This is a genomic window from Rhizobium beringeri, assembly GCF_004306515.1.
Taxonomy (GTDB): Bacteria; Pseudomonadota; Alphaproteobacteria; order Rhizobiales; family Rhizobiaceae; genus Rhizobium; species Rhizobium beringeri.
Genome location: NZ_SILG01000007.1, coordinates 56,943 through 160,563, shown reverse-complemented (window position 1 = coordinate 160,563; position 103,621 = coordinate 56,943). Strand labels below are relative to the sequence as shown.

Here is a 103,621-nt window from a genome sequence, read left to right as displayed (position 1 = left end):
AGAACCTTCAGCCAGCCATCGAGATAGCTTGCGTGGTCGGGGCGTGGTTCGAGCTCAGGCACGATGCCAAGATCGGCGCAGAGAAAGCAGCTGCCGAGTTCGGCAATCAGCTCTTCACGGGCGCGTTCGCTCCGGTCTTTCGCGTAGCGGCTGAGATCACGATCAAGCCGTCGCGGTGCTCCGGTCCAGTGCGTCATCTCGTGACTGAGGACCGCGACATAGGAGGCATCGTCCCGGAAGGCGTTCAAGCATGGCATCTGGATGTAATCACGGTGAGCGGCATAATAGGCCGCCGATCCTCCATGCCGGATCAGTGCCCCGGTATTGGCAAAGAAGCGGCCGGCATCGCCGATCCGGCTGATCGGATCCTCGGCAGGTGCGATCTCATGAAAACGCCCAGGAAGACCGGCGATCTGGTCGGTGTTGAACACCGTGTAGCTCTTGAGGAATGGAATGTCCTGTTCGATCTCAGTGCCTGTCTCGGTCGTCTCGGTGCGGATAAACGAACTGGCAAAGACGACGGTTGTGCCGGTTTCGCCCTTGCGAACGGCGCCGCCGAGTTCGATTGCCTGGCGAAACGTCATCCAGCTGGATGAGGCAAAGCCGCGGGCGATGGCTTCGGACCACAGCAGCAGGACGTTGATCCCGGTGTAGGCTTGGCCATTGTGGCGCAGTGGCCGGCCGACCTCGCCCGTCGCATGTTCCGTTGTCCAGGGTTTGGTCCATGGCCGCACACCCCGTTCGAGGTCGGCGATGATCTTGGTGGTGATGCGGCTATAGATATCGGATCGTTGATTGGATTGCTGCCTGCTCATGTTGGAACCTCCGTTTCGAGGTCGCGGCCATCGCGACCTGCTACGGCGGTCCGAAAGCCAGGCGGCAAGCGCTGCCTGCACCCGCAGGGCCGCAACGCAGTGGAGGACGGCAAAGCCGTTGCCGGCGGCGCGAGCCTGGCACGACCAAAAGCCGGGGCAGGACGCGATGGCCGAAATGTTAGTGGGAGGTTTGACGGAGGCAGAAGGCAGATCCGCGAGGCGGCAATCACGTCGCTCACATCGCAGATGAACCGCAGCGAAGATGGCTGACCTGCCCAGTCGTACCAGTGACCGGGCGATATCGACGATGTCGCCGCGCCAGGCGGCTGGGTCTTTCGCTTCCCGCTTTCAACCGCATGCTGCCGTCATCCGGGAAGAGTTGCGATGAGCGGAAATTAGGCATGCCGCGATCGTCGCCAACGTCCAGAGCCTGATCCGCACCCTGCAAACGCTTTCGAGAAACAGGGGCATGTCAGACAACAATCACGAGCGTGATTATGAATCTGATCGCAGCCACGTTCTGATATCATTCAGTGACCGGACCAGGATGGAGGGATTATCGCGGGACGGGATAAAACCCCAGTTCTGCCAGTAGAGTTCGGCCTCTTCGTCTATCGCGCGCACAACGATCGCCCGCCCGCCAACAAGGTCCGCGCCTGCACTGCACCGCTGAAACGCGTCCCTGACTAAGGCTGTACCAATGCCTCGACCTCCATAGCGTTGATCGACGGCCAGTTGTCCGATAAGGAGGCACGGAATTGGGTCTGGAGGCTGCCCGGATCGAACCTTTCGCGTAACGACGTTCGGTGCAATGACGGTCGGTGCCAAGCCATAGTATCCAACGACCGCGTCGCCATCACAGATGACGAACACTCTTGTGAAGCCGTGTTGCTGGTTCGACTGAGCAAATCTGGCAAGCCAGGCGTCCAGTGAAGGTTTGCCACACGAGAAGCCATCCAGGCTATGCCGCTCGGTTAGAAGCTCGATTTTTGAAGGTATCAAGGATCAATGTTCCCAAGGCGCCTTGCGGGCTAAACGCTCGGCAACCTTGGGCGGCGGTGCGCTCGGATTTGCTTCGATGACGGCAACAAAGGCCTCAAATGCATCCGGCGAAAGGCGGATGACGCTCTCGTTCAATATTGCTGTCTGGGCTTCGTGCACGGCTGCGCGCCGCATAAACTCGGTTCGGGAAAGACCCGTTAACGCGGCGCCACGATCGATGATCGCTAGGTCGTCGTCCCGAAAACGCATCGAGACCGGGGTTTCCTTGCGCAAAGCCATGTTCGACATCTGACCGACCTTCCTCACTTCTGATAGCAGTAATCAAAATAATGTAATGCGGAGTGCAATACAAGCCGGTCATCACCTGTCAAGACGTTCACGCTGCTGCTCGGCTCTTCCCATGACGTGGTGCTCGTCTCAGGGATTGCCTAGGACCGTCTGATCGGACATCGACTCCACGCGCCTCGTCATGTCGTCGAACTAGCTCAGCCGATTGATCAGCGGGGTTTCATCCACAGCCCTGTCCATTAACGGGAAAAACCGTGCATTTAACCATGTTGCTTAGCCTTTGATTCATCCTCCCGGAGCAGTTTGCGACCGGGATGGCTGGGAACCAACCTCAAAGGATCGAAAGCTATGACCTATGCACTCGTGCTCTTCTCGGCCGTGACCGCGATCGTGGTGTCCATTTCGGCGATCGGCACTGCACCGGCACCGAACAGCAAGTGGCCGGAAATCCATTCGGAAAAGACCTCCAGACTGGGGCAGACGCACCTGCCCTGAACCGCTTTTGGAGGGAGGGGTCATCGCTCGAGCTAACCGATCGGTTATTGCCACCTTCACGGGGTGAATCGGATTGATTCAAGGTGCAACAACGGTAAGGAGCGGCGAACGGCAAACGGCCCCGCTCAGAAGCAACTCATGGTCTAGCGCCGGAAGCTTGGGGGATCCCCGTGAAAACCGCAGTCCCTGCTTAAGACGGACCATCGATCGATTTACGATTTGTTGTTTAAGGCAACCCGTGTAGAATCGGGCTAAGTGCCTGAATTTCTCAAAATCATTTTCAAGCCGCCCCGCGATCATTGATCGACTGAGGCCAGGCCCGTACCGTCTCGGACAACAGGCAGCATCTTTACCCACGTGCGCTCAAGGGCGCGGTCCTTGCCGCCGACTTCAGTCCGATTCGTTGAATAATTCGCAGCCTTTGGCGGACGCCTGCGAAATTATGGCGCCTAAAACAACACTTCTTTGACGCTGCTTTGACGATAGGACGCTACGACCGGTTTGCGAAGTTACGCAGAGGGATTTCAGCCGGTTATGCTTCAGTTCGATTATCGCAAAAGCGTCGATCTTCCTTTCGGAATCCCGATTTCCCTTCCCGGTTGCTTGCCAGGCGCCGCAGGTATGGCAGACTGGTCTCTGGATGCCAGGTCTTCGACCTGCCAAACGAGCGCATCGGAGGCAACGGGGGCGGGGCCGGTGGATCGCATGAACAAGGAGCACGATCCGTTACGGATGTTCCTGCTCGGGCCTTTTGCCCTTGTGGATGCCGAAGGGCGGTCGGTTACTCCGAAATCCAAAAAAGCCCAGGCTCTTCTGGCGATGCTTGCACTGTCCGCCCGGGGCTCGCGCTCGAGAATCTGGCTTCGGGACAAGTTGTGGAGTGATCGCTCCGACGACCAGGCGGCAGCCAGTCTGCGCCAGGCCCTTTTGGACATTCATAAGACTCTGGGGCCTGCACGTGATCTCTTGATTGCGGATAAGAATACCGTTTGGCTGGATATGGATCGACTCGTTCTTGATACCGAACTGGTGGTTCGGACAAAGCGGTCCGCGGATCAAATCACCGACGAGTTGCTCGAAGGTATAGATATCCGCGATCCAGAATTCGAGGACTGGTTAACGCTTGAACGGCAGAACTGGTATAGCCGGCTCAATGTAGGACAAGTCCACGACGTCTTCGAGCCGCGACAGCAGCCGAGTCGCGATATCGCCAAACATTCCGCCCTGCTACCTCTGACGGGTGCCCCGGATGTGCCAAGACAAGGCAAACCCGCGGAAAGCGCCGGCAGCAACCCATATCGGCGGCCGGCAGACGGTGACTGGCAATGGGTCGTGGTCCTTCAGTCCCCTATCGTGGTGGGTGTTGGAGAGGGCGGACAAATTGCTGCGACACGGTTCCAGAATCTCATTGCAAAAGCCATCACCGATGGGCTGGCCATTGGCGTCAGCGACCTCTCCTTCACCTTGCCGGATATTGACGAGAGCGAACAGCGGATCAGCCTTCCGATATGCCTACAGCTTCGCCTCACGTTTGACGGTGACACGGTGATGATCGAACTGGTGATGAAGCACCTGATCAACAACCGTATTCACTGGCTGAGCAGTCAGGCAGTCAACCGCACGCAGTTCGAGCGAGGCGAGTTCGGCACCGCCGCTGCGCTGATCAGCCAAGCGGTCGATCAGCTGGCCTATTTCCTGGAGACCCAGGCAAACGACAGTCGATTGTCGCAAGACGGCCTGCTGATCGACGCCGTCAATGCGATCTTTCGGCTGTCACGTAGCGATCTGGATAATGCGGAGCGGCGCCTGGAAGAACAGATCCAGTATCAGCCGCGGTCATCGACTTTTGCCTGGCTGTCGTTCATCCGGACTTTCCAGGTTGGCCAACGCTTCAACGCGTTTGACGCGCATCTGATCGAGGAAGCTCAGGCATATGCGCGCAAAGCGCTGGAACTCGATCCGCAGAATTCCGTATCGCTCGCGCTCGTCGGCCACGTCCATTCGTTCCTGTTCGGCGAATACGACTATGCGGCCAACCTGTTCGAAAAATCGATCCGCCTGAATCCGGCCCTGCCGCTCAGTTGGGACCTCTACGCGATGCTGCACTGCTATGCAGGCCAGCCCGACAAGGCGGTGGCCATGGCGCGTTGGGTACAAGAGCTCGGCGTCTACAGCCCGCATAAATATTACTTCGATACGACCAAATGCATTGCGGCAGCGCTTGCGGGCGATCATGCCGCAGCCATAGCTGCAGGCGAAGAAGCCCTGCGGGTACGGCCGAACTTCAACAGTCTGCTGCGCTATCTTACCTCCAGTCACGCACATTCCAACAATCTCGGCGGCGCGCGGCATTACCTGCAGCGTCTTGAGGCGGTCGAGGGCGGCTTCTCCATCAACGCCTTCCGCGGAAGCGGTTATCCGCTGCTCGACACAGGCGGCGGCCAGATCTTGATCGACGGCCTGCTCAAGGCCGGCGCCAAGCTGCGCTGAACTCCGGACAAATCTTCACATCATCGCGCAAGGAGGCTCCAATGGAAGCGGACACTACTGAGGAATCGCAATCGAAAATTGTTTTATTTCTAAACAGTTATAAATTCAGGATTGAGCCGGATACGGTCCTTCCATGCGAACCCAGGGACAATGCCGGTGCTGATCCTCTCGCCGGTGCATCACCGGCTGCACCTGATGCAGCCCCCGAAGCTGTGCTTTTCCTCGGCACGGATGACGATGGATCGCCCCTGCCCGGGCCCATGATGGCGACGATGGCCGTAGCCTCGGTCCTCAACAAGAGCGTCGCAAATAAGTCAGTGCTCAACAAGGCGTCACTGAACAAAAACAAGAACAAAAATAAGAATAAGAACAAGAACAAGTCGACGATGGACGGCGGCAGCCTCGGCGTGTCGCAGCTTATTCCCTCCTTCGAGCTGCGCAGGCTGCACCAGCAGCCGTCACGCAACGCCTATACCGCGGCGCGGCGCTTCACCTGGGAAATGCTGGATATACCGCCGCCGCCAGGCCCCGATTATACCCGCCTCGAAACGACGGTGCTGCTCTCTATGCAACGCCGCGACCGCGAGCGGGTGCGACGCCTGCCCGATATCCAAATCGAGTCGACGATCTCCGTGGGGGAATTCACCCGCGCATTGCATATCGAGGATCTTGGCGGTTTCGAGCAGACGGAAGGCCTTTTCCAGGCGATCCTGACGGCCTGCGAATATGTCGGCCTGATCTACAAGAGCCAGTTCAACCGGCTGCGGCCAAACCAGTTCGAGCCCATGCTCCGACCGTTGCTGGCCGTGCCGGTCCACGAGTCCTATCCCAGCAACCATTCGTTCCAGTGCTTTTCGATCGTCTTTGCGTTCTCGACGATCCTGCCGGAACATCCGGCCACCGACGAGCTTGCCCGCATCGCCCAGAACGTCGCCGAAAATCGCGAATGGGCCGGCCTGCACTATCCGAGCGATACGCAGGCGGGGCGAGATCTCGCCCGACGCTTCGCTCCCTACCTCCACGACGCGTTCGGTCCTCTGTTCCAGGCCGTACACGACGAATGGGTCTGAAATCGCCAGTTGCACAACAGGGATCATGAACATGACGGATCAAACACAAATGCCTGAGCCCGCACCGATCAACTACTATTATCTCTGGCACCTGACTGCCCTTGGTGTGGTCGACGCGGAATACGGATCGGCTCCGCCTGCTCCACCAGCGCTTGATGCGAGCGCCGCACGCGCGCTCCCCGATCCCCTCATCACCGGCACGGTCTGGGATGCTATCGCTTCCGCCGGCCCGTTGCGACCCGCGCGGGTCGCGCTGATCGATGTCGGCGTATCTCCGGATCATCCCAATCTGGCAACCCGGCTTGACCGGGAGGCGTCAATCGATTTGACGACCCATCGTTACGGCGCGCGCGTGCTCGAAATTCTTGATACGACGACGTCGTTTGACCGCGAGGAAAGGCATGCCTTCTTTGCCGGGCTCAACATCGCTCCGCTCGGCAATATCGGCCTTTCGAACGACGACCAGGACTATCTCAGTGATCTGGTTGCCGAATACGCCGCGTCAGAGGGCGTTCTCCGGCGGCTCTACAATCCGGAATCGCTGTTTGCGTCGCATGGTACCTGCTGCGCGGGGCTGATCGTCGGCGAACCCGCCGTTGTAGCGGAAGAAGGCACGCCAAGCCTTCCGCCGGAAGGAGCCTTCTACGGTGATAGTGACGAGCTGCGCACGAGCGGCAATCGCAATGTCATCCCCTATTTCGGCGTTGATCCTTTCTCAAGGCTCATCTCGATCAGAACGTCCTTCGAAGACGATGTCAGACAGTTCATTGCGGCCTTCCTTTATGCCTATCTTCAGAAAGCAGATGTGATCGTCTTGCCGCGCGGTCTGCCTGACCCGAAACGCAGCATCGTTGATCCGAAGAACGAGCTGAAGGCCGACCTGGAATTATGGAAAAACCAGGATGCCGCCAATCTGTTCACGCGCATTGCCCTTGCTGATCAAGGTGGACCTGAACTGGAGCCGAAGGCTGCGCAGAAAGGCTCCAATCCGGATCGTCCGTGGCATGTCCTCAAACAACTCATCCTCGCCATCAGCCGGCACATCCCGATCGTCTGCGCCGCAGGAAACAGTGGCGAGAGCCAGCTGATCTATCCGGCAAGTCTTGCCGCCGATAACAACGGCATCATTGCCGTTGGGGCCGTTACCGTCGAAGGTTTCCGTTCGGGCTATAGCAATTACGGCGAAGGATTGACGCTAGTCTCCCCCTCTGACGACGGGGAGGTCTTCAACAGGCATCAGTTGCGCCTCGACCGGCTTTCTCCATTTGCCGCGCAGCACGACTACAGCGCTTTTCGAACACGGGAATACTACTATTCGCACTTCTCGCTGCTGACGACGGACCTGTCGGGGATTTTCGGCTATAATTATGGCTCCGATCCGTGGTCGGCCATCGTGCCGTTCGGAACCAATCCGGGCATCGGGGGCGGATACTACACTCCCTTCGGGGGCACATCAGGCGCGTCGGCGCAGGTGGGCGGGTTATGCGCCCTGATACAGCGGGCTTACAAAAGCCGCCACAATCCCGGTGACCGCCTCTCGGGGCCTCAAGTGAAATCAATTCTGAAGACCGCATCCCGCCTGGACGCCATTGTCGCGCCCGGAACGAGGAAATTGACGGCGGATTGTATGAATGCAGAAAGCGAGGACGCCGTCGAGATGGCCTATTTCTTCGGGTCGGGCCTGCCGAATGCGCGGGCGGCGGTTGAGACGGCTCTGGCGATCTGACCCCTGCGGCTGCGTTTTCCAGAATTCTAAGCCTCCTCGATCGAGGAGGCTTTTTCTTTGTTTACGTCATTTTTACGGATTTTTAACGCCGAACTGGCGGGCGAATGACGCCCTTGGGGAATAGTGCCTCTCAACCGACGACGCGCAACGTTCCGACGCCGGACGAAGCCGTCCCGAACTCCGGCATTTTTGCCCGAGATGCAACCTTGATCCGCCCGAAGACAAACTCACGGAGGCTGCCGATGTCCGCGTCCCGCATACAACAATTGGCAGATGAGGCGCGCCTCCTGCTCAAGCGCAATCCCCTGATGGCAAGTACCGTCTCCCTGCAGCGCGTAGCAACACGCAACCTTTTGAAGCGACGCTTCCAATATGGCCGCACGCTTGCGGCGGCTTCGAAGCTCGCCGGTTGTTCGGCTGGGGTAGAGGCATTGTCAGGTTATTTCCCCGACCTTGCAGATGGCGGATACACTCGCCTGCCGGAGCTTCCGCCAGCGGTTGCCGGACCGGTCGGCGCCGACCCTTACCGTTCATCCGCACTTGCAGCCTGGATGGGTGCGCTCGCGCGTAGTCTGGAATGGCAGGCGGCCCGCCCCGATGTGCAGGTCGTCGGCCGCTATCTGCAGCCGGATCTGATCGCATCGGATCTTGAACTCGAACGTCAGCCAGCGTGCCGGCTCTCTTGCGGCATCGGCCTCGTGCGCATCGAAAGCCCGGCGCGAAGCCGTCTCATGCAAGCCCTCCTGCGCCAATGCATGCCGGATTATCCCCGGCCCGGCTACCCGATCCCGGACGATGCGGAATTGGATCGCATCGCCGACCATCTGGAGAAGGCCTTCGCATTAATCGCGGACTTGGACGAGTACGGCCATCAGCGTCTGATCGCCGGCCTGCATACGCTTTACGTTGGCGTGCGGCGCGAACCGCAGTGCTCCTTTTCGAGTTCGAACGAATTGCCGGGCAGCGCGCTCATCGTCCTTTCCAGAGAGAGATTGCGCGCCGGCGATCATGCTGCGACAGCGGCCCAACTGCTTCATGAGGCAGGGAATATCCTGCTCGGGTTTTATACGACCTCGACGGCAGCATCCCTGCCTGGCGAGTTCCAATATGTTTCCCCATACAAGAAGGACCTACAGACGCTCGAGAGCATCCTGCATACGGCCTACACCATTCCCTGGGAATGCGCCTTGCGCATGGCATGCCTATCCACCGAGACGGATCCTGAGCGCCGCGCCTGGAAGACGGCATTCATAATTGCCTATGCCGCGCGGCAAGTCCCGCTCATCGATATCGCTCGGAAAGGTATCGAACGTCTCGGCGGCGATGTCCTCCTCGACCTCCCAGACATCGCCGCCATTCCTTCCTGGAGCAGTCGGATCTTGTTCCTCGTGAGCCAGTTGCTTGCCGAAGAGCCCATTGCGCACCGGCAGGCGCATCTTGCCGAGCGCCAGCGCGTTCTCGATCGCCAAGCCTGGGATATTGGACAGATGCTGCTGCGCGGCAAGGAGCCGATCGATCCTCGGATGGGCCGGCGAGAGATCGATGGCAGCGGCGACAATGTCAGCCTCTGGTACGACGGCAAATTCCACTTGATTGCGAAGACCCCCGACCATGCGATGGGCGAGGATTACGGTCACTACGCCGCGACGATCCGCGGAGTTGCGCCCAGCGAGATGGAGGCGATCTGATGGTCAATTATCGGTCTAGACGATTGTCAGCGGCAATCCGTGCGCCCGTCGACTTCCCGAACTTCTTCGCCCACAGTCTGGGGTGGGGCGGCAGAGGGGCTCTGTTCACCGGCAGTAGTGTCGATCCTGCCGAGGAACGGAGCCCCAATGTTAGCAGGCCTGCGTTCGGCGTCTCGTTGGAGGGTTCCAATTTGCCGGATGAGGACGAATATGTCTCCGCCGCAATGGATCACGACGACGCCTTCCTGACGCCTCTTCGCCATCGTCAACGCGACTTCGCAGGTTTTGGCGAAATCGACTTCGTCATTATCGGATGCGGCGGCTTGGGTTCGCAGATTGCCATCCAGCTTGCGGCCCACGGCGCGCGCCGTTTCTTTCTCGTGGATGCGGATCGTATCGACGATAACAACTTGAACCATGTCCCATGGGCGAGCGAAGCTGATCTCGGCCGGCTGAAGACGGACAAGCTGGCGACCTGTCTGGCCGCGTGTTTCTCGGCCAATGTCTTCGCGCTGCCGGAATTTGCGAAAGGGGCCGCAGCGCTCCGATTGATCGCAGATTACGCCGACAATCCGTTCGTCGTTCTTGCCGGCGACGATTCTCATCCGGCCCAGGAGTTCCTGACGGCCTGCCACGCATCGAAAGCCGGCCTGCCGCCCCATCTGCATGTCGGCCGCTCCCAAGCACATGGCATGGCAGGTCCCTCGGTCGCAGTGCATAAGGACGCATGTCCCGCCTGCCATTGCGCCGAGGTCACAACCGACGATGGCTTTCTCGCTCCACCGGCCGCTGCCGAGAACGCATTTATAGCCGGCCTTGCCGTGTCTCGGATTGCCCAAAAATGCCTTTCGAGACACTCGGCCGCACGGGGACGCCGATGGATATCGGACCTCAAAAGCGATCAGGCCGAGCTGCGTTCTCTCTGCGAACACCCCGAATGCAAGGTATGTCCATGAACACGCTATCTTCGTCGGGATATTATTGCTCCGTTGGCACAACTGCCGGAAAGAACGATGAGCTGACGATATCCGAAGCTCTTTGCGATCCACTGATCGCCATGGTGATGCGCGCCGATGGCGTGACCTCCGAAGAATTCAAGCGACTCCTTGAGGCGGCAGCCCGTGAGCTAAAAGCCAATCTGGCTAACTGATGGTTGACGAGAATGTGTGGCCGATCTCGGTCCGAAACCATGGCCCGATATTGGTACTGGCCGCCCCGCGGAGTTCAGGCACAATGAGATTCGATATGTTGAGAAACTTCCCAACGATAATTCTTGTGTTTGACGAAGGGAAAGATCGCAGGGTGATCCGTACCGCTCGCGAGGCTGCGCAACTGTTGTTGAAGGAATGGCCCACCGACGATGGTGAAGAATTCTTGACGGCGGTGAGAACCTGTTTGGAGGTCCTTACCGGAGATACCGAACCCGAGAAATTGCATGAGGCGATCGTCCGCGCCGCATATGAAGCGGGTATTGCAGCGATCACGACTGATAACAGCCTTGGTGTTCTCAGGATCTATCCAGTCAGCCAGGTCAGATAGTTGACCGCCGTTCACGCGCTCAACGCAATCCCGCTCCCATCGAGCCCCTTCGGCTATCGCCGTGGGCTCTACGGAGCTCTTACTGCGGAGCGAGACGCAGAAGTTCTCTGGACCCGACAGACGATGGGTTCTGCAAAGTTTCAATTGACGGTTTCCGATGGCGAGGCGACACTCGCAACCTGCAGCGAGGCAGGAGGAAAGACGATGGACGACACAGACCGCTGGCGCGACATGGCAAGCGCACCGAGAGACGGTAGCCGGATCCTCGTCACGATTCGCCCGTCCGAACAGGGGCCGGCAGAAGTTGACCTCGCCTATTGGTCGCATGGCGATCAGTTCGGTGCAGAAGGCTGGCGCGCCTCTGATTCCTCGCCCGGGCACATCATCGAATATGCCGAGCCGGAATTGAAGTGTTGGATGCCGATGCCCTCGGCCAACCTCAATCGCACCTCGATGCCCTCCCCTTGGGAAGGCGACGATGACCAAGAGCTCTACGGGTCAGGGATTTAAGAAATCTGGCCGAATAAAAATGGTTCCTGCCTCCGCGAAAAGGTCTAGATTGCCGTCCGCCACGGCTGCGGCGCACCACGAAGTCCCCGCTCTGAGAACGGCACACCAAATTGAGGTTCAACCTTAGCCGAGGCGCCTACGCTGCGCGCACCCTGTCCCGGCCGCTTAACTTGGCAGCATAGAGTGCTTGATCGGCGCGTCGATAAAGGTCCGACGCGCTGTGTGACGGGGCACACGTGGCGATGCCGGCAGAACAGGTGTAACTGAAGTCGGGAGATTCAGGCAGAGGCCGGGAGAAGCGGATCACCGTCAGCATGCACTCGACCATGGCAATGGCATCTTCCGGCCCGGTTGCCGGCATCACGAGAAAGAACTCTTCTCCGCCGACCCGCCCAAAACAATCGTTGCGGCGAACATTCTGATGAATGCGATGAGCAAAATCGCGCAGGACGACATCCCCGGCCTGGTGACCGAGCCGATCGTTGATGTGTTTGAAATTGTCGATGTCGAATACAGCAAGGCATCCGTTGTTTCCGTGCTGGGCGGCTGCCAGCATGTCGTCGACGCGGGCCATCACAAAGCGGCGGTTGGCGACACCCGTGAGTTCGTCGGTGTAAGACGCCTTGATTGCCTGATCGCGATCTTGCCGAACAGTCCTGCCATGCGCTCGCAAACTGGTGATGTCGCTCGCAATGCACAACATCCAACCGTTCTTCTTGACCGCCTCGGTCATCCAAAACCATCGGCCATCGCACAGGTCCGTCTCGAAAGCGCGATAGCCGATCTTGCCACGGCGCGACTGTGTCGACCGCAGCCACTCGTCGAAATTGCTCGTCTGAATGACTGTGCCTTGCCGCAGCTCGAAATTGCGCCGCATGAGATCCGGCCAGAGGGGAGTCTCATCCGGCTCGATGAAATAGACCGAACGAAAGGCGCTGTTAGCGTATCGCAGCCGGTCATCACCATCGTAGACCGCAATCAGCGTTTCGGTGCGTGCGGAAAGGTGCAGAAGCTGTTCGAATATCTCGTCCATACCGAACCCTGTCTGGTTGCCTTGGTATGACATGGCGCAGAAACCCTATGAGAAAAGAGCCGGTCAGCAAGCAAAAGGCGCCTCCAGTGACTACGGAAACGTCAACGAGATGCCGTTTTCAATCGTGATTGGACATCGACTGCGACCTGAGCGACGCTGTTTTCGGGAGGCGGACCATCTATTTTTCCGGAGATAGGAGGCCGAGATGGAACAGTACGCACTAGACCAGTTGAAAACCATTGCGAAGGTCAGCACGACCTGCAAGCGCCTTGATATGACGCGGCGCGAACGGCTTGAACGGTGGGCCGAAAGTCTCGAACACAGCCCCAGACCGTATCTTAAGACGCTTCACGAAACCGAATATCAGCCGATGGCCGATCGGCTTGCTCTCAGGGATGACGGCACTCCGATCTCTGTTGCATTCGCTGATCCCATTCTGCGGGCAGCAGGAATGGAAAATGACAGCTACGGAGAAGCCAAACGGTTCTTTGAACTCAGCGACGAGCAATTGCATGATCTCGTCTGCTTCTGCCATTTTGGTGAACGCGTCAGCGCGGCAGTCGTTGCTCGCCGTTTGCGAAAGATGGCAGGTTACAAACCAAGCGGGTTTTTCGCTCAACTTCGTGCGTTCTTTGGCTGATTGAAGCGAAAGTCCACCATCTGACGTGCTGGTCGGGGATGCATCGATCCCCGTTGAGGGTGGTGCGCGCGACGACCGAGGCCAGACCAGTCGGGTGGTTGCTCCTGCGGTATCGACTATCGCAGACCTTTTGAGGGGGCAGATTACTGAAGCAGTTGGTTCCTGCTGGTCAACTGCCGGGTTCAGGTTTTCTGCGCTGGCCGCCCCTCCTAGGGACTTGGCGCGGTGGGCAACCAAACGGACGACCCGCGGATGCGCTAAAGGTCACGCGCCGGCAGGGCGACAACTGGTGGTTTACTTTGTCCGCGGGATCGACGTCCTCCCAGTTTCAGAATACTACCAGAACCGCCGGCAGATAGGCCAAGGACAATCATCATGCCACTGTACATGGTCGAAAGACACCTGCCCGGCGTAACCCCCGATCAGCTTGGCACAGCGGCCTCCCGCGCAAAGAACGATGACCAGCCAGGGCAAGCCCTATCTTCGGTCGACGTTCGTGCCGTCCGAGGAGCGGTCATTCTGCCTGTTTGACGCCTCGTCCGAGCAGGATGTGAAAGAGGCAAACGAACGCGCAGGGATACCCGGATCATCGAGGTGAAGCACATCTCTGCCGACCACGTTATTTAGCGCCGCCGAATCCCCTTCGCCTCCATGTGGGTGTCAACTTCACGGTGGTCCTGGTCAGCGCCACGATTGCTGCATGCCGGCAGAATCGTCCCGGCCGGCACGCTCTTGAAGAGACGGGGTCGATATTCCGGCGAAGCGCAATGGCGACACGCCGCCGCCGCGGCCCACGTAGCCTGCGCGATTGAAGGGTCCATTCACGTTCTCCCTCCTGGAGAGGTGCGGGGCAAGGGGCAGTGACCAACCACGACAATTCTGGCTTAGAGCCAGACGAATGATGGGAAGACGACACAATGAGACTGGTGCCGTTCCACTACGCGGGGAATAACGATCCGATCGTCCTCATCAATCCGGAGCATGTGGTCGCTGTCAGGGCGTTTACCAACAGCACCCACATCTATGTCAGCGTGCTGGGGAAAGATGCCTCGCCGAGCTACTACCCCGTCAGGGAGACGCTTGAAGAGGTTGTGTCACTGCTTACCGCCAGTTGATCAGGCGCTTGCCAAAGAAGGCGATTTGGCGGAAAGTCCTCGTCGTGGCCCTTGTGGTCTAAGCAGCCTGCCATGATCGGAGAACGCCGTGCCTCTGAGAAACATTTTGGCCGCAGCAGCAATCATGTTCCTGACACTATCAGGATGCGCAACCAGTGGATCGGACAACACAACCTACGCACAACCGCAGGGGATTGGCCCAGTTCGCGGCACTATGGGCGGTTACTAGCCCATCGAGGGCGTTTCGACCGCTTTAGAGCCACAACCAGCGTGGTTGTTTACTTTCGCCTCGTCCACCAGCGTCGTGCGCACCGTCGGGCGCCTTCGAAATTGTCGATGGGATTCCATTGGCTCGGCGCCCGCAGCAAGCCCGCCAGCATAGCCGACTCCGACAGGCTGAGGCCGCCGATATCCTTGTTGAAATAAATGCGCGCGGCGGCGCAGCGTGCTTTTGACGGCTTGTGACCGAAGCGGCGGAACGACTGGTTGAGCGTTCCATCTAACGATTGGTGCGGAGCCGTCACAGGAACCTTTCCGACCATCTATAGTTTGGCCACAAGGATCGCACAGGTACCCCTCTTGTGACGGGGCCGTACGCCAACCCTTCCTTCCTGTGCGATCAGTCCGTTCCCAATTTGCCCCGTTTCGGCGGGGGCTCCTTTTTTTGTCCACGGCGCGCAAAGCGCAGGCAATTCGTTGACCTTGAGCCAATGTCACGGGGCGGCTACAGGCCGCCGCCGGCATAGGCAATGCCGCCAATTGTTAGGCCGGCGAAGTCAATTAACCCTGATTAGCGGAGGGCCTGCATTTTTTCCACTCCTCGAGAGTGATGCGACCCACCGTGGATCTTCTCGAGGGTCTCCTTGAGGGTTTTGATTTCCTCGTCGATGTGACCATCGATATTGCTGCTGACTGTAACGTTGCGGACGTGAGTGCCGAGCGGCCCGCCGCTTATCGCCTCTTCAGGCTTCATGCGCATGCTGGCGGGCATCTATCCGGGATTTTTCTCCGCGGCGGCATCCAACGCGACGGCGGATCGCGCAAATCGTTTGCGATGCGGTCGAACCGGTCGCGCTCTTCGAGGATGTTCGGCCTGGCCTTCGACTGCGGACTGGCGGCCTCGGAGGCGAAATGTGCGGAGAGTGCGCTCCCGGATTTGTCGCGGATCGTGTCGGCCGCCCATTTGAACTCGCTGGCCTTATAAGTCGCCGGATCCTTGAACATGCCGGAGATCGTCTTCACGGCGGCGGCCATGCCCTTCATGTCCGCCTGTCGAAGGTGACCAGGTCCTCCGCGGCCGGCGACGGAAGGGACGCCATCAGGACGGCTCCCACGACGGAGAGCAGCCCGAGCTTCTTCATGTAAGTCGTCTGTTTCATAAGTGCTGCGTTCCGGCCCGTGCCACCTACTCCGGATATCCGTCGCTTATCGGGATATCCGTTCTCATCTGGGCAGCAGAGGGCGGACGTCGCCCTCCCCGATCACGCCGCCATCTTGCGGCAGCTATCGGCGCAGCAGCGGCAGGCGTCGCCAGATGCACGTTTCGCCTTGTCAGCTTGAAAAGCAACAGGTTTCAAGAGAAGCCATGGCCTCCCACGGTAATGTTCGCGACACAGCCGTGTAGGTCTTTTCACGTTCGTCTGGCGTTGCAAAGACGTTAAGCCGGTGGCAACTTCCAGCGTGCACCGCTTGCCAACAGGACATGCCATTTGACCGAGACCAAGCTGCGATCAGCAGATCCGGAACTGGAACACCAGACCCGGCAAGGATGGCCATCGCTCGTTCTCGCCGCTCTGGGCGTCGTCTATGGCGACATCGGGACAAGTCCTCTGTACGCGTTTAGGGAAGCCCTCTACGCAACCGGGGGATCGGGAGCGGATTACGGCAACGTGCTCGGCATCCTTTCGCTGATCGTCTGGACGCTGACGATCGTCGTCACGTTGAAGTATGTCACGTTCGTGCTGAAGGCGGACAACCGGGGCGAAGGCGGCACGCTATCTCTCATGACCCTCGCTCGCGAAGGTCTGACCGGGCGCCCGAGGTGGGTCCTTGTCCTGGGTGTAATCGGCGCCTCGCTGTTTCTCGGCGATGCAATCATCACGCCGGCAATCTCCGTCCTGTCTGCCGTCGAGGGTATCGAGGTTGTGGCGCCGGCCCTCTCCAACTGGGTCGTGCCCATCACTCTTACAATCATCGCCGTGCTGTTTTTCGTCCAGCGGTTCGGCACGAGTGGTGTCGCCTCGGTATTCGGTCCCGTAACGGCTCTATGGTTCGTTGTCCTGGGCGTCAGCGGAGCGATCCACATCTTTGACGACCCGTCGGTGCTAGGCGCAGTCAACCCGATCCACGCGCTCCGGTATATTGCAAGCAACATCGGCTCGGCGGTAGCGGTGCTTGGGGCGGTCTTCCTTGCTGTGACGGGAGCCGAGGCTCTCTATGTCGACCTTGGACACTTCGGCCGACGGCCGATTGTCGTCGCGTGGTTTTCGCTCGTCTTCCCCAGTCTGCTTCTGAATTACTTTGGACAGGGAGCGTTCGTGCTCGCAAACCCGCAGATGGCTGAGCATCCCTTTTTCAGCATGCATCCAGAATGGGCGAGAATCCCCATGGTTTGTCTGGCGACCGCGGCAACGGTTATCGCCAGCCAGGCCGTCATCTCCGGCGCCTACTCGCTTGTCCGCCAGGCGATGCACCTCAACCTGCTTCCGCGCCTACGCATCCTTCACACCTCCGAAACGCAATCCGGGCAGATCTTCATGCCGCAGGTGAACAACTTGCTGTTCATATTCGTGGCTGCTCTGGTGCTCTTCTTTCGAAGCTCAAGCGGCCTTTCCGCCGCCTATGGTATCGCAGTCACAGGCGAAATGTTCATCACTTCAATCCTCCTGTTCATTGTGATGCGGCGGATCTGGATGTGGAAGCTGGCGACAGCCCTTGCTGTTATTGTGCCGCCGGGTTCTTAGTTGCCAACATCGCGAAGTTCGCAGATGGCGGATGGGTTCCCGTTGCGGTGGCGTCGACGATGGCGCTCATGATGCAAACATGGACGGCCGGCCGCCGCCTGCTTGCCGCTCGCACCAAGGCAGACGAAATCCCACTCTCAGCGATCATCGACAACCTGGCCCGGAAGAAGCCGCTCACGGTGCCTGGGACGGCGATGTTCCTGACAAGCGACATCGAAGGCGCGCCAACCGCACTTCTCCATAGCCTGAAGCACTACAAGGTCCTCCATGAGCAGAACGTCATTCTCAGCGTCGTCACCTCGACCACGCCGTTCGTCCCCGACGATGAGAAAATCTTCCTTGAAAGCTTCAATCCCCAATTCAGCCGGCTGGTGATTACATTTGGCTACATGGAGACGCCCAACATCCCTCGTGCGCTGGTCCTCGCTCGCAAGCTCGGCCTGAAGTTTGACATCATGTCGACCTCATTCTTCCTGTCCCGCCGAACGATCCTGCCGTCGAAGAAAGGTGGCCTGCCGTTCTGGCAGGACCGGCTGTTCATCTCTCTTGCGCAGAATGCCAGCAATGCGACAGACTATTTCGGTCTGCCGTCAGGGCGAGTGGTCGAACTCGGGCTGCAGACATCCATTTAGCGGCGAGAGACCCCACCCAGCCGCTCGATCCCATTGGTGACCGGCGGAGAGCTAACATTTGCTGTATTGAAGTCTCGCCCTCGGGCCCGCAATCCGCTATGGCCCCGTGACCAATTGGCGGATGCGCGCCACTTCACCGTCATCGAGAGCGGCTCTCGCTACCCACAGTTGACAATTCGGGATGATAGGCATTTTCTAGCCCGCTATTATAGTGGGAAAAAACGGCGCGGCCCCGATTTTTTATCCGGGCGAGGGCGTAAGACAGAGTGGCCTGCGCCACAAATCGCATTCCTATAGAGCAGTTGTTGTGACCTCGCATCGGGTAGGCAGATGAGCAACGCTTCTAATTCCGAACACATTACGTCGACTGGTCATAAGCTCACCGCCAACCATCAGTGCGCTTCCGCACAGTTGCCGCGATCAGATCGGCACAGATGCCGATTAGTGCGGAAACGTACAGGAGCTTTGCCGCCTATCTATCGTCGGGCCACAAGGATCGCACATGTGCCACCCCTTGTGACGGCGCCGCACGCCAACTCTTCCTTCCTGTGCGATCAATCTTTTCGCCAAATTGCACCGTCTCGGCGGGGCTCCTTTTTGATCCGCGGCGAGCAATCAGTTGATCTTGAACCAATGCCTAATGTCGCCGCAGCACCATCGCTGGCATAGACGATCATCCCGCCGACAGCTAGACTGGCCAGCGCGATTAGCCCCGATATGTCCGGACCCCGAGAGTCCAGCCCGCGTGACGGCTGCAGCCTCTTGTCTACTGTCTCTTCAAGGCCTTGATCGCTTCGCGGATCTGCGCATCGCCGCCGGCAATTGCTGCCGTGGCATTGAATGCGACATGCCCTCGGACAGTCCGTACCATAGTTCATGAGACAACCCTCTTCCTCTCCGGCGCCACTTCGGTTATTACCATTCTTGTTGAAATGGTCATAATAAGCGAGAGCTGCCATGAAGACTGTCGATCTGATGTACCAGACCATGCTGGCCGAGCTGGCGCAGCGGACCATGGACGCTGCATGGACAGCAGACTTCCCCTCGGAAGGCCGCTTCATCACAATGGAGGTCAAGGGCAAACGGTATTGGTATTTCGACATGCCGGATGGATCAGGAGGCAAGAAGCGTCGCTACGTCGGGACTGCGGATGATCCGGAGATCGCGCAGCGCGTCGAGGACTTTAAGCGCGACAAGGACAGTCTGCGCGACCGGAGGCGCATGGTCGCGAGCCTGACGCGACAGGGAGGCATGATCGCGCCCGACCCAATGTCAGGCGACATCGTCGAGGCGCTTTCGGTCGCTGGCCTGTTCCGGCTCCGCGCCGTCCTAATCGGCACGGTCGCCTTCCAGACCTACTCCGGACTCCTCGGCGTCCGCCTGCCTATGGCTGCGATCCTCACGGGGGATGCGGACATCGCCCAGGACTATGCGATCTCCCGTGAAGTCGAAGACACCTTGCCCCCGATCCTCGATCTGCTGCAGACGGTCGATCCGACATTCCGTCCGGTTCCTCATCGATCGGGCGCCGCAGCTTCGACCGCTTTCCAAACGAAGGGCGGCTACCGGGTCGAGTTCCTAACATCAAACCGTGGCTCGGACGATTACATCGACCAGCCCGCCAAGATGCCTGCTCTCGGCGGCGCCAGCGCAGATCCGCTCCGGTTCTTGGATTTTCTTATTCGAGAGCCAATGAGGACCGTGCTGCTTCACAAGAGCGGTGTGCCGGTTAACGTCCCGGAGCCGTCCCGGTACGCTGTCCACAAGCTGATCATAGCTACCAAACGGCGCACAGACGGGCACTTCGTCCTGAAGCGCGACAAAGATCTCCGGCAAGCGGAACTCCTGTTCGAGGCGCTCTACGAGACACGGAGATCGTCTGACTTCGCCCTCGCCTATGACGAAGCCGAGGAGCGCGGCCCTGCATGGCGCGAGGCCCTGCAGGAGGGCAAGGACATGCTTTCGAAGGACGGCCAGCGGATGCTCTCGCAGATCCTGCGGCTGGGCAACCAGCAAATCGGCAACGAGAGGTCGGACGATCCACAGTAAGGAAAAAGAGCAAGGCGCAGGGCGCTGGAAACTTGTGATCCTGTTTCATCTCTTTGGTGGGCATGTTCTGCGCTTCTCCGATCTCGAACGGGCAATCCCGGGGATCTCCCAGAAGATGCTGATCCAGCAGCTTGGCCAAATGGAAAAGGACAGGATCGTGCGCCGCATCGTCCACCATCAGGTGGCCCCGAAAGTCGAATATGACCTGACGGACTGGGGCCAGGCCCTGTGTCCAGCTTTGGACGCTTTGCTTACATGGGCTGCCCAACGGGAGGGCGCGGACGGTGGCGATCAGGAGGGCATAAAACGGGGTGGTAGGAAATGAACTTCATTGACGTGACGGAAGCGACGAAAGATCACCGTGAAATCCAGACCGACCCCGCCATAGTGCCGCCACAGAATTCCGCCCAATCATGCCTGTATAACAAGCGGATGGCAAAGAATGAGATTTCTGGTTTTCCTTGCTGCGGCCCTCTTTCTGACAGCGATGCATGCCCAAGCCCAAGTTTACGCGCCGTATGATGGATACGATGAATACGACGGCTATGGCTATGATGACCCTTACAGCCCCTATCCCCCTCCTCCCTACTACGAGCCAGAGCCTAGCTATCGGGAACCTTTGCAAGAACCTCGGGAGCCATCAACGCGAATTGGGAGGGGAACCATCGTCATCGCCACGACGGAGCATACCCTTATCTACACGACGTCATGGGGTGAGCAGTTCGCTTACCCCATTGCCGTCGGCCGTGAGGGCAAGCAGTGGTACGGAACAACTCGGGTCGTATCGAAACGATTGCATCCTGAATGGCGGCCGACGGCCAGCATGCGGCAGAAGAATCCAAGGCTTCCGGCAGTCGTGAAGCCCGGCCCCGCCAATCCGCTTGGAACCCGCGCGATCTATCTTGCCGACGGACTGCTCCGCATCCACGGCACCAACGACCCCTCCTCCATCGGCACCAATGCATCGAGCGGCTGCTTTCGGATGTACCGTCAGGACGTGGAGGAGCTTTACGAGATGGTTCAGCCGGGAACGCAGGTCGTCGTCCAACGGTGACTGTTCGTCAACGGTCGCCAGCTCGGGCTTCAGCGATCCCGCGATAGTCATCTTTTTGGGCCATACTTTCACGTCGGGATTCACCTTGATCTTCTGGCCGGACGGCTTCCAAGCGGGAAAGACAGTTCTCGAGGCTAGGTCTGCAACGACAACGGCTTCCTGATCCGTGCACATTTCACGGGACCAACGTTTTGTCGGCACCTGCTAGACGGTCGATCCCAGCGGCCACCTCCGCGTAATCCAGCGACCTGCGGGATGCGTAACCGAACGCCTCTCTCAGTTGGTCCCGGCCCTTTGACGTATCAGGAACGAAAGTATCGCCCTGGACTTCTTAGACACCATTGCGGGCCGTCCACTGCCACTTCTGACCAGGTTGGTTCGGCGTCGCAGGCGTTGAGAGCGCAAGTTCGCCTCTGACGCTTTGACGGTAACCGGAAAGCAACTACCGAGCGGACCATCAATCCGTCGATTTTGTCCCTCGGGAAGGAGACGACGAAAGGCGATTCCTCACACGCATTCCCGCCCGCCGATGAGGTTCCGACAACTACCGCCATCCCGGTCGATAACGTCCATCTCGTCGATATCGATGTAGTAATCCTTGAGGACCTCCCGGTCGTGGATCCTCAGGCTATCCTGACTATCGCTCCCTCTCGTGACGACGACGTGATGGTCTAAAAGCTGCCTGTCTAAACTGCGTGCCGCAGCATGGCTGTATGACGAAAGTGCAACGGCTCTACCAACTAGACGAAGGCTTTGACAATCACAGACCAAAGGAGGGGCCAAAAAAGGGGAGCCTTGGTGCATCAGTCGGAGTGCGCCTTTTCCGAAACTACGGCATGTCAAGGAACCGCTGGTGACCGCCAAAGTTTAGCTTTGAGAACATCGTCGCAGCTGAGTTCAATGGAAAACGTGGAAGATTTGGGCGAACATCGTCGACGGATCGATGGCCGTCGCGTCGCGGCAATCGACAACTACCTTGGGAATTCACCATGAACACCGAGACAATATTTTTCAAGCCGAGCGACTGGGTTCCGAACAATCCGCATCTTCCTGTATTGCTTTACAGAGGGCTTTTTGCTGACGGTGGACCTACCGATTTCGACCGTCGTTTCGCTGCAAACGGTTGGACAGGCATCTGGACAAACGGTGTCTTCGATTATCAGCATTACCATTCCGGTGCCCATGAAGTCCTGGGAATCGCGCTTGGTAGTGCCACGCTGTTGATCGGCGGTCCGGGCGGTCAAGAGCTGGATGTGATAGCGGGAGACTGCCTGGTACTTCCAGCCGGGACAGGGCACCGAAATCTCGGCTGCACCTCGGACTTCCAAGTGAAAGGCGCTTATCCTAAGGGACAGCATGCCGACATTCAGACATCCGCTCCTTCAAGCGAAATGCTGAAAAAAATCTCGTCAGTCCCCCTGCCCCACACCGATCCCGTCCAAGGATCGTCAGGATTTCTCACGGAGAAATGGCGGTAGTCATTGGCGCACCGCGATCGATTTCCTGAAGATGCGCAATTTGCGAGCCCAGCCTATTAGGTCTTTGAGAATTCGAGCCGTATTTTTCGAGGGTTTCGTTGTTGTCCGGCGAAATGAGCAGTCAATCGCGCCCGCATCTGGTCACAATGCGATGTCATACGCAGCGTCCGAAAGGCCGGTTTGTCACTCTATGCTTTCAAAACTGATCGTGATTGCCATCTTGTCCCCTGCGCTGGTGCTGACCGCTTGCTCACATCCCGAGCCGCTTCAGACGTCCACGGTCGCTCCGGTCGCTGCGACGGCAGTTCCGATCACTGACCAAGCGGTGATTGCCGAGACTGTGGGACGGGCCACGGTCGGTTCTGATCCGCTAGCCTGGGCCAATCCGTCAACTGGCAGCGCCGGGGTTATCGAGCAGGTCCGGCCAGGTACAAACAATCCAGACGGATGCCGCGACTTCGTCACAAGCAAGCAAAGTCTTGAGGGCGTGACTCGGTTCACTGGTGTCGCTTGTCCAGCAGATGGATCTTGGAAGATAAATGGCTCGTCGGGATTGCACTAGGAACCAAGTTGGATCGGGTCCAGCGCTTGCTCTTCCATTTCAACCCCCTATTGTGGATCTCAATCGAAATTTCCTGCCGCCTCGGGCGTCCTGTTTCAACCTCTATACCGTCCTGCTCCGCCGGGCGAAATTGGATGTGAATCGCCTTATCTGGCTTTGCCGTGGCCTACGCAGCGGATCGGGCGCGATTTCGAAAGGAACTCGTCGAGTGCGAACGCGGCACATCCTTGCCGCAACGGTACGGCCTCCCTGCCACGTCGCCACCGGCCCGCCAGCTTTCCGGAGCATCGATCCCATTCAGCCGGATCCGCTCGTCATGGGCGAAGCCAGCGCCGAGTTATGGTGGGAGTATCTATGTGGGTGCCTATTATCGTAAAAATGGCACCTATGTGCGCGGGTATAGCTGACGACGATAATCACTCGCAAAAGGGTGGGGAGTTTACAATTTCACAGCGACGGTTGGGCTTTGAGCCTCAATATTGTCGAGCATCGAATTCTTCAATCGTTTCGGGGTCCTGCTTATATTCCCATTGCACACCGTTCAGCCGGCGCCAGATTTGTCCCGACGGGTTTCGGGCAGCACCGTCGACGAGTGGCACCGGCAAGAGGGTCTCGTATTTGTGCCAGAGTGTGACGTCAGTGACCTTGGCCTGCTTGGGCTTCCGGAACAGTTTGAAAAGGAGTGCGAAGTCCATTGGCGATTTTTCTCCAAGGGACTCAACTATAGGGACATTTTGGGTACTTTCAAGTACCCAAAATCGAGGAACTCGCAGAGCGGAAAATATCGGCACCACGGCTCACGAGTATCATTGCGCCATAGATCGACAAAGGTCAGGCTGGGGGCCCTTGATTGCGAGTGCCGCACAGAGGCCTCTGCGCACAGACGCCTCCAATTCTAGAAGCGCCTACATTTCCGCGTTGTCGTTGAACGGCAGTCCGCGAGTTCTCCATTCGTCCCTCAGTATATCTTCCAGTTCCTCGACCGTGAATTCGTCGAAGTTTGCCCAGAGCTGCACGGCCAGCGCCTTCAAATTCGACGTTGTTTCTGGGTCAGCATCGGCCGCCGCGGCGAGCCGATAGATTTCCTGGCGGAGTGCATCACTCTCTGTCATGTCGCTCCTCATGGCACTGCGCCAGCGCCTCCTGTTCGATGGCAGGTAACGAACAAGGTAATCCCTAAAGGCCTCGCACAGTTCCGATGAAGCTCCCGATTTCAGTTGAGGCCGGCGAGCGCGTTGCTCGCGGGACGTCGAGGGCGGGAGGCATGATCCAATTTCTCATTTGGAACGAAGCAACATTAAGTTTGTCGCAGGATGCCGGCCTCCTTCGCCGCAGCCTCAAACGCAGCTCGCGCTTCCGCACCGGGAACAACGCCATTCGCCGCGTCCAGGCATACCTTCCGCGCTGTCGCGTAGCTTGCGCTCCTGTTATCGGGCCAGGATTTCTTCAAAAATGCGACCGCCTCTCGAGCGCTCCTGATGACGTGATAACGATCATCTATCTTCAATTCGACGTTCGCATCCCAGATGCTGATCATGGCGTCCTCCGTGGGGCAGGCTTCCCACAAACGGATATTAGGAAGATCTGTTCCAAGGGGACGATCCGGCCGGAATTTTGGCAACAGCATGAGGCTCTTTCGTTTTAACCCAACAACCGCTCGCGATAGCCGTCGCTGTTGCGCTGCGTCCTACCGCCGTGCTTCGAAAGCTTCCCTTATCTTCGGTTTAAGCGCCTTCGATTCGGCTTTGCAGGTGCCTTGAAGAAAGTGGTGACAGGATGCCGATCCGGCCATGAGAGTCCCGTCCCCAAATCGCAAAACGCCCCCTCCCCACGCAAAGAGCCCCGCGGTTGTTGCGACCGCGGGGCTCCTTGACGCCTCACCCGGGAGAGGGGGTCAGGCGGCCTGTACCTTGCGGGTCGTGCGCGCCCATTCGGGCAGCCAGTCGCCGTGAGTGGCGAGCAAATCGTCGACCAGCGACCAGATCTGGTCGAGGTCGAGTTCGGCTGCCGTATGCGGGTCCATCATCGCGGCGTGATAGATGTGCTCGCGATTTTCCGTCATCAGCGCCTGCACCGTCAGCTCCTGCACGTTGATATTGGTGCGGATCAGCGCCGTCAGCTGCGGCGGCAGGTCGCCGATGAAGGTCGGCTGGATGCCGGAGGCATCGACGAGGCAGGGCACCTCGGCGGCGCAATTGGTCGGCAGCGAGGTGATGCAGCCATTATTGCGGACATTGCCGTAGATCACCGAGGGTTCGCCCGTCCAGACCGAGTTGATGATCGAGGAGGCATATTCCTTCGACGGCTGAACCTCGATCTTGTCGGCCGAGCGAAAGGCCTCCGCCTGCCCTTTCCAGCGCTCGATCTGCTCGATGCAACGCTTCGGATATTCATCGAGCGGAATGCCGAATTTCTCGATCAAGTCCTCACGGCCTTCCTTGATGAAATAGGGCGTGTATTCGGCGAAATGCTCCGAGCTTTCGGTAACGAAATAGCCAAGCCGCGTCAGCATCTCGTAGCGCACCTTGTTCGGGCAGCGCGGGTTCCAGCCGGGCTTCGGCGCCCTGCCCTCGCGATAGGCACGCAAAAGGTCGGGATAGAGGTTGCGGTAGGAACCGTCCGGCTGGCGATGCTCGAATTTGAGATAGAAGGCCATGTGGTTGATGCCGGCCGCGCGGTAGCGGATTTCCTCGTAGGGAATGTCGAGGTCATGGGCCAATTCCATCGCCGTGCCCTGCACAGAATGGCAGAGGCCGACCTGGCGGATGGTCGGATACTTCTCTGATATCGCCCAGGTGTTGATCGCCATCGGGTTGACATATTGCAGCATGATCGCCTCGGGGCAGACGGCGAGCATGTCCTCGCAGACTTTCCAGAGATGCGGCACGGTGCGAAGCCCGCGCATGATGCCGCCAACGCCGAGCGTATCGGCGATCGTCTGGCGCAGCCCGTATTTCTTCGGCACTTCGAAATCGGTGACCGTGCAGGGCTCATACCCGCCGATCTGGAAGGCGACGACGACGAAATCAGCACCCGAAAGCGCCTTGCGCTGGTCGGAATAGGTTTCCGCCTTCGCCTTCACGCCGAGCGTCGAGATCAGCTTGTTGACGACGATGGCGCTTTCTTCCAGCCGCTGCGGGTTGAGATCCATCAAGGCGATCGTCGCGCCTGACAGCGCGGGACGCTGCAGCACGTCGCCGACGATGTTCTTCATGAAGACGGTGGAGCCAGCTCCGATGAAAGTGATTTTGGGATTTCTTGCCATTATAACCTCCGGCATTCGGCAATCATGCTACCTCGAAAGCGGCCTTGACGAGCCGTTCGGTGTAGGCGGTCTTGGGATGGGTGAGAACCTCGTTGACAGGGCCCTCTTCGACGATCTTGCCATGCTGCATGACGATGACGCGATGGCAAAGCGCCCTGACGACCTTGAGATCGTGGGAGATGAAGAGGTAACTTAAGCCGCGCTCGTCCTGCAGCTTGCGCAAGAGTTCGATGATCTGCGCCTGGACGGAAAGGTCGAGCGCCGATGTCGGCTCGTCGAGCAGGATGAATTCCGGTTCCAGCGCGATGGCGCGGGCAATGGCGATACGCTGGCGCTGGCCGCCGGAAAATTCGTGCGGGAAACGCGACAGGATATTGCCCGGCATGCCGGCGGCAACAAGCGCCTCGCGCACCCGGTCCTGGCGTTCGGCCTTGGTCGCGCCCAGCCGGTTGACGACGAGACCTTCCTCGATGATCTGGCCGATCGTCATGCGCGGGTTGAGCGATGAGAAGGGATCCTGGAACACCACCTGCATGCGGGCGCGCAGTGGCCGCATCTCAGCCCGGGAAAGGCCGTGGATCGGCTGATGGTCGAAATGAATCTCGCCGCTATCGGGCGTGTTCAACCGCAGGATCGCCTGGCCGAAGGTCGTCTTGCCGGAGCCGGATTCGCCGACGAGACCGAGTGTCTCGTGGCGACGCAGCGTCAGGTCGAGGCTGTCGACGGCGACAAGCTCACGCATCGCCGGCTTGAGAAAAGTGCCGTGACGCATCATGAAGGAGACGCGCACGCCCTTGGCATCGAGGATGACATCCGACCCTTCGGGCAGCGGATTGGCCTGGCCACGCGGCTCGGAGGCAAGCAGATGCCTGGTATAGGCGTCCTGCGGATTGGCAAACAGCGCTTCGGTGGTGTTATGCTCGCGCACTTCGCCAAGCTGCATCACATAGACGTAGTCGGAGAACTGCCGCACCACGGTCAGGTCGTGGGTGATGAGGATGACGGCCATCCCCAGTTCCTTCTGCAGGTTGCGGATGAGGTTGAGGATCTGCGCCTGCACGGTGACGTCGAGCGCCGTCGTCGGCTCGTCGGCGATCAGCACATCAGGATCGTTGGCAAGCGCCATGGCAATCATCACGCGCTGGCGCTGGCCGCCGGAAAGCTGATGCGGATATTGCATGAGCCGCGCGGCGGGATCGGGGATCTGCACATGTTCGAGCAGTTCGAGCGCGCGCTTTTGCGCATCCCTCTTGCTGATCCGGCGATGGACGCGGATCGCTTCGACGATCTGGCTGCCGATCGTATAGATCGGGTTGAGCGAACTCATCGGCTCCTGGAAGATCATCGAGATGCGGTCGCCGCGCAGCTTGCGGCGCGCCCGCTCAGAGAACTTCAGGATATTGCTGCCGTCATAGGCGACCGTCGATTTCTCGGAGACGACGGCGCGCTTCGACAACAGCCCCATCACCGTTCGCGCCGTTACCGATTTGCCCGAACCGGATTCGCCGACGATCGCGATCGTCTCGCCGCGATAGAGCTGAAAGGAGACGTCCTTGACGGCTTCGACCATGCCGTCCTCGACCTTGAAATTTACCGCCACATTGCGGGCGTCGATGATTGGCGTGTCCGAACGGCCATCATGGTCGTGGCGGACGGGCGGGGCGAAGGAATTGACCAGAGCAAGAGCCATCTTCATCACCTCAATAAGGATCGACCGCGTCGCGCAATCCGTCGCCGAGCGCATTGAATGCGAAGACGGTGACGAGCACGAAGCCGACGGGGGAGAGAATCCAGGGATAGGAGCCGATGACCGAATAGGTCGCCGTATCCTGCAGCATCAGCCCCCAGGAGATCAGCGGTGGCTTGACCGCAAAGCCGAGGAAACCGAGGAAGGATTCCAAGAGCACGACGCTCGGTATATGCAGCGTCACCGCGACGATGACGTGGCTCATCACGTTCGGGAAGATGTGCTGCATGATGATGCGCGTGTCGGTGGCGCCGACGGCCATTGCCGCCCTGACATAATCGATGCGGGCAAGTGCTAAGGTCTTGCCGCGCACCTCGCGCGACATCTGCGCCCAGCCGAGCGCCGACATGACCGCAATGACGAAGGCCAGGAAGACGTTGGTCGGCGCCGTCACCGGGATCAGTGAGGTCAGAGCCAGATAGAGCGGCAGCTGCGGGAAGGCGAGCACCAGTTCGACGAAACGCTGCAACCAGATATCGAAAGTGCCGCCGAAATAGCCCGACACCATGCCGACGGTCGTGCCGATGATGGTGACGATGAAGACCACCGTCAGCGCAATGGTCAGCGAAATGCGCGAGCCGATGATGGCGCGCGACAGCACGTCGCGGCCGAACTTGTCGGTGCCGAGGAAATGCACCGGCTGGCCGTCGGTCGAGCCGAAGAAGTGCCGGCTGGCTGGGATCAGCCCGAAGAGTTGGTATTCAGCGCCCTTGACGAAGAAGCCGAGCAGCCGCGGGTTGTCGTAGTCGATGCCGACGATCGGCTGGAAGGTGACGGGGTCGAGCTCTTCGGAATCCGACAGCGCATAGACGCGCGGCTGGAAGACGAAATTGCCGTCCTTGTCGTGGAAGCTCATCACCTGCGGTGGCGCGAAGCCGACATCGGTCGCCTTCGGGTCCATCGGCGCAAAGAAATCGGCAAAGATCGCCATGACGATCAAGAGCACGACGAGCACCAGCCCTGCCATGCCGGTCCAGGAGCGCCTCAGCCGGCGCCAGACAAGGGCGATATAGCTTTCATGCCCACGCGATGGCTTGTTGATGGAAAGTTCTGTCGTCGGCGGAGGTGGCGCGGAGTCGAAAGCCAGCATCTCAGGCTCCTCCATATTGGCGGACACGGGGATCGAGCAGGGCGAGCAGCATGTCGGCGATGATGTTGCCGACGATCAGCGTCGCCGACAGCACCATCATGAAGGTGGCGGTGACATAGACGTCGCCGACCGCCATCGAGCCGACGATCGCCGGGCCGACGGTCGGCAATGCGAAAATGATCGCGGTTTCGATCTCGCCGGTCAGCATGTAGGGCAGAACGACGCCCTGGTACATCACCAGCGGGTGCAGCGCGTTCGGCACCGCATGGCGCATCACCACGGCTGCGCCGGAAAGCCCTTTGGCCTTGGCCGTTTCGACATACTGGGCATTCAGCGTATCGAGCAGATTGCCGCGCATGACGCGCATATTGTAGGCGAGCCCGCCGAAGGTGGCGATCGCCACGACCGGCCAGACATGGTGGACGAGATCGGCGAACTTCGCCCACGACCAGGGCGCCCCGCCATATTGCGGCGAGAAGAAGCTGCCGATTTCGGAGACGTTGAGCTGGAAGACCAGGAGATAGACGATGATCAGCGCCATCAGGAAACGCGGCACCGTCATGCCGAGGAAAGAAATTCCCGAAAGCAGGCTATCGATCCAGCTATATTGTCGCGTCGCCGCCCAGATGCCGAAGCCGATGCCGAGCACCGAGGCAAAGAGATGGCAGACGAGCGCCAGAAGCAATGTCCGCGGCAGGCGTTCACCGACGACATCGGCGACCGGCTTGTTGTAAAACATGCTGTAGCCGAAATCACCGCGGGTCACTATCCCGCCGATCCAGTTGACGTATTGGACGACCATCGGCTTATCGAGGCCGTGCTCGACCCGGTAGAGCTGCGCCTGCGCTTCGGCCTGGGCATAGGACGCGCCGCCCTGGTTGATCAGCTGGGATCTTATGTAATCGGCGTAGTCGCCGGGTGGTGCCTGGATGATCGCGAAGGTCACCACGCTCAGGATGAAGAGAATGGGGATCGCGGAGGCTATGCGCACGAGCAGGAATCGTAACATCGAACGGTTCGCTTCTCCTTGCCGCCAGTCGCTCCTTGTCAGCGCGGCCGGCTTGTTGGTCATATCAGGCCGCGCGCCACGCGCGGCCTGGAGCTCACTTCAGCTGGGAGGGAACTCTAGTTGATCGGGCCCTTTTCGCCGGGCTTGCCGGGTAGCTGTTCGGGGAACAGCTCGTATTTGCCCTGCTTGTCAGCAGCCACCCACAGGCGTTCGCGGATCACCGAATCTTCAGCCCAGTTGAACATCATGATCGGCGTACCCTGGGGCACGTTGGAGAACCGCTTGTTGACGATCAGGGCGCCCGGATATTCCGTCAGGCCGACGGTGTTGACGTGCTCCGTCGAGATCTTTTGATACTGCTTCATCAGATCGACGCGCTCGTCATTGTTCTGGCTCGTCCTGAACTTGTTGACGACATCGACAAGCTCCTTTTCGAAGGGCATCAGATCAAGCTGGTCATCCTTGCCGGCGCGATGGTGCCAACTGGTGCGCGGACCGACAGGGGCGAGCTGCTCGGTGTTCTGCACCACCGACGACAGCTCCGTCGTGTTGCGCTGGATCAGCCAGTCGAAGCGGCCTGCATAATGGGCGTCGTCACGCTTGGCGCCGTCGAGCGCATTGATGACGATCTTCAGCCCGAGCTTCTCCATCTGGCCGACGACACCTTCGGCAAGGCTCTTGTCGGTCGTGTACTGATTGTTGATCAGCATGACGATTTCGACATCTTTGCCGCCGAGCGTCCCGGCCGGGAAGTTCACGATGCCGTTGCCGTCGGTGTCCTTGAGACCGGCTTTGGCGAGTTCCGCCTTGGCACCCTTGAGATCATAGGGGTAGTAGACGGTCGAGTTGCGGTCATAGAAGCTGGTTCCGGAGGAGAGCCCACCGGGATAGATCGCGGTGAACGGTCCCTTGACCAGCGAGTCACCGATTGCCTTGCGGTCGAGCGCCATGGTGACGGCCTTGCGGAAGTCCTCGTTGCGGTTCAGCTCGCGGATCGCCTCACCGCGCTCGTCCGGGTTGCCCCAACCGTTGGCGGAGAAGTTCATGCGCAGATTGTAGCCGATGAGACGCGGACCGAAGGCAAGGCGGGCGGGCGCGGTCTTCTCGGCGGCGCGCTTCAGCGACGCGACGAAGTTTTCCGGCTGCTCGAGGTTGGAGAAATCGGCGGATCCTGCCACGGCCTGAACGTCACGGTCGGCCCAGGTCGAGAGCTTGTAGTGCAGTTCGTTCAGATAGGGCAGCTGATCGCCCTTCTCGTCGACCTTCCAGTAATAGGGGTTGCGGCGCATGACGATGATGTCATCAGGGCGATATTCGACCGGTACCCAGGCGCCCATGACCGGCATGTTCATGAACTCGGGCGGGAAGGCGTTCTTGAACTGGTCGTAGGTGTTCTTCGAATATTTCGGATGCTTCGACTTCAGGATGTGCGACGGACCCGGGCAGAAATTCGGGTAGGACATGGTGTAGAGATATTGCTTCGGGAAGGCCTCCTTGAAGGTCCATTCGACGGTGTAATCGTCGACCTTCTTCAGCGTCGTCCCGACGCCGAAGGCTTCCGGCGAGGCGCCGCCGCCGAGCGGCGAGACGTTCGGGTCGACGACTTCGTCATCCCAGTAGAACATGATGTCGTCGGCATTGAACGGCGCGCCGTCAGACCATTTGGCGCCTTCGATCAGGTGCATGGTCAGCTTGTGGCCGTCTTCGGACCAATCCCAGCTCTTGGCGAGGTTCGGCAGCGGCTCGGTGTCTGAGGCCTGCACCTGGAACAGCGGCGCGGTGCGCGTCAGGCATTCGGAGAGACCGATATCGATGCCGCCCCAGCCCTGCGTCTGGCCGGCGCCGTAGTTCCAGCCTTCCGGCCGGCCGCCGATGACGTGGCGCATCGTATCGCCGTAGACACCGATGCCGTCGGGCATATTGCCTGTCTTGAAGACCAGCGGCTCCTTCGGCAGGCGGTCCTTGACCGGCGGCAGCTTGCCGGTGGCGACGAAATTCTTCGTGACCCAGTCGGGCTCGTGATATTCGGGCAGCGCCTTGAACTCCAGGATGGAGTCGCGCGCGACATAGTTGATCTTGCCTTCGGCCGGAAAGTCCGCCGGTTTCGGTGGAGCGGTTGGCTCGGAGGCATATGCATTCAGCGCTGCGGCTGAGACGCTGAGCGCCAGTCCGGCCAGAATGCCTGCGTTACGAAAATTCATCATCGTTTCTCCCTCTTGTTCCGGAGCGCGATCACGCGGCTCCTTTCTCCTCGAACACGTGAAACCGGGCCGGACGCCGCGGATTTCCCTCCCGGAAACCCCCGGCAACCCATCCTTCACGAAAATCAGACGGCCTTTTTCAGTGCCGCCTTTTCCGCGCGCAGCTCCTCGATCGAGCGAACGTTGCGGCGTGCGGCCCCCGCCCAGTCGCGGGTCTGCACCTTCGATTTCGACAGCCGCTCCTTGGCGGCCGGCACGGCATGGGCATATTGCGGCAGCCAGGCGGCCTGGGCAACGACCATCTCGTCGACCATCTGCCAGACTTCCTCAGGCGTCGAGACGGCGCCGACCAGCGGGTCGTGCAGGACGGCAAGCTTCAGAAGGTCGATATCGCCTGATATGGCCGCGTGCACCGACATGCGCTGGACGTTGATCGAGGAAATGCAGGTGGCCGCGCAGGCTTCCGGCAGGGTGACGCCGGAGACCATGTTGATGCCGAAGCGGTCGACGAAGCCCGGCGATTCGATGATCGCGTCCGAAGGAAGGTTGGTGATGACACCATTGTTCTTCACGTTGAAATGGCCGCGATAGACCCGGTTCGTCTCCAGCGCCTCGAGGATATGGCTTGCATGCTCGTTCGAGCGCTTGGCAGGATCAATTGGCTGCGAGGCGGATTCCAGGAATTGCGGATATTCCGTCTCGAACCAGTTGCGCGTTTCCGTCGAATGACGAAGGTAGCCACCGGTCTCGCCGTGGATCCAGTCGGACATGTCGATCCAGCGGGTGATCTCGTCCGGCCGCTTGCGATACCAGGGCAGGTATTCCGAGAGATGGCCGTTGCTTTCGGTGGAATAGACGCCAAAACGCTTCAGCACGTCGATGCGCAATTTCTCCTGCTGCGAATAGACCGGATGCGCCTCGAAGGCGCCGATCAGCTCATCCTTGCCGATCCTGCGGCCGTTGAGGCGCAGGTCGATGAACCAGGTCTGGTGGTTGATGCCGGAGCAGATATAGTCGAGCTCGCTTACCGACTTCGCGCCGAGCACCTCGGCGATCTGCTCGGCGCCGTGCTGGACGCCGTGGCAGAGGCCGACGGTATCGACCTTGCCGTATTCGATCGCCGCCCAGGTGTTCATCGCCATCGGGTTGGCATAGTTCAGGAATTTCGCCCCGGGCGCCGCCACTTCGCGGATATCCTTGCAGAAGTCGAGAATGACGGGGATGTTGCGCTGGCCATAGAGGATGCCGCCGGCGCAGATCGTATCGCCGACGCATTGGTCGATGCCGTATTTCAGCGGGATTCTGATATCGTCGGCATAGGCCTCGAGCCCACCGACCCGGACGCAGCTGATGATGTAGCGTGCGCCTTCCAGCGCCTGGCGCCGGTTGGTCGTCGCCGTCACCTTCGTCGGCAGCCCGTTCGCCTCGACGACGCGATCGAGGATCGCCTTGATCATCTCGAGATTGTGTTCGCTGAGGTCGGTCAGCGCGAATTCGATGTCGCGAAACTCCGGAACGCACAATATATCGGTGAACAGCTTCTTGGTGAACCCGACGCTGCCCGCACCGATGATAGCGATTTTGAAACTCATGATCTTCACCTCGACCCATTCGAATGCTAAGGAAAAGAAGTTATGGAGGATCGGGCCGCATGCTGACGCATGTGGCTGAAAACGCCGTAAAATCTGCCTTTTTCCTCCCGGCCGCTCTGTCGGCCGTGGTCTCTTCCTCTTGTCGAGCGGGATTATGCCCGAAATCGGCAGGGCGACCAGAGAAGGATTATGCTTTCAGGGGTAATTTTGTGCTGCAGGATTTGATCGCCAACGGACAGTCGATGAGGACGGTTTCGCTGCCCCGGGGCCGCCAGCGATTGCATGCCATGCCGACCAGCGCCGGCTATGAAGTGCGCGAGAACGAGACCTATGATTGGGATGGCCGCCGGCGCGGCCAAACCCCCTTCACCGTGCTGCAGCACACGATCAGCGGCAGCGGCAAGCTGCGCTATCAAAACCGCAACTATCGCCTTCAGGGCGGCGACACGCTGCTCGTTCTGGTGCCGCACAATCATCGCTACTGGCTGGAGAAGGGCGACCGCTGGGAATATTTCTGGATCTCGATGAATGGCGAGGAAACGCTGCGCATCCACCAGATGGTGCTTTCGACCGCTGGCCCGGTGCTGAAGCTGCAGCCCTCGACCATCGATCACCTCGCCGATTGCAGCCTGCGTCTGGTGAGGGGTGCGACGTCGCCGGGTGCCGCCTCGGCGATTGCCTACGAAGCGGCGATGGCGCTTTACGACGACGTCTTCGGTTCGCCGGCCTTTGCCGCCGAGCTCAGCCTGATGCAGCCGGTGATCGACCATATCAATGCCAATCTCGAAAAGCCGCTCCCGGTCAGCGAGCTCGCCGGCATCGTCGGCCTCAGCCGCGCGCATTTCTCGCGCAGTTTTGCCGAGAGCGAGGGCATGCCGCCGGCCGAATTCGTGCTGCAGCAACGCCTGCAGCGCGCCGTCAAGCTTCTGACCAAGGCGGACTTCCTGCCGGTCAAGGAAGTCGCCATCATGTGCGGCTTCGAAGACCCCAACTATTTCTCCAAGGTCTTCCGCCGCGTCTACGGTACCAATCCCACGGAATTCCGCACGACGGGCATGTATGCCAGCATCGGAAAACTGAGATAGCCGGCCAGCTGCTAAACCAGTTGCGTCAGGCCGGCACCTCGAACACCATGTTGAACGGGGTTTCCGTCGCGGTAGATTTACCCGCCTTCTGGAAATCTCGCGACTTCGTGATCGAGAGGGCGAGCATCCTGATACTCCGCTTTTGCCTCTATCACACGCTCCTGCCTCGCCCGCAGGCGGTCGAACTTGCCGAAGTCGGTCATGACGCTGACCAGGACGCTACCCGTCCAACCGAAGGTGAAGAGGCCCGACATGCCAATGATGGGGCCGAGCAGACGCCACCGATCCGGGAGAGTGACGGTTCCCTCGCCCAGCGTCGTATAGCTCTCAAGCACGTAGTAGTAGCTGTCACGCATCGAGGGGATGATGGCCCTGACATAGAGAGGCATCGCCCAGATCAGCGTTTCTGCGAAATGCAGAATCGCCAGCGCGGCGATCGTCGCGGCCAGCATCAAGTTCAGACGCCAGTGCGGCGTGGCCTCCGTGACGCCTGCCCATGACTTGCTGAACTGAAGGCTGATGCTCCGGATACCCGCGCCGTGTACGAAGATGACCACAACGAGAAACACAGTGCCGACGAGTATTTCCAGAACTGGATCAGGATTCGATAGATGGTCCAATTGCTACGTCCTCGGTCTTGCAACGCCCGCTGGAAGGGTAGTTAGCCTTCCAACGCGCCGAAACCAGCACTGGCATGTTGCTATACCCTGGCGCTAGTAGCAGGGTGGATAGGGGTAATATCCGCAAGCCGGAGGCGGATAATAGCGACGATCCTCTGCGACTGCGGCACCGATTGCCGCCCCCGCAACAACGCCCGCTCCGTAATAGGCGCCCGGATGGGCATACCATCCGCCACGCCAGACGGGGGCGCGAAAACCAGCGCCTCCGACGGCGACGCCCCCGTAAGGACCACGTGCCGCAAACCAGTCGATGAACAGCGATGCGGGGCCGTCGGCTCCGGCGAGATCACCTTCGAGCACGGCCACGTCGAAGGTGAGGTTTGCTCCCTCGAGCTTTGGCGTCTTCAGGACGACCACCGCATCGGCGACCGAATCTCCCTTTCCGCTCAGGACCGATATCGTCGCATTGGGAGGATCCTTGGCAAAGCTATCTGCCCCCTCACCCCACTGCTTGATGAACTCGGAGGTCAGTACGTGACCTGCAGAGCGCACCGGGCGGTCGGCAAACACGATAGACACTGCCGCGATGCCGCTCATCGTCAGTTTGCCGTTCTCGAGCCTCGCCCCTCCGGAATTGAGGACGGCCAGCGACGGCACCATTTTTGACTTAGGTGCGCCGATGGTCTTCTGCGCGGGCGCCGAGATGGCGTCCTGCGCGAGAACCGGCGTTGACGACAGAAGACCTGCTGCGATTGCGATCAGGCACATATCGGAGATTCTAATCATCTGCTTCCTCCCGTTTTTCCACTGAGTGGCGTTATTTCAACAGTCCCAGATTGATCAGTTGAACCCGTCGATTGTCTGCCGACTCCGGGTGACCTGGATCGATCGGCCATTCCTCGCCGGCTCCCACTGAAAAAAGGCGATCTGGCGAAACCGCAAAGGTGGTCGAGAGCGCTTCGTTGATCGCGTCGGCGCGTTTCTGGCTGAGTTCGAGATTGTGCTTGGCGGTTCCCGTCGCGCTCGAGTGCCCGACGATCAGGAACTTGTACCGGAACAGGTCCGGATGGTGCAGGGCGTCGGCGATGAGCCCGACGGTGCGGTAGGATTTTGGCTCGATGGCAGTCGAGTTGTTTTCGAAGTCGATCTCGACGATCAACTGCGAGAGCTCTGACAACTTGTTCCAGTTGGGCAGGGTCGCGACGCCCTTCCCGACATTGGCGTTGGCTTCCTCCACGAGCAGAGCGACGTCGACGGCGGGAGCCGCCGCCTTGACCCGTCCGAGAGTGGTCATGATCTGCGTGTTGTCGAGCTGCTGGGCAAAGCCGATGCACGGAACCATTAGCAGGCAGAGTGCCAGCGAAATGCGATGGCCATGAACGATCATCTTGTTCTTCCTTTTTCCGGTCATGGTTCACCGCCATCCAGCGTCGGTGATTGCCTGGTTGCAAGCCTTGTTGTCCACGCGCTTCGTCTCTACGAGGCAGGAGAGGATGTTCCCGTCGCCCTTCACGCTATTGCAGTATTGGGAGATGTCATGCTGGCAGACCTTGAACGCCGACGCCTGCGCCTCCTGGCGCTGGGCAATCGATGACATGACGCTGCCAAGGGTAGCCGTGCAGGTCGGGGAGACCTTAGACGCGTTCTTCTCGAGGCAGGCCTGGATGCGGCCGTTCCCGAGGTTCTCGCCATTGCAGAGCTTCTTGATGTCGGGGCCGCACTCTTTGGCGAGGGTCGTGACCGCATCGGCGTAGCTCATGGTGTCGGCGCGCCCGACGGCGGTTAGGGCGAGGAAGCCGGCGAGCGCCGCGCCTGCGAAGATGCCAAGTCTGTCTATCATCATTGTCCCTCCTGGAGCTGGTGTGCGTCGAATGCCTGGTGTTATCGTCGTGGCCGTTTGAAAGGGAAGACCGCGGGTCTGTCCAGGGTCTGCTCGATCTCGGCCCGCATGCTGTCGATCAGTTCCCTATATTCGGCGAGGCGCTCGTCACGCTCGGGAGCGGTTGACCGTTCCCTTCGCACTTTTTCGTTGTTCGCGATCTCGAAGTCGTCGCAAAGGTCGCGAAACCCCTCGCTGCGCAAAGCGAACTCCTCGATCGCATCAGCACGGTCCTTGAGGCAGCTCTTTACGAAACCAACACCGTTTGCCATCCGGTTTCATCCATTCGCGTGGATCGCCTGACAGCAGGCGATCTCAGGACATGATGGTACAAATCTCTCCCATCGCTCTTTCCTTGTCGCCGTCCCTGCTCTGTTGGCGTTCGCTTCGAACGCCGCCCCCGGCGCAGAGCAGTCTCGTCGAACGTATCATTGCTCTCTCCTATCGACCTCCAAAGCCAGGCATCAGGATGGTCGGGATGATTTATCGTCGGGCAATTATTTCGCTACATGGATGCCGGGCGGCTGCCAGGTGCCTTTGCCAGCAGGCAGGATCGAAGGCGCTTCCGTCTTCGGCCAGTACAGGCGCATTACCAGGTAGATCGTGTCATTTGGCGCAGGCAGCCAATTTGCCGCCTTTTCCACGCCGGGGCTGTCTTTCTGGATGTAGAGGGTGAGCGAACCATCCTCGTTCTTCTTCATGCCGGGCAGCATCGGCGAGTTGATGAGATAACGGTTGATCGGGTTCTTGATCAGGAGCTGGCTCTTGCCGTCATAAATCGTCACCGACCAGAAGGAGTTCACCGGCGGGAGTTGCCCGGCGGGAAAGGTGAGAGTGTAGTTGTGCTTGCTGCCGTCAAGCGGTTCCCCGGTCGCATCTGTTCTGGTGAAAGGATACATGGCCTCTGCTGCATCGTTGCCATAGAGGCCTGCCTTTGCGGCTCCGGCCCGCAGCAACCAATCGCCGTTGTAGAAGGCTTCGTCGCCAAGAAGCGAGCTGACGTTCCAGCCGTTGATCGGTTTGTTTCCGCTGGCCAGCCATTTGTCGATTTTATCGTCGCCTTGCTTCATGCCCACCAGGATTTCGGCCTTATGTTCGAGCGATAGATCCTTCAACTCGAAGGTCTTGCCCGGACCGATGCCGATCTTCGTCAGTTTCGCACGGATTTCCTTGTCCCGTGGCGTCTCGGGGACGTATTGCAGTGCCGCGTCGAGATATTGGAAGAAGTTGTCCTTGATTCCGGAAGTGGTGGCCGGCAGGAAATCGATCTTCGGCGCGGTCGGCGGGGCGGGTTGCTTCAGGAAAGCGGAAAGCGGCTGCGCCTTGTAGCCGGCCTGTACCTTTTCCACGTTCGGCATATCTTCGACGTTGATAAGCTGAGTCCGAAAATTGGCGAACACGAACGGGGTGGTCGAGGAAAAGACTTGGCTGATGCCGGCCGGTTTCTCGCCTTTCCAGTCGGGTCCGACAACCAGATAGGAGCCCGGAACGTTTCCCGTAGCGCGGCTGCCGACATAGCCAAAGTTATAGGTGTTGCCGTCAATCAACTGCACCGAATAATAGCGCTCCTTCTCCACCGCCGACACGGAGATCACCATCGGCTCGGCGCGCAGATCCAGCCACAGAATGGAGTACGGCGTGTCGCTGTTGGGCGTGACGACCGCCGTGTCTTCGTAGGTCGCCACGTGGTTGAGGTTGTCGATCTTATTGAACGGCGCCTTGAACTGGCTGGACTTCGGGTCGACGGCGAACTCGTGCATGACCGCATAGTTCATCACCAGCGGCAGGCCGTAGATGAAGCCTTCCTCGGCGATGTCCTTGGCCTCGATGATGCCGGGATAGCTCTGCGCCATCAGCCGGCGTGGCCTTGCAATCGCGGCGCCGGCGGCGATCGCCGCGGCGGAGCGAAATAGATCTCGCTTCGTCAACATTTGCCGTACTCCTGTCTTATTCGATGAGTTATCGAATCCCCTGCGGCAGCACTTCCGCCCCATCCAACCGGGAGACACGGGGTTGCTTGCGACCGCGATGGTGGCCAAGCACTGTAAAAGCGCAAGTATGTAACTGTAACTTACTAGTATGGCGCCCGGCGCCGCGGACGCATGGTACGGGTGATCAGGGCAGTACTACACAATATCTACCTGGAAAGATAAATTCGACCTGGAGTGACTACACCCGACGGTCTTACCTTTGTGGACGACGTTCAATTTCGAGTGTAGGTTACAGTCGGTCGGGGAAACAAAGCTACTTCGTGCATACGCTGCCTCAAGAGCGGGTGAGGAGAAGGCCATGCAGAACCAATCGCCACCGGCGCGCGATGCAGCGCCGGGTTTGTCGCGTGCTCCACCGAACCAGGACGAGATTCGCGCGCAACTCGAACATATCCTTTACAGTCATGAATTTCCGAAGGTGGGCCAAAGCGCGATGCGGCCGGATTTCATTCCCAACGTGGTGGCCGAACTCAAGGCGAGAAACTTCCGACCCGCCGACAGGGCAAGACTGATCGCGGACATCAGAAAGGCTGGCCTTGCGGCGTCTGACGAGGTGGAGGCCTCTATGCTCTGGCGGCCTCAAGGATCGCCCGTGCTTGTGCCGCGGTAGCGCCGCGGGGCCAGTGAACCAAGCCGTTACGGTACAGATGCTACCAGATGTTACGGGCTTTTGCCGTCGTCCGACTGTAGCGTTGCCCGCATTGCAATGATCGATCTAGAGGGCACGTGTCGTTGGCCAGGCAATCACGAAGGTTTGGCGCTGCGTCGTCGGGGTCTACTACTGTTAGGACGAGGCAGTCGAGGGGCTGTCAAGAGATTGTTCGATGAGGGCGATGCGTGGGCAGAAATAGTAGCGTTGCGCGGGCGTCGGCTCCTGCGGGCTGGTTTCGTTGGGTTCTTGTATGTGCGGCGGCCATGGCACTTGCGGGATGTGGCGGCCATCCAAAGGACGTGCTGACACCCGTGGCCGACACGTCGCCGCAGTCACCGAAGGTCGACATGCTGATCGCGACGACCCGCACTCGGTCGACCGTTCCAGGGGAGATGTTCAACGGAGAACGTGCGCTGGCCCCGGCCTTCGCCGACATGACGATCTCGATCCCGCCCAGCAAAGTTCGCAAGGAAGGACAGGTCGCCTGGCCGAAGAGATTGCCGTCCAATCCGGCGACCGACTTTGCGACCGTGAAGGCCGACGATCTCAACGTCGACGAAGCCAAGAAGTGGCTGAGCGCGAGCGTCAGGAAGACCCCCGACGGTAGCGTCCTTGTCTTCATCCACGGTTTCAACAACCGGTTCGAGGATGCGGTCTACCGTTTCGCGCAGATCGTTCACGACTCCGGCGTCCATAGTGCGCCCATCCTGGTGACGTGGCCGTCGCGCGGCAGCCTGCTCGCCTACGGCTATGACCGTGAGAGCACTAACTATACCCGCAACGCCTTGGAGACGCTTTTCCAGTATCTGGCAAAGGATTCCGAGGTGAAGGAAGTCTCGATCCTCGCGCACTCGATGGGCAATTGGCTGGCTCTGGAATCCTTGCGCCAGATGGCTATCCGCAATGGCCGGCTGCCGGAGAAGTTCAAGAACGTCATGCTGGCGGCTCCCGACGTCGACGTGGACGTGTTCCGGCAGCAGATCGCGGATATGGGAAAGAAGCACCCACAGTTCACGCTGTTTGTCTCCCGTGACGACAAGGCGCTTGCGTTTTCGCGCCGGGTCTGGGGCGATGTCTCCCGGCTCGGCGCCATCGACCCGGAGCAGCCCCCGTATAAGAAGGAGCTCGAGGACAACAAGATCATGGTGATCGACCTTACCAAGATCAAATCCGGCGACAGCATGAACCACGGCAAGTTCGCGGAATCGCCACAAATCGTGCAGCTCATTGGCCAGCGTATATCCGAGGGGCAGACGCTGACCGACAGCCACGTCGGAATTGGCGACCAGATTTTGGTGGCGACCACTGGAGCTGCGACGGCTGCTGGGAACGTTGCCGGCCTGGTTCTCGCAGCACCCGTTGCCGTAATCGATCAGGACACTCGCGACAACTACGCCACCCATGTCGGAACCCTGGCGGGCACGAGTGGGACGCAGCCGGCCGCAGCAGCGGTGAAGCACTGCGCGGAAGGACGACCGACGCCGAACTGCACACGCTAATATTCTAGGTTCTGGCCTAGCTGTTCAGTCCCGGCATTGGATGGATTGGATTTAATCTGAATCGTTTTGGCTCGGATGTCCACTGCTTGCAGATGAAGTCGTAAGGCGTGAGCCCTTTGAGCGTCTTCAATCTTCGTCCGAAGTTGTAGGCGTCGATGAAGTCGGCAAGATGCTTTTTCAGTTGTGCGTGATCGTCGTAGTGGAAGCGCTTGACAGTGGCTTCCTTGATGGTCCGGTTCATCCGCTCGACCTGTCCGTTGGTCCAGGGGTGCTTCACCTTCGTCAGACGATGCTCAATGCTGTTACCGGCAATGCTTCTCCGGATTGGCTTTGGGCGTTCGTTTCCACGATCAGCAGTTTCGCAAACCGGACAGAGCATACCAGAAGCTACGAGCCTCGGATGGCGTAAGCAGGTAGTCTCCGGGCCAATTCAACAGAGGAGGACATCATGAACCGCATAATATTCGCTGCCGCCGCCCTCGCAGCCTCCGCCGCCATCGCCTATGCACAAGACCCGATCGTCGGGAACTGGAAGACCGAACTTGGCGATACCGCCGCGATCGCTCCCTGTGGCAGTGGCTACTGCATCACGTTGAAGTCCGGTAAACATGCCGGCGAGCAGATCGGGAACTTCAATGGCAAGGACGGGAGCTACGAGGGCAAGATCACCGATCCAGATGCGAAAAAGACCTACGACGGCTCCCTGACGGTCTCCGGCAATGCGCTGAAGATGAAGGGCTGCGTCCTCAAGGTAGTCTGCGAGTCGCAAACCTGGCCCCGCCTTTGATGGCTGCACTAGGACAATATCGACGAAGCCCGCCTCAACTGACGGTTGGTGAAGCCGTGGCTTGGCACGTGTTTCTCGCGGGCCAGCAGAGCGAAATTCTCCGTCGTTTCGTCATCACCTGCCTCAATGTCGACCCGGTTCCGCCAACAGTTCCAGGAGGCCTCCCAACCCGATCACTATGAAGACGTCCTCCCCTTGGACGGCTACCATGACCGGGGGCGAGCTTCGCAAGGTGCGGTTTCCGTGGGCCTTCAAAAGTCGGACGAGTAGCGTCTCAGGATCAAAGGCCCCATGACCATGATCCTGTCCTCCTTCATGATCGCTCCGGAACCTGGCTTGGAAAGCCAATGCGGGAGATGGAATCGGTCTGGTCGACCCTTTGGCAGAACTTCGTCCGGATGGGGCCGGAGAACTGCCGTCTTTCATCATCGTCAAATGCCGGGGGATGGTCTGTTTGCCGGCATCGGAAAACTAAGATAGCCGGCCAGCTGCGTCAGGCCCGCACCTCGAACACCATGTTGAACGGCGTTTCCGTCGCACGACGGAAATGCGTGAATCCGGCGTCGAGCGCGACCTTTCGGAGTTTCATTTCTCCCGCCTGCGCGCCGAGCCCGAGCCCCACCTCCTGGGAGAGTGACGCCGGCGTGCAGATCATCGTCGACGCGCCGTAATAGACGCGGCCGACCGGGTTGAGATTGTCCTTGAGATGGTCATGGGCAAAAGGCTCGACGATCAGCCATGTCCCGTTCGGCCCAAGCGTTTCCTTGACGTGCCGGCCGGCCCCGACCGGATCGCCCATGTCGTGAAGGCAGTCGAACATGGCGACCATGTCATAGCCGCGCCCCGGAAATTCCGCCGCCGAGCCCTGCTGGAACGTCACACGGTCGGCGACGCCCGCATCCTGGGCGGCGGCCTTTGCTCTTTCGATCGACGGGCCGTGATAGTCGAAGCCGGTAAAGCGGGAAGCGGGATAGGCCTGCGCCATCAGGATGGTAGATGCCCCATGACCGCAGCCGACATCGGCGACACTGGCGCCAGCCTTGAGCTTTTCTTCGACCCCGGCAAGAGCCGGTATCCACTCGGCGACGAGATGGCTGTTGTAGCCTGGGCGAAAGAACCGTTCGGTGCCTCGGAAAAGGCAGGTGCTGTGCTCATGCCAGCCGAGACCCTTGCCGGTGCGGAAGGCGTCGGCGACCTTGGGCTCGTCCATCCACATGGATTGGACGACCTCGAAGGCGCCGACGAAAAAGGCGGGGCTGTTTTCCTCGGCAAACACCATCGCCTGTTCCGGCGTCAGGCTGAAACGATCGGTCTTTTCATCGTAAGCGACATAGTCCGCAGCCGCCTGGGCGCTCAGCCATTCCCTGAGGTAGCGCTCCTTTACTCCGGTTTTCGCGGCCAGATCCTGAACGCTCATCGGCGTTCCGTCGGCCATCGCCTTGAAGATTCCGACCTTGTCGCCAAGCACGACCAAGGCACCTGACATGGCGGCGCCGACGTCTCCGACGAGACGACCGACAAGCGCATCGAGTTTTTGCATATCTGGTTCACGCATTGTTGCCTCCCCCGCGCGTGATAAGTATAATCTAAATTAGACCTTAATAATATTCAGTCAATCAATCTTCCCTTTCGCCAGATGAGCGTGGAGTATTAATGGTCTAAAGAATGGAATAGGCAGACCATTCCAGAGAGATCGCAACTCTCGGATTGGCGAATGTCAAACGGCTCAAAATGCCTATTCCGTCAGGGGCTTTCTCGTCGTGTCTTGTCTGGAGATTACATTTTTTATATAATCTACCGGAGACAGAATCACACTTTTGATGCAAGGTTATTGTTTTGTGTCTATCTTCCGCTCAATGCCGCGCCGCGCGTGCCCTTTTGGCATGGTCTCAGGACGACCTCTCATCCGCGTCGAAAGTCGCCAAAGCGACGATTGCTAATTTCGAGGCCGGGAAGCGTTCTCCCTATGAACGAACCCTTCAGGATATGAAGCATGCCCTGGAAGGCGGCGGCGTCATTTTCATCCCTGAAAATGGTGGGGGTGCGGGCGTTCGCCTTGCAAAACGCGCGGATGCGTCGATCGACACGAATGAAACCGAGACGGTTCAATATGAAGAATATCTCAAAAACGACGCACCGCCCGGTGCAGGTGGCTGAATGATGGCAAAGAAAGAGAAGCTCGAACACTCCGAACTGGCGGGAGAATTCACCGACGACGGGATCACCGTGCTCGTCGATATCTTCCGCACATCCGGCAGCAATGAAGACTGGACGATGGAGGTGGTCACGCAGGCGGAGGATCTGATCCGCTGGGACGAGCCATTTGCGACTGACCGGGATGCCTTCGACGAATTCCTGGCCGTCGTCGCCCGCGACGGCATTCGATCGTTTCTCGAAGATGAAGAGCCATCCGTGCATTGAGGGTATCCCGTGAAAAGTATCAATGATCTCGTCGCATCAGCGAAAACCGTCTGCGACCGATACCGGGCCGGGCGGATGGAGCGCGAAACGGTGCGGGAATGGGTTCTCGGACTCGGCGCCTATCCATCGCCGCATGGAGAGCGCGTGCGGGAAGCGGCGGAATGGTTCCGCTTGCACAATCGCGAGCCTGTTTCGGAAGACATCGTGCTCGTGGACATCGACCGGCTTGCGGCGATTTCAGCGCCGTGATCCCGGGGCGTGTGCGCGGACAGGCCAGCTGCAAGGGCTCGCCTATATCCGATCTTAGCCAGTCATTGCCTGACCGTTCGATGCGGAATGGATCGCAGCAGTGCCGGCGCTGTTTTACGGTTGCCTCGCCGCCTCGATCCGGACTGGCGCAATTACGCCGTTACGAGACGGCGTAGGACCAATGACGATCATGAGCCTTATGCATAATACCCTCATCGCAGCTGCCATGCGGAGCGGTCTGGGGGTTCCGCAGCTTCGGCAAATGTGACACTCCTTACGAGGCTGGCATGGCTCCTGCATCTCACGCGCGAAGCGTACGTCAAGCGCGGCTAGGGTATTTTAATTCGTGCGATAAGTAGAAGGAACAGCACGTGGCAGCATTTCCGGAAAAGGCAAAGGTCGTCATCATCGGGCTCGGCGGTATCGTCGGCGCCTCCATCGCGCATCATCTCGTCGAGCGGGGATGGGACGATATTGTCGGCATCGATAAGTCGGGCATACCGACCGATATCGGCTCGACAGCCCATGCCTCGGACTTCTGTTACACCACGAGCCACGACTATCTGTCGGTCTGGACCACGCAATATTCGATCGATTTCTACGAGAAGATGGGCCATTACGCCCGCATCGGCGGCCTCGAAGTGGCGCGCATCGGCGACGATGCCTGGATGGAGGAAATCAAGCGCAAGCTATCCTCGGCCCGCGCTTTCGGCACACGCGCTCACTATGTCAGCCCTTCCGAGATCAAGGAGAAGTTCCCGCTGATCGAAGAAGATCAGGTGATGGGCGGCCTTTTCGATCCGGATGCCGGCCTGGTCATTCCGCGCTCGCAGACCGTTGCCGGCAAGCTGGTCGATGCCGCCGAAAAGGCTGGCAAGCTGCAGGTGTTCGGCAACACGCCGGCGAAGTCGCTGATCGTCGAAGGCGGTCGCATCAAGGGCGTCGTCACCCATCGCGGCACCATCATGGCCGACCACGTCATCGTCTGTGCCGGCCTCTGGGGGCGCCTGATCGCGGAGATGGTCGGCGAAGACCTGCCGGTCATGCCGGTCGACCACCCCCTCACCTTCTTCGGTCCGTATAACGAGTTTGAAGGTACCGGCAAGGAAATTGGCTTCCCGCTGCTGCGCGATCAGGGCAACTCCGCCTATATGCGCGATACCGGCGACCCGGCGACGACGGAGGGCGGTCAGATCGAATGGGGCTACTACGAAGCCACCAATCCGCGCATGTGCCATCCGCGCGATATTCTCGAAAAACACGAAGCGCGCCTTTCGCCCTCGCAGCGTGACCTCGAGATGGAACAGATCATCGAGCCGCTCGAGCGCGCCATGGAGCTGACGCCGATCCTCGGCGAACTCGGCTATAACGAAGGTCACTCCTTCAACGGCCTGCTGCAAGTATCGGCTGGGGGCGGCGCCTCCTGCGGCGAGAGCCAGAAGGTGCGCGGCCTCTGGTATTGCGTTGCCATCTGGGTCAAGGACGGCCCGGGCTACGGCAAGCTGATCGCCGACTGGATGACCGATGGCCGTACTGAAATCGATCACAACAGCATCGACTACGCGCGCTTCTATCCGCATCAGTTGACGGAAGAGTTCATCGAGGGCCGCTGCTACGAAGCCGCCCAGAAGATCTATTTCCCGGCTGTTCACACCCGCGAACCCTATGCATCCGGCCGCAACGCCAAGCGCTCGCCCTTCTACGAGCGCGAAAAGGAGCTTGGCGGCTACTTCATGGAACTTGGCGGTTGGGAGCGTGCGCACGGCTACGCCGCCAATGAGCACCTTCTGGAGAAATACGCCGACCGCGTCCCGGTTCGCGAGAACGAATGGGACAGCCGCCATTTCTGGCGCGTGTCGAATGCCGAGCATCTGGCGATGAGCGAGGATTGCGGCATCGTCAATCTCAGCCACTTCCACATGGTCGATATCGAGGGACCTGACCATGTCGAACTGATGGAATGGCTTTGCGCCGCCAAGATCGGCGGCGATGCAAACATCGGCAAGGGCGTTTACACCCACTTCCTCGACGACGAAGGCATGGTGCGCGCTGACTTCACCGTCTTCCGCATGGCCGACCGGTGCCGTCTCGTCAACGGCGCCGATGCCGGCCCGCGCGACCTGCACTATATGAAGCGCGTCGCCGAAGACCGCGGCCTTGACGTGATCATCTCAGACGTCTCGGAAAAATTCGTGACGATCGGCATCTGGGGTCCGAACGCGCGCGACACGCTGAAGAAGGCTGTGGCCGATCCGGCCGGGCTCGACCAGGAAAACTTCGCCTTTGCGGCGATCAAGCCGATCGAAATCGCAGGCAAGCCCGTCACCGCCTTCCGCATCTCCTATGTCGGCGAGCAGGGCTGGGAACTGCACATGAAGTACGAAGACGGCCTCGCGGTCTGGGATGCGCTGCGCTCGACCGGCGTGATGGCTTTCGGCGTCGAGACCTATGCGAACTCGCGCCGCATGGAAAAGAGCCTGCGCCTGCAAAACGCCGACCTCCTGACCCAGTACAACCTGATCGAAGCCGATCTCGCTCGTCCGAAGGTCAAGGAAGCCGATTTCCGCGGCAAGGCCAAACATCTGAAATACAAGGCACGCGAGCACCAGCCGGCGATGCTCTGCACGCTTGTGATGACCGAGAATACCGATAAATCGGGCGTTAAACGTTATCCCGTCGGCAACATGCCGGTTGTCGATCCCGCCACGGGAGACGTTCTGGTCGACGAGCTTGGCCGCCGGTCCTACACGACCTCGGTCGCCTACGGCCCAACGGTCGGAAAGAACATTGCCTTGGCCTATCTACCCTGGTCGCATTGCCAGGTCGGACGTAGGCTGAATGTCGAGTATTTTGCCGAGAGTTATCCGGTGGAGGTTGTCGGCGTTGGGTACAAGCCGATCTATGACCCAGAAAATCTGAAGCCGCGCACTTAAGCACTCAACCGGATGATGGCGCCGCAACCACGGGGCGCCATCATCCGGTTGGCTTCGCGCCTTCGGCGTCCAGAGAAGCTTAACCGCCATGTCCGCGGGTAGCCTTCAGTTCCTGCCGTGCCTCTTCAAGCGCCTCGTCGAAATCGACTGGCGAGGCAGTTCCACTCGTCTTGCCTTCGCTGCCATTTGGCGGACCAGTCGCGCATCGCTTCGCGGATGACTTCGCTGGCGCTGGCGTCGGCACCGCTTCCGACAAGCGGTTCGCAGCAAGTCGGCATGTTGGGGCGTCATCGAGACGCTGACTTTTCCACATTGGCGATAACTCACATCCATACGCTTACAGTTGGAATTACTACCGCCTGACACTCTGCTAAGAGAATTTCGGCACAATTTCGCCGACGCTTATCTTGTTGCGCGACGCCAGCCTGCAGCGCGGGCTTCAGCCTCCGAGCAAAACCACCTCTCCCCGTACTGAGGAGAAATCCTAGTCTCGTCGTAGTACTCTTGGCCTGGCACGTGATAGATGCGCTCACGGCTGCTGATGCTCACATTACCTTTGATATTGCAGCCAACGGCAAAGGTGGAAAACATATCTCCAACTTCGACGCCGAAGTATCCGAGGACCCCTGCTCCGATGATTGCGAGATAGAATGCCTCCATCGTAAGCCGTGGGCGGGCCTGTTTCTTGGTTGTATATCTCGGCGAGAATGAGCGGTGGGTCGGCATTCGTCATCAGATGCGAATCCTACGCGCCATCGCAAGCCTTGGTTGAATCGCTGGTTAATCCCTCTCTGCGCCGATCGTTAAAAATGCACCGGCTTGGATTGCTTGAGCAGCCAGTCAAGAGGCAGGCGGTGCCGCTCTAAGCTTAAGCTCCTTAATGGACACATGGATCATCACAGATGTTACATCTTACGAAATCGGTCCCAAAGTTATAGGGATGTCACACACCCGCCGCATACCCCGGCGTTTTGTCAGTAAGCGAATCTGATAGATCATGACGCGCTTTAGAATTCGATAGTGAGGCATGATGTCGTCCGAAAACCGCTCACCCTTTTCGGCATCATGCTCTGGCGAGTGGACAGTCGATGCTTGATAATGTCACATGGTCCGGAGCGCTTGCCGATCCTGTCGTCCAGGCCGGAACGTTGGCCGTGGTCGGTGCGATCGTCACGCGCATAGCGCTTCGGCCCTTCCCGAGCTGGAAGCTCGCCGGCCAGGTGTTCTTCTTCGCGGCGCTGACCGTCCTGCTGCTCTATCACGACATCGTGCCCTACGAAGTCGGGCCGACGCCGGCTTCGACCTTCGAACGCGTCTTCATCGCCCTTGCCAAGGTGGTCTGGTGGATCAATGCCGCCTGGGCGCTGATCGCCTTCGTTCGCGTCTTCCTGATCTTCGAGCGGCAACCGCGCGAAGGTCGCCTCGTTCAGGATTTGGTCATCGGCCTGATTTATCTCGGCGCGATCCTCTCGGTGGTCGCCTATGTCTTCAGCTTTCCCGTCGGCACGCTGATCGCCACGTCAGGCGTCCTTGCCATCATCCTCGGCCTGGCGATGCAGAGCACTCTGAGCGACGTCTTTTCCGGCATCGCGCTCAACCTCGGCCGGCCCTATGCGATCGGCGACTGGATCGTACTGAATGACGGCGTTGAAGGCCGGGTCGTCGAAACCAACTGGCGCTCCACCCATCTGTTAAACGGCTCGAACGACCTCGTCGTCCTGCCCAACAGCTTTCTGGCCAAGGTCGGGCTGACCAATCTTAGCAGTCCCGACCGCAGTCACGGCGCGACGCTGACGGTCCGCGTCGTGCCGACGATCGGGCCGTCGGCAATCATCGAGGTCATGCGCGCCGTGCTTTTGAGCAGCGACTCGATCCTGACTGAGCCGAAACCCGGCGTGCAGATCAAATCGCTGACATCAGATGCAGTGGAGCTGGAACTCTCGTTCCGCGTCAGGGATATCGGCCAGACGGGACCGGCCAAGAACGAGATATTCGATCTCATCTATCGCCATATCAAGGCCGCAGGCCTCACCTTGGCACGACCGCTCGACGCCGCCGGCCCACCGCCCGACCAGTTGCAGTCGGAAGAGGTGATAAAGCCGCACCGGCCGACGCCGCTCAAGCTTCTCGACGCCATCCCGTTGTTTTCCTCGCTGACCGAGGACGAGAAGGAAACGCTCGCAGTCTCGATGACGCGGCGGACCTACAAGAAGGATTCCATTCTCATCGAGCAGGGCGATACGGTCGCATCGCTGATGATCGTGCGCAGCGGCGCCCTCGTCGCCAAGCGCCAGGAAGGCCATACGGAAATCGAACTCGGCCGGCTGGCGCCCGGCGATTATTTCGGCGAAAGCGGGCTGCTGATTGGCGTCGGCGAGGCCGCGAGCCTGCGGGCGCTGACCTTTGTCGTCGTCTACGAGATCGCCCAGGCAAGCCTGACGCCGCTGCTGCATGACCGGCCCGGCATCGCCGAAGAGCTTGCCGCCACTCTCTTACACCGCATCGAGACCGGCCAGCATTCCTTCGCGGCCGAAGGCGCCACGTTGCACGGTGGCTCGATGAGCTCGCTGGTGACGCGCATCCGCCATCTGTTCAAGGTGCCGCAATAGCGGTCTGAGGCTATTTCCGCCGAAATTTCTGCCGCGCCGCACGCGCCACGCTCTCCGCGAGGATCAGCACACAGCCGAGGAGAAGCAGAGCAGCGCCGAGCAGCGCGTCCACATCGGCGAATTTTACCAGAACGCCGACGGCGGCAATCAGCAGCAGCGCCGCCAGCGCCAGCGCGCCGTCATCGATAAACATGCCGAAGAACTCCTTCAACGCGACCTTAAGAATATTCATCATGCGGCCACCTCGGCATGGGCGTTGGAATAGTGGCGCAGCATCCGGACTGCCGCGAAGGAAAAGACGGCGAGCACGGCAAGGATCGCCAGAAGTGAAAGATCGGCGCCCGGCCAGTCGGCGCCGACGCCCTCGCCGACCCAGAATATGCCGAAGGCGCTGAGCAGCAGCCCGACGACGAATTTGAGGCTGTTCTCCGGAACCGCCGAGAGCGGTTTGTGCACGAAGATGCCGATGATCAGCACCAGCAAGCAGGCCGCGGCGGCTCCAAGGCTGGCATAGCCGATCATGCCGTGTCCGGCTCCGGTAGCGATGACGATGAACACCACTTCGATCCCCTCGAGCAGCACCGCCTTGAAGGCCGCGGTGCCCGCCAGGAAATTGGCACGGCGCTCGGCGGATTGACGCCGCAGGCTGTCGGTCTCGGCTGCGAAGGCCTTCTCTTCGTCGTGCAGCGCGATGAAACCCGAAGCCCGCAGGATCGCCTTGCGCAACCAGCGCAGGCCGAAGAGAATGAGCAGCGTTCCGATGACGAACTGCATCAACTCGATCGGAATGAGGCCGAGCAGTGGACCGAGCGCCAGCACGAGAAGAGCGAGAAGGGCGAGCGCAAGACCGGTGCCGATGAAGGCCGGACGCCAGCTCTGCGTAACGCCGACCGCGAGGATGATGCTGAAGGCTTCAACGACCTCGACGAAGGAGCCGAGAAATGCGGCCGTGACCGTCGAGGTGACCGTTGTCAAAGTTGTCATGGGCGCTTGTCCGTTATGCCGGCGGAGATCACGTATCGGGCTGAACTGCTGTCTTTTCTTACCGTTTTTCGGCTTCGGCAACATCATCTGGCGCGCGGCTCGGAACGAACCGCTTCGAGATCAGCCAGCAGCCAAGCGCCCAGAGCGCACCAGCGCACCATCCGGCGAACACGTCTGTGGGATAATGGACGCCGAGATAAATCCGGCTCAAACCGATGATGACGGCGAGGAAGACGCCGGCGGCCATGACGAAGATCCGCGTCGACCGGTAACGCTGTGTCCGCGCCAGCAGCGCCCCCAGCGTCAGATAGGTCACCGCCGAGACCATCGCGTGTCCGGAGGGAAAGCTGAGATCGCTGACCTCGACAAGATGCGGCACGATGTCGGGGCGCGGCCGGGCGACGAGGATCTTCAGCAGCGTGCTCGCCAGCCAGCCGGTTAGTACCGAGGAAAAGACGAAGATCGCGATCGGCCAGCGCCGGTCGAGCAGAAGATAGACGGTGACGAGAACCGTCATCAGCGAGAGAACGGTGATACCGCCAAGGCTGGTGATATCGTCGACGGCATGCGTCAGCCAGGAGGGACCGATCGGCACGCCAAGTTCGCCCGGCCGTCGCAACGCCAGCAGGATCGCCTCGTCGAAGCGGAATGTCTCGCCCTCCAGAACTTCGCTTGTCAGTCGCTGGAGCAGGAACAGTCCACCGGCGATCGATGCCAGCGTAATGAGCGTCAACGGCTCATAGGCGGTAAGCCGTGTCAAAAATCCCCGTCGTTGAACCTCACTCATGCCTGCCGCAGAACTCCCCTTACATCATGTCGATCCTCGCCAGATTGGCAAGGCAAAGCCAGGATTCAAGACCTTGCTGCAATCAAGGACGCTGCCGAGAGGAGTTTTTCGGTTGGCGAGGCCAGCGATTATGGTTCATCAACGCTATTAGCGAGATGGCGATCGTCCTGAATCGGTCGCGCGGTCCGGCAAAGGACTGCCGCCGACACGCCGCCGACCGTCGCTTTGAGAGCGCATGGTCTCCCACCGCATCAGCTCATGATCCCAATGCCTTGTTGATGGCCGCAATCAGCGCAGCTCCGGAAAATTGCTTCTGCAGATAAGCAACGCATCCCACCTTTTCCGCCTCTGCCTTCACGAAGGCGGTTTCCAATGCCGTGATGAAAATCACCGGAAGGGTTGTCCCCTCGGCCTTCAGTCTGCGTTGCAGATCGATGCCGGACATGCCACCGAGGTCGATATCAAGGACAAGGCAGTCTATCGCCGTTTTGGGATCGCGAGCGAGAAAGGCCTCGGCGGATGCATACTCCTCGGCCAGAAAACCGTAGGCGTTGAGCAGCCGCCCGAGGCTGCGCCGTAGGCTTGCGTCATCATCGACGACAGCGACCGTGCGGCGAAGGTTCTCCACCTCATGCCCCCTCTTTCGAACATTTGAGAGATTAACGGTTGCCGATCAAATTAGGCCGCTTGGGGGTCGATTGATATTGTCCTTAGGGGAAGGAGCCGATTACCCCACCGGTGATGCCGTATCCTGGTCGATGAGGCCGATATTTGCGGCAATCGACACAGCCTCGGCCAGCGAGCGTACGCCAAGCTTTTCCATGACCTGATGGCGATGGACCTTCACCGTCCGCTCCGAGATGCCGAGAGCATAAGCGATCTGCTTGTTGAGACGGCCGCGAATGAGGAGTCGGAACACTTCGGCCTCGCGCGGACTGAGGCCCGCCACCAGCGTGCGCTGGGCCTGAAGGCGGTCGTGTTCGGCCAGCTGTCTTTCGTATTGGATGAGCGCCCGATCGATCGCCTCCATCAATGCCGCAGCGGTCGAACTCTTCTCCAGAAAATCCTTGGCGCCCGCCTTCATCGCCTCGACGCTTGCCTTTATGTCTCCTTCCCCCGTGAGGAACACGACCGGCAGTAGCGGCGCCAGCTCGCACAGCCGGCGTTGGACCTGCAGGCCGGATTGGCCGGGCATCTGGAGGTCGAGGAGAACACAGCCCGGCTCGCAAGCGGAAAGGCCGGCGAGAAACTGGTCTCCGGATTCATAGGCTTCGACCTTGAGACCATGTGCGGAAAGCAGCCTTGCGGTCGCCGTCCGGTAGGATTTGTCGTCATCGACAATATGGATGACCGGTTTCATCTTAATCGCTCCGGCCTGCGGGCGAGCGGCAAGGCCACCCGAAAGACCGCGCCGCCTTCCGGTCGATTGTCGGCACGGATGGTGCCGCCATAGGTCTCGACAATGGCGCGGGCTATCGAGAGACCGAGCCCCGTACCCGCTTGTTTGGTGGTGTAGAATGGCTCGAAGATGCTATTCAGTCTCTCCTCGGGAATGCCGTCGCCGGTGTCTGAGACCCGCAGCTCCACCTTCTCGTTCGCCAGTCCCGTTGCAAAGGTGAGCGTTCTCCCGGCCGGGAGGGCATCCAGCATGGAATCCATCGCGTTGGTCGCCAGATTGAGGATGACCTGCTGCACGTGAACCTTGTCGGCACGCACCGGCAATTTGCCCGGCAGCTGGGTTGATGTCAGCTTGATTCCGCGGCGTTCCGCCTCGCCGTGAATGATATGGATTGCGCTCGACGTGACATCGTTGAGGTCGAACTCCTGCCAATCGATCTCGTTTCTCTTCTTGAGCAATCCTCTCATCCGGCTGATGATATCGCCTGCGCGCTGATCGTCTTCCTGGATGTCGAGAAGGATCTGCTGGATCAGTTCGTGGTCCGGCTTCTCGCTTCGAAGCAGCACCGAAGCTGCCTCGGCATTGTTTCGGATGGCCGATAGGGGCTGGTTCAGTTCGTGAGCGATCGACGAGGACAATGCTCCGGCTGTCGCGGACTGATTGAGATGGACGGCTTCAAGCAGGTGCAAACGCGAGCTGCGCTCGGCGCGGCGACGGCGCCGCCGCTCCAGCAGGAGCACCGAGATGATGCTGGCCTGCGCCAGCACGAGGCCTCCCCCCGCCACCACCATGACCCAGTGCTCCTCCCAGAGGCTCCTCTCCTTGTGCATCTGGATCGTGCCCGGCGGCAGATCCTTTTCGGCGAGCCCCCAGCGCTGGAGTTGCCGGGCATCGGCGACATAGGTCTGCGGCGCTTCGAGATCCGACACCTGCTTACCGGCAATCGCATCGATGACGAGGTCGCCGACGGTCCGACCCAGCGCTTCGAATGTGACGGTGTTGCCGCCGACGACACCGTGGTCGATGTAGGTCTGGTAGGGTCCGTAGACGGGCGCGCTGGCGGTCGCTGCGATCTGTCCGATCGCATCGCGCGGAATGAAGTTACGCCCCGCCCGATCCTTGAAGACCGTCAATGCCAGGATGATGCTGTCGGACGGCACATGGGATGCCCGCTCAACGAACTCGTCGATCGTCAGATCTTCCAGATAGGTCGTCTCGTAGGATTTCGAGAACTGCTCGAGAGCCGCGCGGGCCGTCGTCAACCATCCGCGGTCGAAGTCGGACGAACCGCCGAGAATGTAGAGGTGGCGGGCATCGGGCTGCAGGCTGCGGGCCATTTCGGCCGTCTTCAGAATGTCGAATGTCGTGAAGGCTCCGATCACGTCATCCGGCAAGCTGATCTTCTCGGCGGTAGCTGTGCCGAAACCGGCGGCGACGATCTTTGCGCCAGGCGCGATCATGCCGCGGTTCGCGGTGACGAAGCTCGCCGATTCCTTGCCGAGGGTGACGACCACGTCCGGGCGGCGCGGCGCGTATTTCTCGCCGAGATATCGTGCCATGCGCGCGACATGGTCGCCTTCCGGAAACCGCGAGAGATCCAGGAACTCTGAAAACAGGTCGATCTTGCCGTTTGTCGCCTCCAGCAAACGGCTCCGCAGCGCCTCTCCGGCAGCAGTCGTCGCCGCGATCCTCTCATCATAAGGATAAAGAACGAGGACCCGGGGAACCCGGTTGGCAATCGAGGTGTCAGAGGCTGAGGCATGGCGACTGGACAGACTTATGGCGACAACCGCCAACAAAAAGGCAGTGCAGCACAATCGACCTGACCATTCGCCCAAGCCCATCTGCTTTCCCCCCAAAGCCGGGCGACAATAACAGCTTCTCGCTGCGGCGTCATCTGCGCATTACTACTGTCGATTGCCACCGCATGAAGAGATTCCCTAAAGTACAATATCGGGCGAAGGCAGCATTCGCTAAACTTCAGCGGGCCGGGGCAGAGATGCTGCCGGCTTCGCAACCCTGCCGGAGGCAGCTCCAGCAGGTTCTTCATTTTCAAAGCAGTCTTAGTTGAATCGACGCCTGCAATCGCAGCCTTTGCCGCGAGCGGCTCCGTCGTTCAAGAACGTCAACGGAGGGATTTGAAATGAACGGCAGAATCCTTATCCGCTGCATCGGAGCACTGGCTTCTTCCACCATTCTCTGGTGTGCGGCCTCGCCCCTGCAAGCGCAGGACTCCCAACGAAAACCCAACATCCTGTTCATCGTTTCGGATGATACCGGCTATGGCGATCTCGGCCCCTATGGCGGCGGTGAAGGTCGTGGGATGCCGACCCCGAACATCGACAAACTGGCTGAAGACGGCATGACCTTCTTCTCCTTCTACGCCCAGCCGAGCTGCACACCCGGCCGTGCGGCCATGCAGACGGGGCGAATACCCAACCGCAGCGGCATGACGACAGTTGCGTTTCAAGGCCAGGGCGGTGGCTTGCCCGCGGCCGAATGGACGCTAGCATCCGTGCTGAAACGTGGTGGCTATCACACCTACTTCACCGGCAAATGGCATCTCGGCGAAGCGGATTACGCCCTGCCAATTGCGCAAGGCTATGACGAGATGCGGTACGCCGGCCTCTACCATTTGAATGCCTATACCTATGCCGACCCCACCTGGTTTCCGGACATGGATCCGAAGCTGCGGGAGATGTTCCAGAAGGTGACCAAGGGGGCGTTGTCCGGCAAGGCAGGAGGAGCGGTAACCGAAGAATTCAAGGTCAACGGTCAATATGTCGACACACCGGTAATCGACGGCAAGGAAGGCGTTGTCGGCATTCCATTCTTTGACAGCTACGTCGAAAAGGCTGCATTGGGCTTCCTTGACGAGGCATCCAAAACGCCGGACGAACCGTTCTTCATCAATGTGAACTTCATGAAGGTCCATCAACCGAACATGCCGGCCCCGGAGTTCGAGCATAAGTCGATGTCAAAGTCGAAATATGCGGATTCCATCGTGGAGCTCGACACCCGCATCGGCCGAATCATGGACAAATTGCGTGAAACGGGAATGGACCGCAACACGCTGGTTTTCTACACCACCGATAACGGGGCGTGGCAGGACGTCTATCCCGACGCCGGATACACCCCGTTCCGGGGCACCAAAGGCACCCTGCGTGAGGGCGGCAACCGTGTTCCTGCGATTGCAGTCTGGCCGGGAAAGATCAAACCCCGCGCCAAGAACCACGACATCGTCGGCGGTCTCGATCTGATGGCGACATTCGCCGCAGTCGGCGCGGTTCCGCTGCCCGACAAGGATCGCGAAGATAAGCCGATCATCTTCGATAGCTACGACATGTCGCCGATCCTGCTCGGAACCGGTAAATCCGAACGTAAGTCATGGTTCTACTTTACCGAAAACGAGCTCTCGCCCGGTGCGATACGAGTCAACAACTACAAGTTCGCGTTTAATATCCGCGGGGATAACGGCGCCACGACGGGTGGGCTGGCGGTCGACACCAACCTCGGCTGGAAGGGTGAGGAGAAGTATGTCGCCACGGTGCCCCAGGTATTCGATCTGTGGCAGGACCCGCAGGAACGCTACGACATTTTCATGAACAACTTCACGGAGCGGACCTGGATGGGCGTCGTCATGGGCGAAGAATTGAAGAAGATCATGGCCACCTACGTGGAGTACCCACCTCGCAAGCCCCAGAGCCTGACCTACAACGGTCCCATCACGCTATCGGATTACAGCCGTTTTCAATGGATCCGAGAATCCTTGGCAAAGGAAGGCGTGAGCATTCCTATGCCGACCGGCAACTGATTTTCGCACGGCGGCCTGGATCTGCCAGAGCCGCCGTCTTCCAAGCTTGGGCTATCTGACTTTCGCACCAGCAATTTGGAGGCCATCCAATGTTCGCGTTTCAAGATTTCATCAAATCGGCCCGCGACGGAACGCTGGCTGTTGCTGCGGTTCTTCTCTTTGTTGCTTCGGCGTACGCCCAGAGCGATCCACTGCCCTCATGGAATGACACGGCCTCGAAGGCAGCCATCGTTTCTTTCGTCGAGAAGGTAACCGGGCAAGGATCGCCCGACTTCATCCCGGAGCCGGAACGCGTGGCCGTTTTCGACAACGACGGCACCTTGTGGGTCGAGAATCCCATGTATGTTCAGCTCGCCTTTGCCCTGGACCGGGTCAAGGTGCTCGCTCCACAGCATCCGGAATGGAAGGAGACGCAGCCGTTCAAGGCCGCGCTCGAAGGCGACATGAAGGCGCTCGCGGCCTCGGGGGAAAAGGGCCTCGTCGAGCTCATCATGACCACACATGCCGGAATGACCAGCAGCGATTTCCAAAAGATCGTGACCGATTGGCTCGCTTCGGCACGTGACCCCAAGTTCAAGCGGCCCTACACCGAACTCGTCTACCAGCCGATGGTCGAGCTTCTCGCCTATTTCCGCGCCAACGGTTTCAAGACCTTCATCGTTTCAGGCGGAGGCATAGAGTTCATGCGGCCATGGGCGGAAAAAGTCTACGGCGTCCCGCCCGAGCAGGTTATCGGCTCGTCGATCAAGACCGAATTCAGGATGCAGGACGACACGCCGACCCTCTATCGGCTTCCCGAAGTCAATTTCATCGACGACAAGGCCGGCAAGCCCGTCGGGATCAACCAGCAGATCGGCCGGCGGCCGATTGCCGCCTTCGGCAATTCCGACGGAGATCTCGAAATGCTGCAATGGACGACCATGGCGGGCGCACCTGCCAGACTCGGCGTGCTGATCCATCACACCGATGCGGAGCGTGAATACGCCTACGACCGTGATACCGAAGTCGGCCGCCTCGACAAGGCGCTCGATGCGGCCGCAATCGCCGGCTGGACCGTGGTCGACATGAAGGCTGACTGGAAACAAGTGTTCAAGGATTAGGATTGCGCCTTACGCCAGAGGTTTGAACCACGGCGACCCCGACTTTCTAACACCTCAATAGGGAGCGATTGAGTGGCAGCATCTGTTCGGTCAGCAGCAGTGGGACGAATAGCCGTCCTGCTCTTCCTGTTGCTCGCGCCTGCCGGGCGCAGCCTTGCCACTGACGACATCTCGACATCCGGGGCCGACCCGCAGATATCGATCCATGAGGGTTTCGTGGAGGAAAGGACGTGCGCATCCTGCCATGCCGATCAGGCCGCGGCTTTTTCAAAGTCTCACCATGCGAAGGCCATGGCGCTGGCTGACGACGAAACAGTACGCGGCGATTTCAACAACACCCGGTTCGACCATGACGGCGTCGTCACCACCTTTACCCGTCGCGATGGCCGTTTCTTCGTCGGCACCGAGGGAGCGGACGGCGGCCAAGCCGAGTTCGAAATCAAATACACCTTCGCCTACGAGCCCCTGCAGCAATACCTCGTCGACATCGGGGGAGGACGGCTGCAGGCTCTCGACATCGCCTGGGATACGGTCAGACGGCAGTGGTTCTGGCTCGGCAACGGCACCCCGGCTAAACCGGGCTCGACTTATCATTGGACAGGTCCTTTCTACCGCTGGAACCGCACCTGCATCGATTGTCATTCGACCGATCCCCAGGCAAGGTTTCAACCGCAGACCAACGCATACAAGTCGACCTACGTCGCCACCAGCATCGGCTGCCAGTCCTGTCACGGCCCTGGAGCCAAGCACGTCGCTTCGGCGCAATCGGGCAATGTCTCATCCTCCGTCAAACCGGATACAGGTCTGCCGAAAGTCGATGCGGGCGTCTGCTTTGCCTGCCATGCCAGGCGCACCAAACTGCTGGACGGCTATCAGCCGGGTAAGCCCCTTCTCGACCATTTCTCCCCTGATCTGCTCCGGCAGGACCTCTATTTCCCGGACGGGCAGATCCTCGACGAGGTCTTCGAGTATGGCTCGTTTCAGCAAAGCAAGATGGCAAGGGCCGGCGTGACCTGTCTCGACTGTCATCGGCCGCACGAGGCCGGGCTTAAGGTCGAAGGCAATGCGCTGTGCACGCAATGCCACACCGAGACGAAGCCGGAGCGCTTCGTCAACCAGGATCCGAGCGGTCTGTTCGACACTCCCGCGCATACCCGCCACCAGGTCGGTTCGACCGGAGCACAATGCGCCAACTGCCACATGCCGGAACGCACCTACATGAAGGTCGATCCGCGCCGCGACCACTCCTTCGTCATCCCCCGGCCCGATCTATCGGCAAGCCTCGGAACGCCGAACGCGTGCACGACCTGCCATGTCGGCAGAACCAATGATTGGGCAGCCGAGACAATGGACGGGTGGTACGGAACGCAATGGCGCAAACGCCCATCGATCGCCCATGCCTTCGCTGGAGCCGCGAACGGCGATCAGGCCGCGGTGGCGGCTCTGCGAGCGCTTGTCGGTGACAAGGACCAGGCAGGAATTGTCAGGGGCAGCGCCATCGCTGCATTGAGTGGGATTAGCGGAGGGGATTTCACCGCCGACATTCGCACGGCCGCAGCCGATGCAGATCCACTCGTCAGGCTCGGCGCAGCAGAAGCCGCAGGCAACATTGCGCCGGAGCAGAGGCTGGAGGCGATCGGCAACCTGCTGGGCGATGCAACGCGCGCCGTGCGCGTTGCTGCCGCTAATGCCCTCGCAAGCATCCCTCCCAACCTCTTCGGCAATCAGCGAGGCAATTTCGAAAAGGCTGTCGCGGACCTGCGCGCCTATGTCGAAACGAATGCCGACGTCGCGGAAACACAAAGCAATTATGGCGTCTTCCTGTTCGCCCGACAAAGTACGGCCGAGGCCGAGGCCGCCTTCCGCCGGGCGATTTCTCTCGACCCGACACTGGAGGCAATGCGCATCAATCTCGCAGAATTCTATCGCGCCACCGGCCGGAACGACAGGTCGGAGCAGACTTATGCCGAAGCGATCGGGATGGCGCCCGAACGCGCGGATCTGCGTTACGGACATGCGCTGTCCCTGGTGCGCAAGCAGGCATTAACCGAGGCGATTACGGAACTCCAAGAAGCGGTGCGGTTGGATCCGCAAAACTCCCGTTATAAGACGACCTTTGCCGTCGCTCTCGATTCCGCTGGCCGGACGGAAGAAGCGCTGGACAAGCTCGATGGTTGGGCAGCAGACGCAGACGCCGACATCCTTGGCCTGGCACTCCAATACAGCATCAAGCTTCGACGCTTGCCGGAGGCACTGAGATACGCGGAGGATTTGGCGCGACTGAGGCCCCAGGATCAGCAGATTTCTGGTCTCATCGAGCAGTTAAAGCAGGCGGTCAACGGAAAATAGTATTCAGGCTTGCCCGAATCTACTTCTCGCTGCACAGTGCTGGCTCGGGACAGCAGTGCCGAGGCGACAAACGAGATCGGGGGATTCTCATGAAGGCCATACACCTGCATGCCATTCTGTTATTGGCGGGCATCTGCACAGCGTCGGTCGGCAACGCCGCCGATATCACGCCGCTCACGCCGGAAGCAAAAACGGTCGAGAGCCAGAGCGGCTGGGAATTCACCTTCGCGCCATATTTCTGGGCTGCCGGCATATCCGGGGATATTGGGCAGTTTGGGCTGCCGGAAGTTCATATCGACGCGGATTTCGGCGATATCCTCAATAACCTCGACTTCGCTTTCATGGCGGCAGGCGAAGCAAGATACGATCGCTTCAGCATCGTCGGTGACGTGATCTATACCAAGCTCGGCGCCGACGCCGACACACCTGCCGGCATCCTTGCCGATAGCGTCGATGTGACATCGAAGACCTTCGCGGGATTGCTTGGCGTCGGTTACGCCGTGCTCGAAGATCAAAATGGCCACCTCGACGTGGTCGGTGGCATGAGGGTCTGGTCGGCCAAAACCGAGATCTCCTTCAATGGCGGCATTCTGGCCGGAGTGGATGTCGAAGACAGCGCCACATGGGTCGATGCCGTCGCCGGGCTCCGAGGAAACTACTTCTTCACGCCGGAAATCTATGTCACGGGGTGGGGCCTAGTGGGCGCCGGCGGCGCCGATATCGACTGGGATGTGGCGTTGGGCCTCGGCTACAAGTTCAACGACACCATCTCAGCGGTCGCCGGATATCGTGCACTCGGCGTCAATTACGATAATGACGGGTTCGTCTTTGACGTCGTCCAGCAGGGGCCGATTATCGGAGTCGCCATCCGGTTCTAACGGGCGGACTGGCGAACTTCGTACTGTTCGCGATTATCCTTCCAGGATGCTCGCCTTTTGAACACCTGGTGTCCTCGAGGAGCCGGGACAACGACGTCTCCCAGGAAGCAGAGAGCCGCCGTGACAGCGGCTCACAGTTCGGTATCCAACAGCATCGATCCGGGGGATATCGTTTCATTTCGGAGGAAGCCTGCCTTGCGGGCTGGGTTCAATCGGATCATGGAGGCATTGATGAAGAAAGTCGCTACTTGGCTAGTACTGGTTGTCGCGCCGCTCGGTGTCTGGACAGGGACGGCAGCCGCCCAGTCGAGTGAAGACCTGGCAAAGAAGCTTTCCAATCCGATAGCCTCGCTCATCAGCGTCCCGTTCCAGTTCAACTACGATCACGGCTATGGTCCAGACGACGGCGACAAGGCGACGCTGAACATTCAACCGGTCATTCCCTTCAAGATAAACGAGGACTGGAACGTCATCTCGCGCACTATCCTGCCAGTCACATGGCAGAACGACATTGCCGGACCGTCGGGAACGCAGTTCGGTCTGGGTGACACCACGCAAAGCTTCTTCTTCTCGCCGTCCAAGCCGACCGAGAGCGGCATCGTCTGGGGCGTCGGCCCGGTGTTCCTGCTGCCGACGGCGACGGACGAGCTCCTCGGAAGCGGTAAGTGGGGTGCGGGTCCGACAGCGGTCGTCCTTAAGCAGGACGGCCCCTGGACTTACGGCTTTCTCGGGAACCACATCTGGTCGTTCGCTGGTCAAAGCGACCGGGAGGATGTGAGTTCGACATTCCTCCAGCCGTTCCTCTCCTACACGACCAAGGACGCCTGGACGTTCTCGCTGAATACGGAGTCGACATATAACTGGGAAACGGACGACTGGTCGGTGCCGATCAACTTCGCAGTCGCCAAGCTGATCACCATCGACAAGCAGCCAATCAGCCTGACGGCGGGCATACGATATTGGGCGGCGGCTCCAGACAATGGCCCGGAAGGACTCGGCTTCCGCGTCGCGGTAACGTTCCTCTTTCCAAAGTGAACTGCAGCCGACGGCACGCTCCGCCAAAACGTCTTCGGGGCTCGGGTCTCCCAATCTTCGTGGAATATGGGCTTGCCTGGCAACCATCGCGAAACTTGCTCCAGCAGTTCAAACTGCTGCAGCATTCTTTGCGTGCCTGAAAAGACGCGCGGCGCCGTAGTAGCAAAAGCTCAACCTTCTTTTGCTATTGCTGGAGCCGATTGCGTTGGAGATGGTTCGGCGATGAAAATTCCGACAGTGATGCTTCTGATGGCAGCCGTCCTGCAGCCGGTCTGCGCCTTCGGCGAGACCGAATGGATGGGCGGCGCGAGACAATGGTCGGTCGGCTTTGCCAATGAGAGCCCGCATCCGTATTGCCGCCTGCTGTGGGACAGCGAGATCGGCAAGACGATGGAATTCCGCCAGAGCGCGACCGAGACGTTCTGGCTGGTTTCAAAGAACACATGGGACATTCCGGCCGATACCAAGACCGAGGTGACGCTGACCAACCGTACGACGACGAAATTGGTCGCCGCCGAATTCTTCGACAAGAACACGCTTCGCCTCTGGGGTCCGGCCAGCAAGGGGAGCGGCGGATTGAAGAAGATCATCAAGAATTCCTTTGCCGGAACGCCTGACGTGCAGCTTACCTTTGCAGGCGACGAAGGTGACTGGACGCTTCCGCTCTCGCGGGTGGATCAGCTCTACCCGACTTATCTCCAGTGCCTCAAACGTCTCGAGGCCGGCGAAAAGCCAAAGCAGAATTCCGAAACCAGCAAGCCGTTCTGACAGCCCTCTCCGACTCAAGCAATCGGCGGCGGCGCAGTATCACGGATCAGGCTGCGCACGGCTTCGATATCGCCGTTGAGCGGCCGCTCGTCGCCATAATGGGAAACCTGTTCCCGCACTGCCTTATAGACCAGGTCCGTGCCTGCCGCCCGCGGCGCCGTCGCCACCAGGAAATCATGCGCCTGGGCAGCAGCCATCAGCTCGATCGCCAGGATATATTCGGCGTTGTCGATGACGGCGAGCAGCTTGCTTGCGGCAGCCGTCGGGTGCGCGAGGAAATCTTCCTGCAGGCCGGAGGTCAGCCCGCCGTCCATGGCCGCGGGTGCGGCAAGGCGGCGGTTCTCGTTGCTGAGCGCAGCAGCGGTATACTGAGCAATCATGAAGCCGGAGTGGCTGCCGGCTTCGCTCGCCAAAAAGGGCGGCAGACCGCTCACCAGCGGATTGACGAGCCGGTCCATGCGCCGTTCGCTGATCGCGCCGATCTGTGCCAGCGCAATCGCCAAGCTATCGGCCGCCTGCCCGAGCGCCGGGGCAACCGCATGCGCCTCGGAAGAGACGATCGGATGTTCCGGCGTGCCTGAGACAGCCGGATTGTCCGTCACCGAAGCAAGTTCCTGATCGGCGATGCGGGCGGAATTGTCGAAGACATCGTGGGCAGCACCATGCGCGTGCGGCACCGAACGAAGGCTGAGCGCATCCTGCGTGCGCCGGCCGAAGGCGGCGGCGACAAGACCGCTGCCCTGAAGCCTGGCGCGCAGGCTCGCTCCGACTTTCTTTATTCCCGCCGATGGGCGCAGCGCCAGGACCGCCGCATCGAAGGCGGCGATCTGGCAGCCTGCCGCTTCCAGCGTCAGTGCTGCGATCGCATCGGCCCAGTCGAGCAGCCGCTCGGCGCGCAAAAGCGCCACGGCGGTCAGACCGGTGGCGCAGGCCGTGCCGTTGACAAGGCTCAAGCCTTCCTTGGCGCCGAGCACCAGCGGCTCGAGGCCGATCGCGGCAAGCGCCTCGCGACCACTCATGCGCCGGCCGTCCAGGTGAGCGCTGCCTTCGCCGATCAGAACAAGCGCGATATGGGCGTTGTGGACGAGGTAACCGGCAGAGCCCTTGGAGGGCACATCGGGAATGCAATCATGTTCCAGCATGGCCGCAAGATGCTGGACGATCTCGCCCCGCACGCCGGAATGACCATGGGCGAAATTGGCAATCTGAGCGGCGATGATGGCGCGCACTTCGCGGGCGGCCAGCAATGGCCCGACGCCGCAGGCATGGCTGAGCACGATGCTGCGTGACAACAGGCTCTGCGAGGCACGATCGACCACCGTATCGGCCAGTGCCCCGACGCCGGTGTTGACGCCATAGGCGCGCACCCCCGTCTCGACGATACGCGCAACGATGCGGCTTGCCTGCTCGACGCGCGCTGAGGCGATCGGCGACAGCACGAGCGCTTCTCCTGCCCCGACGCGCGCCACATCGCGCCAGGTCAGCACGGACTCGATGGTGATTGTCATTGACCGCTTCCGAAATGGCCGATGAACTGGCGAAACGCGGGTGTCGCGCCGCCGGTAAACATTTCGTCGGGCTTGCCGCTGCTTTCGATCAGCCCTTCGCGCATGAAGACGACGCGGTTCGAGACGTTGCGGGCAAAGCTCATCTCATGGGTGACGACGAGCATTGTCATGCCTTCCTCGGCAAGCGCGCGCATGACGCGCAGCACTTCGCCGACAAGCTCCGGATCAAGCGCCGAGGTCGGTTCGTCGAAGAGCATCACCTTCGGCTTCATCGCAAGCGCACGGGCGATTGCGGCACGCTGCTGCTGGCCACCGGAGAGATGGGCGGGATAAGCATGGCGCTTGTCGGCAATGCCGACCTTTTCGAGCAGCGCTTCGGCCTCGGCGATGCAGTCGGCGCGCGGTCGCTTGAGCACATGGATCGGCCCTTCGATGACGTTCTGCAGGATCGTCATATGGGACCAGAGATTGAAGGACTGGAACACCATGCCGAGTTCGGAGCGGATATGGTCCACCTGTTTCTGGCTGGCCGGCTTGCTCGTGCCGCCCTTGTGCACCATGCGGATCTGTTCGCCGTCGACAAAGATCTCGCCGTCGCTTGCGGTTTCGAGCAGGTTGATGCAGCGCAGAAAGGTCGACTTGCCGGAGCCGGAGGCACCGAGCAGCGAGATCACATCGCCGTCTTCCGCATCGAGGGAAATGCCGCGCAATACTTCGTGCGTACCGAAGCTCTTGCGGATATTGCGGACCGATAGTCGGGTTACGCCTGGCATGGGTGCTCCAATCGGGTCAAGGATCGACTATGCCTTCAGCGCCTGCGGAATGGCGCGGCGATGTCGGGACAGCGAATATTCGAGCAGAGCCATGCCCTGCAGGATGATGAAGTTGAGGACGAGATAGATGATCGCCGCACAGAGAAAGACTTCCATTGTGCGGTAGGTCTGCGAGATCAGCCGCTGCGCCACGCCGGTGACCTCCCAGACGGTGACGAGGCTTGCGAGTGCGGTCGACTTCATCATCAGCACGATCTCGGTGGAATAGGCCGGCAGCGCGTGGCGGAAGGCGATCGGTGCCAGAATACGGCGCACCAGCAGGAAGCCGGACATGCCGATCGAGCGTGCCGCCTCGATCTCCTTCGGCGAGATGGCGCGAATGCCGCCACGGAAGATCTCCGCCGTGTAGCCGGCGGTGCAGAGCGCCAGCGATAGCACGGCGCAGACCATCGGCTCACGCAGGAACGGCCAGAGGAAGGAATAGCGGATGAAGCCGAACTGACCGAGGCCGTAGAATACCAGGAACATCTGGATCAGAAGCGGCGAGCCGCGGAAGACGAAGATATAGCCTTTGGCGAAGCTCGAAAGCACCTTGTTGCCGCTGGTCCGCATCCAGACGATGACAAGCGCCAGCAGGCCGCCGGAGACGATCGACAGGGAAAACAGGATGAGCGTCGTCGGTACGGCCTTGAGCAGGGTGACCATGGTCGAGGCGATGAAGGTGAAATCCATTGTCGCCTCCTTACGCCTGGCCCATGGCGGATGCCGGCATGCTGCGATTGGCGCGGCGCTCCGCCCCGTTGAAGATGCGGTCCGAAAGGCTGGTCAGGAGCAGATAGAGGCAGCCGCCGGCGATGAAGAACAGGAAATATTGCCGGGTCGAGCCCGCCGCCACCTGGCTGGTGCGCATCAGCTCGGCAAGACCGGTGACGGAGATCAGCGCCGAATCCTTGAGACTGAGCTGCCAGACGTTACCGAGGCCGGGAATGGCGAGGCGAAACACCTGCGGCATGATGATGCGGCGAAGGCGCATGCCGCGATGCATGCCGATCGCCGAGGCGGCCTCAAGCTCGCCCTTGGAGATGGCGAGAAAAGAGCCGCGGAACACCTCCGCCTGGTAGGCGCCAGAGATGATGCCGACGGCAAGCGCGCCTGCGACAAAGGAGGGCAAGCCGAGGAAACCTTCGTAACCCATGGCCTGGCCGAGCGAGGTGACGGCCGACGAGCCGCCGAAATAGATGAGATAGATGATCAGCAGTTCGGGCACGCCGCGAAACACGGTCGTGTAGACATTGCCGAGCGTGACAAGGACAAGATTGCCGGAGAGTTTCGCGGCCGCGACGATCGCGCCCAGCACCGCGCCGATCGCCAGCGCTGTCGCCGTGACAGCCAGCGTCATCAAGGCGGCGGCAATGAGCAGCGCACCCCATCCCGTCGAGCCGAAGCCGAGAAGTTCCAAGCTTGCCATATCGTCCGTTCCCCGTCCGTGGCAGTGTTTTGCGGATTGACAATAGCATGCGGTCTCCGGCGATAAAGCCGAAGACCGGTGTTTGCGGCCGAAAGGCCGAAACGCTTATTGCGGGCTGACGTCGACCTTGAACCACTTCATCGAGAGGTTCTTGACGGTGCCGTCGGCGAGCGCGGACTTGATCGCCTCGCTGAACTTGTCGCGCAGGTCCGTATCGGCCTTGCGGACACCCAGGCCTTCGCCCTCGCCCCAGATCGGACCGATGATCTCGGGGCCGGTGAAGTCGAGCGCGCCGTTGGCGGAGGCGAAGGCATTGGCGAAATAGACGGCGTCGTCGAAGCCGAGGTCGATGCGGCCATTCTGCAGGTCGAGGTCGCGGTCGGCACCGGTCTTGTATTCGCGGATCTCGGCAATATCGCCGAAATTGTCATAGACGAACTTGGCATAGACGGTCGCCGCCTGGATGCCGATCGTCTTACCCTTGAAGGCGGCCTTCAGCGCGTCGATTTCCTTCACGCCGGTCTGGCCGGGCGTCATCTTGATCGTGGCGCCGGTGCCGGCGGCCTTTGCCAGCGGGCTGTCCTTGGCGGTGGCAAAGGCTGCAGGGGTGGCGGCATAGGGAATGGTGAAGTCGATGACCTGCTTGCGCTCTTCGGTGATCGACAGCGCATCCATGATGACGTCGAACTTGCCGGCGTTGAGCGCGGGGATCATGCCGTCCCAATCGGAGGCGACCAGCGTGCATTCGATCTTGGCGCGCTCGCACAGCACCTTGGCGAGTTCCGGTTCAAAGCCGCCGAGCGTGCCGTCGGCATTGGTGAGGTTCCAGGGCGCATAGGCGCCTTCGAGTGTAATGGTCGCCTTCGTCCAGTCTTTGGAAAAGGCAGGCGCGGCGAAGGCGGAAAAAGCCGCCACGCCACAAAGCAGGATTGCGCTGAATTTCATTTGTGAATTCTCCTCTGGAGTTGAACAGACCTTGCGGCACCAGGGCCGATCTTCGCCGGCTTGCCCTTTCCTGTCCTATTTCTGTTTAGGACCGATTGGGAGGTTGTATATGGTACCATATGAGATATTTTGTGATATGCAAGAGGAAAGTCGAATTATGTAGCGAATTCCATTCGTGCAAAAGGAATAGGCAATGAAGCGTCCCGGCGAGATGAAGCGCGAACTGGCGCAGAATGATAGCACCCCGCTCTATGCCGGCGTCAAGCAGGTGATCCTCGACCGCATCCAGAGCGGCGAATGGCCGCCGAAATACCGGGTGCCGTCGGAAAACGAGCTGGTCGTCGAGTTGGGCGTCAGCAAGATGACCGCCAACCGGGCGCTGCGCGAACTTGCCAACGAGGGCGAACTTGTCCGCATCCAGGGGGTCGGTTCCTTCGTTGCCGAGCGCAAGGGCTATTCGGCGCTGTTCGAGGTGCGCAACATCGCCGAGGAAATCGCCGAACGCGGCCATGTCCATGAGGCCTCCGTCGTCGTTCTCGCCCGGGAAACCGCCTCTCCCGAGGTTGCCGACGCGCTCGAACTGCCGATCGGCGCTGCGGTTTTCCACTCGCTGATCGTCCACAGCGAAAACGGTGTTCCCGTGCAGATCGAGGACCGCTTCGTCCATCCGGAGGCCGCGCCCGAATATCTCGACCAGGATTTTTCGACGCTGACGCCGAACGCTTATCTGACGGCTGCGGCCCCGCTCAGCGGCTCCGAGCACGTTGTCGAGGCGGCGATGCCGCAGGCCTGGGAATGCAAGCTGCTGACCATCATGAAGACCGAACCGTGCCTGACGATCCGCCGGCGCACATGGTCGGCAAAGCAGGTGGTCTCGACCGCCCGTCTCGTCTATCCCGGCCACCGTTACCGGCTGGAAGCGCGCAGCGGCAAGATGTTCGACGAATGAAAACACCTGCGATGTTGTATATGGTACTGTGCAGGCTGCGCCATCACCATGAGTGAAGGTATGATAAGCAGCGGCCCCATTGTTCGACTGAGGAGCTTTTATGGCACATGTGGCGATGGGATCATTTGCGTAAGGTTTACGGCGAAAAATCGACTCACAGAACGCGTGGGCGTGACGACACGAACCTCTCACGATGACTAAAGATACGGGTTTGCCCTTGGTGGCTATACGTATCAGGATCACTACTGCGATCCCAAATGGCTATTCTATTCTCCGTTCGCCGAATTGGAACACCTTTTCTAGATCTCAGCTAACGGATTTGAGCAGCGACCCGCCGGCCGCTGGTTGATATTTCCGGGCCGACTGGCAAGAGATCGGTGAAGTGATTGGCAAGGAGCTGCTTCGGGAGGGTTTCGCGCGCACCTGGAGCCCGAAGAAGCGGAATGACTGGTGCGTTTAACTGGTGAGCCACCCCTTCGCTCGTGGAACGGGCAGACGCCAGCAGGTTTGAATGTCGAGATAAGCATTTTGGATAGATATTCGCCGTGCTCTAACGCGGTTACAATCTTCGCTTAAGGAGAAGGGAGTGAACGATGAAAGCGATCACGGTTTCTGGCCTCATTATGCTAGCCTTCGCATCTGGTGCATATGCCGCAACCATGACGGCAGAGCAGTTGAAAAGCGAGTTGGTAGGCCACCCAATTCACTGGAAGTCAAAGACGCAATCGGGCGTCACAACTTATAAACCAGACGGAACGATTGAAGCGACTGTCGACGGGGACAAGGCCACCTACAAGGGGACATGGAGCATCAAAGATAATAAGATGTGCGAGAAGTTCGGTAAGGAAAAATGTGCAACGATCAATTCGCTTGGAGGTAAGAAATACTCCAAGGGGACCGGAACGTTTACGGTGGAATAGTGCCTGTTTCGGTTTTCGTCACCAGGCGGCTTACGTGCGGCCTGGCTTCTCGCGTAACGGGAAAAAGCGCCTGAGCTCAGCCGGCAGCCTTGATGCTCGTGTTGCAGAGCCTCCAATAGCCACCGCCCTTCTGGATCCCGAAGCGGCGCAACGACTGGTGTGATTGAGCATATTGCCCCTTCATCTGACGTTCAGGTTGGATCGCCGAAACTAGTCTAACAGCCTCGGCCACAGATCTATGGACGACCAAGATGTTTCCAGCGCTGACCTCCCTTTCCGACCATGATATTGAAGTTGTGGTCGATGCCCTGACGGAATGGTGTTCTCAGCATCATTGCGACATTCAGAGCTGTCGCGGGCAATCTGCCCTCGCTGCGGCTGTCGATGCGGTCCAGAGCTCACCGAACCGTGACACCTTGCTGCATCAGCTTTCGGAGAAATTGACGGGCAGTAATTGAATAGCGCGTTTCGGATATGTCAGTGCGACCGCCCGGCGCACAGGAGAGTTGGTTGCGTGGGGTTAGGCAATATCGCCGAGCGGCCAGTTGAATAATACTCGAGACTATTTTCGACTTGAAGTCACTTTGTACATCAGAGCGTAATCGTACGATCATTGCCTAGTTTTTTAGCAAGTATCTGTGGAAACATCATCTCGAAAAGTAATATTTTATTGCAAATGTCTGATTTATCATCAAAGTGAATTTGCAACACGGCTAAGTCGTTAGCCGTAAAAAACACCCCCCTTCCTGATCCCGCTCCAGCGGGGTTTTCTTCTCTAGACTTGCGCGAACGCTATTAAGCGAACATTCCACAAGTACAGATTTCTTCCAGCAGAAGAAACGCATGCCCTTCGCCGCCTCCACGACGTACCACTGATTTTTAGGGGTCTTGCTCATCACATGGCGGATGGTGATGCTGCCGGCCGCCGTCATGCCCAGCAGTTCCGACCGCCAGCCATGGGCGGGGTTTCGACCGATCCACCAGGTTCGTCACCGGGCACCAGCCGGTTGGATCGGGCTCGTTATTGCGACGCCGGCGTGAAACGCGCCACCAATGCATGGCGATCGCCCGGATAGGTGAAGCGCACATGCGTCACCGGGCCGGCACCGCTCCAGGTGCGGCGTTCGACCACCAGGCAGGCAGTATTGCGCGCAATGTCGAGGACGGCGGCCACCTCGGCACTGGCGGAGACGGCATGGATCCGGTGTTCGGCCGTGCTCCACGGCACCTGGTTGAGCAGCCAGGGACCCGGCGCCATCGTCAGGAAATCGGCATTGGCGGCCTCCGGCACCGTCGCAAGGCTGATCAGCCGCTCCTCCAGGCAAAAGGGCCGCATGCCGGCATTGTGGATGCAGACGACCTCGATGACCGAGGACGCCACAGGCAGTTCAAGTCTCCGACTGTCTTCCGCCTTGGCCTTGCGGCTCGTCTTCTTCGATACCGCATAGGAATAGGGCAGGTTCAGGGACTGCACCTCGGCCTTGATATCGTGGATTTCGAGAACAGCCGATTGCGCCTGCGGCTGGGTGACGAAGCTGCCGGACTTCTTGCGGCGCTCGATCAGGCCAGCCTTGGCGAGCTGGGTCAGCACCTTGTTCACCGTCATGCGCGAGCAGTCATACTGCGTGGCGAGATCGACCTCGAAGGGAATGCGGTACCCCGGCGGCCAATCGCCCGAGACGATACGGCCCTCGATGTCGCTGAGGATGCGCTGATGCAAGGTGGGATCCCTGCTTTGATTCATCGCCACGTTCCGATTGGTCTCCCGCTATCTCTTTGTTTTTACTAAAATCCGGACGAAAAACCACTACACATTTTTGCTGGGACTGCTCTAATTCGAATGTCCGGACAGGAAAAGCCCTTTTCACGCAGCTAGCAATTCGCCCATGACCGCCAGGAAACGCCGATCGATGGCATCGCGCCTGAGATGGCGGCCGCCCTCCACTTGCTTGCGGCCATGCGCCCAGACGCAATCGACGGCGACGCCGCCGGCAAACACCCAATGATCGAGGATCTGGTCGCCTGTGAGATAGGGAACGGCTTCGGTGTCGAGTGAGACGATATCGGCGGAATGGCCCTCGGCGAACCCGGCCGGCGCCTTCAGCGCGGCGCCACCGCCGGCAAGTGCATGTGTGAACAGCGAAAGCGCCGTCGAACCGCCGGATGCAGCGACGACGTTGCGGGCGCGAAGTGCCAGGCGCTGCGAATATTCGAGCTGGCGCAGCTCCTCCGGCACGGAGATCAGTACGTTGGAATCCGAGCCGATGCCATAACGCCCGCCCTCTTCGAGGAAAAGCGGCGCGGCAAAGGCGCCGTCGCCGAGATTGGCTTCGGTGATCGGGCAGAGGCCGGCGATCGCGCCGCTTTTCGCCATCCGCCGTGTTTCGTCCTCGGTCATGTGCGTCGCATGGATCAGGCACCAGCGCTCATCCACAGGCGCATGATCGAGCAGCCATTCGACAGGCCGCGCGCCGGACCAGGCGACGCAGTCCTCGACCTCCTTCACCTGCTCGGCGACATGGATATGGATGGGACCGTCGCCCGCCATCGGCACGAGCCTTGCGAGCTCATCCGGGGTCGCGGCGCGCAGGCTGTGCGGCGCCAGCCCGAGCTCGGCGCCGTCGAGCCGGCCGGTCACTGCCCGGCATCCTTCCATCAGCCTTTCGAAGCTTTCGAGCGAATTGATGAAACGCCGCTGACCGTCGATGGGGGCAGCACCGCCGAAGCCGGAATGGGCATAAAAGACCGGCAGCAGCGTCAGGCCAATCCCGGTCTCTTCGCTCGCCGCGCCGATGCGTTCGGCAAGCTCGGCGATATTGGCGTAAGCGCTGCCATCCCTGTCGTGGTGGAGATAGTGGAACTCGCCGACGCGGGAAAAACCGGCCTCCAGCATTTCCGCATAAAGCTTGGCCGCCACCGCCTCGACATGATCAGGCGTCATCGCCAGGGCAAACTTGTACATGACCGTGCGCCAGCTCCAGAAGCTGTCATTGGCCGGGCCGCGCACTTCCGCAAGACCGGCCATCGCCCGCTGGAAGGCATGGCTGTGCAGGTTCGCCATGGCGGGAACGAGAAGGGCGTGGCGTTCGTCGCCAGGCCCGGGAGAAGTGCCGATTTCGACCCGTGCGATGCGCCCGGCCTCAAACGTCAGCCGCACATTCTTCTGCCAGCCTTGCGGGGTCAGCGCCGTGTCTGCGTGAAGTGTGGTCATGGCCTTCCCTCTCCTTTTACCGCGGCGCCGATCTTTCTTTTCCAGAAAAGCGCGCAAAATTTCTCTTGTCACCCGCCGATTATGTATATACATGTTATTGGCATAAGGAAAGGCGCAAAGCTGATGACCGGGAACAATTTTTCAGAGGAAGCCTCCTCCGCCGAAGCCCACCCAGTGCTTTGGCGCAATGCGCGGCTGGCCACGCTGGTGCCTGGTAAAGAAGGGCTCGGCATCGTCGAAAAGGGCGCCGTGCTGGTCGAAAACGGCCGCATCGCCTTTGCCGGCGCCGAAAGCGATTTGCCGGCATCGGCCATCGAACACTCCGAAATCGTCGATCTCGAAGGCCGCTGGGTAACGCCTGGCCTCGTCGACTGCCACACCCATATCGTCCACGGCGGCAATCGCGCCCGCGAGTTCGAAATGCGCCTTGCAGGCGCCACCTATGAGGAGGTCGCGCGTGCCGGCGGCGGCATCGTCTCCTCGGTGAAGGCGACCAATGCGCTGTCGGTCGAAGAGCTCGTCGCCGGGGCTCTGCCGCGGCTCGACACGCTGCTTGCCGAAGGCGTCACGACGATCGAGGTCAAGTCCGGTTACGGGCTGAACCGAACCGGTGAAGTGAAGATGCTGCAGAGCGCCCGCCTGCTTGGCCACATCAGACCGGTCCGCGTTGCCACCAGCTATCTCGGCGCCCATGCGACGCCTCTCGAATATAAGGGTCGCAACGGCGATTATCTCGATGATGTCGTCCTGCCAGGTCTCGACGACATGCATAATCTCGGTCTTGCCGATGCCGTCGACGGCTTTTGCGAGGGCATCGCCTTTTCCACGGCCGAGATCGCCCGCGTCTTCGACAAGGCAAAGGCGCTCGGCCTGCCGGTCAAGCTGCATGCCGAGCAGCTCTCCAATCTTGGCGGCGCCAAACTTGCCGCGTCATATGGCGCGCTTTCGGCCGATCATCTCGAATATCTCGACGAAGATGGTGTTGCGGCGATGGCCGCAGCCGGCACCGTCGCCGTGCTGCTGCCCGGCGCCTTCTACGCCATCCATGAGAAGCAGAAGCCGCCGGTAGAGGCGTTGCGGCGGGCAGGCGTGCCGATTGCGATCGCCACCGATTGCAATCCCGGCACCTCGCCGCTCACCTCGATGCTGCTCACCATGAACATGTCGGCGACGCTCTTCGGCCTCACCGTCGAGGAATGCATCGCCGGCGCCACCCGCGAAGGCACCCGCGCCCTCGGCCTGCTCGACAAGGCAGGAACGCTCGAAGCCGGCAAATCCGCCGACCTCGCCATCTGGAATATCGAAAGCCTTGCCGAGCTCGTCTATCGCATCGGCTTCAATCCGCTTCACGCACGCGTCTTCAAGGGCGAAAGGAACGGTCGATGACCATCACACTCCACCCGGGCTCCGTCTCGCTCAAGGACCTGGAAACCATCTACTGGACGGGCGCACCGGCAAGGCTCGATCCCTCCTTCGATACCGGGATCGCCAAGGCCGCTGCCCGTATCGCCGAGATCGCCGCCGGCAATGCGCCGGTCTACGGCATCAATACCGGCTTCGGCAAACTCGCCTCGATCAAGATCGACAGCGCCGATGTGACCACCTTGCAGCGCAATCTCATTCTGTCGCATTGCTGCGGCGTCGGCGCGCCGCTGCCTGAGAATATCGTGCGGCTGATCATGGCGCTAAAGCTGGTCTCGCTCGGGCGCGGCGCCTCCGGCGTGCGGCTGGAGCTGGTGCGGCTGATCGAAGGCATGCTTGATAAGGGCGTCATCCCGCTGATCCCGGAAAAAGGCTCGGTCGGCGCCTCCGGCGATCTTGCGCCCCTTGCCCATCTGGCGGCGGTAATGATGGGCGAGGCCGAAGCCTTCTTCGCCGGCGAACGCCTCCCGGGCGCTGAAGCCCTCGAAAGGGCCGGCCTCAAACCGGTCGTGCTTGCCGCCAAAGAGGGCCTGGCGCTGATCAACGGCACCCAGACCTCGACGGCGCTGGCACTTGCCGGCCTCTTCCGCGCCCATCGTGCCGCGCAGGCAGCTCTCATCACCGGCGCCATGTCCACCGATGCCGCCATGGGCTCTTCGGCGCCCTTCCATCCGGATATTCACACATTGCGTGGCCATAAGGGCCAGATCGACACGGCAGCCGCGCTTCGCGCGCTCCTCGAAAATTCCATCATTCGCCAAAGCCACATCGAGGGCGACGAGCGCGTGCAGGATCCCTATTGCATCCGCTGCCAGCCGCAGGTCGACGGCGCCTGCCTCGATCTGCTGCGCTCGGTTGCCCGCACCCTTGAGATCGAGGCCAATGCGGTCACCGACAATCCGCTGGTGCTGTCCGACAATTCCGTCGTCTCCGGCGGCAATTTCCACGCCGAACCCGTCGCCTTCGCCGCCGACCAGATCGCGCTTGCCGTCTGCGAGATCGGCGCGATTTCGCAGCGCCGCATCGCGCTGCTGGTCGATCCGACCCTTTCTTACGGCCTGCCGGCCTTTCTCGCCAAGAAGCCGGGCTTGAACTCGGGCCTGATGATTGCCGAGGTGACGTCTGCGGCGCTGATGTCCGAAAACAAGCAGATGTCGCACCCGGCCTCTGTCGATTCGACACCGACATCGGCCAACCAGGAAGACCATGTCTCGATGGCCTGCCATGGCGCCCGCCGGCTGCTTGCCATGACCGAGAACCTGTTCGGCATCATCGGCATCGAGGCGTTGACCGCCGCCCAAGGCGTCGAACTGCGCGCGCCGCTGTCGACCAGCCCGGAACTGGGCAAGGCGATCACTGCCATCCGCACCAAGGTACCGAGCCTCGACGTCGATCGCTACATGGCAAACGACCTCGCGGCCGCCGCCGAACTGGTGGCAACGGGCGCGCTCAACGCTTCGGTTTCATCTGGCATATTGCCGGTATTGGAGGGTTGAGACGATGGTGACGGAAAAAGTCTCCTCCCCATGCGAAATTCGCCAAGGCACCTCCCCCGTCATCCTCGGTTTCCCCCATACCGGGACCGACGTGCCGGCTGAGATTGCCGACCGCCTCAACGACAACGGCAGGATGCTGGCCGACACCGACTGGCACATCCATGAGCTCTATGACGGCCTGCTCGACAATGTCACGATCGTGCGCGCCACCTTCCACCGCTATGTGATCGACGCCAACCGCGATCCGGCGGGCGTCAGCCTCTATCCCGGCCAGAATACCACCAGCCTTGTTCCTGAAACGGATTTCGACGGCAAGGCGATCTGGAAGGATGGGCAGGCGCCTGACGAAGCCGACGTCGCGGCACGGCTGCGGGACTTCCATGCTCCCTATCATGCCGCACTTGCCGCCGAGATCGAGCGCGTGAGAGCAATCCATGGCGTCGCAATTCTCTACGACTGCCACTCGATCCGCTCCCACATTCCCTTCCTCTTCGAAGGCAAGTTGCCGGATTTCAACATCGGCACCGACATGGGCAAGACGTGCGACAGCGCGATCGAACAGGCAACGCTCACCGTCGTCGAAGCCGCCGAAGGTTACGACAGTGTGCTCAACGGCCGCTTCAAGGGCGGCTGGACCACACGCCATTATGGTCGGCCCGATACCGGTGTGCACGCAATCCAGATGGAGCTTGCGCAATCGACGCATCTCCAAACCGAGGCGGCGCCCTTCGCCTACGATGGCGCCAATGCAGACAGACTTCGCGTCCATCTCAAAAACATTCTGGTGCGCATCGAACAGATTGCGCCAGGCCTGAAACGATAACGATCACTCGACAGGGGAACCGCCATGAACAATCCACGCCACAATATCCGCGAAATCCGCGCGCCCCGCGGCAACGATCTCAATGCCAAGAGCTGGATGACCGAAGCGCCGCTGCGCATGCTGATGAACAATCTCGACCCCGACGTCGCCGAAAATCCGAACGAGCTCGTCGTTTATGGCGGCATCGGCCGCGCCGCCCGCACCTGGGAGGATTTCGACCGCATCGTCGCAACGCTGAAGACGCTGACGGAAGAAGAAACCTTGATCGTCCAATCCGGCAAGCCGGTGGCCGTATTCCGCACCCACAAGGATGCGCCGCGGGTGCTGATCGCCAATTCCAACCTCGTGCCGCATTGGGCGACCTGGGATCATTTCAACGAGCTGGATAAGAAGGGCCTTGCTATGTACGGCCAGATGACGGCCGGCTCTTGGATCTATATCGGCACGCAGGGCATCGTGCAGGGCACCTACGAGACCTTCGTCGAGGCCGGCCGCCAGCATTACGGCGGCAATCTCAAGGGCAAATGGATCCTGACCGGCGGGCTCGGCGGCATGGGCGGCGCCCAGCCCCTCGCCGCCGTCATGGCCGGCGCCTGCTGCCTGGCCGTCGAATGCAATCCCGACTCGATCGATTTCCGGCTGCGCACCCGCTATGTCGACGCCAAGGCCGAGACGCTCGACGAAGCGCTTGAGATGATCGACCGCTGGACCAAGGCCGGCGAGGCAAAGTCTGTCGGCCTGCTCGGCAATGCCGCCGAAATCCTGCCGGAGATGGTCCGCCGCGGCATCCGCCCCGATATCGTCACCGACCAGACTTCGGCCCACGACCCGATCAACGGCTATCTGCCGAAGGGCTGGACGATGGGCGAGTGGAAGGCAAAGCGCGAAAGCGATCCTAAGGCTGTGGAAAAAGCCGCGCGCGCTTCGATGCGCGAGCATGTCGAAGCGATGATCGCCTTCTGGAATGCCGGCGTGCCGACCCTCGATTACGGCAACAATATCCGCCAGGTCGCCAAGGACGAAGGCCTCGAAAACGCCTTCGCCTTCCCGGGCTTCGTGCCGGCCTATATCCGCCCGCTGTTTTGCCGCGGCATCGGCCCCTTCCGCTGGGCGGCCCTTTCCGGTGATCCCGAGGATATCTACAAGACCGATGCCAAGGTGAAGGAACTGCTGCCTGACAACAAGCACCTGCACAACTGGCTCGACATGGCCAGGGAGCGCATCGCCTTCCAGGGCCTGCCGGCCCGCATCTGCTGGGTGGGCTTGGGCGACCGTCACAAGCTCGGCCTCGCCTTCAACGAGATGGTGAGAACAGGCGAACTCTCCGCCCCGATCGTCATCGGCCGCGACCATCTGGACTCCGGCTCCGTCGCCTCGCCGAACCGCGAGACCGAAGCGATGAAGGACGGTTCCGACGCCGTCTCCGACTGGCCGCTGCTCAATGCCCTGCTCAACACGGCATCGGGTGCGACCTGGGTGTCGCTCCATCACGGCGGCGGCGTCGGCATGGGCTTCTCGCAGCATTCGGGCATGGTCATTTGCGCCGATGGCACGGACGATGCGGCAAGACGCCTCGAGCGCGTGCTCTGGAACGACCCGGCGACCGGCGTCATGCGCCACGCCGATGCCGGCTACGAGATCGCCATCGAGTGCGCCAAGGAAAAGGGCCTGCGCCTGCCCGGCATTCTCGGGAACTGAACCCTCATGAGGATCCTGCGCGCCGGCGATCACAAACGCATGCCCTGGAAAAACGGCAAGGGAGAGACGGTGGAGATCGCCGTCTTTCCACCCGGCGCTTCGATCAACGACTTCGACTGGCGCATCAGCATGGCGACGGTCGCAGAGGACGGCCCGTTTTCGATCTTTCCCGGCATCGACCGGACGCTGGCGATCCTCGATGGCAACGGCATGGTGCTCGATGTGGATGGCAGCTCGCCCCTGCCGCTGACAACGGCAAGCAATCCGCTGGCCTTCCCGGCGGATGTCCCCGTCGCCGCCAGGCTTGAGGACGGAGCAGTCACCGATCTCAACGTCATGACGCGCCGCAACGGGCTTAGCCATACGCTGATCCGCATCGAGGTCGATGGCAGCAAGACCGTGCCGCTGCCGCCCTCGACATGCCTGTTGCTTTGCCATCGCGGCGCATTGTCATTCCGGCGAAACGGCGAGACCGGCGCGCTTGCGGCCGGCGATGCGCTGCTGATCGAGGGCGCGGCCGCAACCGTGCTTAAAATCGATGGCGAAGCCAGATGTTATCTCGCTTCGATCACCACAGGCTGATCTTCGAGCAACAAATTGAAAACATTAAACAATCGATGATTTGGCGAAGCATGTGCATAAACCATAGCCATCTCGGGCCATGGACGTCATTCCTCGTTTCGGTCTAAACTTCGCCCTTCTGATGCAGAAGAAGACCTAGACTGCCCGCAACGTGCCGGGGAGCAAGGGAGCAGGCGTGACGGATCCATACGATATTCTCGGCGTTGAACGCGATGCGGACGAGGCGCAGCTGAAGGCTGCCTATCGGCGCCTGGCGAAGGTTGCCCACCCCGATTCGGGTGGTGATTCGGACGCCTTTGCCCATCTGCAGAAAGCCTATGGGCTACTTCTCGATCCGGTCCGGCGCAAGGTCTACGACGATACCGGCTACGACGTCGAATTCGCCGATGCGGCCGAATTGCAGGCGCTGGTGATGATCGAGAAGCTCGTCACCGACGCAGTGCTCGACGAGCGCGCACCCGGAAGTTTCGATCCCGTCGCCGTCATGCAGGACAGTCTTTCCGAAGAACTGCGAAAGGCGCGTTTCAGCAAGAGCGAGCTGGAGCGCCACGCCTCGCGAATCGGCCTGCATCTGGAACGGCTCGAAAAACAGTCCGGCCGCGATGTGCTTGCCCACATGTTCCGCGCCCGCATCGAAGCGATCTCCAAGGCGGTCGCGGAAACCGAGGCGAAAATCAAGGCGACGGAACGCGCCGCCGACATGATCAGCGGCTATGTCTACGACATCGATCCGCCGCCGCTGCCGGATGCCGCGGTCACCAGCATCGAATGGGTCGAGGCCTCAAGGAACCGCTCCACCGGCTGACGGCGGACGACGGACGACGCGGCTGATCTTAATAAGACAGCTTCGGATACCAGTCCGCCGGCCGGCCTTCGGGCGTCGAATCGATGACGGTCCAGAGCGGCATCAGGTCGGGCGCGCCGCGCGGATCCTCACCGGGATCGGCGGTCACCCCGCCCATCTCCTGGCTCCAGAAATGGCGGATGGTGCCGTCGCGCCGCGTGAACACGTTGAAGGCCGCGTCATCGCCGCCATCGCCGCCGATTGCGTGATAGTCGCGGCTGTAATCGTCCGTCATGTCGGAATAGAGCGGCAGGTGATGCCAGCCACGCTCCTTCTTGAAGGCGAGCAGCCTTTCAATCGGCGAGCGGGCGACGACCGCAAGGGCTGCGCGTTGCTGAATGTCAGGCACCTCGCCGTCCCAGGCCGATAGCAGCGAGGTGCACATCGGGCACGGGCGCTCGCGTTGCGGGCCGAACATGTAGCTGTAGACGATCAGTGTGTCCTTGTCGGCGAAGAGTTCGGCAAAGGAGATTGGCCCGTCGCTGCCTTCGAAGCGGTAGTCTTTCGTCACCTCGCCGCCCGGCGGCAGCGCCCGGCGCTGTCTTGCCACGCGCTCGATATGCCGGCGCAATTCGATCTCTTCGGCCAGCAACGCGTCGCGGGCGCTGCGATATGCCTCGCTCTCATTGGGAAACCGAACGCCGTTCTTGGCCGCAAGCACGGCGGCGGGGACCAGATGCTGATTATCCATGACAATAGCTCCTTCTGTTGCCTGAGGACGTGCTGAAGCCACGACCGCGGTGCCAGCACATCATTACAAGGACGATCGGCTGATGCGAAAATCGACAGAGCCGACGGAAAATATTGACCCGCGCTTTGGCCGGCGCGGCGCCCGGATCGCCAAAGCCCAGCGCATCAAGATCGCGCGTTCCGAAATGCGGACCATCGAACCAGCTCATGATCGGCATTGCGCCCTTCCGAGAGGACGCCGCCGACCCGATCGTACATTCCCCGCGAGCGGATCGCCAGATTTGCTTCGTCGGGCGGCGCTGCGCTTTCACAAACAGTAAGACAGGCTGGGCAGTACGCCAATGGCAGCTTTCACCCTACATCCTAAAGCTGCGTTAACGATAGATTAACATGCAATTTGACGTGGAACCGAATTCTGCGATGTTAGCGGCGGGCAACTGAGGGGTTATCCGTGAAAATGTATCTGTTAGCTCGACGTTTCGGCGTCGTGGCGATGTCGTTCGCCTTGGCGAGCTGCACAACGACGCCGGTTGAATTCAACAACAAGCCGTCGGCCGTAAGCAAAGCCGCGCTTTGCAAGACGGCACTGGAAACGCAGGATCCAGCATTTCAATTCCAGCTCGTGGCGGAAGTAAACCGTCGCGGGATGAGCATGTTGGAATGTGAGCAGATGGTTGCCCAGCAACGGCAGGCCGCTGCGGTTCTCGTGGGGCTTGCATTGGTCGGGACGGCGGCGGCAGTATGCGCTAGTGGCAACTGCGGCGGCGGTGCATATACTCCACCGCGGCGCTATCCCGGCAACTGCCAGTACGATTGGCAATATGACGCCGCGGGCAATAAGTGCGGTGGCAGAAGCGCAATGTCCCGTCCGGGAGGTTGGTAGCGTGCTCGACCTTGCCGACATATTTGGCGTGGAGCGCAGCCACATTGACGCCGGCGGCGTCACGATAGACTGATAAGTCTTCTGGGGACTTGCAAAATTGAGAACGAGTTTGAAAAATTTCTTATCGCTATGCGCGGGGGTTGGGTTTCTCGCATTCGGGGCGATTGCGCAAGATGCGACGCCGGGATCGGTCGAGGAGCTGATGAATGAGCTTGTAAGCACCAACGCTTTGCTCCATGCAATTTTCACAGATCATATGGACGAAGCGAAGGAGATAAACGAGAAGTTTAAGGCAGGAGACGAGGAGGCCGCGTTGAAAGCCGCGTACGATATGCTTCGAAAATACGGACACCCGGCACTCTCGCGTGCGAGCGACGCTTCTGCGATTGAGGTGCTGAAGAAGGCAGGCGATGTCGTTGATGCTCTGGGCGATCACTATCCGCGAGGATGCATCGAGTTCGTTCGTAATGATATCTCTGACGAAGCGCTGTCTTTTCGCAGCGTGAATGAAGCCTATCGGAAGTATCAGAAGGCTGAGCTTGATGCATATGAGGATGGAAAGTATCGCGAACCGATTCCGAGGATGGAAATCGGAGATATGTTCCAGGTGGTTACCGAGGATCTGAAAGTAAGCAGAGACGAGATACATACGTTGCTGAATCCAGAGAACGTTGCCGCCATCGAACTATGCGCAATTATAAGAAAGAACTTCAACGTATCCGCTGTGCGAGAGCCATTTCGCGGGCCATACGCGAGGGCCAATATATCATCGAAGAAATAAGAGGTACTGCGGGCTGCGCAATTCCGGCGCCGTCTCGATGGATGATGATGTTGAGGAGGCTTTGCGAGACCTGGCCGGCGAGTTCGGCATGACGCGCAACGACATGATCAGGTTTATCCTCCGGGAGTGGATGGAGAAAAACACCTATCTGCCGGTGCATGGACTGGACGAAGACGGCGATGTTGATGGAGAAGCGTGATTGAGTGATGATCGAATTCAATTGTGGATCGGACTATGCCTCGTGGGCGGCTTTTGCGCGTACAGCTGGTATTGGTACATCAGATCCATCATTTTCTACCGCAGTAACGGGTTCGATTTCAGCAAAGATTTCGGGCCTAACCTCTATTTTTCCCAATCCCAAAATGAACGCTTTTTGGCGAAGCCGAAAGCAAAGTTCTTTATCGCCATGCCTTTTGTGCTGGTGGTGACCTCCTTTATATCGATTTTCATTATTTTGACTCTGACAGGAGTTATCAAACCTTGCATCGGTTGCGGACGGTAGCCGTTGACAGACTATTCCAACTCATAAACCATCGCCTCATCAGCCCCATCCCGCAGCCCCTTATATGAGGCATGCCTTAGCTTCCCGTCGTCCGTCCACGCCCTGTACTCGATGTCCGCAATGAGCTTTGGCCTGACGAAAATCGCTCCTTTGCGACCGGCGACCGCAGCGGGCGTGGATGTGATAAGGCCGTCGAGCTTCTCGCGAAGCTCACGAGCGCTACGCTCATTAAAGCCTGTCCCTACCCCGCCGACGTAGACCAGCTTCTTGCCCTTGCGCGCGGCGAGCAGAAGCCGCCCAATCCCGGCGCGCGCGACCGTGGATCGTTCATAACCGATGATCGCAAAGCTATCGCTCTGGACGCATTTGATTTTTAGCCAGTCGCCGCCCCGGCCGGAACGATAGGGCGCGCGCCGCTGCTTCGCTATGATGCCCTCAAGGCCAAGTTCGCAGGCGCTCGCCAGCAACTGATCGCCATCGGCCTCAATCTCCTCCGAGAGCCGGATATCGCCTTGCTCGCCGGCAGGCACCAGATCCTCGAGCAGATGCCGCCGCATGTCGAGTTCGGAGTTTCTGAGATCGTGGCCGTCGAAATAGAGCAGATCGAAGGCCATGAAGATGGCGTCGCTTGAGCTCTTCCTGCCGCCCCGCCCGCCCAGCGATTGTTGTAGCAGGCCGAAATCCGACCTGCCCTGCTCGTCGAGAACCACCGCTTCGCCGTCGAGAATCGCCGTGCCAACAGGAAGCCAGAGCGCCGCTTGTTTGATCGCCGGGAAACGATCTGTCCAGTCGTGGCCGCCGCGCGTCAGGATGCGAATGCGCGTCGGCTCGACATGAACAAACAGGCGATAGCCATCCCATTTGATTTCATAAACCCAGTCGTCGCCCTTCGGCGGTTTTGACTTCAGCAAAGCAAGGCAGGGCTCGACGCGATCAGGCATCGGATCTAAGGGGAGACTGGGCTGGGCGGGATCTCGGCGCCGACGTGGGCGACTGCGGAGCAGCGCGTCGGCTTCACCAAGCAGCGGTTTGGAAGGCTTGCGGGGCGGCTTCGTCATGCCTCAAGTTCATCAGCAATACCCAAAAAAGCAATTGACCCAGATTGATTATTGACTCGCATCCAGATGCGAACATAATAAGAACATCGGCGCCGCGGCCGCCATTCTGAAAATCGAAATACGGAGCACGGATATGCGAGAGCAGCCGATCGGCGAAGCCGTGGAAGACGATGAGCGTGCAAAGGTGATTGCCTACCACAGAGGCGATGCGCACGCAGCTATAGACACCTTGCTGGAAGATATCCGTCACCTTCGCCGGCAGTTGGCATTGACCGAAGGCGCCATGAGCCGAGGCATGGCCCGCGGCTGGCGACCGAGCTACCATCGAGACTGATATGCCCAAGATAAATCATGAGAGAAAGCGGCTGCGATGGCCGGTCTGCAACGTTGAACTAGAGACCAGGTCTGAAGCCCATGCTTGACCGTTCCCAACCAAAATCCGTGTCGTTCGAAACTGCTCTGAGGGACTGGTGGTCGTCGCAACCGCAGTCTTTCCGCGAGAGCACCAGCCTGTCGGTTGCCCGCGCATGTTTTCGCGGCGGATACTCGGCAGGCAAACACACCCTTGAACGGCGCTTCGTATTCAAAGCCGGACGGATGCGCATCACAGTTTGGGCAATGGGCACCACGGAAGCCAAGAAGAAAGCCGAAGCTGAGGCTGATTTCCGCGCGGCCAAAAAGGGTTGGCCGATCCCGAAAGCGGGCTGGCAGCTCCAGGAGGAAAAATGAGCGACACCGACAAGCCGGCGCTGACCAACGCGCCGAAAATGTATGTCCACTATTGCGAAGAAAAGGGATGCGAGGAGTGGGGTGGCTGGGGCAACAGTCCTTCTCCGGCTGTGGCGACCCGCTGGTGGTGCTTCGAGCATTTCCCACACAAGTCATATGAGCAGGAACAGGCACTCAGGCGGAAGCTAGAGGCGGCCAAGCGTGGAGATATCGTTCAATGATTGCTGGAGATCATCTGCGCATCTTTGACCGTCGGCGAGGCGACACGGTGAAATGAGACGGGCAGAACACGCGGTGCTGGGGAAGGTGCTCCTTCATCTCTGGCATCGACACGCCGAAGATAGGATCGCACGCGAAGTGCAAGAAGGAACGGAAGCTGACAATTATTGCCAAAGAGGGACCAAAAGAACTGCGGGCTGAGCGCGGCCTGAAAGTGATGTTCAGCGGCATGACGTGCGCATGCAGCGGAACGAGAGGGCCGTGTCATGAAGGCGCCCGTGAACTCATTTCACCGTCGGCTGCGAACTCAGTGAACGGTGATCACCGGAATGCCAGCTTCGTCGGCGGCACGGATAAGCGCTGCTCGCGCGTCCTGAGCCGGAATTTCCCCATGAATTGCATTCCGGCACGCCCTGATCGCTATAAGATATTCTTCTCCATCGTCGATCGGCCAGCTAACCGTCAGCATTTCGGCAGCCTGGAAAAGGGTTGCGACAAGTTTGTATTTTTCCGACCCGCTTACAACGAGCATTAGAGGGGTAAACTCTGCGGATGTGTGCCATTTCATGACTTTAGGTCTCCCACGGTAAATATATTAGTAACCGTGCAAGAACTGTTCCGTGATCTTCGCTGGCATGCCGAAGCTCGTTTCGCAGGCCGCATCATAAAAAGGAGAACATTTCTTAAAGGCGCCTCAGTCGCCTCAGCATCGCCGGCGTCAGCAGGGGCACCTGTTGGTAGGGTCGGCGGCGAGCAGTTCGCTGCTCGAGAAAAGCATCTCGTTCACGGCGCCACCCCTTGAATAAACGGAAGGACACGCGAGTTTTCCCGGCTAGCGAGGAGGAAATCATGTCCGTACCCAACGAGCCTATCGTTCCGCCGCCAGCGCCGCCGATCGGCAATCCCGAACCTGAGCGAGATCCTGGGGAGACTCCGCCGCCGGACGGCCCCGAGCCAGACGACGGCGACGATCCGATGACGCAAGCTCACGCACAGGAGGCCCAACGAAGCCCGACTTGGAGACTGCTCTGCCGCGGGGTTCAGGTGCATACTGCTGACTGAGGTCATGCGATTTTTTTCTGATTGCAATGTGCTCGCCGTCCTTGGGCACAAATCCGCGTTATGATTGCAGGCATAAGATCGATCACCTCCGCCAGCGACGAACTCGTCCAGAATGGGTTGCTTGTCGGCCCGGCAGCCCGATCGATATCGCTCCACGATCACTTCGTCCAACTCCGATTGGTCGCCATCCTAGTCCGGCTCGCTATCCGTGCTCCGAACCGGGATGACAACAACGGCTTCATCCCCTCGGGACGGGACCCTACGGTAATAATCAACGCTTGACAGCTGCCTCTGACCGGTGAGTTGTTGGCACGTAGCGGCGGCGGCGCGCAATACGCGGGAAACTCTTCGAAAATAATGATCTAGAAATAGGCCGCAAAGGACTTTCGTGGTTTATTAATGGATCAAAGGGTGATCATGCCCAAGCCCATATCACGCGCTTACTCATATTACAGCCGGGACGCCCTGCTAGTTTTCAGCCAGTTGATCAGGCGCGCTCGGATCGAGCGCAAACTCACCACACAGGAGCTGGCAGACCGCGCCGGTATCTCGCGCGGCCTGGTGCAGCGGATCGAAAAGGGCGACCCTGCCTGCGCCATCGGAGCCTTCTTCGAGGTGGCCGCCATTGTGGGAGTGCGCCTGTTCAACGCCGATCACGCAACGCTTTCAACAGCGATATCGGCAAACAGCGCGATGCTTGCTCTTCTTCCGAAGTCCGTTCGGCCGTCCTCTACGCAGGTGAAGGATGACTTCTAGGGCTGAGAACAACGAACTTTCGTCTGGGTGTGGTTACCGGAAGCACAGGGCCAGTCGTCTTGAGCATATTTCTCCATTTCGTCCTCGGCCGCTCGTCTTGTAACCGGCTTTCTTCTACTGCCGGCAAGCTCCAAATATCCGAAATCATGTGGCAATTAGGAAATGGATTCCGATTTTAGGCAAACTTTTCAAAGCTCTCCGTCAATTCGCCGACCGTCCTTGGGTTGTCAGAGGAGCGGCCGAAGGCGATTTTCACCGATCACTTCAGGCCTACTTGAGCCTTTCAATGACAACACCAAGGCCATAGGATTCGCGGGCGACGCTGCAAATCCAAAATGCTCATAGAAGGCCTTGGCTTGATCGGAGATTGCGTGAACCAGAAGGCCGCGAATACCCATGATATGGGCTGCCTGTCCGGTACGCAGCACGGCATCTTGCAACAGCGCGGCTCCGATTCCTTTTCCCTGCCAGTTGCGATCGATAGCCAGACGACCAAGGACTGCCATGGGAACTGGGTCGGGCATGTTGCGCCGGATCGATCCCGGGGCGTCCGCGACCGCCAGCGCTCCCGATGAGAGGCAGTAATAACCGACAACGCGCTCGCCCTCGCAGACCACATAGGTTCGCGATGCGCCGCTGACCTGATTGGCCCGCGACCGTCGGCGCAGCCATTCATCAAGGCTGTCGTGCCCGCTGTCGAATAGCTGGAGATCGTGCGCTTCGCCAAGAAGCGTCGGTGCAGACAACATTACGGCTGCCAGGGTTTGGGAGCGTTCATCAACCGTTCGAAGCCCTCACTACTTGGCGGCTGGTCGAGGACGTCGAGATAGTGTTTGTAGCTGTCAGGATCGACCCGCACCAATGTCTGATCGAGAAGCGCGTCTTCGGCGGCACGGCGCGAAGCGTCGATCATGAAATCCGAACGGGTTTTCCCGTGGGCCTTGGCGGCGCGGTCGATCAGGACGCGAACGTCCTCACGAACCCTCAAATTAACGGCGCGAGTATGGGTATCGGTGGCGTTTTTGCTGGTCATGGCCTTTTCCTTCAAGGCCATATACCACAAACGCATACACAATGTGTATCTATTTATTGCGGTATGTCGGGTTGATGTCCCAAGCCTCCCTTTCAGTTCCTTCTGGAGATAGGCGCTGATCGCTTTCGATCGGAAGCCTGGCTTTCACCGAGCATTCTCAATCACATCCCCTAGATCGACTCTTTCCCGCGATCCAATTCGTCGAGCCCCTTGGGCATCTTGGAGGAATTCGGCTCCTTCAATTGCAAGTTATTGACTGAGAGCCTGAGGGTACGGGACCTTCGCTCAAAGGTAAGCTCGCGAAAAGAAAACCGCGGTCGTTAAAAAGGCGACCGCGAGGGTTAGCACCCGAACGACCGATGATGGCAGCCTTCGTCCGATATGTGCTCCGATCCACCCGCCGATAACGGCTCCAATCGTCATGGGAATGCACTCCTGCCATACGATTGCCCCGGCAAGTACGAAGACGACGACGGCGACCGCGTTGGCAGCAGTGACCATCACCATTCTTGTCGGATTCAGGCTCTTGATGTCCCCGCCCCCGAGCGCGCTCCATGCCGCAAGCATCATGAGACCCACCGCGCCGCCAAAATAGCCGCCATAAAGACCGAGAAAGAACTGAACCGTTGCGAACGCCAGAACACTCGGACGTGCCTGCGTCTGCAACTGGGCGCTGAGCCTCGGACCCGCAGCGAGCATCAATGTCGCCACCAGCAAAAGCCATGGCAGGATACCATCGAAAATTCTCGATGGGGTTAGCAGCAATAGAATGCTTCCGGCCACACCACCCATCACAGTCACGATGGCAATGGGCAAGACATTGACGCCGCACACACTCTTGACCCCGTCACGGTAGACCCACGAGCTCGCCATGCCGCCGGGAAACAAGGCTAAGGTGCTTGTCGCGTTTGCGGCTACCGACGGCACTCCGACCGATATCAGCGCAGGCAGCGATACGAACGATCCGCCGCCCGCCAACGCATTCATGCTGCCTGCTAACAAGCCAGCAAGGAAAAGAAGCATGATATCGTACATGTTAGGTCGCCTTAACATCCAAGCCTGATTCCGGCCGAGCCCCTTGTCCAATACCGCCGTCAAATCGCCGCACGCAGTTGCGCGTCCAGAGAGTCCGCCCCAGGACTGCCATTCGCCATAGTCAAGGAAACTCAATTGAGCGCCATTCATCCGATTACCATGAGGGTATCCTTGAGGAAGAGATGTACGTCATCGCTTTACACCGCCCCTCACCTGGCCAGGCCGCGTGGCACTCAGAGAACGAATTACTCAGTGGCTTAGAGCCAACGACGGAGCGTTGACCCTCGTGGCCATCAGACCTGAAAATGTCCGGATGAGGTGATCGGGTATGTAACGCTGGCCTCGCCCCTCTGCGTAGAACAACATCGCCCGTTCGCACAAGACATCGGCAGCGCTTTCATCGAAGGGGATTCGTAAAAACTGCCTTTGACATCTCGCAACGATCAATATATCTATGCGGCTATATAGCTAACTGGTGATACATGGACAGCAGCCTCGATGCGATTTTGTCGGCACTCTCAGACCCAACAAGGAGAGCAATCCTTCAGCGGCTTGCTCACGGCAAGGCGACCGTGGCCGAACTCGCAGATCCCTTCGAGTTGTCCCAGCCTGCCATTTCAAAGCATCTCAAGGTCCTGGAACAGGCCGGATTGATCCGCTCCGGCCGTGAAGCGACTTCGCGTCCCCGCGAACTTCAGCCGGACGCGTTGAAGAAAATCTCCGATTGGATTGGCGATTACAGACGCTTCTGGGATCAGAGCTTCGATCGTCTCGATGGCTATTTGTCCAAGGTACGAGGATACGAAGATGACAAATCCGAAGACTGATACTGACAGTGCCCGCGATCTGGTTTTTGTACGAAGGTTTGATGCCCCATGCGATCTGGTTTTCAGGGCATGGACCGACCCGAAAGCGTTGGCGCAATGGTGCGGCCCTCACGGTTTCAAGGCGGTGGGCGACCAGCTTGAAGCCTGGCCCGGCGGCAGGCACCGCGCCTGTCTGATCGCGCCAGATGGAGAAGAGCATTGGGTCGGCGGAAAATATCTGGAGGTCGAGCCGCCGCACAGGCTTGTCTTCACACATGCCTGGGAACTCGCAACCGGCGAAAATAGCCCGGAAACAGTCGTCACCATCACGTTCAGGGAAAGCGACGGGGGTACGGAAATGACTTTTCGGCAGAGTGGATTTGATAGCGCATCGTCACTTGAGGGTCATGAAGCCGGCTGGTCCCAAAGTCTCGAGCGATTGAGCGTCTTTCTCGGGACTGAATCCGAAGGGCCAAATCATGTCTAAGGCGGCGATGAAGCTCTATTATTGCGAGACGCTCAATCCCCGGAAGGCCTGCGCCGCCGCTCGTTTTCTCAAAGCCGACGTCGAGTTCGTCAGGGTTGACCTGGCAAGCGGAGAACAGCGCACCGCAAAATTCCTGGCGCTTAACCCGAACGGGAAAGTCCCGGTGCTGCAGGATGATGCCGGAACTTTATGGGAAGCGAACGCCATCATGTGCAGGCTGTCTGACAGCGTCGCATCGGATTTTTGGCCGCATGACCACCGGCAGATCGACGTGCTGCGCTGGTTGAGTTGGGATGCCAGTCATTTCACCCGGCACGGTGCAACGCTGTGGTTTGAAACCTTGATCAAGCCTTTGTTCGGCGGGGAGCCTGACGTCGCCGTGATCGAAGATGCGAAGACGAGTTTTCGAGCCCATGCTCGCGTGCTCGACGATCATTTGGCCAGTAACAGCGTCGCGGTCGGGAAGACCCTGACTGTGGCAGACTTCGCATTGGCCGCTGCCCTTCCTTTTGCAACCGCCGCCGAGATTCCAGTCACCGAGTTTCGGCATATCCAAACGTGGTACGGACGGCTTGAAGAACTGGATGCGTGGCGAAACCCTTTCCCGGCCTAAGAGGGCACGGCCGTCTCCGCTTGGTTGGCGCGGCCGGACTGTGTTCTCGGCGTTTAGACGGTTGTGCTCGGACAGTTCCGCCCGCGGCGCCCCCACACTTCGCCTCGTCGTCATCATTTGCGCAGATGGTGGCGCTGTGAAGGTCACCGACAACGCGCCGCCACTTGGTCTGGCGATCTTCGGTAGAAAGGATGGATCGTGACGATTTGTCCGGCGCCAACGGCTCTCTTCGAGGTGGTAGACGTTCTCGTCACCGTTCTCTTTCAAACACCGCGACGGGTTCAGCCGAAGTCTTTGTTCCCGGCCGGCTTGGTCATCAGCGTCACAGCGCTCGTGGAGATCAATGAGAATCTCGAATCTCGGAGCTAACGACACTGGGGAGGGCCCGTCTCTCTTGAGACGAAAAGTGACCTGGAAAGGGGAGCAGCGGCTTTCATCGCTCTGATCGATCGGCCGGACTGACGAAGGAGCGGGGCGACGTTCTGCAAACAGCAAACGGCACACTCATCCAAGCATCGATTTCGCTAAGTTGCGCAAGCTTGGTTATGCCCTCTCATGCTTAGAAACGATCGAATGGCTACTCTGGCAAAAACACAACGACTATGTTCGCCGCGGGCGGCCCGTAGGGTTTGCCGCTCGGCCGTCGGAAATCTGGAGATAGACCTTCATGGGACTACCTTTTTGAAGTTGATGTTCACCCTCGCCGATGGAACTTAGCTGCGAAGGTAGCTTTTGGTTCCGTTGTCCGTCAGGCAATAGCGGCCTCCCCTTGGCCCCGTGCAGTAGTTTCCGCCCCGACATGAGCAGTCGCCAGCTAGTGCAGGTGCCATTTCTTCGGCCTGCGATCCGAGAATCCCGACCGCACCCATCGTGGCCTCGCACGACTTCTTGCTAGCGCTCACCGATCCGTCACGACAAATGAATGTCGAACCTTGGCAGTGGTCGATACCGCCCTTTCGGCCGCTGCAGGGCGTGTTGGCCAACACGGGCGCGGCGACCAATGCCGCAATCGAAAGCAGTGCAACTGCACCAATAGCCCAATACTTCAATTCGTTCGGCTCCCCGCCACGGAAAGCAGGTTGTTGCGGGTTGGTTTCCGAACCTTAAACATGAAGCACATGCCGTTGCGGTAATAATTGAAGCCTTCACACGCCGCCGTTGCTATGCACTGGTCTTGGCATGCGTCCAACGTCGAGCCATTGAATTTCGCGAATGGATTGCCCGTGATCTCCACGTTTCTGCTAGTGCGGAATTGCAGCGATGGACCGAAATCATGCCCGATGCGACGAATGTCTCCCTCGCTGCCTTTGTAACCAGACACGGCACCTGAGAACTGCATAGCTTCCGAGGCCATTCCCTTGAGAAAGCAGACGTTGTGCGCTTCGTTGAAGGTGAAAGCCCGGCAACGATCATTGCCATCGCACTCGAGCTTGCAGTCTTCGACCGTGAAGACCTTCAGCGGCATGCCGGGCAAATCATAGCCAGGGAGGTCGGTATATTCGTAGAGTCTCCAGGCCGGCCCCTGCGGTTGGGGTGGAGGGGTGACGGTGACCGTCGTCGGTGCATAGCTGGCGGTGGTGTCTCCACCGAACGGAACCGGCCCGGCCTGCGGGGGTGAATCATCATCAGTAAGCAGATCGATCTCCAAGCCGATCCGCCTGGCATCGTCCGCCGTCAGCCACTGCATAGCGCCTGGTGCAGCGTCGGTTACATATACGATGACGTTGGCGTTCAGGTTAAGCTGCTGGAGGTACGACCCGACAAGGGCGTTGCCAGCGCTACTGACGTCTTTCTGTCCCGCGTCGTCTTTGAAAACCGCATGGAAGCCGACCTTTGACGTGGGCGTTATAAAGCGAATTTTGCCAGCGAGCCACGCAAGTCCACAGGACGACGCGCACATCGCATTGCGATCGACGCCTGTAGCAAACCCTTTGATGGAAATTGTTCGTCCGATCTCCATCCCGACGGCTGCCAAGCCGCCAGGGCTGTTGAAAAACACGACCGCCTTGTCGGTCGTTATGGCAAGGTTCTTGAAATGCGCGTCATCTCCCTCGGTGAATTCACCGACTACAGAAATCAGGGAAATATCGCCTTTGAGTTTTTCGATCTGAATATCCGCAGCCCAAGCGTAGGACAGCGACGACAACACAAGCACACACGCGAGCCACACACCACGCACTTCACCAAACCCCTACTACCCTCCGGCGAGTAAGCGGCCTCTTATGAGAAAAGTCAAAGTAGAAATTGTGAAGCGGTTAATTACAAAAACAAACCGATCTACCAGGACCCGAGAGCGCGATTGTTCAAACGATTCATAGCACCGCCGCAACTTGGCCACGTCAATGTTCATCTTTCGCCGCGCGTGGGACGTGGGGATCAAGTATGGCAATGAAAGCACCGCGTTGCTCGCACTCATGCACGATGTTAAAAACGTCGCGCGTGTCACGCCCAAGACGATCCGATCGTGTGACGACCAATTCGTCACCTTCGCGAAGAAACTCAATAATGGTTGCGAGCTCCGTTCGGCCCTCACGGCTCGCGCCAGAGACTTTTTCAGACCGAACGATCACGCACCCCTGGGCGTAGAGCGTTGCTGCTGTATTTCGAAATCCTGATCAATGGTGCTGACCCGGGCATAACCGATTTTCGTCATGTGTCACCTCAAGCTTTAGGCATGAGGCTACATGATCTCGACGAAGATGGCGATGTAGGGGACGGCATGCACAAGAGAGTGGAAGTTCGCCCAAGCGCCACGGTAGCGGATTTGGATAGGGGATCTCTGAAATGTCGATCTTGCTGAGAAGTTTGTCGCTGTTGCTTGGAACAACATTGGCGGCGCCAGCCTTTGGCAATTGCTTGAACGCTAACGAAACCAAATACGGCGTGCTGCTTACCAGGGAAGTGCCTTTCTATTCCGTGTTCTACAAGCCGGACGGTCCGGGTCTCACCGAACAAAAGCTGGTGGAGCGCAACCGCTCACTGCAGCCGGTGTCGGCTGCATATTTGCACCCCTTGCTCGTCGAAAAGAGAGTTAGTGCCAGCGGGACGCATGAGCTGAAATACGCAAATGCGATTGCGTTAGACGATCTACCACAGAAGAAGAACTGGCAATCCGAGACGACACTTTTCATCAATGGCAAAAAATCCGTTTCGGGCGCTACTATTATTAGATTCGACGGCTGGGGAGAGGAAACGATTGCCTCTTGTTCCTACAAGGTTTGGGCCGTCAACAGCCGTCTCGAACTGACCGGATTGCCTCCGATTATTTTTGAACAATACTATTCCCCCGAGCTTCGTGTCGTTCTTCGTTCGGTAAGGCTAGGCCCCTCCAACCAGCCGTTGAGCGAGCTTCGATTTGATCGGCTCCAAATTGGCTGGGGCAACTGATTGATCGTGGCCGAGCCTGCTAACTAACTTAAAAAGCGGGAATGTTACACCGGAACGCGATTGACATCGGGAGGTAAGCAGAACGAAATTGAAGCGACCGCTGCGGCGGGCCCTGGCACCCTCTCCCGCCTTCAACCTCCCGACTGATCATAGGGTATAGGTAATCTGTCGGAGCATCTTGCGTGCGACGGTGTTGCCAGTTCCATCGCATCTTAAGCAGGCCATCGTCAAAGACGAAGTCTGTGATTTCCTCGGCTTCCTCGCGAATTTGAACGCCCAGAGGATTTGACCAGCCCGTGGTCGGCTCTTCAACTGGACAGTTCCGCGGCAATAAGCTCATCGATACGGCTCTGCTTGTGACTATTGACGATGGCAGTGAGTAAGGCGGCGAGGCTAATGTGGAAGCGGAACACCGGGTACCTTTGTGGTGATCGAAACGGCGCTTATTCGGTCACGGCATATGTAGCGACAATCGTTCCACCCGTCACGAATGCGAACTTACTGTCGGCGGAGAATGACAGGCCTATCGGCCCCTAACCCGGCTGCCGGATTTTCTGAATAACTTTACCAGATGTCATTGAAATCAACGCAAGTGCGGCTCCTTGCTCGTCTGGGAGCGATATCAAACCCCAGCGGCCATCTGGGCTGACGGCCGGATGTAGACTCCGGGAAAAATACGAAGCAGTGCCAAAAATCGTCCATTGCGCGAGACCGGTTGAGAGCTCCCGGAATTCAGCGATCATTCCCGATTGTGGTGTCGGCGGGGGACAACGGTCTGGTAATTCACACACCCAACCCCTCGCGCTCAAATTGCCCATTATTAAGACGCCCGAGGCATCGCTCGAAAGCACGAACGGTGACCACCGAGCAGCCGACGGTAAAGGAACGACTTGCGGGGATTGACCTTGAACCCAGAGCAACCATTTGCTGGGCTCCCATTTCATGAGGACGTGTGCCTTCCCGGATGGGTCGATCTTGGATTTAACAGCTTCCAGGCTTCTTTGATCGGCTAGCCCTGGCACGCTTGCCTTTTCCACCGCTTGTAAAATTGCTCCGGTATGAGCATCAACGAAGGCGAGTATTGGTGCATGCTGGTCTGCCTTCTCGTCGTCACGCTCGTACATCCCAAAGCCCGCAAGTGCTAACCCCGAACCATCGATCCAGTAAATCTCATCGAGTGAGCCACCTAGATGAGCGAGTTCGGGCAGCTTCGTCTGTGAGCCGTCCACGCTGAAGAGATATGGCCGCAGAGAACTATACGAGACGCTGCCGGCCACGGTCGTCTCACGCTTCACGCCGATGACTGACGAGGAGTCATCCAGCCAGGTAAAGGGAGCCGTCAGTGTGAAGAAGTCTCCAGAAAGCTTTTCATTCACGGTATGAGCCCGACCACCACGCGTCACATCACCGAGCCACAAACCTTTCCAGGAACCGAACGCGTAAACAAACTCGCCGTTTGGCGAAAGCGCAGGCGGGACCATCCTCGGCCAGCCTTCTGGGATCGGCGTGCACCGCAAGGTCTTGAACGTCATCGGACCGGCGGGCGTCGGCTCAAGCATGCCAAGAGTGGGACCCCAATTGTCGCCGTAGCAGCCAATCTGTTCAGGACCAGCGATGACCGCATCGACAGCCCCAAATCCCGCGATTGTAGATCCCATGGTAAAAGCTATAACTGACGCTGCTTTCAAATTCATCCAATCCCGCTCCGAGCCAATTCGCAAACTTTTCGCTGTTAACCGACGGAGTTTCAAGGCTTCCTTCCTCGCCGGTGAGTCAAGCTTCCTCCGCCACGCCGCGTTTCAGATCGCCGACTTGCAGAAATCATTATTTACTGCTCATTCTTGAAGGATGAGCATTTCTGCGATCAATGCCGATACCTTCGTTTCCGAAGTGCTGAACGGCAGACAAGTCTGGGGCATCAGGGATAGGGATGGCTTTCCCACATCGACAAACGCGTCCGGCGAAACTGCCATGCCCTTTTGGTCGTCGCAAAAGAGGGCCATGTCGATCATCAAAACCGTCCCAGCATACAGCGATTTCACCTTGGAGCCGATTTCGTTGCCGGCATTCGTCGAACGGTGGCTACCCGGCTTGCAAAAAGACGGCCTCCATTGTGGACTCAATTGGTCCGGTGCGCGCGCAACAGGATACGATTTGTCTCCGGCTGATTTGATGGCCCGGCTGGCAACAACCCAAGGAAACCCCTAGTCCGGCTAATCAGCAAATTTGTCCACGCTGCCTAGATCCATGCGTCCTCAGTCAACACCGATCCACCTGCCTCCGTCGAAGCGCCGCCACCGCGCCATCGCTGGCATCGGCAATCATCCCGCCGATCACGAGGCCGGCTAAGCGATAGGACCTGATGCTATAGCCGACGGTCTTCTTTGAGCGTGGCGGCTTTGTCATGTCACGATCACGTCAGTGACCGCTTAAAGGCGAGGAGGGCGAAAGCATCTCGCAAATCAAATAGCTTTGATAGAGCGGTTGCGCCGTTCAGCCGACCTTCGTCGATGGATTGACCCACTCGTGGCGCGGCATTTCCGGCCGCTGCGGTTTCGGGCGAAACTTCACCAGCACCTCGTGGCCATCGCACGCAGTCACTCCTGGCTATATAGCCGTCCCTGTTGGCATGGCTTTTGCTGCCCGCACTATTGCAGTGCATACCCCCAAGCTGAGGGATCGAGGTATTCGCGAGGCGGCTGCATTTCGTCGATGTCGACGGGTCGACGGGTAAATGCCACCGTGTCGAAGCTCTCCGCTGCGCTCCTGCCGTACCACTGCTCGTCCTTCAACGGAATACCGTCGGACGTGATGCACTGCTTGTGAGTTGAACCGGCCATTTTCGGCGTTAGGTTATACCATGTGCAATTTTCGCCAAGAAACTGGCCCTGCTCGCCCAGATTTTCCATTCCAGTTTGGCTGCTGAATTTAGAGAAGGGACGCTTCGGGTCCAGCGAAGAGCGACCACCGACAATTCTGCGCTCTCTCATCGATGACGAATAGACAATACCCTGGTTCTCAAGCTCGTTCCAAACCTCGATCCGGATTGACCCGTCCTTGCCGTCACGCCGACGAAACCACCATGGATAATGTCGCAACAGCCTCACCTCAGAAGTCTTGTCTATCGACGGATTGTCAGACGCCCTCGTAACCAATTTCGCCTCGAAGTCGACAGCACTTGGAGGGTGATCCGGGTAGGTACGCAGCGGCTTGAGCCACGTGCTTGCGTCAAACAGCTGTCTTGGCGGCAACACTTCGGCCTCCGGGACCGGACCTCGCTTGATCTCGGTCAGACGCGCCTCGGACATCAATTTACCCTTGGAAAAGAGAACCTTGGTTGCGACCTCTATTCCGTCGCTGGTCAAGCAGGTCATCCAAATAGGGCTTGGCGGATCGTGTCGAACTATTTGAAGCCAGCGACACTCCTCGCCGCCCACTGTCTCCACATCGTTCGTTTCCTTGACCTGCTTGATGCCGAGGTAGTCATACGATGGCTCGACTTGCCTGATACTGAAGCGCTTGATCTCCTCTCCATCTTTCTTGCCTGTTGACAAAAGAATGTTCTGAAAGAAGTGCCCATACCAGATATGTGTCTCGTTACCTTGTGTCTCCTCAACATGCGTCCAGCCGTTGTGATGCTGCACGACCCGCCAGTAGTCCGTCCCATCTAATGTGTCGCGCACAGCCAGCTTCGCGGTGTAGTCGGGGACGTTCGTGTTGGGGAAAAACGGAAGCCCGTTTGCATGCGCGGTGCCGGTCGCAAGGGCAATAACCAAGAAAATGATCATTCGGTTCATGAATACACCCCGTCACAAACGCTTGCACACTTGCGGTAGCATTCAGCGCAGCCCCTGACAACCGGGGTGCCCTGCAATCCGGGTATCGGATCAATCCGCACTCTCCAAGGCCCAGACTTCTGATAGATGCCGTTATATGCGGTCGTCGGGTCGGCGATGACCCGCGCCATCGTGTTATCGTCGTGGGCCACATCGGCAAGCAGAAGAGCCTTCGTCGAAAAACGAGGCTGTTGACGACTGATGATCCTGTGATGATGCTTTCGAGGTAGGTGCCCCAAGCTCGAACATCCGGCTTTGATGGCTTGTGGTTTCCAGACGCCGGAATGCCGTCCGAAACGAAGTCGCGCCAAACCTGCCTTGCAGTTAATGGCATTCAATTCTCCATGAAAAAAGCCGCGCAGAGGCGGCTATGAAACTGTGATTTTGGTGACGTGGCGTTGGGCTATGCCCAGCCGGCTTCGTCGCTGAAGGTGGTTTCGTCGTCGAAGGGAATGCCCGTGTCTTCTGTCGCCTCGGCAGGCGGCGGGTTTGTTTCGTCTTCAGCTTCGGGCGCAGGTTTTGGGTCGCCCGTTGGGGCGGTGGTGATTGTCATGGGATTTCCTTTGATTAAACTGCGAAGAGGCTCAAGCGGCCCGTGACCCCTTGGCGGCGACATGCTGAAGAAGCGACCCATGCTGGTCCAAGCCTTTTTACGGGAAATTGACGACCGACCGGGGGTGTGCGACTTTGGTGTGAAACGTGAGGGTCCGACAATGGTCGACATAGTCAGAGAAGGCTCTTTTAGAGATGGTTTCGAAGTTGGCTACAGAACCGTACGCGGGACAGCCGTAGCCCTTCCTAGTATTCCGGAACAACCTGTCACTCGCGGCAACAGCACACCGTTTCTGATGGGAGTGCGCAGAGGCATTGAGGGCGCCTTGGGTAAGGATATCGACGACTCGTCGCAGGACTAACGCCCAAAGCCACCCACGCTCTTGATAGCCTTCCGCCTGGAGTTGACTAACGACGCTGCTTGCCGCGGCGAACTGTCGGCTGCCCGAACTCTTTCAGCGCCCACGGCTCGCCTTGCTCAGGGTGGCGCGGGATTTCAAGAAAGGAGTCACCAAGTCGGCGCCAGGCTGCCTCAGCAACATCGATCGATGGACGGTGGTAGCCGCCTGATCTCGCGGCGCTGAACATGGCGCAGACGCCGAAGGAGGAATGAAGACAGACGATCCATCACTTTTCCTCCACGGTGCTTGCCGAAGAAGCGGAAACAATTTCCGCAGGACCGGCGTGCTGGCCAGCGGAATGACGGTCGCTAGAGTCAGCAAGATCGTGCCGCTTGTTTGCTTTCTCAGTGAGCCAGTCGAGAACCAGGCGGCAGGCTGGATCGCCAGACCATGCGTGGTGGGACAGCCGGTCAAGGAGCATCGGCGGAACGGCTGCGGCGTCGCCTGCTCCTTGTCGGGTGAAGGCGAGCGCGAGGCCGACGATCAGCGCTGGGTCATCTTGGCAAACGCGACGACGCCGGCCGGCCAACGCGATGCCAGTTCTGGCAGAACCACGTAATTTGGACGGCGATGTTGAGGTGGGTACGATTTCTGCGGACACGCAAGATCTCCTCGCCGGGCCAACTTTTGTTACCGGCGTCTTCAGAGCACGAAGGGAACAGGGAAAGGCGGGCTGCGGGCATCAGCGCCGCAGCCATCACCTTAGTCAGAGCGAAGGGCGTATGCCCTCAGGCGTCGAGCAGACGCCGCGCAAAGCCGACGCGGATGTGCTGCGGAGGCCACGAGGGTGCGGCGTCATCTGCCGCTTCCGGGTCATCCCGACCGTCGTCGAAGGGATCGTCGTCGCCACAGCAGCACCCGGACGGATGCTCATCGCAGCACGCCGGATCATCACAGATCATGATGCGACGGGTGGCACGGAGGATTCCGAGATGCCGGGAAGGTGTCGGGCTTGCAGACCCCGATGTCAGCACCGGCGTTGCGGCATCCGGAATTCCGAGCGCACGTCGCGCCTCGGCCTCCAGAAGTTGCTGCACGCGGCGCCCGAACCGGAGGCGCAGTTCCGCCATGCAGGCCGCCGCGCCATCGATCTCCAAAAGGTCGTTGATCTCCGACAGTGCCCAGACGCCTGCCGCATGATCGCTCGGGCGGCTCGCCCCATCGACAAGCGCCCATCGAATTGGGGAGAACCCGCAGACGCCCTACGAAATTGACATTTTTGATCGCTGTGGATCGTCGCCCAGGTTCTGCAACGCCTTTCCGGGACCGAGCGCTCTCCGCGGCCATCGAGTCGGCCTCCAGGACACCTGTACCGAGGTCATGCTTACCTATCGCATTAGCGGTGTTCCGGTCATCGACGATGCGGGTTGCCTCGTCGGGATCATCAGTGAGGGTGATCTGCTGCGCAGAACGGAATTGGGGCGGGGAACCATCGCCGAACTCGGAACGTCAGTACTTACCGCCGGGGAGCAAGCTACAGATTACGTCAAGAGTAACTCGTGGCGGGTTGCAGGCGTCATGAGCCGCGCGCCAGTGGTCGTGGAAGAGGACGCGTCGCTTGGACGGGTTTCCGGGTTGATGCAAAAGCATGGCATCAAGCGCATTCCCGTTATGAGAGAGGGCGGGCTGGTCGGCATCATCAGTCGTGCAGATCTCCTGAAAGTGATTGTTAGAGCCGACCTAGACGAAACCGCGCGAGGTGACGAAGCCGTCCGTCGCAGCATCGCGATACGGCTCAGCGAAAATACGGGTCTTCTCGGAAGAGACGTGACCGTAGCCGTAACCGACGGTGTGGCTCATCTATGGGGAAACGTTGACACGGCAGAGTGCAAGAAGGCGGCGCGCGTTGCTGCCGAAAGTGTTCGCGGCGTGAGAGGAGTGGTTGAGCATTTCCCCGAAGATCCGAAAGGATCTGCGATCGCGCGTTCGGATTAAACGTCAGGCACCGTCGATTTTAACTGTGCTTCGGATGCATTTCGTGCGAATATTAGAACGCGTGAATATTTGCAAACTGGGACGAGGCTGTTTTGGATAGCCGAGCGGGACATATGCTTGGCGATAATCACGGGCGCGCCAGCGTTTCATGCTGATGTCCAAACCCGCTGCTGTGGCAATATTCGGTCGATAACGACTGCGCTACGAACTGTGCCCTTGCGGCCAGCATCCCAATGCCGGGGCGTTCGCCCCAGTCGCTAGCACTTTTGAAAATTCGACGATTTCTCACCTTGAAAGATCTTACCGCAGCAATCTGGGCTCAGAGGAGGAGGCACCCATGGTTTCGCTCAAGACGGCAGGAGACGCAAAGGTCGCCATGAAGGAGAACACGGCAGCGGGCGGCCCCCTTTCGGCGGAAGAATTGCAGTCGATGGATGCCTACTGGCGGGCATCGAACTATCTGTCGGTCGGACAGATCTATCTTCTCGACAATCCTTTGCTGAAAGAACCGCTAAAGCGCGAGCACATAAAGCCGCGACTGCTTGGTCACTGGGGCACGTCGCCAGGCTTGAACATGCTCTACGCCCACCTCAACCGCGTTATCAAACGCGATGATCTCAACATGATCTACGTCATCGGGCCGGGACATGGCGGGCCATCGTTGGTCGCGCACGCCTATCTCGAGGGCACCTACAGCGAAGTCTACCCTAACATTGGCCAAGACACGGAAGGCATGAAGAGGCTGTTCAAACAGTTCAGTTTTCCAGGCGGCATCCCAAGCCACGTTGCTCCGGAAACACCCGGCAGCATTCACGAGGGCGGGGAACTGGGCTATGCCCTCAGCCACGCCTACGGCGCGGCGTTCGACAATCCGGATCTAATTGTCGCCTGCGTCGTCGGCGACGGAGAAGCCGAGACGGGGCCGCTCGCAACAGGCTGGCAAAGCAACAAGTTCCTGAATCCTGCTCGCGATGGCTGTGTGCTGCCGATCCTGCACCTGAACGGGTACAAGATCGCCAACCCGTGCTTTCTAGCCCGCATTCCCCGCGACGAGCTAAGGAAATTTTTCGAAGGCATGGGTTACACGCCATATTTCGTCGAGGGCGATGAGCCCGCGAGCGTGCACCAGCATCTGGCAGGCGCCCTTGATACCGCAGTGGCGGATATCCAGGAGATCTGGGCAGATGCCCGCGACAGGGGCAACGTGAAGCGTCCCATGTGGCCGATGATCGTTTTCCGCACACCAAAGGGCTGGACCTGCCCGCCTGAGATAGACGGCAAGAAGTCGGAGGGCTATTGGCGGTCGCACCAGGTGCCGATGGGCGACATGGACAAGCCGGAACACCTCCGCATTCTCGAAGCATGGATGAAGAGCTACCGCCCCGAGGAACTGTTTGACGACGGAGGCCGGTTCAAACCGGAGCTGGCAGCGCTTGCCCCCGCAGGGCATCGTCGAATGAGCGACAATCCGCACGCCAACGGCGGATTGCTGCTGCAGGACCTGAAGATGCCCGACTTCCAGGACTATGCGGTATCCGTGCCGAGCCCTGGAGCAACCATCGCCGAATCGGCGCGGATGATGGGGGCGTTTCTCCGCGATATCATGAAGATGAACATGGAGAGCAACAACTTCCGCCTGTTCAGCCCTGACGAAAACAACTCGAATCGCTGGCAGGATGTGCTGGAAGTCACCAACCGCTGCTACATGGCGGATATCTATCCGGAGGACGATCATCTGGCGCCGGACGGACGGGTGATGGAGGTGCTCAGCGAGCATCAATGCCAGGGCTGGCTGGAAGGCTACCTGCTAACCGGCCGGCACGGCTTCTTCTCCTGCTACGAAGCGTTCATTCACATCATTGATTCGATGTTCAATCAGCACGCCAAATGGCTGAAGGTCTGCCACGAGATCCCATGGCGGCGGTCGATCGCCTCCCTCAACTACTTCCTGAGCTCCCACGTCTGGCGGCAGGATCACAATGGCTTCAGCCACCAGGATCCGGGGTTCATCGATCATGTGGTCAACAAGAAGGCAGATGTTGTCCGGATTTATCTGCCGCCGGACGCCAATACGCTGCTCTCCGTGACCGATCACTGCCTGCGCAGCCGCAACTACGTCAACGTCGTTGTCGCCGGCAAGCAGCCTGCCCCGCAGTGGCTCACGATGGATCAGGCCATCAAGCATTGCAGTGAGGGCCTTGGCATTTGGGAATGGGCAAGCAACGACAAGGGCACCGAGCCTGACGTCGTGATGGCATGTTGTGGGGATGTTCCAACACTTGAGACGCTGGCAGCGGTCGAGCTAATCCGGGAGCATCTGCCGGA

Annotated in this window: 101 protein-coding genes and 14 pseudogenes (1 of these 115 running past the window's edge); 58 read left to right on the top strand and 57 right to left on the bottom strand. The window is 59.5% G+C overall.

The annotated features are described in order from the left end of the window. From ELH03_RS36910 to ELH03_RS36900, 3 genes are all read right to left on the bottom strand, one after another. On the bottom strand, nt 1–815 hold an 815-nt coding region (locus ELH03_RS36910; RefSeq protein ID WP_130767555.1), incomplete at its 3' end, for an ArdC family protein. 495 nt (nt 816–1,310) lie between these two features. Next, nucleotides 1,311–1,817, bottom strand: a complete 507-nt coding sequence (locus tag ELH03_RS36905; RefSeq protein WP_348633886.1) for a GNAT family N-acetyltransferase — start codon at nt 1,815–1,817, stop codon at nt 1,311–1,313. A 3-nt stretch (nt 1,818–1,820) separates the two neighbouring features. Next, entirely contained in the window at nt 1,821–2,096 is a 276-nt protein-coding gene (locus ELH03_RS36900) for a type II toxin-antitoxin system TacA family antitoxin (RefSeq protein WP_245511925.1), read from the bottom strand. 357 nt (nt 2,097–2,453) lie between these two features. Here ELH03_RS36900 and ELH03_RS37720 point away from each other — a divergent pair, with 357 nt between their 5' ends. The 10 genes and pseudogenes from ELH03_RS37720 (at nt 2,454) to ELH03_RS36855 (ending at nt 11,623) form a co-directional block, all read left to right on the top strand. Then, the gene (locus tag ELH03_RS37720; RefSeq protein ID WP_165420563.1) at nt 2,454–2,600 is read left to right on the top strand and encodes a hypothetical protein; all 147 of its coding nucleotides are present in this window, start codon (nt 2,454–2,456) and stop codon (nt 2,598–2,600) included. Nucleotides 2,601–2,911: 311 nt separating this feature from the next. Beyond that, nucleotides 2,912–3,007: pseudogene (locus ELH03_RS38445) on the top strand (ABC transporter ATP-binding protein); the annotation flags it as partial. A gap of 127 nt (nt 3,008–3,134) precedes the next feature. Continuing rightward, nucleotides 3,135–5,090 (top strand): SARP family transcriptional regulator, encoded by a 1,956-nt coding sequence (locus ELH03_RS36890; RefSeq protein WP_130767621.1) that lies wholly within the window; start codon nt 3,135–3,137, stop codon nt 5,088–5,090. 41 nt (nt 5,091–5,131) lie between these two features. After that, nucleotides 5,132–6,160, top strand: coding sequence for a phosphatase PAP2 family protein (locus ELH03_RS36885; RefSeq protein WP_130767620.1), 1,029 nt, complete (start codon nt 5,132–5,134; stop codon nt 6,158–6,160). 31 nt (nt 6,161–6,191) lie between these two features. Next, the gene (locus ELH03_RS36880) at nt 6,192–7,886 is read left to right on the top strand and encodes a S8 family serine peptidase (protein WP_130767619.1); all 1,695 of its coding nucleotides are present in this window, start codon (nt 6,192–6,194) and stop codon (nt 7,884–7,886) included. Between the two features lie 104 nt (nt 7,887–7,990). Next, entirely contained in the window at nt 7,991–9,574 is a 1,584-nt protein-coding gene (locus tag ELH03_RS36875) for an aKG-HExxH-type peptide beta-hydroxylase (protein WP_130767618.1), read from the top strand. Next, the gene (locus tag ELH03_RS36870) at nt 9,574–10,530 is read left to right on the top strand and encodes a ThiF family adenylyltransferase (RefSeq protein ID WP_130767617.1); all 957 of its coding nucleotides are present in this window, start codon (nt 9,574–9,576) and stop codon (nt 10,528–10,530) included. Before ELH03_RS36875 ends, ELH03_RS36870 begins: the two co-directional genes overlap by 1 nt. Beyond that, a complete protein-coding gene (locus ELH03_RS36865) occupies nt 10,527–10,724 on the top strand; it encodes a hypothetical protein (RefSeq protein ID WP_128403522.1) in 198 nt (65 codons plus the stop codon). Before ELH03_RS36870 ends, ELH03_RS36865 begins: the two co-directional genes overlap by 4 nt. Before the next feature lie 83 nt (nt 10,725–10,807). Beyond that, nucleotides 10,808–11,113, top strand: a complete 306-nt coding sequence (locus tag ELH03_RS36860) for a DUF982 domain-containing protein (RefSeq protein ID WP_128403523.1) — start codon at nt 10,808–10,810, stop codon at nt 11,111–11,113. Nucleotides 11,114–11,317: 204 nt separating this feature from the next. Further along, on the top strand, nt 11,318–11,623 hold the full coding sequence (locus tag ELH03_RS36855) for a hypothetical protein (RefSeq protein ID WP_130660454.1): 306 nt from the start codon (nt 11,318–11,320) through the stop codon (nt 11,621–11,623). A gap of 136 nt (nt 11,624–11,759) precedes the next feature. Here ELH03_RS36855 and ELH03_RS36850 read toward each other — a convergent pair whose 3' ends face one another. Further along, a complete protein-coding gene (locus tag ELH03_RS36850; protein ID WP_130767633.1) occupies nt 11,760–12,656 on the bottom strand; it encodes a GGDEF domain-containing protein in 897 nt (298 codons plus the stop codon). 205 nt (nt 12,657–12,861) lie between these two features. On the opposite strand from ELH03_RS36850, the gene ELH03_RS36845 reads away from it, so the two are divergent. The 3 genes and pseudogenes from ELH03_RS36845 (at nt 12,862) to ELH03_RS36835 (ending at nt 14,411) form a co-directional block, all read left to right on the top strand. Further along, entirely contained in the window at nt 12,862–13,296 is a 435-nt protein-coding gene (locus tag ELH03_RS36845; protein WP_130767616.1) for a hypothetical protein, read from the top strand. 375 nt (nt 13,297–13,671) lie between these two features. Then, nucleotides 13,672–13,923: pseudogene (locus tag ELH03_RS36840) on the top strand (nickel-binding protein). 290 nt (nt 13,924–14,213) lie between these two features. Next, nucleotides 14,214–14,411 carry a hypothetical protein gene (locus tag ELH03_RS36835; RefSeq protein ID WP_130660456.1) on the top strand — a complete coding sequence of 66 codons (198 nt, stop codon included), beginning with the start codon at nt 14,214–14,216 and terminating at the stop codon, nt 14,409–14,411. 311 nt (nt 14,412–14,722) lie between these two features. On the opposite strand, the pseudogene ELH03_RS36830 reads toward ELH03_RS36835, so the two are convergent. Both ELH03_RS36830 and ELH03_RS36825 read right to left on the bottom strand, forming a co-directional pair. Next, nucleotides 14,723–14,851 (bottom strand): annotated as a pseudogene (locus tag ELH03_RS36830) (transglycosylase domain-containing protein); the annotation flags it as partial. Nucleotides 14,852–15,330: 479 nt separating this feature from the next. Beyond that, nucleotides 15,331–15,790: pseudogene (locus ELH03_RS36825) on the bottom strand (cytochrome c); the annotation flags it as partial. Between the two features lie 330 nt (nt 15,791–16,120). On the opposite strand from ELH03_RS36825, the pseudogene ELH03_RS36820 reads away from it, so the two are divergent. From ELH03_RS36820 to ELH03_RS36800, 4 genes and pseudogenes are all read left to right on the top strand, one after another. Beyond that, nucleotides 16,121–18,006 (top strand): annotated as a pseudogene (locus ELH03_RS36820) (potassium transporter Kup). Between the two features lie 957 nt (nt 18,007–18,963). Beyond that, a complete protein-coding gene (locus ELH03_RS36810) occupies nt 18,964–20,055 on the top strand; it encodes a nucleotidyltransferase family protein (protein WP_130660458.1) in 1,092 nt (363 codons plus the stop codon). Then, nucleotides 20,045–20,380: a winged helix-turn-helix transcriptional regulator gene (locus ELH03_RS36805; RefSeq protein ID WP_130660516.1), complete on the top strand. Its 336-nt coding sequence runs from the start codon at nt 20,045–20,047 to the stop codon at nt 20,378–20,380. The genes ELH03_RS36810 and ELH03_RS36805 overlap by 11 nt, the downstream gene beginning before the upstream one ends. A 117-nt stretch (nt 20,381–20,497) precedes the next feature. Next, on the top strand, nt 20,498–21,109 hold the full coding sequence (locus tag ELH03_RS36800) for a L,D-transpeptidase (RefSeq protein ID WP_130660459.1): 612 nt from the start codon (nt 20,498–20,500) through the stop codon (nt 21,107–21,109). 60 nt (nt 21,110–21,169) lie between these two features. Here the strand turns inward: ELH03_RS36800 and ELH03_RS38915 are convergent. After that, a pseudogene (locus ELH03_RS38915) lies at nt 21,170–21,283 on the bottom strand (Ivy family c-type lysozyme inhibitor); the annotation flags it as partial. Between the two features lie 815 nt (nt 21,284–22,098). On the opposite strand from ELH03_RS38915, the gene ELH03_RS36795 reads away from it, so the two are divergent. After that, nucleotides 22,099–22,587, top strand: coding sequence for a cupin (locus ELH03_RS36795; RefSeq protein WP_130660460.1), 489 nt, complete (start codon nt 22,099–22,101; stop codon nt 22,585–22,587). A 732-nt stretch (nt 22,588–23,319) separates the two neighbouring features. Here ELH03_RS36795 and ELH03_RS38890 read toward each other — a convergent pair. The 10 genes and pseudogenes from ELH03_RS38890 to ELH03_RS36740 form a co-directional block, all read right to left on the bottom strand. Next, nucleotides 23,320–23,456: pseudogene (locus ELH03_RS38890) on the bottom strand (thermonuclease family protein); the annotation flags it as partial. Between the two features lie 166 nt (nt 23,457–23,622). Then, complete coding sequence (locus ELH03_RS36780) at nt 23,623–23,844, bottom strand: hypothetical protein (RefSeq protein ID WP_130767614.1); 222 nt, start codon at nt 23,842–23,844, stop codon at nt 23,623–23,625. A gap of 210 nt (nt 23,845–24,054) precedes the next feature. Then, entirely contained in the window at nt 24,055–24,261 is a 207-nt protein-coding gene (locus tag ELH03_RS36775; protein WP_018069897.1) for a hypothetical protein, read from the bottom strand. A gap of 185 nt (nt 24,262–24,446) precedes the next feature. After that, the gene (locus tag ELH03_RS36770; protein WP_128404153.1) at nt 24,447–24,686 is read right to left on the bottom strand and encodes a DUF982 domain-containing protein; all 240 of its coding nucleotides are present in this window, start codon (nt 24,684–24,686) and stop codon (nt 24,447–24,449) included. 357 nt (nt 24,687–25,043) lie between these two features. After that, on the bottom strand, nt 25,044–26,414 hold the full coding sequence (locus tag ELH03_RS36765; protein WP_128409943.1) for an alpha-glucosidase/alpha-galactosidase: 1,371 nt from the start codon (nt 26,412–26,414) through the stop codon (nt 25,044–25,046). Between the two features lie 22 nt (nt 26,415–26,436). After that, entirely contained in the window at nt 26,437–28,104 is a 1,668-nt protein-coding gene (locus ELH03_RS36760; RefSeq protein WP_130660463.1) for an ABC transporter ATP-binding protein, read from the bottom strand. A 10-nt stretch (nt 28,105–28,114) separates the two neighbouring features. Then, nucleotides 28,115–29,251, bottom strand: coding sequence for an ABC transporter permease (locus tag ELH03_RS36755; protein WP_017968293.1), 1,137 nt, complete (start codon nt 29,249–29,251; stop codon nt 28,115–28,117). Nucleotide 29,252: 1 nt separating this feature from the next. Next, complete coding sequence (locus tag ELH03_RS36750; protein WP_024319918.1) at nt 29,253–30,260, bottom strand: ABC transporter permease; 1,008 nt, start codon at nt 30,258–30,260, stop codon at nt 29,253–29,255. A gap of 116 nt (nt 30,261–30,376) precedes the next feature. Then, nucleotides 30,377–32,464, bottom strand: coding sequence for an ABC transporter substrate-binding protein (locus ELH03_RS36745; protein ID WP_130767613.1), 2,088 nt, complete (start codon nt 32,462–32,464; stop codon nt 30,377–30,379). Between the two features lie 122 nt (nt 32,465–32,586). Next, entirely contained in the window at nt 32,587–34,053 is a 1,467-nt protein-coding gene (locus tag ELH03_RS36740) for an alpha-glucosidase/alpha-galactosidase (RefSeq protein ID WP_130660464.1), read from the bottom strand. A gap of 59 nt (nt 34,054–34,112) precedes the next feature. Between ELH03_RS36740 and ELH03_RS36735 the strand changes: the two genes are divergently transcribed. Continuing rightward, complete coding sequence (locus tag ELH03_RS36735; RefSeq protein WP_197727834.1) at nt 34,113–35,138, top strand: AraC family transcriptional regulator; 1,026 nt, start codon at nt 34,113–34,115, stop codon at nt 35,136–35,138. Between the two features lie 77 nt (nt 35,139–35,215). On the opposite strand, the gene ELH03_RS36730 is transcribed toward ELH03_RS36735, so the two are convergent. The 6 genes from ELH03_RS36730 to ELH03_RS36705 form a co-directional block, all read right to left on the bottom strand. Next, nucleotides 35,216–35,758, bottom strand: coding sequence for a two pore domain potassium channel family protein (locus ELH03_RS36730; RefSeq protein WP_018497053.1), 543 nt, complete (start codon nt 35,756–35,758; stop codon nt 35,216–35,218). A gap of 93 nt (nt 35,759–35,851) precedes the next feature. Further along, entirely contained in the window at nt 35,852–36,544 is a 693-nt protein-coding gene (locus tag ELH03_RS36725; protein WP_128404158.1) for a hypothetical protein, read from the bottom strand. A 31-nt stretch (nt 36,545–36,575) separates the two neighbouring features. Then, nucleotides 36,576–37,145, bottom strand: coding sequence for an OmpA family protein (locus ELH03_RS36720; RefSeq protein ID WP_130767632.1), 570 nt, complete (start codon nt 37,143–37,145; stop codon nt 36,576–36,578). A 27-nt stretch (nt 37,146–37,172) separates the two neighbouring features. Beyond that, on the bottom strand, nt 37,173–37,601 hold the full coding sequence (locus ELH03_RS36715) for a cysteine rich repeat-containing protein (protein WP_130767612.1): 429 nt from the start codon (nt 37,599–37,601) through the stop codon (nt 37,173–37,175). A gap of 38 nt (nt 37,602–37,639) precedes the next feature. Next, a complete protein-coding gene (locus ELH03_RS36710) occupies nt 37,640–37,909 on the bottom strand; it encodes a hypothetical protein (protein ID WP_130767611.1) in 270 nt (89 codons plus the stop codon). Between the two features lie 225 nt (nt 37,910–38,134). Next, nucleotides 38,135–39,568, bottom strand: coding sequence for a DUF1254 domain-containing protein (locus ELH03_RS36705; RefSeq protein WP_130767631.1), 1,434 nt, complete (start codon nt 39,566–39,568; stop codon nt 38,135–38,137). Between the two features lie 487 nt (nt 39,569–40,055). On the opposite strand from ELH03_RS36705, the pseudogene ELH03_RS36700 reads away from it, so the two are divergent. Both ELH03_RS36700 and ELH03_RS36695 read left to right on the top strand, forming a co-directional pair. Further along, a pseudogene (locus tag ELH03_RS36700) lies at nt 40,056–40,238 on the top strand (adenylate cyclase); the annotation flags it as partial. Nucleotides 40,239–40,543: 305 nt separating this feature from the next. Continuing rightward, entirely contained in the window at nt 40,544–41,779 is a 1,236-nt protein-coding gene (locus ELH03_RS36695; protein ID WP_130660467.1) for an alpha/beta hydrolase, read from the top strand. Nucleotides 41,780–41,795: 16 nt separating this feature from the next. On the opposite strand, the pseudogene ELH03_RS36690 reads toward ELH03_RS36695, so the two are convergent. After that, nucleotides 41,796–42,083: pseudogene (locus tag ELH03_RS36690) on the bottom strand (integrase core domain-containing protein); the annotation flags it as partial. A gap of 144 nt (nt 42,084–42,227) precedes the next feature. Here ELH03_RS36690 and ELH03_RS36685 point away from each other — a divergent pair. Beyond that, nucleotides 42,228–42,566 (top strand): DUF2147 domain-containing protein, encoded by a 339-nt coding sequence (locus ELH03_RS36685; protein ID WP_018482998.1) that lies wholly within the window; start codon nt 42,228–42,230, stop codon nt 42,564–42,566. Nucleotides 42,567–43,059: 493 nt separating this feature from the next. Here ELH03_RS36685 and ELH03_RS36680 read toward each other — a convergent pair whose 3' ends face one another. After that, nucleotides 43,060–44,121 carry a class I SAM-dependent methyltransferase gene (locus ELH03_RS36680; RefSeq protein WP_130767610.1) on the bottom strand — a complete coding sequence of 354 codons (1,062 nt, stop codon included), beginning with the start codon at nt 44,119–44,121 and terminating at the stop codon, nt 43,060–43,062. A 281-nt stretch (nt 44,122–44,402) separates the two neighbouring features. On the opposite strand from ELH03_RS36680, the gene ELH03_RS36675 reads away from it, so the two are divergent. The 5 genes from ELH03_RS36675 (at nt 44,403) to ELH03_RS36655 (ending at nt 48,169) form a co-directional block, all read left to right on the top strand. Beyond that, nucleotides 44,403–44,723, top strand: coding sequence for a helix-turn-helix domain-containing protein (locus tag ELH03_RS36675; RefSeq protein WP_105009339.1), 321 nt, complete (start codon nt 44,403–44,405; stop codon nt 44,721–44,723). A gap of 3 nt (nt 44,724–44,726) precedes the next feature. Further along, complete coding sequence (locus ELH03_RS36670) at nt 44,727–44,987, top strand: hypothetical protein (RefSeq protein WP_025397793.1); 261 nt, start codon at nt 44,727–44,729, stop codon at nt 44,985–44,987. Between the two features lie 9 nt (nt 44,988–44,996). Then, nucleotides 44,997–45,236, top strand: coding sequence for a hypothetical protein (locus ELH03_RS36665; protein WP_130660470.1), 240 nt, complete (start codon nt 44,997–44,999; stop codon nt 45,234–45,236). 100 nt (nt 45,237–45,336) lie between these two features. Next, the gene (locus ELH03_RS36660) at nt 45,337–45,504 is read left to right on the top strand and encodes a hypothetical protein (RefSeq protein ID WP_326492261.1); all 168 of its coding nucleotides are present in this window, start codon (nt 45,337–45,339) and stop codon (nt 45,502–45,504) included. Nucleotides 45,505–45,607: 103 nt separating this feature from the next. After that, a complete protein-coding gene (locus ELH03_RS36655; protein WP_130767609.1) occupies nt 45,608–48,169 on the top strand; it encodes a GcvT family protein in 2,562 nt (853 codons plus the stop codon). Nucleotides 48,170–48,248: 79 nt separating this feature from the next. Here the strand turns inward: ELH03_RS36655 and ELH03_RS38435 are convergent. Further along, nucleotides 48,249–48,502, bottom strand: a pseudogene (locus ELH03_RS38435) (ribbon-helix-helix domain-containing protein). Nucleotides 48,503–48,571: 69 nt separating this feature from the next. Further along, a complete protein-coding gene (locus tag ELH03_RS38430; RefSeq protein WP_130767608.1) occupies nt 48,572–48,895 on the bottom strand; it encodes a sunset domain-containing protein in 324 nt (107 codons plus the stop codon). A gap of 362 nt (nt 48,896–49,257) precedes the next feature. On the opposite strand from ELH03_RS38430, the gene ELH03_RS36640 reads away from it, so the two are divergent. Beyond that, complete coding sequence (locus tag ELH03_RS36640; RefSeq protein ID WP_130767607.1) at nt 49,258–50,778, top strand: mechanosensitive ion channel family protein; 1,521 nt, start codon at nt 49,258–49,260, stop codon at nt 50,776–50,778. Nucleotides 50,779–50,788: 10 nt separating this feature from the next. Here the strand turns inward: ELH03_RS36640 and ELH03_RS36635 are convergent, their stop codons facing one another. From ELH03_RS36635 to ELH03_RS36610, 6 genes are all read right to left on the bottom strand, one after another. Continuing rightward, nucleotides 50,789–51,013, bottom strand: a complete 225-nt coding sequence (locus ELH03_RS36635; RefSeq protein WP_130767606.1) for a hypothetical protein — start codon at nt 51,011–51,013, stop codon at nt 50,789–50,791. Further along, complete coding sequence (locus ELH03_RS36630; protein ID WP_130767605.1) at nt 51,010–51,762, bottom strand: COG4280 domain-containing protein; 753 nt, start codon at nt 51,760–51,762, stop codon at nt 51,010–51,012. The genes ELH03_RS36635 and ELH03_RS36630 overlap by 4 nt, the downstream gene beginning before the upstream one ends. Before the next feature lie 58 nt (nt 51,763–51,820). Continuing rightward, entirely contained in the window at nt 51,821–52,549 is a 729-nt protein-coding gene (locus ELH03_RS36625; RefSeq protein WP_130767604.1) for a phosphatase PAP2 family protein, read from the bottom strand. A 256-nt stretch (nt 52,550–52,805) separates the two neighbouring features. Beyond that, nucleotides 52,806–53,177, bottom strand: coding sequence for a response regulator transcription factor (locus ELH03_RS36620; protein WP_128403742.1), 372 nt, complete (start codon nt 53,175–53,177; stop codon nt 52,806–52,808). Between the two features lie 99 nt (nt 53,178–53,276). Beyond that, on the bottom strand, nt 53,277–53,909 hold the full coding sequence (locus ELH03_RS36615) for a response regulator transcription factor (protein WP_130767603.1): 633 nt from the start codon (nt 53,907–53,909) through the stop codon (nt 53,277–53,279). After that, nucleotides 53,906–55,792 carry a sensor histidine kinase gene (locus ELH03_RS36610; RefSeq protein WP_130767602.1) on the bottom strand — a complete coding sequence of 629 codons (1,887 nt, stop codon included), beginning with the start codon at nt 55,790–55,792 and terminating at the stop codon, nt 53,906–53,908. Before ELH03_RS36610 ends, ELH03_RS36615 begins: the two co-directional genes overlap by 4 nt. Nucleotides 55,793–56,091: 299 nt before the next feature. Between ELH03_RS36610 and ELH03_RS36605 the strand changes: the two genes are divergently transcribed. The 6 genes from ELH03_RS36605 to ELH03_RS36580 all read left to right on the top strand — a co-directional run bounded on the left by ELH03_RS36605 (nt 56,092) and on the right by ELH03_RS36580 (nt 63,892). Further along, nucleotides 56,092–57,762 (top strand): arylsulfatase, encoded by a 1,671-nt coding sequence (locus tag ELH03_RS36605; protein WP_130660480.1) that lies wholly within the window; start codon nt 56,092–56,094, stop codon nt 57,760–57,762. Between the two features lie 89 nt (nt 57,763–57,851). Continuing rightward, on the top strand, nt 57,852–58,862 hold the full coding sequence (locus ELH03_RS36600) for an HAD family hydrolase (RefSeq protein WP_130767601.1): 1,011 nt from the start codon (nt 57,852–57,854) through the stop codon (nt 58,860–58,862). A gap of 72 nt (nt 58,863–58,934) precedes the next feature. Then, nucleotides 58,935–61,211 carry a tetratricopeptide repeat protein gene (locus ELH03_RS36595; RefSeq protein ID WP_130767600.1) on the top strand — a complete coding sequence of 759 codons (2,277 nt, stop codon included), beginning with the start codon at nt 58,935–58,937 and terminating at the stop codon, nt 61,209–61,211. A gap of 89 nt (nt 61,212–61,300) precedes the next feature. Beyond that, complete coding sequence (locus ELH03_RS36590; protein WP_130767599.1) at nt 61,301–62,089, top strand: DUF481 domain-containing protein; 789 nt, start codon at nt 61,301–61,303, stop codon at nt 62,087–62,089. 219 nt (nt 62,090–62,308) lie between these two features. Continuing rightward, complete coding sequence (locus ELH03_RS36585; RefSeq protein WP_130767629.1) at nt 62,309–63,124, top strand: transporter; 816 nt, start codon at nt 62,309–62,311, stop codon at nt 63,122–63,124. 222 nt (nt 63,125–63,346) lie between these two features. Further along, nucleotides 63,347–63,892 carry a hypothetical protein gene (locus ELH03_RS36580; protein WP_130767598.1) on the top strand — a complete coding sequence of 182 codons (546 nt, stop codon included), beginning with the start codon at nt 63,347–63,349 and terminating at the stop codon, nt 63,890–63,892. A gap of 14 nt (nt 63,893–63,906) precedes the next feature. Here the strand turns inward: ELH03_RS36580 and ELH03_RS36575 are convergent, their stop codons facing one another. The 5 genes from ELH03_RS36575 to ELH03_RS36555 form a co-directional block, all read right to left on the bottom strand. Further along, complete coding sequence (locus ELH03_RS36575; RefSeq protein WP_130767597.1) at nt 63,907–65,400, bottom strand: HAL/PAL/TAL family ammonia-lyase; 1,494 nt, start codon at nt 65,398–65,400, stop codon at nt 63,907–63,909. Beyond that, a complete protein-coding gene (locus ELH03_RS36570) occupies nt 65,397–66,173 on the bottom strand; it encodes an ABC transporter ATP-binding protein (protein WP_018482978.1) in 777 nt (258 codons plus the stop codon). The genes ELH03_RS36575 and ELH03_RS36570 overlap by 4 nt, the downstream gene beginning before the upstream one ends. A gap of 27 nt (nt 66,174–66,200) precedes the next feature. Further along, the gene (locus ELH03_RS36565; RefSeq protein ID WP_128403733.1) at nt 66,201–66,905 is read right to left on the bottom strand and encodes an ABC transporter permease; all 705 of its coding nucleotides are present in this window, start codon (nt 66,903–66,905) and stop codon (nt 66,201–66,203) included. 10 nt (nt 66,906–66,915) lie between these two features. Continuing rightward, the gene (locus ELH03_RS36560; RefSeq protein WP_018482976.1) at nt 66,916–67,641 is read right to left on the bottom strand and encodes an ABC transporter permease; all 726 of its coding nucleotides are present in this window, start codon (nt 67,639–67,641) and stop codon (nt 66,916–66,918) included. A gap of 105 nt (nt 67,642–67,746) precedes the next feature. Further along, nucleotides 67,747–68,586, bottom strand: coding sequence for a transporter substrate-binding domain-containing protein (locus ELH03_RS36555; RefSeq protein WP_018069854.1), 840 nt, complete (start codon nt 68,584–68,586; stop codon nt 67,747–67,749). Between the two features lie 193 nt (nt 68,587–68,779). Here ELH03_RS36555 and hutC (ELH03_RS36550) point away from each other — a divergent pair, with 193 nt between their 5' ends. From hutC (ELH03_RS36550) to ELH03_RS36535, 3 genes are all read left to right on the top strand, one after another. Further along, nucleotides 68,780–69,535: a histidine utilization transcriptional repressor HutC gene (hutC, locus tag ELH03_RS36550; RefSeq protein ID WP_018069853.1), complete on the top strand. Its 756-nt coding sequence runs from the start codon at nt 68,780–68,782 to the stop codon at nt 69,533–69,535. A 593-nt stretch (nt 69,536–70,128) separates the two neighbouring features. Next, nucleotides 70,129–70,455 carry a hypothetical protein gene (locus ELH03_RS36540; protein WP_064250182.1) on the top strand — a complete coding sequence of 109 codons (327 nt, stop codon included), beginning with the start codon at nt 70,129–70,131 and terminating at the stop codon, nt 70,453–70,455. 251 nt (nt 70,456–70,706) lie between these two features. Next, a complete protein-coding gene (locus tag ELH03_RS36535; RefSeq protein WP_130660487.1) occupies nt 70,707–70,913 on the top strand; it encodes a hypothetical protein in 207 nt (68 codons plus the stop codon). A gap of 255 nt (nt 70,914–71,168) precedes the next feature. Here ELH03_RS36535 and ELH03_RS36530 read toward each other — a convergent pair whose 3' ends face one another. The 3 genes from ELH03_RS36530 to ELH03_RS36520 all read right to left on the bottom strand — a co-directional run bounded on the left by ELH03_RS36530 (nt 71,169) and on the right by ELH03_RS36520 (nt 73,666). Next, on the bottom strand, nt 71,169–71,432 hold the full coding sequence (locus ELH03_RS36530; RefSeq protein WP_432422313.1) for a DUF7338 family protein: 264 nt from the start codon (nt 71,430–71,432) through the stop codon (nt 71,169–71,171). Nucleotides 71,433–71,476: 44 nt separating this feature from the next. Beyond that, nucleotides 71,477–72,199: a histidine utilization transcriptional repressor HutC gene (gene hutC, locus ELH03_RS36525; RefSeq protein WP_130660488.1), complete on the bottom strand. Its 723-nt coding sequence runs from the start codon at nt 72,197–72,199 to the stop codon at nt 71,477–71,479. Nucleotides 72,200–72,319: 120 nt separating this feature from the next. Further along, complete coding sequence (locus ELH03_RS36520) at nt 72,320–73,666, bottom strand: formimidoylglutamate deiminase (RefSeq protein WP_130767595.1); 1,347 nt, start codon at nt 73,664–73,666, stop codon at nt 72,320–72,322. A 123-nt stretch (nt 73,667–73,789) separates the two neighbouring features. On the opposite strand from ELH03_RS36520, the gene hutI reads away from it, so the two are divergent. The 6 genes from hutI (at nt 73,790) to ELH03_RS36490 (ending at nt 80,492) form a co-directional block, all read left to right on the top strand. Next, nucleotides 73,790–75,052: an imidazolonepropionase gene (hutI, locus tag ELH03_RS36515; protein ID WP_130767594.1), complete on the top strand. Its 1,263-nt coding sequence runs from the start codon at nt 73,790–73,792 to the stop codon at nt 75,050–75,052. Then, complete coding sequence (hutH, locus tag ELH03_RS36510; protein ID WP_130767593.1) at nt 75,049–76,584, top strand: histidine ammonia-lyase; 1,536 nt, start codon at nt 75,049–75,051, stop codon at nt 76,582–76,584. The genes hutI and hutH overlap by 4 nt, the downstream gene beginning before the upstream one ends. A 4-nt stretch (nt 76,585–76,588) precedes the next feature. Further along, on the top strand, nt 76,589–77,407 hold the full coding sequence (gene hutG / locus ELH03_RS36505) for an N-formylglutamate deformylase (RefSeq protein WP_130767592.1): 819 nt from the start codon (nt 76,589–76,591) through the stop codon (nt 77,405–77,407). A 24-nt stretch (nt 77,408–77,431) separates the two neighbouring features. Then, nucleotides 77,432–79,105 carry a urocanate hydratase gene (gene hutU / locus ELH03_RS36500; protein ID WP_024319882.1) on the top strand — a complete coding sequence of 558 codons (1,674 nt, stop codon included), beginning with the start codon at nt 77,432–77,434 and terminating at the stop codon, nt 79,103–79,105. Between the two features lie 6 nt (nt 79,106–79,111). Further along, complete coding sequence (locus tag ELH03_RS36495) at nt 79,112–79,687, top strand: HutD/Ves family protein (protein ID WP_130767591.1); 576 nt, start codon at nt 79,112–79,114, stop codon at nt 79,685–79,687. 175 nt (nt 79,688–79,862) lie between these two features. Then, nucleotides 79,863–80,492: a J domain-containing protein gene (locus ELH03_RS36490; RefSeq protein WP_024319880.1), complete on the top strand. Its 630-nt coding sequence runs from the start codon at nt 79,863–79,865 to the stop codon at nt 80,490–80,492. 28 nt (nt 80,493–80,520) lie between these two features. On the opposite strand, the gene ELH03_RS36485 is transcribed toward ELH03_RS36490, so the two are convergent. Further along, on the bottom strand, nt 80,521–81,222 hold the full coding sequence (locus ELH03_RS36485; protein WP_064246822.1) for a DUF899 family protein: 702 nt from the start codon (nt 81,220–81,222) through the stop codon (nt 80,521–80,523). Beyond that, on the bottom strand, nt 81,215–81,439 hold the full coding sequence (locus ELH03_RS37795; protein WP_197730038.1) for a hypothetical protein: 225 nt from the start codon (nt 81,437–81,439) through the stop codon (nt 81,215–81,217). The genes ELH03_RS36485 and ELH03_RS37795 overlap by 8 nt, the downstream gene beginning before the upstream one ends. A 239-nt stretch (nt 81,440–81,678) precedes the next feature. Here ELH03_RS37795 and ELH03_RS36475 point away from each other — a divergent pair, with 239 nt between their 5' ends. From ELH03_RS36475 to ELH03_RS36460, 4 genes and pseudogenes are all read left to right on the top strand, one after another. Further along, complete coding sequence (locus ELH03_RS36475) at nt 81,679–82,104, top strand: hypothetical protein (protein WP_130767628.1); 426 nt, start codon at nt 81,679–81,681, stop codon at nt 82,102–82,104. A gap of 202 nt (nt 82,105–82,306) precedes the next feature. After that, on the top strand, nt 82,307–82,885 hold the full coding sequence (locus tag ELH03_RS36470; protein ID WP_130767590.1) for a hypothetical protein: 579 nt from the start codon (nt 82,307–82,309) through the stop codon (nt 82,883–82,885). Between the two features lie 13 nt (nt 82,886–82,898). Continuing rightward, nucleotides 82,899–83,084, top strand: a pseudogene (locus tag ELH03_RS36465) (CopG family transcriptional regulator); the annotation flags it as partial. Next, complete coding sequence (locus ELH03_RS36460; protein WP_130767589.1) at nt 83,085–83,387, top strand: hypothetical protein; 303 nt, start codon at nt 83,085–83,087, stop codon at nt 83,385–83,387. Nucleotides 83,388–83,398: 11 nt separating this feature from the next. On the opposite strand, the gene ligD is transcribed toward ELH03_RS36460, so the two are convergent. After that, nucleotides 83,399–84,445 carry a non-homologous end-joining DNA ligase gene (ligD, locus tag ELH03_RS36455; protein ID WP_130767588.1) on the bottom strand — a complete coding sequence of 349 codons (1,047 nt, stop codon included), beginning with the start codon at nt 84,443–84,445 and terminating at the stop codon, nt 83,399–83,401. After that, on the bottom strand, nt 84,402–84,695 hold the full coding sequence (locus tag ELH03_RS37790) for a hypothetical protein (RefSeq protein ID WP_197730646.1): 294 nt from the start codon (nt 84,693–84,695) through the stop codon (nt 84,402–84,404). Before ELH03_RS37790 ends, ligD begins: the two co-directional genes overlap by 44 nt. A 164-nt stretch (nt 84,696–84,859) precedes the next feature. Here ELH03_RS37790 and ELH03_RS36445 point away from each other — a divergent pair, with 164 nt between their 5' ends. After that, nucleotides 84,860–85,174 carry a hypothetical protein gene (locus ELH03_RS36445; RefSeq protein ID WP_130767587.1) on the top strand — a complete coding sequence of 105 codons (315 nt, stop codon included), beginning with the start codon at nt 84,860–84,862 and terminating at the stop codon, nt 85,172–85,174. Beyond that, nucleotides 85,171–85,395 (top strand): hypothetical protein, encoded by a 225-nt coding sequence (locus ELH03_RS36440; RefSeq protein WP_130767586.1) that lies wholly within the window; start codon nt 85,171–85,173, stop codon nt 85,393–85,395. The genes ELH03_RS36445 and ELH03_RS36440 overlap by 4 nt, the downstream gene beginning before the upstream one ends. Nucleotides 85,396–85,700: 305 nt before the next feature. Here ELH03_RS36440 and ELH03_RS36430 read toward each other — a convergent pair whose 3' ends face one another. Beyond that, on the bottom strand, nt 85,701–85,961 hold the full coding sequence (locus ELH03_RS36430; protein WP_018496974.1) for a DUF982 domain-containing protein: 261 nt from the start codon (nt 85,959–85,961) through the stop codon (nt 85,701–85,703). Between the two features lie 911 nt (nt 85,962–86,872). Between ELH03_RS36430 and ELH03_RS36420 the strand changes: the two genes are divergently transcribed. Then, nucleotides 86,873–87,211, top strand: coding sequence for a helix-turn-helix transcriptional regulator (locus ELH03_RS36420; protein ID WP_130767585.1), 339 nt, complete (start codon nt 86,873–86,875; stop codon nt 87,209–87,211). Nucleotides 87,212–87,438: 227 nt separating this feature from the next. Here the strand turns inward: ELH03_RS36420 and ELH03_RS36415 are convergent, their stop codons facing one another. The 3 genes from ELH03_RS36415 to ELH03_RS36405 form a co-directional block, all read right to left on the bottom strand. Beyond that, nucleotides 87,439–87,960 carry a GNAT family N-acetyltransferase gene (locus ELH03_RS36415; RefSeq protein ID WP_130767584.1) on the bottom strand — a complete coding sequence of 174 codons (522 nt, stop codon included), beginning with the start codon at nt 87,958–87,960 and terminating at the stop codon, nt 87,439–87,441. Next, nucleotides 87,960–88,244, bottom strand: a complete 285-nt coding sequence (locus ELH03_RS36410) for a type II toxin-antitoxin system TacA family antitoxin (RefSeq protein ID WP_130767583.1) — start codon at nt 88,242–88,244, stop codon at nt 87,960–87,962. The genes ELH03_RS36415 and ELH03_RS36410 overlap by 1 nt, the downstream gene beginning before the upstream one ends. Nucleotides 88,245–88,529: 285 nt before the next feature. Then, nucleotides 88,530–89,279, bottom strand: a complete 750-nt coding sequence (locus ELH03_RS36405) for a sulfite exporter TauE/SafE family protein (RefSeq protein WP_130767582.1) — start codon at nt 89,277–89,279, stop codon at nt 88,530–88,532. Between the two features lie 482 nt (nt 89,280–89,761). On the opposite strand from ELH03_RS36405, the gene ELH03_RS36395 reads away from it, so the two are divergent. The 3 genes from ELH03_RS36395 to ELH03_RS36385 are packed head-to-tail and all read left to right on the top strand — an operon-like array spanning nt 89,762 to nt 91,185. Next, nucleotides 89,762–90,106, top strand: coding sequence for an ArsR/SmtB family transcription factor (locus ELH03_RS36395; protein ID WP_130767580.1), 345 nt, complete (start codon nt 89,762–89,764; stop codon nt 90,104–90,106). Then, nucleotides 90,087–90,572 (top strand): SRPBCC family protein, encoded by a 486-nt coding sequence (locus ELH03_RS36390; protein ID WP_130807021.1) that lies wholly within the window; start codon nt 90,087–90,089, stop codon nt 90,570–90,572. Before ELH03_RS36395 ends, ELH03_RS36390 begins: the two co-directional genes overlap by 20 nt. Beyond that, nucleotides 90,565–91,185 (top strand): glutathione S-transferase family protein, encoded by a 621-nt coding sequence (locus ELH03_RS36385; protein ID WP_197730645.1) that lies wholly within the window; start codon nt 90,565–90,567, stop codon nt 91,183–91,185. Before ELH03_RS36390 ends, ELH03_RS36385 begins: the two co-directional genes overlap by 8 nt. Before the next feature lie 713 nt (nt 91,186–91,898). Here the strand turns inward: ELH03_RS36385 and ELH03_RS38910 are convergent. From ELH03_RS38910 to ELH03_RS36370, 3 genes and pseudogenes are all read right to left on the bottom strand, one after another. After that, the gene (locus ELH03_RS38910) at nt 91,899–92,171 is read right to left on the bottom strand and encodes a YdcA family protein (protein ID WP_497006784.1); all 273 of its coding nucleotides are present in this window, start codon (nt 92,169–92,171) and stop codon (nt 91,899–91,901) included. A gap of 59 nt (nt 92,172–92,230) precedes the next feature. Next, entirely contained in the window at nt 92,231–93,364 is a 1,134-nt protein-coding gene (locus ELH03_RS36375) for a PAN domain-containing protein (protein WP_130767578.1), read from the bottom strand. A 187-nt stretch (nt 93,365–93,551) separates the two neighbouring features. Then, a pseudogene (locus tag ELH03_RS36370) lies at nt 93,552–93,838 on the bottom strand (recombinase family protein); the annotation flags it as partial. 131 nt (nt 93,839–93,969) lie between these two features. Here ELH03_RS36370 and ELH03_RS36365 point away from each other — a divergent pair. Then, nucleotides 93,970–94,572: a hypothetical protein gene (locus tag ELH03_RS36365; protein ID WP_130767577.1), complete on the top strand. Its 603-nt coding sequence runs from the start codon at nt 93,970–93,972 to the stop codon at nt 94,570–94,572. Between the two features lie 533 nt (nt 94,573–95,105). Here the strand turns inward: ELH03_RS36365 and ELH03_RS36360 are convergent. Continuing rightward, nucleotides 95,106–96,266, bottom strand: coding sequence for a hypothetical protein (locus tag ELH03_RS36360; protein WP_130767576.1), 1,161 nt, complete (start codon nt 96,264–96,266; stop codon nt 95,106–95,108). Between the two features lie 154 nt (nt 96,267–96,420). On the opposite strand from ELH03_RS36360, the gene ELH03_RS36355 reads away from it, so the two are divergent. Further along, nucleotides 96,421–96,780 (top strand): DUF2750 domain-containing protein, encoded by a 360-nt coding sequence (locus ELH03_RS36355; protein ID WP_130767575.1) that lies wholly within the window; start codon nt 96,421–96,423, stop codon nt 96,778–96,780. Nucleotides 96,781–97,065: 285 nt separating this feature from the next. On the opposite strand, the pseudogene ELH03_RS38885 reads toward ELH03_RS36355, so the two are convergent. From ELH03_RS38885 to ELH03_RS37710, 3 genes and pseudogenes are all read right to left on the bottom strand, one after another. Then, nucleotides 97,066–97,161 (bottom strand): annotated as a pseudogene (locus tag ELH03_RS38885) (DUF2934 domain-containing protein); the annotation flags it as partial. A gap of 59 nt (nt 97,162–97,220) precedes the next feature. Then, the gene (locus ELH03_RS36350; RefSeq protein ID WP_245511924.1) at nt 97,221–98,369 is read right to left on the bottom strand and encodes a hypothetical protein; all 1,149 of its coding nucleotides are present in this window, start codon (nt 98,367–98,369) and stop codon (nt 97,221–97,223) included. 442 nt (nt 98,370–98,811) lie between these two features. Then, nucleotides 98,812–98,961 (bottom strand): hypothetical protein, encoded by a 150-nt coding sequence (locus ELH03_RS37710; RefSeq protein ID WP_165420561.1) that lies wholly within the window; start codon nt 98,959–98,961, stop codon nt 98,812–98,814. Between the two features lie 698 nt (nt 98,962–99,659). Here ELH03_RS37710 and ELH03_RS36340 point away from each other — a divergent pair. After that, nucleotides 99,660–99,920 carry a hypothetical protein gene (locus ELH03_RS36340; RefSeq protein ID WP_130767573.1) on the top strand — a complete coding sequence of 87 codons (261 nt, stop codon included), beginning with the start codon at nt 99,660–99,662 and terminating at the stop codon, nt 99,918–99,920. A 169-nt stretch (nt 99,921–100,089) separates the two neighbouring features. On the opposite strand, the gene ELH03_RS36335 is transcribed toward ELH03_RS36340, so the two are convergent. Then, nucleotides 100,090–100,458 carry a hypothetical protein gene (locus ELH03_RS36335; protein ID WP_245504940.1) on the bottom strand — a complete coding sequence of 123 codons (369 nt, stop codon included), beginning with the start codon at nt 100,456–100,458 and terminating at the stop codon, nt 100,090–100,092. Nucleotides 100,459–100,696: 238 nt separating this feature from the next. On the opposite strand from ELH03_RS36335, the pseudogene ELH03_RS36330 reads away from it, so the two are divergent. Both ELH03_RS36330 and ELH03_RS36325 read left to right on the top strand, forming a co-directional pair. Beyond that, nucleotides 100,697–101,296: pseudogene (locus ELH03_RS36330) on the top strand (CBS domain-containing protein); the annotation flags it as partial. A gap of 337 nt (nt 101,297–101,633) precedes the next feature. Continuing rightward, nucleotides 101,634–103,621 carry the 5' portion of a phosphoketolase family protein gene (locus ELH03_RS36325; RefSeq protein ID WP_130767571.1) on the top strand. Its footprint extends 472 nt past the window's final position, so only the first 1,988 of its 2,460 coding nucleotides appear in the window; its start codon is at nt 101,634–101,636; its stop codon lies off the right edge, out of view.

Coding starts and splice junctions, on each gene's coding strand:
- ELH03_RS36900 (WP_245511925.1), bottom strand. CDS start 2,096: ATGGCTTTGCGCAAGGAAACCCCGGTCTCGATGCGTTTTCGGGACGAC.
- ELH03_RS37720 (WP_165420563.1), top strand. CDS start 2,454: ATGACCTATGCACTCGTGCTCTTCTCGGCCGTGACCGCGATCGTGGTG.
- ELH03_RS36890 (WP_130767621.1), top strand. CDS start 3,135: ATGCTTCAGTTCGATTATCGCAAAAGCGTCGATCTTCCTTTCGGAATC.
- ELH03_RS36885 (WP_130767620.1), top strand. CDS start 5,132: ATGGAAGCGGACACTACTGAGGAATCGCAATCGAAAATTGTTTTATTT.
- ELH03_RS36880 (WP_130767619.1), top strand. CDS start 6,192: ATGACGGATCAAACACAAATGCCTGAGCCCGCACCGATCAACTACTAT.
- ELH03_RS36875 (WP_130767618.1), top strand. CDS start 7,991: ATGACGCCCTTGGGGAATAGTGCCTCTCAACCGACGACGCGCAACGTT.
- ELH03_RS36870 (WP_130767617.1), top strand. CDS start 9,574: ATGGTCAATTATCGGTCTAGACGATTGTCAGCGGCAATCCGTGCGCCC.
- ELH03_RS36865 (WP_128403522.1), top strand. CDS start 10,527: ATGAACACGCTATCTTCGTCGGGATATTATTGCTCCGTTGGCACAACT.
- ELH03_RS36860 (WP_128403523.1), top strand. CDS start 10,808: ATGAGATTCGATATGTTGAGAAACTTCCCAACGATAATTCTTGTGTTT.
- ELH03_RS36855 (WP_130660454.1), top strand. CDS start 11,318: ATGGACGACACAGACCGCTGGCGCGACATGGCAAGCGCACCGAGAGAC.
- ELH03_RS36850 (WP_130767633.1), bottom strand. CDS start 12,656: ATGGACGAGATATTCGAACAGCTTCTGCACCTTTCCGCACGCACCGAA.
- ELH03_RS36845 (WP_130767616.1), top strand. CDS start 12,862: ATGGAACAGTACGCACTAGACCAGTTGAAAACCATTGCGAAGGTCAGC.
- ELH03_RS36835 (WP_130660456.1), top strand. CDS start 14,214: ATGAGACTGGTGCCGTTCCACTACGCGGGGAATAACGATCCGATCGTC.
- ELH03_RS36810 (WP_130660458.1), top strand. CDS start 18,964: ATGAAGACTGTCGATCTGATGTACCAGACCATGCTGGCCGAGCTGGCG.
- ELH03_RS36800 (WP_130660459.1), top strand. CDS start 20,498: ATGAGATTTCTGGTTTTCCTTGCTGCGGCCCTCTTTCTGACAGCGATG.
- ELH03_RS36795 (WP_130660460.1), top strand. CDS start 22,099: ATGAACACCGAGACAATATTTTTCAAGCCGAGCGACTGGGTTCCGAAC.
- ELH03_RS36780 (WP_130767614.1), bottom strand. CDS start 23,844: ATGGACTTCGCACTCCTTTTCAAACTGTTCCGGAAGCCCAAGCAGGCC.
- ELH03_RS36775 (WP_018069897.1), bottom strand. CDS start 24,261: ATGACAGAGAGTGATGCACTCCGCCAGGAAATCTATCGGCTCGCCGCG.
- ELH03_RS36770 (WP_128404153.1), bottom strand. CDS start 24,686: ATGATCAGCATCTGGGATGCGAACGTCGAATTGAAGATAGATGATCGT.
- ELH03_RS36765 (WP_128409943.1), bottom strand. CDS start 26,414: ATGGCAAGAAATCCCAAAATCACTTTCATCGGAGCTGGCTCCACCGTC.
- ELH03_RS36760 (WP_130660463.1), bottom strand. CDS start 28,104: ATGGCTCTTGCTCTGGTCAATTCCTTCGCCCCGCCCGTCCGCCACGAC.
- ELH03_RS36755 (WP_017968293.1), bottom strand. CDS start 29,251: ATGCTGGCTTTCGACTCCGCGCCACCTCCGCCGACGACAGAACTTTCC.
- ELH03_RS36750 (WP_024319918.1), bottom strand. CDS start 30,260: ATGTTACGATTCCTGCTCGTGCGCATAGCCTCCGCGATCCCCATTCTC.
- ELH03_RS36745 (WP_130767613.1), bottom strand. CDS start 32,464: ATGATGAATTTTCGTAACGCAGGCATTCTGGCCGGACTGGCGCTCAGC.
- ELH03_RS36740 (WP_130660464.1), bottom strand. CDS start 34,053: ATGAGTTTCAAAATCGCTATCATCGGTGCGGGCAGCGTCGGGTTCACC.
- ELH03_RS36735 (WP_197727834.1), top strand. CDS start 34,113: ATGCTGACGCATGTGGCTGAAAACGCCGTAAAATCTGCCTTTTTCCTC.
- ELH03_RS36725 (WP_128404158.1), bottom strand. CDS start 36,544: ATGATTAGAATCTCCGATATGTGCCTGATCGCAATCGCAGCAGGTCTT.
- ELH03_RS36720 (WP_130767632.1), bottom strand. CDS start 37,145: ATGATCGTTCATGGCCATCGCATTTCGCTGGCACTCTGCCTGCTAATG.
- ELH03_RS36715 (WP_130767612.1), bottom strand. CDS start 37,601: ATGATGATAGACAGACTTGGCATCTTCGCAGGCGCGGCGCTCGCCGGC.
- ELH03_RS36710 (WP_130767611.1), bottom strand. CDS start 37,909: ATGGCAAACGGTGTTGGTTTCGTAAAGAGCTGCCTCAAGGACCGTGCT.
- ELH03_RS36705 (WP_130767631.1), bottom strand. CDS start 39,568: ATGTTGACGAAGCGAGATCTATTTCGCTCCGCCGCGGCGATCGCCGCC.
- ELH03_RS36695 (WP_130660467.1), top strand. CDS start 40,544: ATGGCACTTGCGGGATGTGGCGGCCATCCAAAGGACGTGCTGACACCC.
- ELH03_RS36685 (WP_018482998.1), top strand. CDS start 42,228: ATGAACCGCATAATATTCGCTGCCGCCGCCCTCGCAGCCTCCGCCGCC.
- ELH03_RS36680 (WP_130767610.1), bottom strand. CDS start 44,121: ATGCGTGAACCAGATATGCAAAAACTCGATGCGCTTGTCGGTCGTCTC.
- ELH03_RS36670 (WP_025397793.1), top strand. CDS start 44,727: ATGGCAAAGAAAGAGAAGCTCGAACACTCCGAACTGGCGGGAGAATTC.
- ELH03_RS38430 (WP_130767608.1), bottom strand. CDS start 48,895: ATGCCGACCCACCGCTCATTCTCGCCGAGATATACAACCAAGAAACAG.
- ELH03_RS36640 (WP_130767607.1), top strand. CDS start 49,258: ATGCTTGATAATGTCACATGGTCCGGAGCGCTTGCCGATCCTGTCGTC.
- ELH03_RS36635 (WP_130767606.1), bottom strand. CDS start 51,013: ATGATGAATATTCTTAAGGTCGCGTTGAAGGAGTTCTTCGGCATGTTT.
- ELH03_RS36630 (WP_130767605.1), bottom strand. CDS start 51,762: ATGACAACTTTGACAACGGTCACCTCGACGGTCACGGCCGCATTTCTC.
- ELH03_RS36625 (WP_130767604.1), bottom strand. CDS start 52,549: ATGAGTGAGGTTCAACGACGGGGATTTTTGACACGGCTTACCGCCTAT.
- ELH03_RS36615 (WP_130767603.1), bottom strand. CDS start 53,909: ATGAAACCGGTCATCCATATTGTCGATGACGACAAATCCTACCGGACG.
- ELH03_RS36610 (WP_130767602.1), bottom strand. CDS start 55,792: ATGGGCTTGGGCGAATGGTCAGGTCGATTGTGCTGCACTGCCTTTTTG.
- ELH03_RS36605 (WP_130660480.1), top strand. CDS start 56,092: ATGAACGGCAGAATCCTTATCCGCTGCATCGGAGCACTGGCTTCTTCC.
- ELH03_RS36600 (WP_130767601.1), top strand. CDS start 57,852: ATGTTCGCGTTTCAAGATTTCATCAAATCGGCCCGCGACGGAACGCTG.
- ELH03_RS36590 (WP_130767599.1), top strand. CDS start 61,301: ATGAAGGCCATACACCTGCATGCCATTCTGTTATTGGCGGGCATCTGC.
- ELH03_RS36585 (WP_130767629.1), top strand. CDS start 62,309: ATGGAGGCATTGATGAAGAAAGTCGCTACTTGGCTAGTACTGGTTGTC.
- ELH03_RS36580 (WP_130767598.1), top strand. CDS start 63,347: ATGAAAATTCCGACAGTGATGCTTCTGATGGCAGCCGTCCTGCAGCCG.
- ELH03_RS36575 (WP_130767597.1), bottom strand. CDS start 65,400: ATGACAATCACCATCGAGTCCGTGCTGACCTGGCGCGATGTGGCGCGC.
- ELH03_RS36570 (WP_018482978.1), bottom strand. CDS start 66,173: ATGCCAGGCGTAACCCGACTATCGGTCCGCAATATCCGCAAGAGCTTC.
- ELH03_RS36565 (WP_128403733.1), bottom strand. CDS start 66,905: ATGGATTTCACCTTCATCGCCTCGACCATGGTCACCCTGCTCAAGGCC.
- ELH03_RS36560 (WP_018482976.1), bottom strand. CDS start 67,641: ATGGCAAGCTTGGAACTTCTCGGCTTCGGCTCGACGGGATGGGGTGCG.
- ELH03_RS36555 (WP_018069854.1), bottom strand. CDS start 68,586: ATGAAATTCAGCGCAATCCTGCTTTGTGGCGTGGCGGCTTTTTCCGCC.
- hutC (WP_018069853.1), top strand. CDS start 68,780: ATGAAGCGTCCCGGCGAGATGAAGCGCGAACTGGCGCAGAATGATAGC.
- ELH03_RS36540 (WP_064250182.1), top strand. CDS start 70,129: ATGAAAGCGATCACGGTTTCTGGCCTCATTATGCTAGCCTTCGCATCT.
- ELH03_RS36535 (WP_130660487.1), top strand. CDS start 70,707: ATGTTTCCAGCGCTGACCTCCCTTTCCGACCATGATATTGAAGTTGTG.
- hutC (WP_130660488.1), bottom strand. CDS start 72,199: ATGAATCAAAGCAGGGATCCCACCTTGCATCAGCGCATCCTCAGCGAC.
- ELH03_RS36520 (WP_130767595.1), bottom strand. CDS start 73,666: ATGACCACACTTCACGCAGACACGGCGCTGACCCCGCAAGGCTGGCAG.
- hutI (WP_130767594.1), top strand. CDS start 73,790: ATGACCGGGAACAATTTTTCAGAGGAAGCCTCCTCCGCCGAAGCCCAC.
- hutH (WP_130767593.1), top strand. CDS start 75,049: ATGACCATCACACTCCACCCGGGCTCCGTCTCGCTCAAGGACCTGGAA.
- hutG (WP_130767592.1), top strand. CDS start 76,589: ATGGTGACGGAAAAAGTCTCCTCCCCATGCGAAATTCGCCAAGGCACC.
- hutU (WP_024319882.1), top strand. CDS start 77,432: ATGAACAATCCACGCCACAATATCCGCGAAATCCGCGCGCCCCGCGGC.
- ELH03_RS36495 (WP_130767591.1), top strand. CDS start 79,112: ATGAGGATCCTGCGCGCCGGCGATCACAAACGCATGCCCTGGAAAAAC.
- ELH03_RS36485 (WP_064246822.1), bottom strand. CDS start 81,222: ATGGATAATCAGCATCTGGTCCCCGCCGCCGTGCTTGCGGCCAAGAAC.
- ELH03_RS37795 (WP_197730038.1), bottom strand. CDS start 81,439: ATGCCGATCATGAGCTGGTTCGATGGTCCGCATTTCGGAACGCGCGAT.
- ELH03_RS36475 (WP_130767628.1), top strand. CDS start 81,679: ATGTATCTGTTAGCTCGACGTTTCGGCGTCGTGGCGATGTCGTTCGCC.
- ELH03_RS36470 (WP_130767590.1), top strand. CDS start 82,307: ATGAATGAGCTTGTAAGCACCAACGCTTTGCTCCATGCAATTTTCACA.
- ligD (WP_130767588.1), bottom strand. CDS start 84,445: ATGACGAAGCCGCCCCGCAAGCCTTCCAAACCGCTGCTTGGTGAAGCC.
- ELH03_RS36445 (WP_130767587.1), top strand. CDS start 84,860: ATGCTTGACCGTTCCCAACCAAAATCCGTGTCGTTCGAAACTGCTCTG.
- ELH03_RS36440 (WP_130767586.1), top strand. CDS start 85,171: ATGAGCGACACCGACAAGCCGGCGCTGACCAACGCGCCGAAAATGTAT.
- ELH03_RS36430 (WP_018496974.1), bottom strand. CDS start 85,961: ATGAAATGGCACACATCCGCAGAGTTTACCCCTCTAATGCTCGTTGTA.
- ELH03_RS36420 (WP_130767585.1), top strand. CDS start 86,873: ATGCCCAAGCCCATATCACGCGCTTACTCATATTACAGCCGGGACGCC.
- ELH03_RS36415 (WP_130767584.1), bottom strand. CDS start 87,960: ATGTTGTCTGCACCGACGCTTCTTGGCGAAGCGCACGATCTCCAGCTA.
- ELH03_RS36410 (WP_130767583.1), bottom strand. CDS start 88,244: ATGACCAGCAAAAACGCCACCGATACCCATACTCGCGCCGTTAATTTG.
- ELH03_RS36405 (WP_130767582.1), bottom strand. CDS start 89,279: ATGTACGATATCATGCTTCTTTTCCTTGCTGGCTTGTTAGCAGGCAGC.
- ELH03_RS36395 (WP_130767580.1), top strand. CDS start 89,762: ATGGACAGCAGCCTCGATGCGATTTTGTCGGCACTCTCAGACCCAACA.
- ELH03_RS36390 (WP_130807021.1), top strand. CDS start 90,087: ATGACAAATCCGAAGACTGATACTGACAGTGCCCGCGATCTGGTTTTT.
- ELH03_RS36385 (WP_197730645.1), top strand. CDS start 90,565: ATGTCTAAGGCGGCGATGAAGCTCTATTATTGCGAGACGCTCAATCCC.
- ELH03_RS36365 (WP_130767577.1), top strand. CDS start 93,970: ATGTCGATCTTGCTGAGAAGTTTGTCGCTGTTGCTTGGAACAACATTG.
- ELH03_RS36360 (WP_130767576.1), bottom strand. CDS start 96,266: ATGAATTTGAAAGCAGCGTCAGTTATAGCTTTTACCATGGGATCTACA.
- ELH03_RS36355 (WP_130767575.1), top strand. CDS start 96,421: ATGAGCATTTCTGCGATCAATGCCGATACCTTCGTTTCCGAAGTGCTG.
- ELH03_RS36350 (WP_245511924.1), bottom strand. CDS start 98,369: ATGAACCGAATGATCATTTTCTTGGTTATTGCCCTTGCGACCGGCACC.
- ELH03_RS37710 (WP_165420561.1), bottom strand. CDS start 98,961: ATGACAATCACCACCGCCCCAACGGGCGACCCAAAACCTGCGCCCGAA.
- ELH03_RS36340 (WP_130767573.1), top strand. CDS start 99,660: ATGACGGTCGCTAGAGTCAGCAAGATCGTGCCGCTTGTTTGCTTTCTC.